Genomic DNA, 92614 nt, shown 5'->3' with positions numbered 1-92614 from the left:
CGTACCCCCCCCCCCCCCCCCCCCCCCCCCCCCCCCCCCCCCCCCCCCCCCCCCCCCCCCCCCCCCCCCCCCCCACCCCCGCCCCCCCCCCCCCCCCCCCCCCCCCCCCCCCCCCCCCCACTCCACTTTTATGGTTCCTATGCGCCGGGTAAGGTTAGGTTAGCCTCACCGATCAAGCGGGACGGCGACAGTTATCAATCCCGGCGGGAGGTGGACGGCGTGTTCGTGTGCAGTTGCTTCGGAGTCACCGAGCAGCAGGTCAAGCAGCACGCGGAGAACGGCGCCTGCACCCCCCGCCAGATCGCCTCGGCCTGCAAGGCGGGCACGGACTGCGGTTCGTGCGTACGCCGGATCCAGGCGATCCTCGGCCGGGGCGCGTGCCCGCGCCGCGAACTGGCCGACCAGGGCCAGCCCGCACTCTCGGAACTCGACGAGGCGGCCTAGTCAGCTCTCGGGCTGCTCGATCAGCTGTGCGAGGTAGAGGGCCTCACCGAGCTTGTCCACCAGTTCCAGCTGGGTGTCGAGGTAGTCGATGTGGTGCTCCTCGTCCTCGAGGATCGACTCGAAGATGTTCGCCGACGTGATGTCGCCCTTCTCGCGCATCACCTTGATCCCCCGCTTGAGGCGGTCGATCGCCTCCACCTCGATCTGCCGGTCCGCCTCGAACATCTCCTTGACGGTCTGGCCCACGCGCACGTGGAACAGTCGCTGGTAGTTCGGCAGCCCGTCCAGGAACAGGATCCGGTCGGTGAGCACCTCCGCGTGCTTCATCTCGTCGAACGATTCGTGCCGCGTGTACTTCGCGAGCTTCGTCCAGCCGAAGTTCTCCTGCATCTTGGCGTGGAGGAAGTACTGGTTGATCGCGGTGAGCTCGGCGGTGAGCTGCTCGTTGAGGAACTCGATGACCTCGGGGTCGCCCTGCATCGCAGAGGCTCCTTCCACGTGGGGAATCGGGGAGGTTGCCGCCGCATGATTTCACCGGTGCCGAAGATCGTCCAGTAAGTGCGTACTTAGTAAGTTAGTCCATGCTTAGTAGTAGTTGCCCGATTCCGGATATGGCTGGTCATGTGCACCGCTCCGGGTCTGTCAGGATGGAGCCATGGGTCAGCCGGTGGAGCGCGAAACGGGAAAGGCAGCAGCGTCCGAGCTTCCGCCGGGACAGCGACTGCAGCGCGGCTGGCCGGTCACCCACTACGGCCCGGTGCCCAAGTTCCGGCCCGAGCGCTGGGAGTTCAGGGTCTTCGGCGCCACCGCCGACGGCGAGAAGCACTGCTGGAACCACGACGAGTTCACGGCCCTGCCGTACGCCACCGTAGTGGCCGATCTGCACTGTGTGACGAAGTTCAGCATGCTCGGCGCCGAGTGGGGCGGGATTCCGGCCCGGACCGTCCTGGAGATCGCCCCGCCCGCCGCCGACGTCACCCATGTGATGGTGTGGGCGGAGTACGGCTTCAGCTCCAATCTGCGCCTCGCGGACTTCGCCTCCGAGCGCACGATCTTCGCCACCCACAAGGACGGCGAACTGCTCACCGCCGAGCACGGCTTCCCGGTCCGCCTGGTCGTCCCCCACCTCTACGCCTGGAAGGGCCCCAAGTGGGTCCGCGGTGTCGAGTACATGACCGCCGACCGCCGCGGCTTCTGGGAGGAGCGCGGCTACCACAACGTCGGCGACGCCTGGAAGGAACAGCGCTACTCCTACCAGGAGGAGCCGGGGGACGGCCCCGAGCTCTGAGTCCGGGGGCTCCGCGGGCCGGTAAGCTCATCGCCGGTTACCACGAAAGCCGTGCAGGGAGTCACTGATGGCCTTCTTCAACGTGATCTTCTCGGAATCCGCGGCGCGCGTGCGCGACAGCCTCCCGGACGACCGCCGTGAGCTGCTCCAGCGCGGCCTCGCCATAGTGGCCACGGATCCCCGCACCAAGATCTCGTCGCCCATCTCCGGCGACGAGAACACCCGCTCCCTCGCACTGACCCACAGCATGGCCATCGAGTACGTCATCAGCGACGGTCTGCTGATCGTGCTCGTGGTGCACATCGTCGACACGTCCCACGTGCTGTTCGAGAACGAGGACTGACCGCCTCAGCCGTCCCGCAGTTTCTTCAGCCGCTCCACATCCGCCGCATGGCCCTCCTTGCCGCCGGGCGTCTCGATGATCAGCGGTACGCCCTCGGTCGCCGGGTGCGTCATCAGCGCGCGGAACGGGTCCTCGCCGATGTGACCGGCGCCGATGTTCTCGTGCCGGTCCTTGTGGGCGCCGACCACGTCCTTGGAGTCGTTGGCGTGGATCAGCTTCAGCCGGCCCTCACCGACCGTGTCCACCAGCAGGTCCAGGGTCTCGTGCATGCCGGACGGGCCGGTCAGGTCGTGCCCGGCGGCGAAGACATGACAGGTGTCGAGACAGACGCCCAGCTTCGGATGGGCGTCCAGCGCCTCGAAGTACGGCCCGAAGTCCCAGGTCCGGGAGCAGAGCGAGGAACCCTGGCCGGCGGTGGACTCCAGGAGCAAGAACGGGTCGTCGTCATGGGTCAGCTCGTCCAGCAGCGGCAGCAGGTACTCCCGGACCTGCTTCAGCGCCACGGACCGCTCCCGCCCGCCCGTCGCGCTGCCCGTGTGCACGACCACGCCCGACGCGCCGATCTCCCGGCCCCGGCGCAGCGAGTGCCGCAGCGACTCCACCGACCTCTCCGCCGTCGCCTCGGTGTGCGACCCGAAGTTGATCAGATACGGCGCGTGGACGTACGCCGGGATCCGCCGCTCCGCACAGGCCTCCCGGAACGCCTCGTCCTGCGCCGGGTTGCCCGTCGGGGTGGCCCAGCCGCGCGGGTTGGCGACGAAGACCTGGACCGTCTCGGCCTTCAGGTCCTGGGCGTACGTCAGCCCGACGGAGTGCAGGCCACCGGCCACCGGGACATGGCCGCCGACGGGGTTGCGGGAGGGGAAGGGGCGCTCGGAACTCACCCGTTCAGGGTGTCATGCCCCTGCGCCCGCCCCGTCACCGGATGGTGATCGTGATCGTCGAGCCCTTGGGCGCCGTGTCGCCGCCGTCCACGGACTGGCTGTCGACGGTGTCGCCGAACAGGCCGAGCAGCCCGCGGTCCTCGTCGACCTCGAAGCCGGCCGCCTCCAGCTCCGCCTTCGCGTCGTCCACGCTGTCCCCGACCACGTCCGGGACCTCGACCATCTCCGGGCCCTTGGACAACGTCAGCGTCACCGTGTCGCCCTCGCCGAGCTGTTCGCCCTCCTCCGGCGACTGGGCCGCGACCAGCCCCTTGTCGAACTCGGAGGTGATCTCCTTCGACGAGATCTCGACCTCGAAGCCGGCGTCCTCCAGCGCGGTCCTCGCGTCCTCCGCGGTGTCGCCCGTGACGTCCGGCACGTCCAGCGCGGGGCCCTTGCTGACGACCAGGGAGACCGCCGAGCCCGCGCGGCGCTCGGTACCCGCCTCCGGTCCCGAGCTGATCACGAACCCCTTGAGGACGTCGTCACTGAACTCCTCGGTGACCAGCCCCGGCTCCAGGCCGTCCGCCGTCAGCCGCTCCTTGGCCTTGTCCAGCCGGGTGCCCGTCAGATCGGGCACCTTCACCGTCTCCGGGCCGTCGGACACGATCAGGGTCACCGAGTCGTTCTTGCGGATCCGTGAGCCGGGCGCGGGGTCCGTATCGATGACCGTGCCGCGCTTCACCGTGTCGCTGTACGCGTGCTCGACCTTGCCGACCTCCAGACCGGCCGCCTCCAGGCGCTGCTCCGCCTTCTTCTGGGGCTGCGTGAGCACTGCCGGGACCTTGGTGAACTGGCCGGAGTTGATGTACCAGACGCCGGCTCCCACGCCGAGCACCAGCAACAGGGCGGTGACCAGCGCGAGCACCCCGCGCCGGGGCCGCACGAGACCGCGCCGGCGCGGCGGCGGGGGCGGGGGGCTCTGGAACCGGGAGGTGCGGTTCATCGAGCCCTCGTCGCCGCCCGGCTCGTCCTCGTTCACCGGCAGCGGACGCGGCACGGTCAGTGAGCGCGGGATGACGCTCGTGCGGTCCTCGGCGTTGTCGTGCGCCGCGGACAGGGCCTGCGGCGGCACCGCGTCCAGCTGCTCCTCGCCGAGCGCGGCGCGTGCCTCGCGCACCTGTCCGAGCAGCGCCACCGCGTCGTGCGGGCGCACGTCCGGCGTCCGGGCGGTGGCCGAGGCCACCACCTCGTCCAGCTCGAACGCCAGACCGGGCACGATCGCCGAGGGCGGCGGGACGTCCTCGTGGAGATGCTTGTAGAGCACGATCGCGGGGGAGTCGCCGTCGTGCGGCTTCTCGCCCGTGAGCATCTCGTAGAACACGACACCGCACGCGTACACGTCGACCCGGGCGTCGGCCGTGCCGGGCGTCTCGATCTGCTCGGGCGCCAGATACGCGACGGTGCCGAGCACGGCCCCGGTGGTACTGGTCACGGTGTCCACGGAGCGCACCAGACCGAAGTCGGCGACCTTGACCCGGCCGTCGTCCCCTATCAGCACGTTCTCCGGCTTCATGTCCCGGTGCACGAACCCGGCCCGGTGCGCGGCGCCGAGCGCGGCGAGCACGGGCTCCAGGATGTCGAGCGCGGCCCGCGGCTGGAGCGCCCCGCGCTCCCGCAGCACGTCACGCAGCGTGCAGCCGGCGATGTACTCCATGGCCAGGTAGACGTACGACCCGTCGGTGCCCTGGTCGAAGACCTGCACCACATTGGGGTGCGCGAGACGGGCGACGGACTTGGCCTCGCGGATGAACCGCTCGACGAAGGTGCCGTCGGCGGCGAGTGCCGGATGCATCACCTTGAGCGCGAGCACGCGGTCGAGGCGGGTGTCCACGGCCCGATAGACCGTGGCCATCCCGCCGACCGCGATCCGCGCCTCGACGCGATACCGACCGTCGAGCACCTGCCCGACCAGAGGGTCCTGAAGGGTCGTGTCCACGCAGCGAGTCTACGAGCCACCACCGACACACCCCCCGCTCCCACCCCATCGGAGCAGGACTGCGGCCGAGCTGTGACGGAGCGGGGGCGTGACCGGGGGTGTGCGGGAGCGTGCGGGGGCGTGCGGGCGGTCAGAACGCGGGGCGTTCCGGGTCCAGGGCGGCCAGGCCCTGCGCGGGGGACGACGCCTGAGCGAAGTAGCGGCGCGGGATCCGGCCCGCCAGGCGGGCCAGCCGGCCCGCCTCGACCCCGGCCCGCATGGCCAGCGCCATCCGCTCGGGGTCCTGGGCCCGCGTCACCGCCGACGCCAGCATCACGCCCGCGCACCCCAGCTCCATCGCCAGCGCAGCGTCCGACGCCGTGCCGGCCCCCGCGTCCAGGATCACCGGCACGCGCGCGTGCTCGACGATCAGCTGGAAGTTGTGCGGGTTGCGGATCCCCAGGCCCGAGCCGATCGGGGAGCCCAGCGGCATCACCGCGGCACACCCCACGTCCTCCAGCTTCCGGGCCAGGACCGGGTCGTCGTTCGTGTACGGCAGCACGGTGAAGCCGTCGTCCACCAGCGTCTCCGCCGCCTCCAGCAGCTCCACCGGGTCCGGCAGCAGCGTCCGCTCGTCGGCGATGACCTCCAGCTTCACCAGGGACGTGCCGAGCGCCTCCCGGGCCAGCCGCGCCGTCAGCACCGCCTCCCCGGCCGTGAAGCACCCCGCCGTGTTCGGCAGCACCCGGATGCCGAGCCGCTCGAGGACGGACAGCACGGAACCGTGCACCGCGGGGTCGACCCGCCGCATCGCGACCGTCGTCAGCTCGGTCCCGGACGCGACCAGGGCCCGCTCCAGCACCTCCAGGCTGGGCGCACCCCCGGTCCCCATGATCAGCCGGGACGAGAACGTCGTACCGCCGAGAACGAAGGGATCGTCGGCCATGGCTCAGCCCCCCTGGACCGCGGTGAGGACTTCCACCCGGTCGCCCTCGCGGAGCGCCGTGACGGACCACCGCGCGCGCGGGACGACCGTCTCGTTGAGCGCGGCGGCCACCCCGGAGGGCGCCGGCGTCAGCGACCGTACGACGCTGTCGAGAGCCGTGCCGGAAGCGACCTCGCGCCGCTCCCCGTTGACCGAGATGTGGACCGAGGCGCTCATGCGGGCTGCTCCAGGAGTGCGGCGGCACCGAAGCGCCGGGGCGTGAAGGGGCGGGCCTCGTCGGGGAGTTCACCGGTGGTGAGGGCGTGCGCCAGCGCGTCCCCGGTCACCGGGGTCAGCAGGACCCCGTTGCGGTAGTGGCCGGTCGCCAGCAGCAGCCCGTCCAGCTCCGTCGGCCCGAGCAGCGGCGCGTTGTCCGGGGACCCGGGACGCAGCCCCGCGCGGGTCTCCGTCAACGGCAGCTCCGTGATCCCGGGGACCAGCTCGTGCGCGTCGCGCAGCAGCTCGTACACGCCGCCCGCGGTCACCGTCGTGTCCCAGCCCAGCTCCTCACTGGTCGCGCCGACGACCAGCTCGCCGTTCTCGCGCGGCACCAGATAGACCTGGCTGCCGCGCACCATGGCCCGCACGGTGCGGTTCAGGAACGGCGCGTAGCGCGGCGGCACGGTCAGCCGCAGGACCTGCCCCTTCACCGGCCGCACCGGCGGCAGGACGTCCTCCGGGACGCCCGCGAGGCGCCCGCTCAGACTGCCGCCCGCCAGCACCACCTGCCCGGCCGAGAGCGCCGTACCGTCGCCCGTGACCACCCCCGAGGCCCGCCCGCCCGTGACCGACAGTCGCTCCGCCCACGCGCGGTGCAGGACCACGCCCGCCCGCTCGCAGGCGGCGACCAGCGCCGCGGCCAGCCGCCGCGGATCGATCTGGTGGTCGCCGTCCACCCGGAGCCCGCCGCGCACCCCGGGCGCGAGCATCGGCTCGAGGCGCCGGCACTCCCGCCCCGACAGCCACTGCGACTCCAGCCCCGACCGCGCCTGGAGCGCGTGCAGTTCGCGCAGATGGGCCCGGTCGTCGGCGTCCAGCGCGACCGCGAGCGTGCCGCACCGGCGGTAGCCGAGGTCATGGCCCGTCAGCTCGGTCAGCTCCGCCGCGAAGTCCGGATAGCGGCGCGCCGAGGCCAGGTTGAGGCCGAGCAGCGTCTGCTCGCCATGGTGCAGTTCCGTGACGGCGGCCAGCATCCCGGCCGCCACCTGCGCGGCCCCGCCGCCCGGTTCGGGATCCACCACCGTCGTGGCGAGCCCGCGCTGCGCGGCCCGCCAGGCCGTGACGAGTCCGATGATTCCGCCCCCCACGACGAGGACGTCTGCTGCTGGTGTACGCGACATGGGCGTCCAGCCCCTCCCTTCGCCGGCATGACCCGGATCAGGTTCGTACGGTCGGAGGCCGGCCAGCCTCCCTCTCAGCCCGGTCGTCCGGACTCCCGCGAGTAATCTTTCGTGCCGGTGGTCCGGGGGCCGTCCCCTGGAAACGCGGCACGTCGGCCACCCTAGCCCGACGCCGCACGTCTCAGTAAGGGAGCCTCCGCCCGTGCCCCGTTCGCTCGACGGTCTCGTCCTCGCCCCCGTCGCCGACCAGGCCCCCGGCCAGGTCGGCACCCGTACCCGCTTCACGTACCACGAGCGGGAGGGCGTGATCTGGGCCGACTACGAGGGCGGCGACGTCGTACGCGGCCACCTGGTGGGTACCCGGGAGGGGGACCGGCTGGACTTCCGGTACGTGCAGCTCAAGCTCGACGGGACCACGTCCTCGGGGCACTGCGTGTCGACCGTCGAGGAGTTGCCGGACGGGCGGCTGCGGCTGGCGGAGACCTGGGCGTGGGAGTCCCAGGAGGGCAGCGGAACGAGTGTTGTGGAGCAGGTCACGGAGCATGCCCACTGACTGACGATTCGTCAGTTGTCTATGGTGATCAGGTGAGCGAGCAGAGGCAGGACGAGGGCGGACCGGCGGCGCGGCGTGTGGTCGTCGCCGGCGCGGGCATGGCCGGGGTGCAGACCGCGGTCGCCCTGCGCGAGCGGGGCTTCGACGGCACGGTGACCCTGATCGGCGCCGAACCCCACCAGCCCTACGACCGGCCCCCGCTCTCCAAGGCCGTCCTCCTCGGCAAGGCCGAGGGCTCCGCCTTCGACGTCGACTTCGAGGGCCTCGGCATCGAGCTGGTCCTCGGCCGCGAGGTCCTCGGCCTGCGCCCCGCCGACCACGAACTGGACACCGAGACCGGGCCCGTCCCGTACGACGTCCTCGTCCTCGCCACCGGTGCCGAACCGATCCGGCTGCCCGGCGCCGAGGGCGTGCCCGGCGTCCATCTGCTGCGCACCCTGGACGACGCGGAGCGGCTGCGGCCGGTCCTCGCCCGGCAGCACGACGTCGTGGTCGTCGGCGCCGGCTGGATCGGCGCGGAGTTCGCCACCGCCGCGTGCGAGGCCGGCTGCGCGGTCACCGTCGTCGAGGCCGCCGACCGGCCGCTCGCCGGTGCCCTGCCCGCCGAGGTCGCCGCCCCGATGACCTCCTGGTACGCCGACAGCGGCACCGTTCTGCGCACCCACGCGCGCGTGGCCCGTGTCGAGCCCGGCGCGGTCGTCCTGGACGACGGCACGCGGCTGCCCGCCGGCGCCGTGGTGGTCGGCATCGGCGCCCGCCCCGCCACCGGCTGGCTGGCCGGCTCCGGCGTCGAGCTGGGCGCGCACGGCGAGGTGGTGGCCGACGCCTCGCTGCGCACGTCCGTCCCGGACGTGTACGCGGTCGGCGACTGCGCCTCCTTCCCTTCGGGACGCTACGGCGAGCGGCTCCTCGTGCACCACTGGGACAACGCCCTCCAGGGCCCGCGCACGGTCGCCGCGAACATCCTGGGCACCGCCACCGGTGAGCCCTTGGCGGTCTACGACCCGGTCCCGTACTTCTGGTCCGAGCAGTTCGGCCGTTTCGTCCAGTACGCGGGGCACCACGCCGCCGCCGACACCACTCTGTGGCGCGGCGACCCGGCGGGGCCTGCCTGGACGGTCTGCTGGCTGCGCGAGGGCCGACTGGTGGCCCTGCTGGCCGTCGGCCGTCCGCGCGACCTCGCCCAGGGCCGCCGTCTGATCGAGGCGGGCACTCCGATGGACCCCGAACTCCTGGCGGACCCGGCCAGACCGCTGAAGGCGGCCACGGCGTAGCCCGCGCGGGCCGGCGCAGGTGTGCGGGGTGGCCGGGGCGGTCTGTCGGGGTGATCCGGCAGTCCGTCCGGGCGGCCTGTCGGGGCGGCCCGGCTTCCGACTGTCAGTGGCAGATGGCAGGCTTGTTCCCGTGACCGAGATTGACGCAAAGACCGATGCTCTCGTCCCCGCATGGCTCACCCTGCCCGACATCGCGGAGATGCTCGACGTGGACGTGATCCGCGTTCGGCAGCTGGTCAAGGATGGCCAGCTGATCGCCGTACGCCGCGGTGAGAACCGCGCACTGCACGTCCCCGCCGCCTTCATCGACGAGGACAAGGTGGTCAAGGGCCTCTCCGGGACCCTGACGCTCCTGCGGGACGACGGCTTCACGGACGAAGAGATGCTGGAGTGGCTCTTCACCGCCGACCCGAGCCTGCCCGGCACCCCCGCTCAGGCCCTGAGCGAGAATCGCGGCACGGAGGTGAAGCGCCGGGCTCAGGCGCTCGCCGTCTGACCCACAGATTCGAACAGTGATCCGGCGTACGGGGGCCCACCCCCGTACGCCACCGCCCTGGGGGGACACCCGTATGCCCGACACCGCCCGCGCCCGCCTCGCCGACGCCCGGCTCTACCTCTGCACGGACGCCCGCACCCGTCAGGGCGACCTCCCGGAGTTCCTGGACGCGGTCCTGGCTGCCGGTGTCGACATCGTGCAGCTGCGGGACAAGGGTATGGAGGCGGCCGAGGAGCTGGAGCACCTGAAGGTGTTCGCCGACGCCTGCGCCCGGCACGGCCGGCTGCTCGCGGTCAACGACCGCGCGGACGTCGCCCACGCCGCCGGCGCCGCCGTCCTCCACCTCGGCCAGGGCGACCTGCCGGTGCCCGCGGCCCGCGCGATCCTCGGCGACGACGTCCTGATAGGCCGTTCCACGCACGCCGAGGCGGAGGCCGAGGCCGCCGCCGTCCAGGACGGCGTGGACTACTTCTGCACCGGCCCCTGCTGGCCCACCCCCACCAAGCCCGGCCGGCACGCCCCCGGCCTCGGCCTGGTCCGCCACACGGCGTCCCTCGGCACCGACCGCCCCTGGTTCGCCATCGGCGGCATCGACCTCGGCAACCTCGACGAGGTGCTGGAGGCCGGAGCCCGCCGGGTGGTCGTCGTCCGGGCGATCACGGAGGCGGACGACCCCGGTGCGGCCACCGTCGAGTTCGCGAAGCGGCTGCGGCAGGCGTAGCCCGGTCCTCGCGGCCGGAGGACCGGTTTCGGCCGGACGCTGTCCGAAGGGTGGACAACAGGCCGACAAATCGGGCAAATATCCGAGATCTGGTTGGGTGACCGCCGACCCCTGGCTAACCTGCGGGTATGGCCCTCGGAACCGCATCGACCAGGACCGACCGCGCACGCACCGTGCGCGACATCCTGGCCACCGGCAAAACGACGTACTCGTTCGAGTTCTACGCGCCGAAGACGCCCAAGGGCGAGCGGAGTCTGTGGGACGCGCTGCGCAGGGTCGAGGCGGTCGCCCCCGACTTCGTGTCGGTGACCTACGGTGCCGGCGGTTCCACCCGGGCGACGACGGTCAAGGAGACGCAGCAGATCGTCGTGGACACCACCCTCACCCCGGTGGCCCACCTCACCGCCGTCGACCACTCCATCGCCGAACTGCGCAACATCATCGGCCAGTACGCCGACGCCGGGATCCGCAACATGCTCGCGGTGCGCGGTGACCCGCCCGGCGACCCGATGGGCGAGTGGGTCCCGCACCCGCGGGGCCTCACCTACGCCGCAGAGCTCGTCCGGCTGATCAAGGAGTCGGGCGACTTCTGCGTGGGCGTCGCCGCGTTCCCGGAGATGCACCCGCGCTCCTCCGCCTGGGACACGGACGTCGCGCACTTCGTCGACAAGTGCCGGGCCGGCGCCGACTACGCGATCACACAGATGTTCTTCCAGCCCGAGTCGTACCTGCGACTGCGCGACCGGGTGGCGGCGGCCGGCTGTGACACCCCCGTCATTCCGGAGGTCCTTCCGGTGACGAGCGTGAAGATGCTGGAGAGGCTGCCGAAACTCAGCAACGCCCACTTCCCGGCGGAGTTGAAAGAGCGGATCCTCACAGCCAAAGACGATCCGGCCGCTGTACGCTCCATGGGCATCGAGTTCGCCACGGAGTTCTGCGCTCGGCTACTGGCCGAGGGAGTGCCCGGACTGCACTTCATCACGCTCAACAACTCCACGGCGACGCTGGAAATCTACGAGAACCTGGGCCTGCACCACCCGCCGCAGGCCTAGACCGGTCGCACCGACATACGACACACTGCGTAGCGGCCACTGGGAGAGGGGCGTACATGGGCTGGACGGTCCTCTACATCGCGTTCGGCATCGTCGCGCTGTGGCTGCTGGGTGAGGTGCTGCTGCAGTACAAGGCACGGCTGCGCTGGAGGCTGCTGGCGTTCGTCGGCTTCCTCGGCGTCGTGCTCGGTGTCCTGATTCCATCGGTGATCGTCATCGGGCTGGGCGCGGCCGCCTTCGCGGTCGGCCAGACCTACGTCACGCTGTCGTTCCGCCGCGGCTTCGCCGAGGGCTGGGCCGTCCGGCGCGGGGGCGCCGAGGCCGACGATGACGTCGCCGAGCCGCTGCCCAAGCGCCGCCGCGGCAAGGCTGAGCGCGAGGACGCCGACCTCGAGGCCTCCGGCCTGGAGCCGGGCGAGGCCGGTTACCCCGACGGTGACGACGGGCAGCCGTCGTACGGCGGCGACGGCATGGGCTACGACCGGGAGCGGAACGCCTATGACGCCGCCGACGACGAGTACGACCGGGACGACGTCTTCACACCCGCCGGCCGCGCCGCCCAGGCCTCCGCCGCCGAGACCACCTCCGTCTACGAGCCGCAGCCCCTGCCCGACGACACCGGCACCTACGGCATATACAGCGACACCGCGTACGCGGCGGCCACCGGCCAGCCCCAGGACCAGTACGCGGCGACCGCCCAGGGCGGCACCGACCAGACCTACGGCTACGACGGCTACTCCGGGTACAACCAGCAGCAGTACGGCTACGACGCCACCGGCGAGCAGCAGTACGCCGCCTACTCCGACCCGTACATCGGCACCCAGACGTACGGCGGGGGCTCCTACGACGCCGGCTACGGCCAGCAGCAGTACGGGCAGCAGGGCTACGGCCAGGACCAGTACGGCACCGGCGGCTACGGGGAGACCCCGGCCGGCGGCGTCTGGGTCCCGCAGCAGCGCAGCACCGACGAGGCCTTCGGCGGCGATCTCCCGCCCGAGCAGTCCTACCCCTACCAGGGCGACGGACAGCAGGGGCAGGCGAACGGGAACGGATACGACGAGCAGCAGTACCGGTACTGACCCGCGCTCCCGCGCTGCCGGACCGGCCGGCGCGGGCTCACTGCGAGCCGCGGAACTCCGGTCCCTCCACGATCAGCCCGGCCACCAGCGCGCCCGACATGCCCGCGTGCGGCAGCCCGCCGCCGGGGTGGGACCAGCCGCCGGCGGTGAACAGGCCGACCTGCCCCGTGACGTTCGCCGGGTGCAGCAGCCGGCCGCCGGCCGCGGCCAGCGCCGGTGCCGGAACCGCCCCGCCCGCCGCACCGGTCTCCGCCGCGACGTCGGCCGGGGTGCGCACCTCCCGCCACAGGACACGGTCCCGTAGACCGGGCATGGCCCGCTCGGCGACGGCGACCACCGCCTCCACGTGCGCGTCGGACATCTCCGCCCCGGCCGGGACCACCGTACGGAGCGTCACCGCCTCGTGAGCGGCGTCCGGGACCAGCGCCGGGTCGTCGGGCCGCAGCACCGTGACCGTCGGCCGCGCGGGCACCCCCGGCGCCGTACCGAACAGGCTCTCCAGCTCGCCGTCGCGGTCCTCGGCGTGCACCACCGTCCGGTGCGCGGTCCCCTCCGGCCGGGCGCCCCGCAGGGCCAGCAGCACGGTCAGCCGGCTGGGCAGGCCCTCCTGGGGCCGCACCTCGCCCGCACCGCGCACGGGCAGCCCCGCGGCGCTGCCCGGGGCGACCACGAAGTCCGCCTCCGCCACCTCGCCCCCGGCCAGCTCCACGCCCGCCGCCCTGCCGTCCTTCTCCAGCACCCGGATGACCTCGGCGCCGAAGCGGAACTCGACCCGGCGGGCCAGACACCGCTCGTACACGGCCCGGGCCAGCTCGCGCAGCCCGCCGCGCACGTACCACATGCCGAAGGCGTGCTCCATGTACGGCAGCACCGCCGCGCTCGCCGGGGTGACCCGGGGATCGAGGCCGTACGCGAGCGCGTGGCCCTCCAGCAGGGCGGCCAGCCGCGGGTCGCGCAGCTCCCAGGCGCCGACCTCGGTGAGCGTGCCGGCCCGGCGGGTGCGCAGCAGACGCTTGTGCGGCACCGCCGGATAGGGCTCACGGTCGGCCAGCACCGACCAGTTGGGCCACAGGGGTTCCTCCAGGAGCGGCCGGCGGGTGCGGTCCCAGGTCTCGCGGGCCCGGACCAGGAAGTCGCCCCAGCGCTGCCCGGCGCCCGCCCCGAGCGTGCCGTCCAGAGCCGAGACGACACCCGCGCGGGAGGCGTTCGGCAGGGACACCTCGGTGCCGTCCGCGAACACATGGCGGGCGGACGGGTCGACCTGGACCAGCTCGACGCAGGACTCCAGCGGCTCCTTGCCGGTCTTCACGAACAGGTCGCGGTAGACCGCGGGGAGGGGGAGCAGCCCCGGGCCCGTGTCGAAGGCGAACCCGTCCCGCTCGAAGCGGCGCACCGCACCGCCGTACGTCTCCGTACGCTCGTACACCGCCACCCGGTGGCCCGCGACGGCCAGCCGGGCGGCCGCCGTCAGCGCGCCCATCCCGGCGCCGATCACCGCAATCCGTGCCATGCCCGCGACTTTATCGGCCGCCACCGACAGCCCGGCTCCCGGCCGGTGGCCCATGGCCGGCCCGAGCGGGCCGTCAGCCCGGTGGGGAGCCCGGTGGCGAGCCCGGATGCCGGGTCGGCCGCCGTTCCTCCCGGCGCTGGGCCCTGCGGCGCAGGAAGCGGCGGATCCGGGAGATCAGGAAGAACAGGACCACGAGCCCGGCCAGCAGCAGGACGCCCGCGACGACGGCGGCCGCGCCCGGGTGGAACATCGCGAACGTCACGATCCCGGCGACCCCGAGATCCTCGGCCAGGCTCACGATCACGTTGCTGAAGGGCTCCGGCGAGGTGTTGACCGCCATCCGCGTGCCCGCCTTGACGGTGTGGCTGGCCAGCGCGGTCGAACCGCCGAGCAGACCCGCCGCCACGTCGGAGAGCGAGCCGCTCTGCCCGGCGAGCAGCGCGCCGACCCAGGCACCGGCGGCCGGCCGGATCAGGGTGTGCGCCGAGTCCCAGGCCGAGTCGACGTACGGGATCTTGTCGGCGACCGCCTCGCACAGGAAGAGGACGCCCGCGACGATCAGCACCTCGGGGCGCTGAAGGGTCTCCGGGACGTCGTCGCTCAGCCCGGCCGCGCCGAAGAGGCCGAGCAGCAGCACCACCGCGTAGGCGTTGACGCCGCTGGCCCAGCCGCTCGTGAAGACCAGGGGGAGTACGGACACGGACGCGATCGTAACCAGACGGCCGCGCCGCGTCCTGGGGTTGAGTGCGCAGACCTGAGTACGCGTACCTAGGAGGTGAGTTGAGTACGCGCGCGGATGGGTGGCGACCTGCGCGAACGGGAGAGTGGAGGCACGGAAAGGGGCGCGGCTCCGGCACCGGCGACACGGGGCGCCGGAACGGAGCGGCCCTCGATCCGCTCCTTCCGCCGACCTGTTCGGCGGGAGCGAGGCACGGGGGGAACCCCGGGGGAACGACCGGACGGGGGAGCAACGGGGGAGCAACGGGGGAAACAGGGGGAGGGGAACGGGGGGAAGCGCCGGTTCGTGGTGGCCCGCGGGGGACGTGGCCACGGCGGACCGGCGCTTTCACTTGTCCGGTTCCCTTGTCCGGTTCCCTTGTCCGGGGCGCCGGGGCGCCGGGGCGCCGGGGGGCCGGGGGGCCGGGGGGCCAGGGGCGCCTACCGGCGGCCGCTCACCCGGCCCTGGAGCAGCCGGGACAGCGCCGCGTGGACGTCGTCCAGTGAGCGTTCCGGCTGGAAGGCCTGCCAGTCCAGGGCGGCCACCAGAACCATCCCGACCAGCGCGGCCGCGGTCAGCTGGACATCGATCTCCTCGCTGAACTCGCCGCTCTTCACACCGTCGCGGAGCACGCCCTCGACGACCGCCACCGCCTGCTGCCGCACCACCATGAGCGTGGACTGCCAGGCCCGGTTGGTGCGCCACAGCTCGGCCACGTACAGCTGGGTGAAGGACGGGTAGCGCTCGATGAAGACGAGTCCCGCGCGGACCATCGCGTCCAGGGCGTCGACCTTGCCGCCGCCCTCCCGGTCCGCGCGCTCGGCGGCGTCCCGCAGGGAGGCGGTGAGGAGCCCCACGCCGTGCCGCAGCAACTCCTCGAAGAGAACCGACTTGCTCGCGAAGTTGTAGTAGACCGTGCCCTTCGCGACGCCGGCCCGCTCGGCGATCTCGTCCACCGTGGTGGCGGAGAAGCCCTGTTCGGCGATGAGTGTGACGGCCGCCTCGTAGAGCTTCTGCCGGGTGGCCTCGCGGCGGGTGCTGCCGCCCGAGGTTGTGCTGCTTTCCATGGTCCCGATTGTCACAGGAACCCGACCACCCGTACGCCGGATCTTCACAGGCTCAGCTCCGGGTGCAGCCGGTCCAGGGTCCACACCTGGCGGCGGCGTGCCGACAGGGCGGTCAGCGCGAGGGCACCCGCGGTGAACGCGACGAGCACCACGCACGCGTACCCCACCGGTTCCAGCCCCCCGCCCGTGATGAGCCGCCGGAGCGCCTCGACGACGTAACTCATGGGCAGGTAGGGGTGGATGGCGTTGAAGAAGCCGGGGCTGGTCTGCACGGGGTAGGTGCCGCCCGCGGACGTCAGCTGGAGCATCAGCAGGGCGAGGACGAGGATCCGACCCGCCGCGCCGAAGCGCGCGTTGAGCAACTGCACGAGGGCCGCGAAGCACGCCGTCACCAGGAACAGGAAGCCCACCGTCCCGGCCGCCCGGGCCATCTCCAGGCCGATCGCCCAGTGCAGCACCGCCATCAGGGCCGTGGTCTGGAGCACCCCGATCGCCACCACCGGCAGCCAGCCCGCCAGCGCGATCCGCCAGGCCGAGGCGCCCGCGGCGAGCGCCCGCCGGTTCATCGGCGGGATCAGCATGTACGCCACCATGGCGCCCACCCACAGCGACAGCGGGATGAAGTACGGGGCGAAACCGGTGCCGTAGTTGGGCGCCTTGTGCAGGTCGTCGGAGACCAGCTGCACGGGGTCGGCCATGACGGCGGTACGGGCGTCGCGGTCGTCCTCGTCGTAGTCGGGGATCTGGGCGGCGCCGTCGTGCAGGCCGCCGGCGAGCTTCCCGGAGCCGTCGACCAGCTTGAACATGCCGCCGTTGAGGTCCTCGGCGCCGGTCTTGAGCTCGCCGACGCCCTCGTTCAGGTCGCCGGCCCCGGTGTTGGCGGTGCCGAGCCCGGTGTGCAGCTTCTTCGCGCCCACGGCGACCTTCGCGGCGCCCGTGTTGAGGGCGTTGACCTTCGTCACGGCGTCGTCCAGGTCCTCGGAGAGGGTCGGGGCGTGGTCGGCGAGGGCCTGGGCCTCGGTCCGGAGCGTGGCGAGGTGGGTGCGGAGGGTCTTCAGGTCGCTGTCCTGGTCGGTGACCAGCGTGTTCACGTCGTCGGCGACGGTCGCCACGTCGGCGGCGGAGTCCCGGGCCTTCTTGAGGTCCGTGCAGGCGGGGTCGGCCAGTACCTGGTCCTCGCAGCGCGCGAGGTAGACGGCCGCGAGGGCGTCCGAGGCCGCGTGGGCGCCCTCGGCGGCGGTCGGCGCGGTCTTCACCAGGGTCTCGAGGTGGGTGTCGATCACCTTGGCGGAGTCGGCGACCAGCTGGGCGGTGTCCCCGATGGTCTTCTCGTTGTCCTCCAGGAACGGTCCCAGGTTGCCGGCGAACCCGTTGACCTTGTCGGCCAGCGCCTGGGTGCCGTCCGCCACCTGCTGCGAGCCGGACTGGAGGTCACCGGCGCCGGTGTCGAGCTTCTTCAGGCCCTTGGACAGCTTGCCGCTGCCCTTCTTGGCGTCCTTCAGTCCGTCGGCGAGGTCCTTGGAGCCCTTCTCGGCCTTCCCGATGCCGCCCGTGAGGTCGTCGGCGCCGTCGGCGGCCTTCGCGGTTGCGCCATGGATGTCGGAGAAGGAGATGAACATCTTGTCGAGGAAGGACCGCGACGCCTTGGTGGAGGCGGCCGTGCGCACCTCGCCGAAGACCGTCCGGGAGATCTGCCCGACGATGTAGTTGTTCGCGTCGTTGGTGCGCACCTGGAGGGCGCCGGTCTCGGGGGAGTCGCCCGCGCTGGAGGCGATGCGCCTGCTGAAGTCGGCCGGCATGGTCAGCGACAGGTAGTACGTCCCGTCCTCCACGCCCGCGCGTGCCTGCGTGGCGCTCACCTCGTGCCACTCGAAGACCTGGCTGTCGCGCAGCCCCTCGGTGATGTCGTCGCCGGCGGTGAGCTTCTTGCCGTCGGCGGTCGCCCCCCGGTCGTCGTTCACCAGTGCCACGGGGATCCGGTCGAGCCGGCTGTACGGGTCCCAGAACGACCACAGGTACAGCGCGCCGTACAGCAGGGGCAGCAGCAGGAGCGCGACGAGCGCGGCCCGCGGCAGCTTTCCCCTGCCGAAGCGGCGCAGCTCAAGGGCGGCCAGTCTCGGCGAGCGCATCGGCCTTCTCCTCCTCGTGCTGTGCTTGCTCTTCTTCGCGGTCTGCGGGCTGTTCGGGCTGTTCGGGCTGTTCGGGTTCTTCGGGTTCTTCGGCCTCTTCGGCCTCTTCGGCCTCTTCGGCCTCTTCGTGGTCGGCGCGCTCGCCGCTCCGCGGCTCGGGTTCGGGCTCGGGCCGGTCCCCGGGCTCGTCGCCTGCGTCGTCCTTTGTGCCCTTGGCGCTCTCGTCGTCCTCGTCGTCCTCGTCGTCCTCGTCGTCCGGCCGTGGCCGGGTGGACAGCGCGACGGCGCCCTCGGGAGCCTCGGCGCACACCGCCAGGACGGTGGTGCCGGACGCGGCGATCGACGCCAGCAGGTCCCAGACCTCCGCGCGTTCGGCCTCGGACAGCTTCAGGTCCGTGTCGTCGACGCCGAGCAGACCCGGCCGCCCGATGAGCGCCAGCGCCACGGACAGCCGCAGCGCCTCGATCCGTTCCAGATCGCGTACGGCGGTCCGGGACCCCTTGGGCAGCGCCTCGCGGTCGAGCCCGGCGGCGGTGAGCGCGGTGTCGACGCGCAGCCTCACCTCCGTGGCCCGCTCCGCGCGCGGGCGCAGCAGGTCCCGTACGGAGCCGCCGAACCGCCGCTCGAGCAGCGCCCGTTCATGCAGGTGTTCCCCGACGGTGAGGGCCGGGTCCAGGTCGGTGACGCCGGCGACATGCGCGAGCGCGCTGAACCGGCGCGCGGCGGCCGGCTGCTTCGGCAGCCGTGCGTCGCCCACGGTGGCCGTCCCCTCGGTGGCCTTCATCCGCCCGGTGAGCGCGAGCAGCAGACTCGTCCGGCCGGAGCCGGACGGTCCCTCGATCGCGATCAGCGAGCCGGCCGGGGCGTCGACACCGACGCCCCGGAAGGCCCATCCGCGAGGGCCCTCGAGGCCGAGGCCCTCGGCTGCGATGCGGACTCCGCCCACAGCTCCCCCTCATTCAACTTTTTGAACTGACTGGTCAGTGCAAAAACTAGCCCGAACCTTCGCTCGAAGCAAAAGCCCAGGTCAGAACGGATTGTCAGTGGCATACCTCACGATGGGCACATACGGCACCACCGGACAGTGCGTGCCGTCACCCAGACGACAGGAGGTTCGTCATGGCCAGCTCCCACGCAGCCGCCGCCCACCGGCGCCGCGCCACCGGCCCTGCCCCCTCACTGACCGGCCCGGCGAGCGACGTCCACCCCGTGCTGCGCCGCACGACGGCCCCGCCCGCCGCCCTCGACCTGCTCGCCCAGGCCCGCGCCGGACTGGACGAGGCCGCCGCCCTCGACACCGCCAACGAGCGCTACGCCACCGCCCACCTCGCCGCCCTGCGCACCGCCGCCGCCGTCCTCGCGGCACGGGGCCGCCCTGACCCCTCGCCCCGACGGCGGGCGCGCATCCGCAGCGCCTGGGAGGTGCTCCCCGAGATCGCGCCCGAGCTGACCGAGTGGAGCGCGCTGTTCGCCTCCGGAGCCCGGCGCCGCGCCCGGGCGGAGGCCGGCATCAAGGGCGCGGCCAGCCGCCGGGACGCCGACGACCTGATACGCGACGTGGCGATGTTCGTCCGCCTCGTCGAACGCATGCTGGTCCTCCAGCCCGTCCTGCCCCAGCCACGCCAGGACGGGGACATGCCGGACGCGGGCTGACGACGGAGGACCGCGTACGGCAGCGGAGGGGGACCGGCTGCGGCGGCGGAGGGGGGACCGGGTACGGCGGCGGAGGCAATAGGGTGGAAGACGCCTGAAGCCTCCCCGCCACCGCTCGCCCGGGGCCCGGGAGGCACCCCGTTCGCTCCGCCGCGCAAGAGGCGGTGCCGCGCCGAGGAGTCAACAGCCGTGCCGGACCCGATGCGCCCGCCCGTCTCCCACCACCGCCCTCACACGACGTCGCTGCGCTCCGACCCCTCTCGCCCCCGCGCCTCTCTCCGTACCGCCGTGGTCTGGGAGGTCCTCCAGGACGCCCTCGAACGCCGGGTCAAGGCCACCGGTCGCGAGGCGCTGGACGTCCTCGACACCGGCGGCGGCAGCGGCAACTTCGCGGTGCCCGTCGCCCGTCTCGGGCACCGGGTCACCGTCGTCGACCCCAGCCCCAACGCGCTGTTCGCCCTGGAGCGCCGCGCCGCCGAGGCCGGGGTCGCCGACCGCGTCCGAGGCGTCCAGGGCGACGCCCACGGCCTCTTCGACGTCGTCGAGCGCGGCGGCCACGACGCCGTCCTGTGCCACGGCGTCCTGGAGTACGTGGACGACCCCGCCGAGGGCGTCCGCAACGCCGTGGCCGCGCTGCGCCCCGAGGGCGTCCTCAGCCTGCTCGCCGCCGGTCTCGGCGGGGCCGTGCTCGCCCGCGCCCTCGCCGGCCACTTCAAGGAGGCCCGGCAGGCCCTCTCCGACCCGGACGGCCGCTGGGGCACCGGCGACCCCGTGCCCCGCCGCTTCACCGCCGAGCAGTTGACCGCCCTGGTCGAGGGCGCGGGCCTGCGCGTCGGCGCCGTGCACGGCGTCCGGGTCTTCGCCGACCTCGTCCCCGGGGTGCTCGTGGACACCGAGCCCGGCGCCCTGGATGCCCTGCTGAAGCTGGAGGAGGCCGCCGCCGAACTCCCCGCCTTCCACTCCGTGGCCACGCAGCTTCATGTGCTCGGTGAGACGCGGGGGACCGACGAGGCCTGAGCCTCTCCTGGGGTGCGCCGCTGATCAGGGACTTGGCCGCACATGGAGTACGCCACAGGCCCCCCGTTCGGCCGCTGTGCGCCGTATGATCGAGGGAGACCGCCCGGCATGACGGGTCGGCCGCTGGGGAATGGAAACCTCAGCGAGCCGGGACGTCCATGGCGGGCTCCGGTTGGCCAATTGGCGTAGAGGGGCGGGTTTCACGGGGGCGATTCCCTGCCTATCCTGAAGGGACCCCCCAAGTCGCCGCCCCGGCGACTGCACGATGAGGAGGACTCCGTGCCGCTCTCGGAGCACGAGCAGCGCATGCTCGAGCAGATGGAGCGAGCGCTGTACGCCGAAGATCCCAAGTTCGCGTCGGCGCTTGAGGGAAGCGGGCTGCGTACGTACACCCGGCGTCGGGTCTACCAGGCGGTCGCGGGCTTCCTCGTGGGTATCGCGCTCCTCATGGCCGGTATGGTCGCCAAGCAGGTCTGGCTCAGTGTGGTGGGCTTCCTGGTCATGCTGGGGTGCGCCGTGCTCGCCGTGACCGGCTGGCGCAAGGCCCCCAAACCGGGTGAACAGCCCGCAGCCGGCGCTGCCCCGCACGCGCGAGGTCAGGTCCGGCAGAAGCGCTCCATGATGGACCGAATCGAGCAGCGCTGGCAGCGCCGCCGTGACGAGCAGGGTGGCCAGGGCCACTGACACCGTCCCGGGGCATCGCGCCATAGCCGCGCCAGGATGTCCGTGAGGGGGTGACCACCGCTGAGGTGGTCACCCCCTCACGTATGCCCTGCCGCCTGACGGCCGTGGCTCCCCCTGCGGCACCTCCGTGGCTCCCCTCTCGGGGGACCACCGCCTGCGCCCCGCCCTGCCTCCGCGTGCCGACAGACGTCGGCCCCCGTCCCGGGAATCACTCCCGGGGCGGGGGCCGACGTCTGTCGTACCTCTCGTCTCCTGCCGGTGCTGATGCCGCGGCCGGTGCCGGCCGACGCTCAGCCGCTGTGCTGGCCGGACGGCCGGCGCACCAGCGCCACCACGCGGGCCGCCCAGGCCGGGGTCCTCAGCCGGGCCGCCCAGGACGCCTTGAGGGCCGTCCAGCGGTCGGCGAGGTCCCAGACCGCGCGGACGGCCGAACGCGGGGCGACGACCGCCCGGACCCGAGTGGTCCGGCTGACCCTCGACCGCAGGGCCGTCCGCACCGCGCGGACCTCGTCCGCCAGCCCGGCCTCGGCCCGCGGCTGCGGAGCGAACAGCACCTGCTCCACGGCACCGGCCACCCGGTGCACCGAGCGGCTCACCGACGCGTCCAGCTCCCCGAGCCGGACGATCCGCTCCGCCGCGCGACGCGGAGTCAGCGCCTCGTCCGGCTCGATGCCGTAGTCCCAGGCCGTGTCGGTCAGCTCGCGCCAGACCGCCAGGACATGGGCGGCGGCCGCCTCGTCGGCCTCCCGCCCCGGCACCTCCAGCTCGACCGCCCCACCGGCACCCTCCGCCCGGAGGCCGTCCAGGCCGTCCGTGCGGCGGCCCGGGGGAGCCGCGCCGGCCGCGGACCCGGTGTGCTGGGCCGACGCCAGCCGCACCGACCGCCGTCTCAGCCTCCAGAGCATCGGCAACAGGGGGACGGCCAGTGCCGTCGCCCCGAGCAGCGTCCACCCGGCGCTCTCGTACCACGGGGTGCCACCGCCGCCCTGGTCCACGTCGTCCAGCGGCAGCACGGCGGAGCAGGCCTCGGCCTCCTTCTTGTCCGCGGCCGCGCAGCTCGTGCTGGCCGAGGGCGCGGCCGACGGCTCCGCCTCCGCCGAGCGGGAGGCCTGCGGCAGATCGGGCAGAGCCTCGCCCGAGGTGTCCGGCAGGGTGTACGTGGGCGTCGTACCGCGCGTCGGGGTGGGCTCGAAGCGGGTCCAGCCCACGCCCTCGAAGTACAGCTCCGGCCAGGCGTGCGCGTCCTTCAGGCTCACCGCCACCGAGCCGTCCGCCTGCGGGGAACCCGGCGCGAAGCCCACCGCGACCCGGGCCGGTATGCCCAGCGTGCGGGCCATCGCCGCCATGGCGAACGAGTAGTGGACGCAGAAGCCCTGCTTGTCCCGCAGGAAGCGGGCGATCGCGTCGGGCCCGGAGCCGACCTCCACCTCGGTGTCGTACTCGAAGCCGCCGGTCACCGCGAAGTAGTCCTGGAGCTTGACCGCCTTCTCGTAGTCGCTCGGGGCGCCCTCGGCGATCTCGCGGGCCTGCCGCGCCACCACCCTCGGGAGGGAGTCGGGCACCTCGGTGTAGGTGTTCCTGATCGTGCTCGGCGCCTCGGGCGCGGCGGCCAGCTGCTTCGCCGTCGGCTGCACATCGAGGCTCTTGACCTCGTACGTCTTGCCGTTGGTCTTCTGACCGTGGTCACCGACGAGGCTCATGCCGACCGGTTCGTACCGCCAGTTGCCCTCGATCTTCACGCTGCTCGGCGGGTACGGCATCGGCAGCCAGTCCTGCGCGTACCCGTCGTCGGCGGCGACCCGGGTGGTGATCTCGGTGCGCTTGACGTCGGAGCTCAGGCCGGTGGGTGTGGGGAACTCGTCCGGCACGGCGACGATGTGCCGCTTCGACGGCTTCCACGTGGTGCCGTCGAAGTCGTCCAGGGACACGATCCGCAGGTACAGGTCCGAGCTGTTGGTGGTGTTCGTGCGCAGGGTCAGGACCGTGCGGTCCTCGTCCACGTTCAGGCTGTCGCGTAGGGAGACCAGGGGGTTGACAGCGGCGATCGTGCCTCCGTTGCCGTTGCCCGTGCCGACGCCCGTGCCCGTGCCGTCCAGCAGACCGCCCTGGATGGCCGGCAGGGGCAGCAGCGGGACCACCAGGGCGACGCCCAGGGCGGCCATGCCGATCCGCCGGCCGGTGCGCACGGGAGCCACCGGGCCGGGCTGCTCGCCCGGGGAGCGCGCGGCCCCGCCGAAGACCCGGCCCCACTGGGAGAGCCGCTCCCGGCCCTCGGCCAGCAGCAGCATCAGATATCCGGCCGCGGCGACCAGGAACCACAGCCAGTCGGCGCCGCCGTCGGACAGGCCCGCGGCCACCGAGTACAGCGCGAGCAGCGGCAGGCCGGCCGGGGCGGCGTTGCGGAAGGTCACCGCGAGGGTGTCCACCGCCAGCCCGATCACCAGCACACCGCCGATCACCATCAGCCGGATGCCGTCGGAGAGCGGGGCCGGGATGGCGTACCGGCTCACGTCGTCGGCGCCCGCCTGGAAGAGGTCGCCGAAGTGCCCGAAGGCCTCGGGGCCGGGGATCAGGCCGGCCAGGGCGTGCTCCCGGGCGAAGACCAGCGTCAGCAGCATCAGGGTGACCAGGGCCTGGGCGGCCACCGTCAGCGGCCGGGCCAGCGGCACCCGGCGCGCGGCCGCGCCCACCCCGGACTGGATCGCCAGCAGGAACGCCGCCTGGAGGAGCCAGGTGGCCGGGTCGACCAGGGGCAGCAGGGCGCACGCCGCCATCAGCGTGGCCGCCGCGGAGCACAGCGTCAGTCTCGCCCGCCCGCTCATGATCCCGCCTCCCCGCCTCGTGTCCAGCCCGCGGCCACGACGCCCGCGCGCTCCCGGTCGGCCTGGCGCCACAGCTCGCTCAGCGAGACGCCCCGTGGCACGCTCAGGGCCGTCCAGCCCGCCTCGCGCAGCATGCGCAGCCGCTCCTCCTGCCCCTTCATCGGATGAGGGACGCCGTTCGGTTCACGTCCCCACGCGTCACCGTCGAGGAGGAAGGCCAGCGCGCCTCCGCTGCGCTGGCGCATCTTCGCGGCCACCGCCGCCTGTTCCTCGTCGATGTCGCCGAGGAAGGCCACCAGCAGCCCCTCGTTGCCGCCGCGCAGTACGTCGTAGGCCCGGGACAGGCCGGATCCGTCGGAGTGGTCGACGACCGCGAGGGTGTCCATCATCAGACCGGCCGCGTCCGCCGACCCCTCGCTGGCCCCGGCGAACCCCTCGGCGCCCTCGCCGGGCACCGAGGTGCCGGTGTCGGTCAGCAGCCGCACGGAGAAGCCCCGCTCCAGCATGTGCACCAGCACCGACGCGGCGCCCGAGACCGCCCACTCGAAGGACGAGTCGGGGCCCGCGCCGTCGTAGGCCAGGCCGCGGGTGTCCAGCAGGACCGTGCAGCGGGCGCGCTGCGGCTGCTCCTCGCGGCGCACCATCAGCTCGCCGTAGCGGGCGGTGGAGCGCCAGTGCACGCGGCGCAGGTCGTCGCCGTAGCGGTAGCCGCGCGGGATCACGTCGTCCTCGCCGGCCAGCGCCAGCGAGCGCTGCCGTCCGTCGCCGTACCCCTTGGCCTCGCCGCTGAGGCGGACCGGGGGCAGCGTCTCCACGCGCGGGATCACGGTCAGGGTGTCGTACGTCGAGAAGGACCTGGTCAGCTCGCACATGCCGAACGGGTCGTTCAGGCGCAGCTGGAGCGGGCCCAGCGGGTAGCGGCCGCGCAGGTCGGAGCGGACCCGGTAGGACACCTCGCGGCGGCCGCCCGCCTCGACGCGGTCCAGGACGAAGCGGGGGCGCGGCCCGAGGACGTAGGGCACCCGGTCCTGGAGCATCAGCAGGCCGGTGGGCAGCCGCGAGACGTTGTCCATCCGCAGATGGACGCGGGCCTCGCTGCCGGAGGGCACCCGGGCGGGGGAGAGCCGGCGGCTGCCGGCCACCCGGTAGCGGGTGCGGTAGACGACGGCCGCGCAGATCAGCGGCAGGGCGGCCAGCAGCAGCCCGACCCGCAGCAGGTCGGGCTGGCCGAGCACGTACGCGCAGATGGCGGCGGCTATGCCGGCGGCCAGGAAGGAGCGGCCCCGGGTGGTCAGACCGGCCAGTGCGGTCCGGGCGGCGCCCTTGTCGCCGCGGCCGGTCTCCGGCTGCCCGGTCCCCCCGCCGCTCATCACAGCCTCCGGGGCGGCCGCTGGCCGAACGGCTCCGACCCCACGCCGTAGCCGTGCTGCTGGGGACCTGAGGGCACCGGGGTGCGCTGCAGGATCTCCTCGACGACCTGCTCGGCCGTACGGCGGTTGAGCTGGGCCTGTGCGGTGGGCAGCAGCCGGTGGGCGAGGATGGCCACGGCGAGGTTCTGCACGTCGTCCGGCAGGGCGTAGTCGCGGCCGCCGAGGGCGGCGGAGGCCTTCGCCGCGCGCAGCAGATGCAGCGTCGCGCGCGGCGAGGCGCCGAGTCTGAGGTCGGGGTGGGTGCGGGTGGCGGAGACCAGGTCGACCGCGTACCGGCGGACCGACTCGGCGACGTGGACCCCGCGGACGGCGTCGATCAGCTTCACGATCTCGTGCGCGTGGGCCACCGGCTGGAGGTCGTCCAGCGGGTTGGCCCCGCCGTGCACGTCGAGCATCTGCAGCTCGGCCTCGGCGCTCGGGTAGCCGATGGAGACCCGGGCCATGAAGCGGTCGCGCTGGGCCTCCGGCAGCGGGTAGGTGCCCTCCATCTCGACCGGGTTCTGCGTGGCCACCACCATGAACGGGCTGGGCAGCTCGTACGTCTGCCCGTCGATGGTGACCTGGCGCTCCTCCAGGGACTCCAGGAGCGCCGACTGCGTCTTGGGCGAGGCCCGGTTGATCTCGTCGCCGATCACGATCTGCGAGAAGATCGCGCCCGGCTTGAACTCGAAGTCACGCCGCTGCTGGTCCCAGATGGACACACCCGTGATGTCCGAGGGGAGCAGGTCGGGCGTGAACTGGATGCGGCGTACCGAGCAGTCGATGGACCGTGCCAGCGCCTTGGCGAGCATCGTCTTGCCGACGCCGGGGACATCTTCGATCAGAAGATGCCCTTCGGCGAGCAGCACGGTCAGCGAAAGCCGTACGACCTCGGGCTTGCCCTCGATCACTCCCTCCACCGAACTGCGGACACGCTCCACAGTGGCGGTCAGATCTGTGAGGCTCGCTCGATCGTCATAGGTCGTCACCCGGCCCTCCTCGGCCCTTACTTTCTCCGGGCCGACGCTCATGCCTGCGGACCGGCCCACCCCGAATCACGTGCGCCACCCGGGAAATGTTCGGCGAGGCGTCACAACCGCATTCTTGCTGCCGTTACCGATTCGTGTCACTCGCCTGTGGACAACTGCCCGTGATATGTCGGTTCTATGGCCTTTTGGGCACCCGGGAACCGGAAAATCAACAGCTGAACGACAGCGAACGACGATAGCTGCGGAAGGTCATGCGGGGTCGATCTCCCGCAGCAGACCCGTCTTCACATCGAACACGAAACCCCGGACGTCGTCGGCGTGCAGCAGGAACGGCGAGGTGCGCACCCGCTGCATCGACTGCCGGACGTCCTGGTCGACGTCCCGGAAGGCCTCGACGGCCCAGGCGGGGCGCTGGCCGACCTCCATCTCCAGTTCGGTCCGGAAGTCCTCGGTGATCGACTCCAGGCCGCACCCGGTGTGGTGGATGAGAACGATGCTGCGGGTGCCCAGCTTGCGCTGGCTGATGGTGAGCGACCGGATCACGTCGTCGGTGACCACACCGCCGGCGTTGCGGATCGTGTGACAGTCGCCCAGCTCCAGGCCGAGCGCGGCGTGCAGGTCGAGACGGGCGTCCATGCAGGCCACGACCGCCACGTGCAGCACGGGGCGGGCGTCCATGCCGGGGTCGGAGAAGGCGGCGGCGTAGCGCTCGTTGGCATCGACGAGCCGGTCGGTCACGGTGCCGCCGTCGCGTATGGCGTCTTCGGATGCGGTGGGTACGGATGCGGAAGTCGTCATAACCATGACGGTACTGGTCACGCCCGTTCCGGTCCTGTTGTGAGAAGGGAAAAAGGCCGTCATCACGCCGTGTTTGTGAGGTAAGCCACAAGGGTGAGGTGGAACCGCCCGACGGGGTGATTTCCCGCACTTCGCCGCTTCATGATCGTGCCGGACCGCGACGCGCAGGCCGGTTGATTGACCGCGAGACACCGTGGACTAAAGTGACGCGAAGCGGGAGGCGGTGCGCTCCCTGCTGGACTGAAACCCCGTGAGACCCCGGCGTGGCTGCCGGAGATCTCCCCGCGTGCGCGGCGCGTACGTACGGCTCGGCCTCCTCCCGCTCCCGGTCGGCTGACGCTTCCGGCGCCGGCAGGACCTCCCCTCACGAGAGGGCGGGGACCCGGCGGTGCGTATCTCCGCCGGATCTGAGAGGGCCCCGGAGAAAATGGTGCGCGAAGCGCATTCGAATGAGGCTGGCGGTGGGCGACGGGTGGGAGAGAGTCGACACGTCCCGGTGATGCTCCAGCGGTGCCTGGACCTGTTGGCCCCCGCGCTCCAGCGGCCCGGCGCGGTCGTCGTCGACTGCACGCTGGGCCTCGGCGGGCACAGCGAGGCCCTGCTGACGCGGTTCCCCGAGGCCCGCCTGGTCGCCCTCGACCGCGACAAGGAGGCCCTGCGGCTCTCCGGCGAGCGCCTCGCCCCCTTCGGCGAGCGCGCCACCCTGGTGCACGCGGTCTACGACGAGCTGCCCGACGTCCTGCGACGGCTCGGCATCGCGCGCGTGCAGGGCGTCCTGTTCGACCTCGGCGTCTCCTCCATGCAGCTCGACGAGGCCGACCGGGGCTTCGCCTACGCCCAGGACGCCCCGCTCGACATGCGCATGGACCAGACGACCGGCATCAGCGCGGCCGAGGTCCTCAACACCTACCCGCCCGGCGAGCTGGTGCGGATCCTGCGGGCGTACGGCGAGGAGAAGCAGGCCAAGCGGATCGTCTCCGCGGTCGTGCGCGAGCGCGAGAAGGAGCCGTTCACCAACAGTGCGCGGCTGGTCGAGCTGATCCGCGACGCCCTCCCGCAGGCCGCCAAGCGCACCGGCGGGAACCCGGCCAAGCGCACCTTCCAGGCGCTGCGCATCGAGGTCAACGGCGAGCTGTCCGTGCTGGAGCGGGCGATCCCGGCCGCCGTCGAGGCGATCGACGTGGGCGGGCGGATCGCCGTCCTGTCGTACCACTCGCTGGAGGACCGGCTGGTCAAGCAGGTGTTCGCGGCGGGCGCCGCCGTCACCGCCCCGCCCGGGCTGCCGGTGGTCCCCGAGCGCTACCAGCCCCGGCTCAAGCTGCTCACCCGCGGTGCCGAACTTCCCACCGAGGAAGAGATCGCCGAGAACCGGCGCGCCGCCCCGGCACGGCTGCGTGGGGCCGAGCGCATCAGGGAGTCCATCGAATGAGCCGGGCGGGGCGGGCGCAGGTGGGAAAACCGAACTCAGGGGAGGGCGAGTGAGCAGGAAACCCGAACTGAGGGGACGGGCTGCCCGGCTCGCGCGTCTCTTCCCCGCCGGTCCGCGCCAGGCGGCCCGCACCCCGTTCGTCCTCCTCGTCGTCCTGCTCCTCGGCGGCGGCCTCATCGGGCTGCTCGTGCTGAACTCCGCGCTCAGCGAGGGTTCCTTCAAGATGGACGACCTCCAGCGGGACGCCAAGAGCCTCACCGACGAGGAACAGGCCCTCCAGCGGGACATCGACTCCTACTCCGCCCCCGACGCCCTCCAGCGCCGCGCCCGTGAACTCGGCATGGTCCCCGGCGGCGACCCGGCCTTCCTGAACCCGGACGGCACCGTGAGGGGCGTCCCCTCCGCCGCCCCGCGGTCCGCGCGGGACGCGGCGCAGGTCGTCCGGCCGCCCGAGGTCATCACGCTCTCGCAGCCGACGGTGTCGACGCCCGCGCCCGCGGCGCCCGTACCCGCCGCCCCTCCCGCGCAGAGCACGCAGAGCACGCAGAGCACGCAGAGCACGCAGAGCGCACAGAACGCGCAGAGCGCGGCCCCCGCTCCGACCGCAGCCATCCCCACGACCCCCGGCAGGTGACGGAAGTGTCCGACAGGGAACCGTCGCGCCGGCGCGTGCCCGGCCCCGCCCGGCCCTCCCGCCCGGCATCCGCCCAGCGGCGCCCGGGACCAGGTGCCCGCCCGGCCCGCCGTCCGGTCCCGCCCCGTCCCGCCGCCCCGAGTGCCATCCGCCTCGGCAGCCCCCGCCCCCGGCTGCGCCTGGTCGGCCTCGCGCTCGCCCTGGTGATGATCGCCTTCGTCGTACGGCTGCTCCAGGTGCAGGCCGTCGACGCGAGCACCTACGCCGCCAAGGCCGAGCAGAACCGGTACGTCGGCCAGGTGCTGGCCGCCGAGCGCGGCGAGATCACCGACCGCGGCGGGATCGCCCTCGCCAGCAGCGAGGACGCGTACGACATCACCGCCGACCCCACGATGTTCAACCGCGAGACCCTGAAGATCGACGACGGCCCCGAGCAGGCGGCCGCGCTGCTCGCGCCGATCCTCGGCCAGGACCAGTCGACGCTGGTCGAGAAGTTGCGGCCGAAGGACAAGGAGGCGCGCTACACCAAGCTCGCCAGCCGGCAGACCCCGCAGGTCTGGAAGCAGATCAAGGACCTGAAGTCGGCGCTCACCGCCAAGAAGGGCGCCGACGGCACCACGGTCAACGTCCTCGCCGGCGTCTTCTCCGTTCCCAGCAGCAAGCGCGTGTACCCCAACGGGGACCTGGCCGCCGGAATACTGGGCTGGGTCAACGCCGAGGGCAAGGGCGGCGGCGGCATCGAGCAGCAGCTGAACGCGACCCTGTCCGGCAAGGACGGCAAGATCCGCTACGCCCAGTCCGGCGGCCGCCAGGTGCCCACCGCGGGCTCCACCGAGACCCCCGCCGTGCCCGGCTCGGACGTCGAGCTGACCCTGGACCGGGACATCCAGTGGGCCGCGCAGAACGCCATCACCGAGCAGGTCGAGGCGTCCGGCGCGGACCGCGGTTACGTGATCGTCCAGGACACCCGCACCGGCGAGATCCTCGCCCTGGCCAACTCGCCCGGCTTCGACCCCAACGACCTCACGAAGGCGAACGCGGACGCCCTGGGCAACGCGGCCCTCCAGGACGCCTACGAGCCCGGCTCCACCGCCAAGATCATGTCGATGGCGGCCGTCCTGGAGGAGAACGTCGCCACGCCGCTCACGCACGTCACCGTGCCCAACCGGCTGCACCGCGGCGACCGGCTCTTCAAGGACGACATCGACCACCCGACCTGGTACCTCACGCTCAACGGCGTCCTCGCCAAGTCCAGCAACATCGGCACGATCCTGGCCACCGGCGAACTGGGCAAGACCCAGGCCGAGGCCAACCAGGTGCTCTACTCCTACCTGCGCAAGTTCGGCCTCGGCAGCTACACCGGCGTCGACTTCCCCGGTGAGACGAAGGGCATCCTCGCCGCCCCCGGCTCGTGGTCGACCTCGCAGCAGTACACGATTCCTTTCGGCCAGGGCGTGTCCCTCAACGCGCTCCAGGCCGCCTCGGTCTACTCGACGATCGCCAACGGCGGCGTCCGGGTCGAGCCGTCGCTGGTGCGCGGCACCCAGGGCCCCGACGGACGCTTCACGCCCGCGCCCGCCCCCAAGAAGACCAGGGTCGTCAGCGAGAAGACGGCGAAGACCCTCGCCCAGATGCTGGAGTCGGTGGTGGACGACCAGGAGGGCACCGGCACCAAGGCGCGCATCCCCGGCTACCGCGTCGCGGGCAAGACCGGTACCGCCAACCGTGTGGATCCGGCCACCGGCAAGTACAAGGGCTACACCTCGTCGTTCGCCGGGTTCGCGCCCGCCGACAGCCCCCGTGTCACCGTCTACTGCGCCATCCAGAACGCCACCAAGGGCAGCTACTTCGGCGGCCAGATCTGCGGCCCCATCTTCAAGCAGGTCATGGAGTTCGCCCTGAAGACCCTCCAGATCCCCCCGACCGGGGCGAAGCCCGCCAGCCTCCCGGTCTCCTTCGCCCCCTGAGCCCCCTCTGATTCCCCCGCCGAGCCGCCCGCCGAGCCCCCCGCCCGAGCCCCCTCCGAGCCCCCCGCCCGTCCGTGTTCAGCGTCGAATACAGCCAGGAACCAGCCCGTGACCATGATCACTCCCGACCCCGGGAACCCAGCACCGCCCCCGTCCTCGCTTCGCCCGCAGGCGGGTGCGCCCGGTACGCTCACCGCCGTGCCACACGCTGATCAGTCCCGAACCACCCAGAAGGGCGCTTCCGTGACATATCCGGGACCGCCGCGACCGGCCCAGGTCTCCGCCACACCCCTCGCGGACCTCGCCGATCAGCTGGGTACCGCCGTCGCGGAGAGCGCCGTCGCCGTCACGGGCATCACCCATGACTCACGCGCCGTCCGCCCCGGCGACCTGTACGCCGCCCTCCCGGGCGCCCGCCTGCACGGCGCCGACTTCGTCACCCAGGCCGCGGGCCTGGGCGCGGTCGCCGTCCTGACCGACCCCACCGGCGCCGAGCGCGCCGCCGCGACCGGACTGCCGGTCCTGGTGGCCGACGACCCGCGCGCGCGGATGGGCGAGCTGGCGGCCACCATCTACGGCCGGCCCGGGCGGGACCTGCTCCAGATCGGCATCACCGGCACCTCCGGCAAGACCACCACGGCGTACCTGGTCGAGGGCGGTCTGAAGACGCTGAGGTCCACCGGCCTCATCGGCACCGTCGAGACGCGCATCGGTGACGAGCGCATCAAGTCCGAGCGCACCACCCCCGAGGCCACCGACCTCCAGGCCCTGTTCGCCGTCATGCGCGAGCGCGGCGTCGAGGCGGTCGCCATGGAGGTCTCCAGCCACGCGCTGGTCCTCGGCCGGGTCGACGGCTGCGTCTTCGACATCGCGGTCTTCAACAACCTCAGCCCGGAGCACATGGAGTTCCACTCCGGCATGGAGGACTACTTCGGGGCCAAGGCGCAGCTGTTCACCCCGGAACGCAGCCGGCTCGGCGTGGTCAACCTCGACGACGAGTACGGCCGCCGGCTCACCCGCGAGGCGGGCGTCCCCGTCGTCACCTTCTCCGCCGAGGGTCACCCCGACGCCGACTGGCGCGCGGTGGACGTCCACATCGGCCCGATGGACGCCACGTTCACGGTGCTCGGCCCCGAGGGCGTGCGCGTCGCCGCCAGGTCCCCGCTGCCCGGCCCGTTCAACGTGGCCAACACCCTCGCGGCGATCGTCGCCCTGGCCGCGGCGGGCCTCGACCCGCAGACCGCCGCCGACGGCGTCGCCGCCGTCCCCGGCGTGCCGGGCCGGCTGGAGCGGGTGGACGCCGGCCAGCCCTACCTCGCGGTCGTCGACTACGCGCACAAGACGGACGCCGTCGAGTCGGTGCTCAAGGCGCTGCGCAAGGTCACCAAGGGCCGGCTGCACGTCGTCCTCGGCTGCGGCGGCGACCGGGACCGCACCAAACGCGCGCCGATGGGCGCCGCCGCGGCCCGGCTCTCCGACACCGCCGTACTCACCTCCGACAACCCCCGCTCCGAGGACCCGCTCGCGATCCTCGCGACGATGCTCGAAGGGGCGGCGTCCGTGCCCGCGCACGAGCGCGGCGAGGTCCTCCTGTTCGAGGACCGGGCCGCCGCGATCGCCGCCGTCGTGGCCCGCGCGCACGCCGGGGACACCGTGCTGGTCGCGGGCAAGGGCCATGAGCAGGGCCAGGACATCGCCGGGGTGGTCCGTCCGTTCGACGACCGCCAGGTGCTTCGCGAAGCTATCCAGCAGACCCAGGGATGAACTTGTGATCGCCCTCTCCCTCGCCGAGATCGCAGCAGTCGTCGGCGGGCAGACGCACGACATACCGGATCCGTCCGCGGAGGTCACCGGACCGGTCGTCCGGGACTCCCGCGAGGTGGTGCCCGGCAGCCTCTTCGTCGCCTTCGTGGGCGAGCGGGTGGACGGCCACGACTTCGCGGCAGCGGTCGTCGAGGCGGGCGCGGCGGCCGTACTGGCCTCGCGCCCGGTCGGCGTCCCCGCGATCGTCGTGGACGATGTCCAGGCCGCCCTGGGCGCCCTCGCCCGGCACGTCGTGCACACGCTCGGCACGACCCTCGTCGCCCTCACGGGCTCGGCCGGCAAGACCAGCACCAAGGACCTCATCGCCCAGGTGCTGCGGCGCAAGGCGCCCACCGTCTTCACGCCCGGTTCGCTCAACAACGAGATCGGGCTGCCGCTGACCGCCCTGTCGGCCACCGAGGACACGAAGTTCCTCGTGCTGGAGATGGGCGCCCGCGGCATCGGTCACATCCGCTACCTCGCCGATCTGACACCCCCGAAGATCGGCCTCGTCCTCAATGTCGGCACCGCCCACATCGGCGAGTTCGGCGGCCGCGAACAGATCGCACAGGCAAAGGGCGAACTGGTCGAGTCCCTCCCGGCGGACGGCGCCGCGATCCTCAACGCCGACGACCCCTTGGTCCGGGCCATGGCCTCCCGAACGAAGGCGAAGGTGGTCCTTTTCGGAGAGTCCGACGAAGCGGACGTTCGGGCCGAGAACGTACGACTCACGGACAGTGGACAGCCCTCCTTCAGCCTTCACACACCCTCCGGGTGCAGTGACGTGACCATGCGCCTGTACGGTGAGCACCACGTGTCGAACGCGCTCGCCGCCGCCGCCGTCGCCCATGAGCTGGGGATGTCCGTAACTGAGATCGCCACCGCGCTCTCCGAGGCGGGTTCCCTCTCCCGCTGGCGGATGGAGGTCACCGAGCGCCCGGACGGCGTGACGATCGTCAACGACGCCTACAACGCGAACCCCGAGTCCATGCGAGCGGCCCTGCGCGCGCTGGCGGCGATGGGCAAGGGGGGCCGGACCTGGGCGGTGCTCGGCAAGATGGCCGAGCTGGGGGACGAGGCGCTCGCCGAGCACGACGCGGTCGGACGGCTCGCCGTCCGGCTCAACGTCAGCAAGCTCGTCGCGGTCGGGGGCATCGAAGCCTCCTGGCTGCAACTGGGCGCATATAACGAGGGTTCGTGGGGTGAGGAGTCGGTGCACGTGTCCGACGCACAGGCGGCGGTCGACCTGTTGCGCAGCGAGTTGCGCCCGGGAGACGTCGTACTCGTGAAGGCGTCCCGTTCGGTCGGCCTCGAGAGCGTCGCGCAGGCGCTGCTCGCGACCGGTGCCGAGGGTGAGGTAGCCGCCCGATGATGAAGCAGATCCTGTTCGCGGGCGTCATCGGTCTGTTCCTGACGCTGATCGGCACCCCGTTGCTGATCAAGCTGCTCGCACGCAAGGGCTACGGCCAGTACATCCGGGACGACGGCCCGCGCGAGCACGCCAGCAAGCGCGGTACGCCCACCATGGGCGGTATCGCCTTCATCCTGGCGACGATCGCCGCGTACTTCCTGTCGAAGCTCATCACCGGCAAGCCGCCGACCTACTCCGGTCTGCTGGTGCTCGGCCTGATGTTCGGCATGGGTATGGTCGGCTTCCTGGACGACTACATCAAGATCGTCAAGCGGCGTTCGCTGGGTCTTCGGGCCAAGGCGAAGATGGCCGGCCAGCTGCTCGTCGGCATCGCCTTCGCGGTGCTCTCGCTCCAGTTCGCGGACGCCCGCGGCAACACGCCGGCCTCCACGAAGCTGTCGTTCATCACGGACTTCGGCTGGACGATCGGCCCCGTGCTGTTCGTCGTCTGGGCGCTGTTCATGATCCTCGCGATGTCCAACGGCGTGAACCTGACGGACGGTCTGGACGGCCTCGCCACCGGCGCCTCCGTCCTTGTCTTCGGCGCCTACACGTTCATCGGCGTCTGGCAGTACCAGGAGTCCTGCGCCAACTCGCAGACCCTGACCAACCCCAACGCCTGCTACGAGGTGCGCGACCCGCTCGACCTCGCGGTCGTCTCCGCCGCGCTGATGGGCGCCTGCCTGGGCTTCCTGTGGTGGAACACATCGCCGGCCAAGATCTTCATGGGTGACACCGGTTCGCTCGCGCTCGGCGGTGTCCTCACGGGTCTGGCCATCTGCTCCCGGACCGAACTGCTCGTGGCCATCATGGGCGGTCTGTTCGTCCTCATCACCATGTCGGTGGTCATCCAGGTCGGTTCGTTCCGGCTGACCGGCAAGCGCGTCTTCCGGATGGCGCCGCTCCAGCACCACTTCGAACTCAAGGGCTGGTCCGAAGTCCTTGTCGTGGTCCGTTTCTGGATCATCCAGGGCATCTGTGTCATCGTCGGCCTGGGTCTCTTCTACGCGGGATGGGCAGCAGAAAAGTGACCGACTGGCAGGGGAAGAACGTCACCGTCGCCGGGCTCGGCGTCTCCGGCATCCCGGCGGCCACGGTGCTGCACGGGCTCGGCGCGAAGGTCACCGTCGTCAACGACGGCGACGACGCACGCGCGCGTGAGCAGGCCGCCGGACTCCGGGCGCTCGGTGTCACCGTGCGCCTCGGCGACGGGGCGACCCTGCCCGAAGGCACCGAACTCATCGTCACCGCACCCGGCTGGAAGCCGGACAAGCCGCTCTTCACGGCGGCCGCCGAGGCCGGGGTGCCGGTCTGGGGCGACGTGGAGCTGGCCTGGCGCCTCAGGGGTCCCGACGCGGCCCCCTGGCTCTGCGTCACCGGCACCAACGGCAAGACGACCACCACCCAGATGCTGGCGTCGATCCTGAAGGCCGCCGGCCTGCGCACGGCCGCCGTCGGCAACATCGGCGTCTCCCTGCTCGACGCGGTGCTCGGCGAGGAGGAGTACGACGTCCTGGCCGTGGAGCTGTCGAGCTACCAGCTGCACTGGGCGCCCTCCCTGCGCGCCCACTCCGCCGCCGTCCTCAACCTCGCCCCCGACCACCTCGACTGGCACGGCTCCATGGAGGCGTACGCCAGGGACAAGGGCCGGATCTACGAGGGCAATCGGGTCGCCTGCGTCTACAACGTCGCCGACAAGGCGACCGAGGACCTGGTGCGCGAGGCGGACGTCGAGGAGGGCTGCCGCGCCATCGGCTTCACCCTCGGTACCCCGGGGCCGTCCCAACTCGGCGTCGTGGAGGGCATCCTGGTCGACCGCGCCTTCGTCGAGAACCGGCAGCAGAACGCCCAGGAGCTGGCGGAGGTATCCGACGTCGACCCGCCCGCCCCGCACAACATCGCCAACGCCCTGGCCGCGGCGGCCCTCGCCCGCGCCTTCGGCGTGCCCCCCACGGCCGTACGGGACGGTCTGCGGGCCTTCACCCCGGACGCCCACCGCATCGCCCACGTGGCCGACGTGGACGGCGTCGCGTACATCGACGACTCCAAGGCCACCAACACCCACGCGGCGCAGGCCTCGTTGGCGGCGTACGAGTCGATCGTGTGGATCGCGGGCGGGCTCGCCAAGGGCGCGACCTTCGACGAACTGGTCGCCCAGTCGGCGAAGCGGCTTCGCGGGGTGGTCCTCATCGGCGCCGACCGCGCCCTGATCCGCGAAGCCCTGGCGCGACACGCCCCCGAGGTACCCGTCGTCGACCTCGACCGGACCGACACTGGGGCGATGCTCGCCGCTGTCCAGGAGGCCCGGCGCCTCGCCGGCGCAGGCGACACGGTGCTGCTCGCCCCGGCCTGCGCCTCCATGGACATGTTCGTCAACTACAACCAGCGCGGTGACGCGTTCGCCCAGGCGGTGCGCGAACTCGGCGCGGGCGCCTGACGGCGCGTCCCGGCCGCGACGGTTGCTCCAGGACCCTTGGAGGGACGCGTGACTCGGATGTGGCCGGTTTCCCGTCGGCGGCCGTGCGGGGTGCCCGTCGGCCGGGCGGTGCGCAGCGATGCCCGGTAGCCGCACCGGCGGCCGGCCGCCCGTCCAGCGGACGGTCCGCCGGCCTCCCGCCGCGCGCCCCGGGCGCGACAACCCCGTGCTGCGCCTCTACGCCCGGGCGCGCAAGGCCTGGGACCGGCCGCTGACCGCCTACTACCTGATCCTCGGCGGCAGCCTGCTGATCACCGGGCTGGGCCTGGTGATGGTGTACTCGGCCTCCCAGATCACCGCGCTCCAGAAGTCGCTGCCGGGCTCCTTCTTCTTCCGCAAGCAGCTGCTGGCCGCCGCCATCGGCACCGGACTGCTGCTGGCCGCCTCCCGGATGCCGGTGAAGCTGCACCGGGCGCTGGCCTACCCGATCCTCGCGGGCGCCGTCTTCCTGATGGCCCTGGTGCAGGTGCCCGGGATAGGGATGGCGGTCAACGGCAACCAGAACTGGATCTCGCTCGGCGGCTCCTTCCAGATCCAGCCCAGTGAGTTCGGCAAGCTCGCCCTGGTGCTGTGGGGCGCCGACCTGCTCGCCCGCAAGCAGGACAAGAAGCTGCTGGCCCAGTGGAAGCACATGCTGGTGCCGCTGGTGCCGGTCTCCTTCATGCTGCTCGGGCTGATCATGCTCGGCGGCGACATGGGGACGGCGATCATCCTGACGGCGATCCTGTTCGGCCTGCTGTGGCTGGCCGGGGCGCCCACCCGGCTCTTCGTCGGGGTGCTGTCGGTCGCCGCCGCCATCGGCGTGACCCTGATCAAGACCAGCCCGAACCGGATGGCCCGGCTCCAGTGCATCGGCGCCACCGACCCCGGTCCGGGTGACGCCTGCTGGCAGGCCGTGCACGGGATCTACGCCCTGGCCTCCGGCGGGATCTTCGGTTCCGGGCTCGGTGCGAGTGTGGAGAAATGGGGCCAACTCCCGGAAGCCCACACCGACTTCATCTTCGCCGTCACCGGTGAGGAACTGGGCCTCGCGGGGACGCTGTCGGTGCTCGCCCTCTTCGCGGCTCTAGGCTATGCGGGTATCCGCGTGGCCGGACGCACGGAGGACCCCTTCGTCAGGTATGCCGCGGGAGGTGTGACCACCTGGATCACCGCTCAGGCGGTGATCAACATCGGTGCGGTGCTCGGTCTGCTGCCGATCGCCGGCGTCCCCCTCCCGCTGTTCTCCTACGGGGGATCCGCCCTGTTGCCGACCATGTTCGCCATCGGGCTGCTGATCGCCTTCGCACGCGACGAGCCCGCTGCGCGGGCGGCGCTTGCGATGCGCCACCCCCGCTTTGGTAGAAAGCGGGGGGCTGGGAGCTCCGGATCGGTTCGGAGTCCCCGGAGATGGAACACGATGCGACGGCGTGCCTCGGCGGCGCGCTCGTCCGGAGAGCGGTGAATTTCGGTGCATGTCGTACTCGCTGGTGGGGGGACCGCCGGCCACATCGAGCCCGCGCTCGCCCTCGCGGACGCCCTGCGCAGGCAGGACCCCACCGTGGGGATCACGGCCCTGGGCACCGAGCGCGGACTGGAGACCACGCTCGTTCCGCAGCGGGGCTACGACCTCGCGCTGATCCCGGCCGTACCGCTGCCGCGCAAGCCCACGCCCGAGCTGATCACCGTCCCGGGCCGGCTGCGCGGCACGATCAAGGCCGCCGAGCAGATCCTGGAGCGCACCAAGGCCGACGCCGTCGTCGGCTTCGGCGGTTACGTGGCCCTGCCCGGCTACCTCGCCGCCAAGCGCCTCGGTGTGCCGATCGTGGTCCACGAGGCCAACGCCCGCCCCGGCCTGGCCAACAAGATCGGCTCCCGGTACGCCGCCCGGGTCGCCGTCTCCACGCCCGACAGCAAGCTGAGGGACGCCCGCTACATCGGCATCCCGCTGCGCCGGACGATCGCCACCCTCGACCGTGCCGCGGCGCGCCCCGAGGCGCGGCACATGTTCGGTCTGGACCCGAACCTGCCGACGCTGCTGGTCTCCGGCGGCTCGCAGGGCGCCCGCCGCCTCAACGAGGTCGTCCAGCAGGTCGCGCCCTGGCTCCAGCAGGCCGGCATCCAGATCCTGCACGCGGTCGGCCCCAAGAACGAACTGCCGCATGTCCAGCAGATGCCGGGAATGCCTCCCTATGTCCCGGTACCGTACCTGGAGCGTATGGACCTCGCGTACGCCGCGGCCGACATGATGCTCTGCCGCGCGGGCGCGATGACCGTCGCCGAACTCTCCGCCGTCGGGCTCCCGGCCGCCTACGTCCCGCTGCCCATCGGCAACGGCGAACAGCGGCTCAACGCCCAGCCGGTGGTCAAGGCCGGTGGCGGACTGCTCGTCGACGACGCCGAACTGACCCCCGACTGGGTTCGGGAGAACGTCCTGCCCGTGCTCGCCAACCCGCACCGGCTGTACGAGATGTCCCGCGCCGCCAGCGAGTTCGGCCGCCGGGACGCCGACGACCTGCTCGTCGGCATGGTGTACGAGGCGATCGCCGCGAGTCGCGCGCATCGTTAGACGCGGTTCTTCCGTGTGAGCGAAAGGACAGGGAGCGTGGCCGGATCCGCCACCGCCGAGCGCGGGGCACGCCAGCAGGAGTCGTCCGGCCCGCCCCTCGTCCGGAGACTGGGCCCACGCCGGGTTCGTATGATCATCATCATCGCGATGGTCGTCATCCTCCTCGGCGCGGGCGGTGTCTGGGCGTTGTACGGCTCGCAGTGGCTGCGCGTCGACCACGTCTCCGTGTCCGGCACCGACGTGCTGACACCTCAGAAGGTGCGCGACGCCGCCGCCGTACCGGTCGGATCGCCGCTCGTCTCCGTCGACACCGAGGCGATCGAGGCGCGTCTGCGCCGTGAACTCCCCCGGATCGACGAGGTCGACGTGGTGCGTTCCTGGCCCGACGGAATCGGCTTGAAAGTGACCGAGCGCCAGCCGGTTCTCCTGGTGCGAAAAGGGTCGAACTTCGTCGAAGTGGACGATGAGGGCGTCCGTTTCGCCACGGTTTCCGAACCCCCGAAGAACGTACCGTTCCTCGAATTGACCCTCCCCTCCTCGGGTTCGGCCGCCGCGAGCCTGCGCCGGTTCGGCGAGGACCGGCTGGTGCGCGAGGCGGTGAAGGCGGCCGGCGACATTCCGGGCGCCGTCGCGAAGCAGACCCGCTCCCTCAAGGTCCGTTCCTACGACGACATCTCGCTGGAGTTGGGCGACGGCCGCACGGTCGTCTGGGGGAGTGCCGAGAACGGCGCCCTGAAAGCCCGTACACTCACCGCTCTCATGAAAGCCTCCCCGGCCGCGCGGTACTTCGATGTCAGCGCTCCCACGGCCCCTGCGTCATCAGGGAGTTGACGCACATCCGCGCAGGCCAGCACCCTGGTTGGGCAGCGACACGGCTGATCACATAGGGTGAAAAGAAAAACGGGAGGTTCGGCGTGTTCGTTGAACGGGCGCCACTTGTCGACTTAGTGTCCTGTTCAGAAGACTCCAAGGAACAGACACACTGGTAACCCTAAACTTCAGCGTTAGGGTTCGGGTCGGCGAAACGGACCGTCCCATTCGGCATCAGTCGTCGGATTCGCACCACCTGCGAGGCGACGACACGTAACTCGAGGCGAGAGGCCTTCGACGTGGCAGCACCGCAGAACTACCTCGCAGTCATCAAAGTCATCGGTGTCGGCGGCGGTGGTGTCAATGCCATCAACCGGATGATCGAGGTCGGTCTCAAGGGCGTCGAGTTCATCGCCATCAACACCGACGCGCAGGCGCTGTTGATGAGCGACGCCGACGTCAAGCTCGACGTCGGCCGCGAACTCACCCGCGGACTCGGCGCCGGCGCCAACCCGGCCGTCGGCCGCAAGGCCGCCGAGGACCACCGCGAGGAGATCGAGGAGGTCCTCAAGGGGGCCGACATGGTCTTCGTGACGGCCGGTGAAGGCGGCGGCACCGGCACCGGCGGCGCGCCCGTCGTGGCCAACATCGCCCGCTCCCTGGGCGCCCTCACCATCGGCGTGGTCACCCGCCCGTTCACCTTCGAGGGACGGCGCCGCGCCAACCAGGCCGAGGACGGCATCGCCGAACTCCGCGAAGAGGTCGACACCCTCATCGTCATCCCGAACGACCGGCTGCTGTCCATCTCGGACCGCCAGGTCTCGGTGCTGGACGCCTTCAAGTCGGCCGACCAGGTCCTGCTCTCCGGTGTCCAGGGCATCACCGACCTGATCACCACGCCGGGCCTCATCAACCTCGACTTCGCCGACGTCAAGTCGGTCATGTCCGAGGCCGGTTCGGCCCTCATGGGCATCGGCTCGGCCCGCGGCGACGACCGCGCGGTGGCCGCCGCCGAGATGGCGATCTCCTCGCCGCTCCTGGAGGCCTCCATCGACGGCGCCCGGGGCGTGCTGCTCTCCATCTCCGGCGGCTCCGACCTCGGCCTGTTCGAGATCAACGAGGCCGCCCAGCTGGTCAGCGAGGCCGCCCACCCCGAGGCCAACATCATCTTCGGCGCGGTCATCGACGACGCGCTCGGCGACGAGGTCCGCGTCACGGTGATCGCGGCAGGCTTCGACGGGGGCCAGCCCCCGGCCCGCCGGGAGACCGTCATCGGCTCCTCCTCGGCCTCGGCCCGCCGCGAGGAGCCCACTCCGGTGCGCCAGCCCGAGAGCCGCCCGTCCTTCGGCTCGCTCGGCAGCGTCACGCCGAAGGAGGAGCCGGAGCCGGTGCCCGAGCCGGTGGCCGACCTCCCGGTCTCCCCGCCCGTACCGCCGTCGCGGACCTACTCGGACAGCGCGGCCGAGGAGCTGGACGTGCCGGACTTCCTGAAGTGATAGGACGGCGCGAGAGCGTGAGCGGCGCGCACTTCGCCTTCACCGACCGGTGGGGCGGGGTGAGCGCCGCTCCGTATGAGCAGCTCAACCTGGGCGGCGCGGTCGGCGACGACCTCGAGGCCGTACGCACCAACCGGGAGCTGGCCGCCAAGTCGCTGGGCCTGGACGCGGCGCGGGTGGTCTGGATGAACCAGGTGCACGGTGCCGACGTCGCCGAGGTCGAGGGGCCGTGGACCACCCAGCTGACCCCGGAGGTCGACGCACTGGTCACCGCGACGCGCGGGCTCGCCCTCGCCGTGCTGACCGCCGACTGCGTGCCGGTCCTGCTGGCCGACCCGGTCGCCGGGGTGGTCGCCGCGGCCCACGCCGGACGGCCCGGCATGATCAAGGGGATCGTGCCCGCCGCGGTGGACGCCATGGAGTCGCTCGGCGCCGACCCCGCCCGGATCGTCGCCCGCACCGGCCCCTCCGTGTGCGGCCGGTGCTACGAGGTGCCGGAGGCGATGCGCGCCGAGGTCGCCGCGCTGGAGCCGACGGCGCACGCCGAGACGAGCTGGGGCACTCCCGCGGTGGACGTCGCCGCCGGCGTGCACGCGCAGCTCGACCGGCTCGGGGTGCGCGACCGGGAGCAGTCGCCGGTGTGCACGCTGGAGTCGGACGATCACTTCTCGTACCGCCGCGACCGCGCCACGGGGCGACTCGCGGGATATGTCTGGCTGGACTGATGGACATGACGGACCGTAGGGACGAACTCGCCGCGAACCTGGCGAAGGTGGAGGAGCGCATCGCCCGCGCGTGTGAGGCCGCAGGGCGCGGGCGGGAGGAGGTGACCCTCATCGTGGTCACCAAGACCTACCCGGCCGGCGATGTGCGGATCCTGGCGGAACTCGGCGTGCGGCACGTCGCGGAGAACAAGGACCAGGACGCCGCGCCGAAGGCCGCGGAGTGTTCGGATCTGCCTCTTCGGTGGCACTTCGTCGGTCAGTTGCAGACCAACAAGGCGCGATCCGTGGTCGGTTACGCGGACTTCGTGCAGTCCGTCGACCGTTCCCGGCTGGTGACCTCGCTGTCGAAGGAGGCCGTGCGGGCCGGGCGCGAGGTCGGCTGTCTCGTCCAGGTCGCGCTCGACGCGGGCGAGAGCGCACGCGGGGAGCGGGGCGGCGTGGCCCCGGGCGGGGTCGCGGAGTTGGCCGCTCTCGTCGCAGACGCGCCGGGACTGCGCCTTGACGGACTGATGACCGTCGCACCGCTGACCGGGGAGTACGCGGGGCGCCAACAGGCCGCCTTCGGGCGGTTGATGGATTTGTCGACTGACCTGCGCCGAGCCCATCCGGCTGCGAACATGGTGTCTGCGGGGATGAGTGCGGACCTCGAGGAGGCCGTGGCGGCCGGGGCGACACATGTGCGCGTCGGCACTGCGGTACTCGGAGTCCGCCCCCGGCTCGGGTAACGTCGCCAGGAAGTCGGACCACAGCAGAAAATATGGTCATTACCGCCGAAAGGCGGGCACAAGGGCCACGTGGATCGCGGGACTTGGCAGTCGAGAGCCGATCCACCACAGAGCGGAGGACTCAGAGCATGGCCGGCGCGATGCGCAAGATGGCGGTCTACCTCGGCCTCGTGGAGGACGATGGTTACGACGGCCGGGGTTTCGACCCCGATGACGACTTCGAACCCGAGCTCGACCCGGAACCCGAGCGGGACCACCGGCGACACGAGCCGTCCCACCAGTCGCACGGAGCACATCAGTCCCAAAGGGACGAAGAGGTGCGTATCGTGCAGCCACCGGCACCACGTGAGCCGGTGGCTCGCTCCGCTTCGCCCATCGCGGAATCCGGGCGTCCGGCGCGCATCGCGCCCGTGGCGTCCATCACACAAGAACGTCAGTCCCTGGAGAAGAACGCACCGGTGATCATGCCCAAGGTCGTGTCGGAACGAGAGCCGTACCGGATCACCACGCTCCACCCCCGGACCTACAACGAGGCCCGTACCATCGGGGAACACTTCCGTGAGGGCACCCCGGTGATCATGAATCTGACTGAGATGGATGACACAGACGCGAAGCGACTTGTCGACTTTGCTGCCGGTTTGGTGTTTGGTCTTCACGGCAGCATCGAGCGGGTGACGCAGAAGGTGTTCCTGTTGTCGCCTGCTAACGTCGATGTCACGGCGGAGGACAAGGCCCGCATCGCAGAGGGCGGGTTCTTCAACCAGAGCTGAGACGCACGACCGGAACAAGCAGTACAGAGCAGCAGGAAACAGGGGAGAGGGAAGCACCGAACATGAGCGTGGTCCTGGATGTCGTTCGCATCGCGCTGATGGTGTTCCTTCTGGTGCTCATCTTCCGGTTGGTCATGGACTACGTCTTCCAGTTCGCCCGCTCGTGGCAACCCGGCAAGGCGATGGTGGTCGTTCTGGAGGCCACCTACACTGTCACCGATCCACCGCTCAAGCTTCTACGGCGGGTCATTCCGCCGTTGCGTCTCGGGGGCGTGGCGCTCGACCTGTCCTTCTTCGTACTGATGATCATCGTCTACATCCTGATCTCGATCGTGAGCCGGCTGTGAGCGATGTGAACTACCGTCTTGCCGATGCCGACGACTACGTTGAGGTGAAGAGATGCCGTTGACCCCCGAGGACGTGCGGAACAAGCAGTTCACGACCGTCCGCCTCCGAGAAGGCTATGACGAGGACGAGGTCGATGCCTTCCTCGATGAGGTCGAAGCCGAACTGACCCGACTGCTCCGCGAGAACGAGGACCTGCGCGCCAAACTGGCCGCGGCCACGCGCGCTGCTGCCCAGAACCAGCAGAACATGCGCAAGCCGCCGGAGCAGGACCAGCAGCAGGGCGGTATGCAGCAGGGGATGCCTCAGCAGGGTATGCCCCCGCAGGGCATGCCGCAGCAGGGGATGCCTCAGCAGGGCATGCCGCAGCAGGGGATGCCCCAGCAGGGCATGCGCGGTCCGGGCGCTCCGGTTCCCGCCGGCATATCGGGCCCGCCGCAGCAGCAGATGGGTGGCCCCATGGGTGGCCCGCCCCAGCTGCCGAGCGGTGCCCCGCAGCTGCCTGCCGGTCCCGGTGGCGGCCAGGGTGGTCCGCAGGGTCCCGGCCCGATGGGTCAGGGTCCGATGGGCCAGGGTCCGATGGGTCAGGGCCCCATGGGTCAGGGTCCGATGGGTCAGGGCCCCATGGGCGGTCAGCCTCCGATGCAGCAGCAGATGGGTGGCCCGATGGGCGGCCCCATGGGTGGTCCCATGGGTGGCGGCGGTCCGATGGGCGGCCCCGGTCAGGGCCCCGGTGGCGACAGCGCCGCCCGTGTCCTCTCGCTGGCCCAGCAGACCGCCGACCAGGCGATCGCCGAGGCCCGTTCCGAGGCCAACAAGATCGTCGGTGAGGCTCGCAGCCGCGCCGAGGGTCTTGAGCGGGACGCCCGTGCCAAGGCCGACGCCCTGGAGCGGGACGCGCAGGAGAAGCACCGCGTCGCCATGGGCTCCCTGGAGTCCGCCCGCGCTACGCTGGAGCGCAAGGTCGAGGACCTGCGCGGCTTCGAGCGCGAGTACCGTACGCGCCTGAAGTCGTACCTCGAGTCCCAGCTGCGTCAGCTGGAGACCCAGGCCGACGACTCCCTCGCCCCGCCGCGCAGCCCGGCAGCGCCCTCCCTGCCGCCGTCCCCGGCGCCTTCCATGGCTCCGGCCGGCGCGAGCGCCCCGTCCTACGGTGCCGGTGCGCCGGGCATGGGTGCTCCGAGCCCGGCCGCGCCGTCCTACGGCGGTCAGCAGCAGATGTCTCCGGCCATGACTCAGCCGATGGCGCCGGTGCGTCCGCAGGGTCCCTCCCCGATGGGCCAGGCTCCCTCGCCGATGCGCGGTTTCCTCATCGACGAGGACGACAACTGACGGCCAGTAGTACGCCTTAGGCGTCGGCAGCGTTCAAAGGGCGGGCCCCGGATATCGATCCGGGGTCCCGCCCTTTTTACGCGTGTTGACGACGGTGACGGTGTCTACGGCGGTGACGGCAGTGACGACAGTGACAGTCGGTGACGATAGTGACAGCAGTGACGACAGTGACAGCGGTGACGGCGGTGACGCGGTCGGCGGACAAGGCGAAGGGCCCGGCCCCCCTGGGGGAGCCGGGCCCTTGTGGCGCCGGGACCTACGCCTTGCGCAGGCGGAAGGTCAGCGTCAGGCCCTCGTCCGAGAACGGGGTGCCGTAGGTGTCGTCCGCCTCGCCCTGGGCGAAGTCCGTGGCGAGGACCTCGTCGGCGATCAGGGCGGAGTGACCGGTCAGGGCGTCGACGGTGGCCGGGTCGGTCGCGCTCCAGCGGAGCGCGATGCGGTCGGCGACATCGAGGCCGCTGTTCTTGCGGGCCTCCTGGATCAGGCGGATCGCGTCACGGGCGAGGCCCGCGCGGCGCAGCTCCTCGGTGATCTCCAGGTCGAGGGCGACCGTCGCGCCGGAGTCGGAGGCGACCGACCAGCCCTCGCGCGGGGTCTCCGTGATGATCACCTCGTCGGGGGCGAGGGTGATCGTCTCGCCGTCGACCTCCACCGACGCCGTGCCCTCGCGCAGGGCGAGAGAGAGCGCGGCCGCGTCGGCGTTCGCCACGGCCTTCGCCACGTCCTGGACGCGCTTGCCGAACCGCTTGCCCAGGGCGCGGAAGTTGGCCTTGGCGGTGGTGTCGACCAGCGACCCGCCCACCTCGGAGAGGGACGCCAGCGACTCGACGTTCAGCTCCTCCGTGATCTGCGTGTGCAGCTCCGGGGAGAGGGTGTCGAAGCCGGTGGCCGCGATCAGCGCGCGGCTGAGCGGCTGGCGGGTCTTCACGCCCGACTCCGCGCGCGTGGCGCGGCCCAGCTCCACCAGGCGGCGGACCAGGACCATCTGCCGCGACAGCTCCGGGTCGATCGCGGAGAGGTCCGCCTCCGGCCAGGACGACAGATGCACGGACTCCGGGGCGCCCGGGGCGACCGGCACGATCAGGTCCTGCCAGACCCGCTCGGTGATGAACGGGGTCAGCGGGGCCATCAGCTTGGTGACCGTCTCCACGACCTCGTGCAGGGTGCGCAGCGCGGCCTTGTCGCCCTGCCAGAAGCGGCGGCGGGAGCGCCGGACGTACCAGTTGGACAGGTCGTCGACGAACGCCGAGAGGAGCTTGCCGGCGCGCTGGGTGTCGTACGCCTCCAAGGACTGCGTCACCTGGTCGGTGAGCGCGTGCAGCTCGGAGAGCAGCCAGCGGTCCAGGAGCGGGCGGTCGGCCGGGGCCGGGTCGGCCTCGGACGGCGCCCAGCCGGACGTACGGGCGTACAGGGCCTGGAAGGCGACCGTGTTCCAGTACGTGAGGAGCGTCTTGCGGACGACCTCCTGGATGGTGCCGTGGCCCACCCTGCGGGCCGCCCACGGGGAGCCGCCGGCCGCCATGAACCAGCGGACCGCGTCGGCGCCGTGCTGGTCCATCAGCGGGATCGGCTGCAGGATGTTGCCCAGGTGCTTGGACATCTTGCGGCCGTCCTCGGCGAGGATGTGGCCCAGGCAGACCACGTTCTCGTACGACGACTTGTCGAAGACCAGGGTGCCGACCGCCATCAGCGTGTAGAACCAGCCGCGGGTCTGGTCGATGGCCTCGGAGATGAACTGCGCCGGGTAGCGGGACTCGAACAGTTCCTTGTTCTTGTACGGGTAGCCCCACTGCGCGAACGGCATGGAACCCGAGTCGTACCAGGCGTCGATGACCTCGGGCACGCGCGTGGCCGTCTTCGCGCACTGGGGGCACGCGAAGGTGACGTCGTCGATGAACGGGCGGTGCGGGTCCAGCTCGGACTGGTCGGTGCCGGTCAGCTCGGTCAGTTCCGCGCGGGAGCCGACGACGGTGAGGTGGTCGTCCTCGCAGCGCCAGATCGGCAGCGGGGTGCCCCAGTAGCGGCTGCGGGACAGCGCCCAGTCGATGTTGTTGTTCAGCCAGTCGCCGAAGCGGCCGTGCTTGACCGTGTCCGGGAACCAGTTGGTCTTCTCGTTCTCCTGGAGGAGACGGTCCTTGACGGCCGTCGTGCGGATGTACCAGGAGGGCTGCGCGTAGTAGAGGAGCGCGGTGTGGCAGCGCCAGCAGTGCGGGTAGCTGTGCTCGTACGGGATGTGCCGGAAGAGGAGGCCGCGCTGCTGGAGGTCCTCGGTCAGCTTTTCGTCCGCCTTCTTGAAGAAGACGCCGCCGACCATCGGGACGGACTCCTCGAAGGCGCCGTCCGGGCGGACCGGGTTGACCACGGGCAGGCCGTAGGAGCGGCAGACCTTGAGGTCGTCCTCACCGAAGGCGGGGGACTGGTGGACCAGACCCGTGCCGTCCTCGGTGGTGACGTAATCGGCGTTGACGACGTAGTGCGTCTCGACGTCGGCCGGGAACTCCACGAGCTCGAACGGACGTTGATAGGACCAGCGCTCCATCTCGGCGCCGGTGAAGGTCTGGCCGGTGGTCTCCCAGCCCTCGCCGAGCGCCTTGGCGAGCAGCGGCTCGGCGACGACGAGCTTCTCCTCGCCGTCGGTCGCGACGACGTAGGTGACCTCGGGGTGCGCGGCCACGGCCGTGTTGGAGACCAGGGTCCAGGGGGTCGTCGTCCAGACCAGGAGAGCGGCCTGGCCGGCGAGCGGACCGGAGGTGAGCGGGAAACGGACGTACACGGACGGGTCGACGACCGTCTCGTAGCCCTGGGCCAGCTCGTGGTCGGAGAGGCCGGTGCCGCAGCGGGGGCACCAGGGGGCGACGCGGTGGTCCTGGACCAGCAGCCCCTTGTTGAAGATCTCCTTGAGCGACCACCAGACCGACTCGATGTACTCGGGGTCCATCGTGACGTAGGCGTCGTCGAGGTCGACCCAATAGCCCATGCGGGTCGTCAGCTCGGAGAAGGCGTCGGTGTGGCGCAGCACGGACTCGCGGCACCGGGCGTTGAAGTCGGCGATGCCGTACGCCTCGATGTCCTTCTTGCCGGAGAAGCCCAGCTCCTTCTCGACCGCCAGCTCCACGGGGAGGCCGTGGCAGTCCCAGCCGGCCTTGCGGGCCACGTGGTAGCCGCGCATGGTGCGGAAGCGGGGGAAGACGTCCTTGAAGACGCGTGCCTCGATGTGGTGCGCGCCGGGCATGCCGTTCGCGGTGGGCGGGCCCTCGTAGAACACCCACTCGGGGCGGCCCTCGGACTGCTCCAGGCTCTTGGCAAAGATCTTCTGCTCGCGCCAGAAGTCGAGCACGGCGTGCTCGAGGGCGGGCAGGTCGACCTGGGCGGGCACCTGGCGGTACTGCGTCATCGATCTTCCTCCGGCGGACGTACTGCCTTCCGTCGGAGGGACGAGAGCCGTCTTGCCTGTCTACGCCGTGTGCGGCGCGCTCCCGCGGTACCACCCTCCTTGGCCCTCCGGTGCGCCGTACGCGCCGGTGAGCCCGCTCATTGGGGGCGCGATGCCGGTTCTACCGACCCTTCCAGGGCTTTCTTCCGGCGGCTCCGGGGTGATCTTCACGTCGCGCTCGCCCCCGGGCTTCCACCGTCCCCGGGTCGCTCTGGGCTGCGTACGCCGCTACTCGTCCCCATCCAAGCTTTTCGCTCCGCCCAGTGTACGGCGCCGGGCCGACAGTGGCCGACCGGTTTACCGGGCCCTCGTGGGCGGGGTGCGGACGGGTCCGGGATGACCCGATTGGTGGTGGATCCGGAGGGAACTCGTGTTCGGCTTCCGGGGCGGTCGGCTCGACGGATTACCCCGCGGGGAGCTGGGCACAACGCAGGCAGGCTTGCCGCGTGGCGCGAGCGAGGCGGGCGATTCGGGCGGTGTGCCCCGTTGCCGCGGGCCTCGAGTCGATTTATCGTCCCAGCACGATTCGCGCGCAAGATCACAGTATGTGAAGGGGCCGCGGCCATGGTGGCGAAAAAGACCGCCGTACAGCAGCCGGCGTCCGGTCGGTCCACGGCTGCCTTCGGCGGTGGTGGGGCCACGGACGCCAAGGCTGTGGGCGGGAGGAAGAACGGTCGGGGTGGGGGCGCCGCGCGTGCCGCCCCGGCGCGGGCCGAGCGGGCGGCGGCGGGCGGGGACTCCTTGAAGGGCGGGTCGGAGGAGGTCGGATCCAGGAACGCGGTGGCCAGGAACGTGGTGGCCAGGGACGGGACGGCCAGGGACGGGGCGGATCTGGAGGGGGTGGGCAGTGAGGCCGTGGCCAGGAATGCGGTGGATCGGGAGGGAGTGGCCCGGGAGGCGGTGGCTGAGATGGCGGTCGGCAAGACGGCGGCTGTGAAGAAGACGGCCGGCAAGAAGGCTGCCGCTGAGAAAGGCGGTTCCGAGAAGGGCGCCGGGAAGAAGGGCGCCGGCAAGAAGAGCGCGGCGAAGAAGAGCGCTGCCAAAGAGGCTGCGGCTGTGGCCAAGGAGACCGTCGGCAAGAAGGCGGCTGCCAAGGAGACGGCTGCCAGGAAGGCCGCGGCCACGGACGTGGCGGCCGATGAACCGACGGCCGGAAAGCCGGCAGCGGTGAAAACGCCTGCCAAGAAGGCCGCCGGCAAGAACGCGACCGCCAAGAAGGCGGCGGCCGGGAAATCGGCGGCCAAGGACACCGAGGCCAAGGACACCGCGTCCGAGAAGCCGGCGGCCACGCCGGTGCCAAGGAAGTCGGCCGCCAAGTCGGCCGCCAAGTCGGCCGCCAAGTCGGCCGCCAAGTCAGCCGCCAAGAAGGCGGTCGCGAAGAAGGCCGTCGCGAAGAAGGCGGCGGCCAAGAAGACGCTCGCCGAGAAGGCGGCGGCCAAGAAGGTCGCCGTCACCGGGAACGCAGGCCGCGCCGAGGGCGTGGCCGCGACGAGGGCGGGAAGGAAGAGCACGGCCAAGAAGGTGGGCGCGGCCTCGGCCGCGGAGCAGACGGGAGCCACGACAGTGGTTGCGAAGAAGACTCCTGGCACGGCCACGGCGGCGAAGACCGCCGTTCCCAAAGCACGCCTCGCCGCGGTGGAGCCCGGCGACCTCGCGGTGCGCCCCGGTGAGGAGCCCTGGACTCCTGAGGAGGTCGAGGAGGCCCGCGCCGAACTGCAGTCCGAGCAGGAACGGCTGCGCACGGAGCTGGCCTCGTCCGAGACCGCTCTCGTGGGCCTGATGCGGGACTCGGGGGACGGCGCCGGGGACGACCAGGCGGACACCGGGACGAAGAACATCACCCGGGAGCACGAGCTGGCGCTGGCCGCCAACGCGCGCGAGATGCTGATCCAGACCGAGCACGCCCTGGAGCGGCTGGACGCGGGCACCTACGGCCTGTGCGAGAACTGCGGCAAGCCCATCGGCAAGGCCAGGATGCAGGCCTTCCCCCGGGCCACGCTGTGTGTCGAGTGCAAGCAGAAGCAGGAGCGGCGGTACTGATCGCGCCGGGGTCGGGAGGCGTGTCGTACCCTCGTCCTCAGTCAGGTACCTAGGTTGAGGGACTCACGTGGCAGAGGCGGAGCGCATCATCGGTACGCCGGACACTCCAGACGCGGCAGGGGCCGAGCCGGAGCAGTCGTCCGGCGCGGACGGCCGGCAGGCCGCCGAGGCACGGCCCCGGGGCAGGCGCCGGATCGCCGTGCTGTTCGCGGTGGCCGCGTTCGCGTACGCCCTCGACCTGATCAGCAAGATGATCGTGGTCGCCAAGCTGGAGCACCATCCGCCGATCGAGGTCATCGGGGACTGGCTGCGGTTCGAGGCCATCCGCAACGCGGGCGCGGCCTTCGGCTTCGGCGAGGCCTTCACGATCATCTTCACGGTGATCGCGGCGGCGGTGATCGTGGTGATCGCGCGGCTGGCCCGCAAGCTGTACAGCCTGCCCTGGGCGATCGCGCTGGGGCTGCTGCTGGGCGGCGCGCTGGGCAACCTCACCGACCGGATCTTCCGTTCGCCGGGGGTGTTCGAGGGCGCGGTGGTGGACTTCATCGCGCCGAAGCACTTCGCGGTCTTCAACCTCGCGGACTCGGCGATCGTCTGCGGCGGCATCCTGATCGTGCTGCTGTCCTTCAAGGGCCTCGACCCCGACGGGACCGTCCACAAGGACTGAGGGGCTTGTTGACGGCGTTGTCGCAGGCGTCCGGCATACTCGACGAGTGAGCACGATTCCCGAGATCCGTACCCTGCCCGTGCCGGACGGCCTGGAGGGCGAGCGCGTCGACGCCGCCATCTCCCGCATGTTCGGCTTCTCCCGTACGAAGGCCGCGGAGCTCGCCGCGGCGGGGAAGGTCTCGGTCGACGGCTCGGTGGTCGGCAAATCCGAGCGGGTGAGCGGCGGGGCCTGGCTGGAGGTCGAGATGCCGCAAGCCCCCGCGCCCGTGCAGATCGTCGCCGAGCCGGTCGAGGGCATGGAGATCGTGCACGACGACGAGGACGTGGTCGTGATCGTCAAGCCGGTCGGCGTGGCGGCGCACCCGTCGCCCGGCTGGAGCGGCCCGACCGTCATCGGCGGTCTGGCGGCCGCCGGCTACCGCATCTCCACCTCCGGTGCCGCCGAGCGCCAGGGCATCGTGCACCGTCTCGACGTCGGCACCTCCGGCCTGATGGTGGTCGCCAAGTCGGAGCGGGCGTACACCTCGCTCAAGCGCCAGTTCAAGGAGCGCACGGTCGACAAGCGCTACCACACGCTCGTCCAGGGCCACCCGGACCCGACCAGCGGCACCATCGACGCCCCCATCGGCCGGCACCCGAACCACGACTACAAGTGGGCCGTCACGGCCGAGGGCAAGCCGTCCGTCACGCACTACGACCTGATCGAGGCGTTCCGCGCGGCCTCCCTGCTGGACGTGAAGCTGGAGACGGGCCGTACGCACCAGATCCGCGTCCACATGGCCGCCCACCGCCACCCCTGCGTCGGTGACCTCACCTACGGTGCCGACCCGACGCTCGCCAAGCGTCTGCGGCTGACCCGCCAGTGGCTGCACGCGGTGCGGCTGGGCTTCGAGCACCCCGGCGACGGGCAGTGGGCGGAGTTCGCCAGCGACTACCCGGCCGACCTCCAGAAGGCCCTGGACCAGGTCCGCGAGGAGACGTACGGATGAGCGGCACACGCGCGTACTCGGTCCGGGTGGCCGAGGACCCCGCCGCCCTGGAGCTGTGCTTCGCGGTGCGCAAGGAGGTCTTCGTCGCCGAGCAGGGCGTCCCCGAGGACCTGGAGTACGACGCGTACGACGCCGGAGCGCTGCACGTGCTGGCGGTGCGGGAGGACGGCGTACCGCTGGGCACCGGGCGGCTGCTGTACGGCCCCGAGGTGGCCGCGGCGAAGACCGGTGGGGATCCGGCGGTCGGGTCGCTCGGGCGGCTCGCCGTGACACGCGAGGCGCGCGGTCTCGGCGTCGGGGTCGCGCTGGTGCGGGCCATCGAGGAGGCGGCACGCGCGCGTGGCCTCGCGGCGGTGGACCTGCACGCGCAGACCCAGGCGCTCGGCTTCTACGAGCGGCTGGGGTACGAGGCGTACGGCCCGGAGGACCTGGAGGCGGGGATTCCGCACCGCTCCATGCGGCGTTCGCTCCAGGGGTGGTGAGGCATGCGACGCTGGACGGCTGGATGTTCTTGATCGTCTAGACGCCCGGAGCGCCGCCCGTGGACCAGCTGGCCCTGTTGTTCGTGCTGTTGCTCGGGGCCGTGGTGAGCGTCCCGGTCGGGGACCGCTTCGGGCTGCCGTCCCCGGTGCTGATGACCCTGCTGGGGATCGTCCTCGCGGTGCTCGAATTCGTGCCCAACGTGGACATCCCGCCCGACCTGATCCTGCCGCTGGTGCTGCCGCCGCTGCTCTACGCGGCCGTACGGCGCACCTCGTGGCGGCAGTTCACGGCCAACAAACGGCCGATCTTCCTGCTGGCCGTGGCGCTGGTGTTCGTCACGACGGTCTGCGTGGCCGCCGTCGCGCACGCGGTGGTGCCCGGGCTGCCCCTGGCCGCGGCCGTCGCGCTGGGCGCCCTGGTCGCGCCGCCCGACCCGGTGGCCGCGACCGCCGTCGCCGGGCAGCTGGGGCTGCCCCGCCGGCTCGTCTCCATCCTTGAGGGCGAGGGGCTGTTCAACGACGTCACCGCCATCGTGCTGTACCACGTGGCGATCGCCGCCGTCGTCAGCGGGGAGTTCGCGGCCGGCGAGGCCGCGCTCGAACTGGTGCTGTCCGCCGTGGTCGCGGTCGCCGTGGGCGTCGGGCTCGGGTGGGGCGCCAACAGAGTGCTCGATCTGCTCGGGGACGCGACCCTTCAGATCGGGCTCACCCTGCTGGTGCCGTACGCGGCGTACGTGCTGGCCGAGGAGTTGCACGGGTCGGGTGTGCTGGCCGTGCTGATGTGCGCGCTCTTCCTCGCGGAGTACGCGACCGACCCCGACGACGTGCTGACCCGGCTCGCCGGGCACGCCTTCTGGGACATCGTCGACACGCTCGTGACGGGGGTCGCGTTCGGACTCATCGGCCTGGAGCTGCACAACGCGATCCGTACGGCGTCCGGGCGGTGGGGCGAGATGCTCGGCTGGGCGGGGATCGTGCTGGTCGTGGTGGTCCTCGTACGGCTGGTGTGGCTGCTGCCTGCGACCTGGCTGACGAAACGGCTGCACGCGCGGCGGGACTACGAGGACATCCCGATGAGCTGGCGGGAGACCGTGATCATGTGGTGGTCGGGGATGCGCGGGGTGGTGTCGGTGGCGCTGGCGCTCGCGATTCCGCTGCGGACGGACGCGGGGGATCCGTTTCCCGACCGGGACGAGATCGTCTTCATCGCCTTCGGGGTGATCATGGGGACGCTGGTGGTGCAGGGGCTGACGCTGCCGTGGCTGGTGAGGCGGCTGGGGGTGCGGGCCGACACCGAGCGGGAGAAGGAGTTCGAGCGGGAGCTGGCGGTGCGGGCGGCGAAGGCGGCGAAGCGGAGGCTGCGGGAGATCGAGGCGGCGGAGGAACTGCCGGAGGAACTGTCCGAGCAGATGCTGCGGCGGGCCTTCGAGATCGGGGTGCGGATCAGTCCCGAGATGGGCGAGGAGGAGCGGCGGGAGGGGCACGAGCAGCGGGTGCGGAGGCTGAAGCGGGTGCGGCGGATCCAGGGGGAGATGCTGAGCGCGGCGCGGCACGAGGTGCTGGCGGCGCGGAGCGAGGCGGGGGCGGATCCGGAGGTGGTGGACCGGGTGCTGCGGCAGCTGGACGTCCGCAGCCTGCGGTGAGCCGCCCCCTGCCCCAGCTTTCGGTGAGCCGCCCCCGCCTCAGCCTTCGGTGAACCGCTCCCCACCCCAGCCTTCGGTGAACCGCCCCCCTCCTTCGGGCGCACCGGTCAGCGGCCCGCCCGCGGCGGCTCGTGGGCGCGGCGGGGCGCCCCGTCGGGGGAGGACGACGGGCCGGGGACCCGGCCCGGGGGCAGCGCCGCGTCCGCCGTGTTGACCCGCGGGAGCGCGTACGGGTGCTCCTTGGCCAGCCAGCGGATCATCTCCTCGCGGACCGTGACCCGCACCTTCCAGATGTCGTCGGCGTCCTTCGCCGTCACCAGGGCCCGCACCTGCATGGTGTTGGGAGTGGTGTCCGTCACGTCCAGACCGCAGGCGCGGCCGTCCCAGGCCGGGCACGCGCGCAGGATGTCGCGCAGCTTCTCGCGCATCGCCTCCACCGGGGCGGTGTGGTCCACGTGCCAGTAGACGATGCCGGTCATCTGCGGGGTGCCCCGCGACCAGTTCTCGAACGGCTTCGACGTGAAGTACGACACCGGCATGGTGATCCGGCGCTCGTCCCACGTCCGGACCGTCAGGAAGGTCAGGGTGATCTCCTCGACCGTGCCCCACTCGCCGTCCACCACGACCGTGTCGCCGATGCGCACCATGTCGCCGAAGGCGATCTGGAGCCCGGCGAACATGTTGCTGAGCGTCGACTGGGCGGCCACACCGGCGACGATGCCGAGGATGCCGGCCGAGGCCAGCAGCGAGGCGCCCGCCGCCCGCATGGCCGGGAACGTCAGCAGCATCGCCGCCACCGCCACCACCCCGACGACGGCCGCCACCACCCGCATGATCAGCGACACCTGGGTCCGCACCCGCCGCACCCGGGCGGGGTCGCGGTGGGCGCGCGCATAGCGGGAGTACGTGGTCTCGACGACCGCGGCCGCGATCCGGATCACCAGCCAGGCCGCCGAGCCGATCAGCACCAGGGTGAGCGTCCGGCCGATGCCGACACGGTGGTCCTCCAGCAGCTGCGCCTGGTCGTACGAGCCTCTCAGCAGGGCCGCGCACAGCACCAGTTGGTACGGGATCCGGCCGCGCCGCAGCAGACCCCACAAGGGGGTCTCACCGTGCCGGGCGTCGGCCTTGCGCAGCAGAAGGTCGGTGGCCCAGCCGATGAGCAGTGTCAGCACGACCGAGCCGCCGACCACGATCACGGGTCGGAGCAGATTCTCCATGCCAACGAACGTAACCGGGACGGCGGGGTCCTGAACATGTGAGTTCTGTGCAGAGACGTGCGCACGGCGTTGTCAGTGCCGGCTGGCACCATGGGCGCATGAACATCATGCTCTTTCACTCGACCTTCGGCCTGCGGCCCGCGGTGCGCGACGCGGCGGACCGGCTGCGCGCCGCCGGGCACGAGGTGTGGACGCCCGACCTCTTCGAGGGGCGCACGTTCGACACGGTCGAGGAGGGCATGGCCCACAACACGCAGGTCGGCAAGGACGAGTTGCTGAGAAGAGCCGTGCTGGCCGCCGCGCCCTATTCGGAACGAGGGCTGGTGTACGCCGGGTTCTCGCTGGGCGCGTCGATCGCGCAGACGCTCGCCCTCGGCGACGCCAAGGCGCGCGGCCTGCTGCTCCTGCACGGCACCTCCGACCTCGCGCCGAACGTCTCGGTGGACGGGCTGCCGGTGCAGCTGCACGTGGCCGAGCCGGACCCGTTCGAGACGGACGACTGGCTGAGCGCCTGGTACCTCCAGATGGGCAGAGCGGGCGCCGACGTGGAGATCTACCGGTACGCGGGCGCCGGTCACCTGTACACCGACCCCGGCCTGCCGGACTACGACGAGGAGGCCGCCGAGGCCACCTGGCGGGTGGCCCTCGGCTTCCTCGACACGCTCTAGACCGGCTCGGACGCGAGCCTAGACCGGGTCGTAGGTGCGCTCCACCTTCTGCGTGCCGCTGCGCGTGCGGTACGAGCGGTACCAGGAGGAGGTCGCGGTGGCCTTGGTGCGGTCGGACACCACGTAGTAGTCCATCTGCGCGCGGGCGGCGGTGATGTCCAGCACGCCGTAGCCGTGGCGGTCCGTGTCCACCCAGTGCACATGCCGGTTCGCGGCCCGGATGAGCGGGGAGGCGATCGCGGTGAGGGTGCCCTCGGGGACCTTCACCATGTCGTCGAGGTTGTCGGAGGTCACCGAGGTGACCACGAACTCCGTGGCGGCCGAGGCGGACAGCGGGTACGTCCCGGCGTCCACGGGCACGTCGTTGGCCCACGCCATGTGGATGTCACCGGTCAGGAAGACGGTGTTGCCGATGGCGTTCGAGCGCAGATGGGCCAGGAGTTCGCGGCGGTCGTCGGTGTAGCCGTCCCACTGGTCGGTGTTGAGGGCGATGCCCTCCTGGGGCAGGCCGAGCAGCTTGGCGAGCGGCTTGAACAGGTCCGCGGAGAGCGAACCTATGGCGAACGGCGAGATCATCACCGAGTTGCCGACCAGCCGCCAGGTGGTGTCGGAGGACTTCAGCCCGGCCTTCAGCCAGTCGAGCTGGGCGCGGCCGGTGAGCGTGCGGTCCGGGTCGTCGACGGTGCCGTTGCCGACGCCGACCTGCTGGGAGCGGAAGGAGCGCAGGTCCAGCAGGGAGAGGTCGGCCAGCTTGCCGAAGCGCAGTCGCCGGTAGGTGGTGCCGGCGATCGCCGGGCGGACCGGCATCCACTCGAAGTAGGCCTGCTTGGCGGCCGCCTGACGGGCCGCCCAGGTGCCCTCGGCGCCCTCGGTGTGGTTCTCCGCGCCGCCCGACCAGGCGTCGTTGGCTATCTCGTGGTCGTCCCAGATCGCGACGACCGGCGCCTTGGCGTGCAGGGCCTGGAGGTCCGGGTCGGTCTTGTACTTGCCGTGCCGGGTGCGGTAGTCGGCGAGCGTGAGGATCTCGTGGGCGGGCGAGGTCTGCCGTACGACGGTGCCGCGCGTGCCGTACTGGCCGGTGCCGTACTCGTAGATGTAGTCGCCGAGGTGCAGCCAGGCGTCCAGGTCGCCGCGGGCGGCGAGGTGGCGGTACGAGGAGAAGTAACCGGCTTCCCAGTTGGCGCAGGAGACCACGCCGAAGCGCAGGCCCGTGACGGCCGCGTCCGCCGCCGGCGCGGTGCGGGTGCGCGCCACCGGGGAGTCGGTGCCGCCCGAGGAGAAGCGGAACCAGTAGTCGGTGGCCGGGGCGAGGCCGCGGACGTCGGCCTTCACGGTGTGGTCGGAGGCGGCGGTCGCGGTGATGGAGCCCTTCGCCACGATGTTCGTCAGCGCCTTGTCCCGGGCGACGACCCAGTCGACCTGGGTGTCCGGGCCGAGCCCGGAGCCGGGGGTCGCCTCGGCGGTGGGCGTGACCCGCGTCCACAGCAGGACGCCGTCGGGCAGGGGGTCGCCGGAGGCGAGGCCGTGCAGGAACGCGGGGGCTTCGGCGGCCCGGGCGGGGAAGGCGGCGGCGAGCGGGCCGGCCAGTACGGCGGTGGCGGCCGCGGCCTTGACGACCGTACGGCGGCGCGGCGACAGCGAGTTGGGGCGCTCGGAAGGGGCGCCGGCGCTTTCGGATGATCTGTATCGACTGGTCACGGGCGATCAGATTACTGACCAGTAAGACGAAAGAGCAGGCGAACTCGCAAAAGTTCGCCTGCTCTTCGACCGCGCGTCGGTTCAGACGCGGTTCACGGTGGGTCAGGCCTTGAGGGCCGCGTCGATCGCCGTGGTGAAGTCGGCCACCGTCATCGGCGCGTTCTTCCCGTCGGCGCCGGTCAGCGCCTTGCCGTCCATCTGCAGGGTCGGCGTGCCCGTGACACCGCTCTTGTCGAAGGTCTCGGACATCTCCAGCGCCCAGCGGTCGAAGGTGCCGTCCTTCACCGCGTTCTGGAACTTGGCGTTGCCCTTCAGCGCCGAGACGGTGTCCGCCACCTCGATCAGGTAGGAGTCGTCCTTGAACTTGTCGTCGGACTCCTCCGGGTGCCACTTCGCCGAGTACAGCGCGGTCTTGTACTCCAGGAACGCCTCGGGGCTGACGTTCAGCGCGGCGCCCAGGGCGCTCAGCGCGTTCTTGGAGCCCTCGCCCGTCAGGCTGCGGTCGAGGAAGGTGGCGCCGACGAACTGGATCTTGAACTTGCCGTCGTCGTAGTCCTTGGCCACCGTGGCGCCGACGGTCTGCTCGAACTGGGCGCAGACGGGGCAGCGCGGGTCCTCGTACATCACGAGGGTCTTCTTGGCGGTGCTCTTGCCCATGACGACGGTCGTGCCGTTCGTGCCGCTGGTGTTGGCCGGCTTGACCAGCTTGGCGGTCTTGGCCTCCTCCCAGTAGGTCGGCTGGTTGGCCTGGACGACCGCGTAGCCTATGCCGCCGGCCGCGGCCAGGACGCCGACCGCCGAGGCGGCGACGATGATCTGGCGCTTGGCCTTGGCCCGCTTGGCCTGGCGCTCGCGTTCGATGCGCAGCCGCTCCCGGGCCGCCGTCTTCGCCGCCTGGGTGTTCCGCTTGCTCATGTCGGTGATCTCCATCGGGGACGCGCACAGTCGTGCGCGGGGGATGCGTGTGAGGAACTGCTCGTGCTCGGTGCCGGGTGCGGCCCTGGGGCCGTGGTGCGGCAGGTGTCGCCGTGGGGCGCCAGGGCGGACAGGCCCTAGGCGAGGGCGGCCGGGCGCGGCGGGCCGCGGCGTCCGAGGGAGTGCACGAGGAGCAGGATTCGGGCGGTGGCCGTACGGTGCGCGGGCCGCGGCAGGCGGCGGGCCGCCGGGGCGCGTCGTCCGGTCACGGCGGCGACGGCCACCAGCAGGGGCCGGAACGTGGTCGCGCCGGCCGCCCGCAGCAGCTGGGCCAGCGCCCGCTCGCCCCGGCGCAGCCAGGCGGCGGCGATCAGACCGACACAGACATGGGCGCCCAGCAGCAGCCAGGCGGTGGCCGGGTCGGCGTGGGCCAGCAGCCCGCCGAGCCGGTCGGGGTCGGTGCCGGTGACCCGGGCCAGCGGGGTGCCGATCCGGGTGCCGTCGCCGCACAGCACGTCCCAGCCGACGGAGGCCAGGGGCCCGGCGACCGGGCCGCCGGCGCGGCCGTAACAGACGTGCTGGCCGGTGGTGAAGAGGGTGTCGGCCGCCAGCTCCAGCGGGATCAGCAGGGCGGCGATCCGCCCGAAGCCGCGCTCGCGGCCGGCGAGGGCGTACGCGAGCAGGAACACGGCGGCCGTGACGGCGGCCACCGTGTTGAGCGGCAGCGGGGCCCGGGACAGCAGAACGTGCGACGCGGTGCTGAGCGTCACGACGAGTGCCGTGAACAGTGCCGCGCGCACGGCTCTGAGTCGGGTCCCGGATATGTCCATAGCAGCAGAGAGTGTGTCACGTGCTCCGGTAAGAGACCCCTAAAGAGTCCCTGTGAGGAGCGGACCGTTAGAGACCCGGAATCCGGCCGTTGCGGAACAGGTCCACGAAGATCTGGTGGTCCGCACGCGCGCGTGCGCCGTAGCGGTGCGCGAAGTCCACCAGCATCGGCGCGAAGGCATCCTCGTCGGCCGCGATGGCCGCGTCGATGGCGCGCTCCGTGGAGAACGGCACCAGGGACTCGCCGGAGGTGTCGTCCGCCGCCGCGTGCATGGTGGCCGTGGCCCGGCCCAGGTCGGCGACGACGCCGGCGATCTCCTCCGGGTCGTCGATGTCGCCCCAGTCCAGGTCGACCGCGTACGGCGAGACCTCGGCGACCAGCTGGCCCGCGCCGTCCAGCTCGGTCCAGCCGAGCCACGGGTCGGCGTGCGCCTGGAGGGCGCGCTGGGAGATCACCGTGCGGTGGCCCTCGTGCTGGAAGTAGTCACGGATCGCCGGGTCGGTGATGTGCCGGGAGACGGCCGGGGTCTGGGCCTGCTTGATGTAGATCACCACGTCGTTCTCCAGGGCGTCGCTGTGGCCCTCCAGGAGGATGTTGTACGACGGGAGCCCGGCCGAGCCGATACCGATGCCGCGCCGCCCGACGACGTCCTTCACGCGGTAGGAGTCGGGGCGGGTCAGGGAGGTCTCCGGCAGTGTCTCCAGATAGCCGTCGAAGGCCGCGAGGACCTTGTAGCGGGTGGCCGCGTCCAGCTCGATCGAGCCGCCGCCGGGGGCGAAGCGGCGCTCGAAGTCACGGATCTCGGTCATCGACTCCAGCAGCCCGAAGCGGGTGAGCGAGCGGGCGTCACGCAGCGCGTCCAGCAGCGGGCCCTGCGCGGTGTCCAGGGTGAAGGGCGGCACCTCGTCGCTCTTGGCGCCGGCGGCCAGGGCGTGGACGCGCTCGCGGTACGCGCCCGCGTACACCTCCACCAGCTCGGTGATCTGGTCGTCGCCGAGCGCCTTCGCGTACCCGATGAGCGCCACCGAGGCCGCGAAACGCTTGAGGTCCCAGGTGAAGGGGCCGACGTACGCCTCGTCGAAGTCGTTGACGTTGAAGATCAGCCGGCCCTGGGAGTCCATGTACGTGCCGAAGTTCTCCGCGTGCAGGTCGCCGTGGATCCACACGCGCGAGGTGCGCTCGTCCAGGAACGGGCCGCCGCGCTTCTCCTCGTCCAGGTCGTGGTAGAAGAGGGCCGCCGTGCCCCGGTAGAACGCGAACGCCGAGGCCGCCATCTTCCGGAACTTCACGCGGAACGCGGCCGGGTCGGCGGCCAGGAGCTCGCCGAACGCGGTGTCGAAGACGGCGAGGATCTCCTCGCCGCGAGGCTCGTCGTTGAGCTGCGGAACCGACATCGCTGGGTGCCTCCTGGTGCATGACATGTACGACAGCGTTTCTGTCGTCTTCAACGGGCGGGGCCGCACGAAAGTGCCCACGACCCCCGCTGTGAAGGTACGCGTGGGAGGCCGCCGAGTGTCAGTGGCGAGGCATAGACTTCGACGCTGACCCCCGGACTGTCCGCCCCCCTGTCGTCGAGCGTTTCCCTTGGAGGCCACGCCGTGTCGAAGCCGCCGTTCACGCACCTGCACGTCCACACCCAGTACTCGCTGCTGGACGGTGCCGCGCGGCTGAAGGACATGTTCAACGCGTGCAACGAGATGGGCATGACCCATATCGCCATGTCCGACCACGGCAACCTCCACGGGGCGTATGACTTCTTCCACACCGCGAAGAAGGCCGGGGTCACCCCGATCATCGGGATCGAGGCGTATGTCGCCCCCGAGTCGCGGCGCAACAAGCGCAAGATCCAGTGGGGCCAGCCGCACCAGAAGCGCGACGACGTCTCCGGCTCCGGCGGCTACACCCACAAGACGATCTGGGCGGCGAACGCGACGGGCCTGCACAACCTCTTCCGCCTCTCCTCGGACGCGTACGCCGAGGGCTGGCTCCAGAAGTGGCCCCGGATGGACAAGGAGACCATCGCCCAGTGGTCCGAGGGGCTCATCGCCTCCACCGGCTGCCCCTCCGGCGAGCTCCAGACCCGGCTGCGCCTCGGGCAGTTCGACGAGGCGCTGAAGGCCGCCGCCGACTACCAGGACATCTTCGGCAAGGACCGCTACTTCCTGGAGCTGATGGACCACGGCATCGAGATCGAGCACCGGGTCCGTGACGGCCTCCTGGAGATCGGCAAGAAGCTCGGCATCCCGCCGCTGGTGACGAACGACTCGCACTACACCTACGCGCACGAGGCGACCGCGCACGACGCGCTGCTGTGCATCCAGACCGGCAAGAACCTCTCCGACCCCGACCGCTTCAAGTTCGACGGCACCGGCTACTACCTGAAGTCCACGGACGAGATGTACGCCATCGACTCCTCGGACGCCTGGCAGGAGGGCTGTGCCAACACCCTCCTGGTGGCCGAGCAGATCGACACCACCGGCATGTTCGAGGCCAAGAACCTCATGCCGAAGTTCGACATCCCGGACGGCTACACCGAGGTCACCTGGTTCAAGGAGGAGGTCCGCCGCGGCATGGAGCGCCGCTTCCCGGGCGGCATCCCCGACGACCGGCAGAAGCAGGTCGACTACGAGATGGACGTCATCATCCAGATGGGGTTCCCGGGCTACTTCCTCGTCGTCGCCGACTTCATCATGTGGGCCAAGAACAACGGCATCGCGGTGGGCCCCGGCCGAGGCTCCGCGGCCGGTTCGATCGTCGCGTACGCCATGGGCATCACCGACCTCGACCCGATCCCGCACGGCCTGATCTTCGAGCGGTTCCTCAACCCCGAGCGCGTCTCCATGCCCGATGTCGACATCGACTTCGACGAGCGCCGGCGCGTCGAGGTGATCCGGTACGTGACGGAGAAGTACGGCTCCGACAAGGTCGCCATGATCGGCACGTACGGCAAGATCAAGGCCAAGAACGCGATCAAGGACTCCGCGCGCGTGCTGGGCTACCCGTACGCCATGGGAGACCGCCTCACCAAGGCCATGCCCGCCGACGTCCTCGGCAAGGGCATCGACCTCAACGGCATCACCGACCCCTCGCACCCCCGCTACAGCGAGGCGGGCGAGATCCGCTCGATGTACGAGAACGAGCCGGACGTCAAGAAGGTCATCGACACCGCCAAGGGCGTCGAGGGTCTGGTCCGGCAGATGGGTGTGCACGCGGCCGGCGTGATCATGTCCAGCGAGCCCATCGTCGACCACGCCCCCATCTGGGTGCGGCACACGGACGGCGTGACCATCACGCAGTGGGACTACCCGCAGTGCGAGTCGCTCGGCCTGCTGAAGATGGACTTCCTCGGCCTGCGCAACCTGACGATCATGGACGACGCCGTCAAGATGGTGAAGTCCAACAAGGGCATCGACCTCGACCTGCTGGCCCTGCCGCTGGACGATCCGAAGACCTTCGAACTGCTCCAGCGCGGCGAGACTCTCGGCGTCTTCCAGTTCGACGGCGGCCCCATGCGCTCGCTGCTGCGCCTGATGAAGCCCGACAACTTCGAAGACATCTCCGCCGTCTCCGCGCTCTACCGTCCGGGCCCGATGGGCATGGACTCGCACACCAACTACGCGCTGCGCAAGAACAAGCTCCAGGAGATCACCCCGATCCACAAGGAGCTGGAGGAGCCCCTCGAAGAGGTCCTCGCCGTCACCTACGGCCTGATCGTCTACCAGGAGCAGGTGCAGAAGGCCGCCCAGATCATCGCCGGTTACTCGCTCGGCGAGGCCGACATCCTGCGCCGCGTGATGGGCAAGAAGAAGCCCGACGAGCTGGCGAAGAACTTCACCATCTTCCAGGCCGGCGCCAAGAAGAACGGCTACAGCGACGAGGCCATCCAGGCCCTGTGGGACGTCCTGGTCCCGTTCGCCGGCTACGCCTTCAACAAGGCCCACTCGGCCGCGTACGGACTGGTCTCGTACTGGACCGCCTACCTGAAGGCGAACCACCCCGCCGAGTACATGGCCGGGCTGCTCACGTCGGTCAAGGACGACAAGGACAAGTCGGCCGTCTACCTCAACGAGTGCCGGCGCATGGGCATCAAGGTGCTCCCGCCGAACGTCAACGAGTCGGTGCACAACTTCGCCGCGCAGGGCGACGACGTGATCCTCTTCGGCCTCGAAGCCGTGCGCAACGTCGGCACGAACGTGGTGGAGTCGATCATCAGGAGCCGCAAGGCCAAGGGCAAGTACGGCTCCTTCCCCGACTACCTCGACAAGGTCGAGGCGGTCGCCTGCAACAAGCGCACCACGGAATCGCTGATCAAGGCGGGCGCGTTCGACACCCTGGGGCACACCCGCAAGGGCCTCACCGCGCACTTCGAGCCGATGATCGACAACGTGGTCGCGGTCAAGCGCAAGGAGGCCGAGGGCCAGTTCGACCTCTTCGGCGGCATGGGCGAGGAGGAGACCAGCGAGCCCGGCTTCGGCCTGGACGTCGTCTTCACCGACGACGAGTGGGACAAGACCTATCTGCTCGCGCAGGAGCGCGAGATGCTCGGTCTGTACGTCTCCGACCACCCGCTGTTCGGCCTGGAGCACGTGCTGTCCGACAAGGCGGACGCGGGCATCGCCCAGCTCACCGGAGGTGAGCACGCGGACGGCGCGGTCGTCACCATCGGCGGCATCATCTCCGGCCTCCAGCGCAAGATGACCAAGCAGGGCAACGCCTGGGCGATCGCCACCGTGGAGGACCTCGCGGGCTCCATCGAATGCATGTTCTTCCCGGCGACCTACCAGCTCGTCTCGACCCAACTCGTCGAGGACGCCGTGGTCTTCGTCAAGGGCCGCCTCGACAAGCGCGAGGACGTCCCCCGGCTCGTCGCGATGGAGCTGGCGGTGCCCGACCTGTCCAACGCGGGCACCAACGCGCCGGTGATCCTCACCATCCCGGCCACCCGGGTCACCCCGCCGATGGTCAGCCGCCTCAACGAGATCCTCACCCACCACAGGGGCGACAGCGAGGTCCGGATCAAGCTCCAGGGCCCGACCAGGACGACCGTGCTGCGTCTGGACCGCCACCGGGTCAAGCCCGACCCGGCGCTGTTCGGTGACCTGAAGGTGCTGCTCGGCCCGTCCTGCCTGGCGGGCTGAGACCGTCGCCATGTACGAGGGGCGCATCCGGTTGTGGATGCGCCCCTCGGTGTGTCCGGGCTGCAACAGCCCGTCACCCGGCTGTCAGTTGTGGCCGAAGCGCTTCTGCCGGCCCTTGCGGGCGACGTCGGCGGGTGTCACCTGGGAGAGCCGCTGCTCGGCCTGGTCCTGCATCGAGGACTGCTGGGCCTGCTGCTGACCACGCTCGGACTGCGGCTGTTTACGGTCCTGCTTCTTGTTCTTGGCCATGGGGATCTGCCTCCTGCGGGGGATGTAGGGGCCAGGGCCGGGACCAGATTCACATACGCTGAGCTAAGGCGCATTTCGGATAATTACCGTCTGTGACAGGGGTTCTCGGAGCGCATCGACTCGAAACGCCACGCCGAAGATCGAGTTCGGGCCGTTAACCTCCGCGCGGTCGGGCAGACTCGAAGGAAGCCCGAAGCAAACCTCCCGGGAAGAGGGTGAGTCGTGTGGACCGCTGCATCGTCCTGGTGGACGCCGGGTATCTGCTGGGGGCCGCCGCGAGTCTCCTCGCCGGAGAACCCTCGCGCTCCCGGATCACCGTCGACCACTCCGCCCTCGTCCAGGGCCTGCGCGAACAGGCCGAGTCCGACACCGAGCGGCCACTGCTGCGCATCTACTGGTTCGACGGCGCCCCCGACCGCGTCCCCCAGCCGGAACACCGCAGGCTGCGCGTGATGCCCCGGGTCACCGTCCGCCTCGGCGCCCTGACCCGCAGCGACGGCCGCTGGGCGCAGAAGGGCGTGGACGCCGCCATGCACGCCGAGCTGACCGAGCTGGCCCGCAACCGCGCCTGCTCGGACGTCGTCCTCGTGACCGGCGACGGCGATCTGCTGCCCGGCATGATGGCCGCCAAGGAGCACGGCGTCGCCGTCCACCTGTGGGCCGTCCAGGCCGCCGACGGCGACTACAACCAGTCCGAGGACCTCGTCGCCGAGGCCGACGAGCGGCGCGTCCTGGACCGTACGTGGATCACCAAGGCCGTCCGCGCCAAGGAGATGGGCGGGGTGTGCGCGCCGCCGCCCGCGCCCCGGCCCGAGATCGTCTCGATCCTCTCCGCACCGCTGCCCGACACCGGCCTCGCCCCGGCCGCCGAGCGGACCGCCGAGGAGGGCGAGCACAGCGCCGTCGCGCCCGGCACCGAGAACGGCGCGCCGGAGCGCGTCCCCGCCGCCAAGGGCGTACCGACCCCCAAGGACCTGGCCGCCCTGCGCGCGCCCGGCGCCCATCCGGCCCAGCACCCCGCCACCGCGACCCTGCGCTGGTCCTCCGACAAGGGCTGGGTCGACCGCCCCGGCACCGCCGCCGAACCGCCCGAGGTCGCCTCGATGCCGACGCTGGCCCAGCTCACCACGGCCGAACAGCGCTGGGCCGACCGCGAGGAGGACATCACCACCGTCGGCGGCGACCCCTACGAGGTGGGGCAGGTGTTCGCCCGGCGCTGGATGGGGCGCCTCGGCGACCAGGGCCATTTCCAGAAGCTGTCGGGCATGTACCCGCGCATCCCGCACCGCATCGACGGCGAGCTGCTGCGCTACGCCGCCCGCTTCGGACTGCTCGCCCACAAGGACGATCAGATCGACGAGCACGACCGCTACGCCATCCGGGCGGGCTTCTGGCGGGAGATCGACGTACGGACGGCCGCCGAGCACGCGCCCGCGGGGGACTGAACCGGGCGCGCGGGCCGCCCCGACCGCGAGCGGACCTCCCCGACCCCGTAGGCTCGTCCCTTGTGAGTACGCGCGCGGCATCGGCAATCCGGCACAGGGACGAGGTCGTGTGTGCCGTGCGCGGGCTGACCAAGACCTACCCGGCGGTCCGCGGCCGCCGGGGCGCCCCCGCGACCCCCGAAGTACGGGCCACCGACGACATCGGGCTCGACATCCGGCGCGGTGAGATCTTCGGACTGCTCGGGCCGAACGGGGCCGGCAAGTCCACCCTCGTACGGCAGCTGACCGGGCTGATGCGGCCCGACACCGGCAGCGTGGAGATCCTCGGGCACGACATCGTGCGCCACCCCGAGCGGGCCGCCCGGATCCTCGCCTACCTGGGGCAGGAGTCCAGCGCCCTCGACGACCTCACCGTCTCCCTCGCCGCCGAGACCACCGGCCGGCTGCGCGGCCTCGACGTCCGCGACGCCCGTCGCGAGCGCGACGCCGTCCTCGACGAGCTGGGGCTCACCCCACTCGCCGGACGGCCGCTGCGCAAGCTGTCCGGCGGGCAGCGGCGGCTGGCGTGCTTCGCGACCGCGCTGGTCGGGGAGCGGCCGCTGCTGGTGCTGGACGAGCCGACGACCGGGATGGACCCGGTGGCGCGGCGCGCCGTGTGGGGCGCCGTGGACCGGCGGCGGGCGGAGCGCGGCACGACCGTCCTGCTCGTCACCCACAACGTCATCGAGGCCGAGACCGTCCTCGACCGGGTCGCCGTCCTCGACCGGGGCCGGGTCATCGCCTGCGACACGCCCGCCGGACTCAAGGAACAGGTGGCCGGCGAGGTGCGGGTGGAGCTGGTGTGGCGGGAGCGGGCGCCGCTGGACGTGCCCGAGGTCGCCGCGCTGCGCGAGCGGGCCGAGGAGTCCGGGCGCCGCTGGACGCTGCGACTGGCGCCCGACGAGGCCCGCGCGATCGTCGCCACCGTCACCGGCGGCGCGGCCTTCGCCGCCCTTGACGACTTCACCCTGGCCACGCCGAGCCTGGAGGACGTCTACCTGGCGCTGGGCGGGGCGGCACGGCAGGGGCTGGTGCGGGCTTGAGCGCGGGGGTCTTCGTTCCCGTATGGGACGCCATGAGAGCCGTAGGGAAGAGGAGCAGCGCCACGTGAGTGTCGTACCCGCCGAGGTTCTGCCGGGCAGCGCCCGGGCCGTCGCGCAGCCGGTGCGCGCCGCCGCCGAGCTGGCGCCGCGCGCCCGGCTGTGGCCGTCGCTGGTGGCCGTGTACCGCGCGCAGCTGTCCCGGGCCCGGGTGGCGCGGATCCCGCTGCTGTTCGTGGCGACCTTCCAGTCGGTCGGCATCCTGATCATGATGCGGGGTGTCGTGGACGGCGGCCGGGAGGCGGAGGCGGTGGTCGCCGGGTCCGCGGTGCTGGTCGTGGCCTTCGTCGCGCTCAATCTGCTGGCGCAGTACTTCGGGCAGTTGCGGGCGAGCGGGGGACTGGATCACTACGCCACCCTTCCGGTGCCGCCCGCCGCGGTGGTGCTGGGGGCGGCGGGGGCGTACGCCTCGTTCACCGTGCCGGGGACGCTGGTGACCGCGGTCTTCGGGTGTGTGCTGTTCGGGCTGCCGTTGACCCACCTGTGGGTGCTCGCGGCAGTGATCCCGCTGGCGGGCGCCGCGCTGTCCGGACTCGGGGCGGCCTTCGGGCTGCTCGCGCCCCGCCCGGAGCTGGCCACCGTGCTGGGGCAGCTCGGTATGTCGGCGGCGCTGCTGCTGGGGGTGCTGCCGCCGGACCGGATGCCGGAGGCGGTGCGCTTCACCCGGGACCTGCTGCCGTCGACGTACGGCGTGGAGGCCTTCGCGCGGACCTTCGGACCGGATCCCGACTGGGCGTTCGTCCTCGGTGACCTCGCGGTCTGCGCGGGTGTCGGCGTCGTCTCGCTGGCCGTCGCCACCTGGGCGTACCGGCGGGCCGCCGTCCGGTGACGCGTCGCACGGGTACGCCTGGCACGATGTCAGGGTGACCGCACCGCTGACTCCGCCCCCGCCGCCGCACGAACCCTCCCCGCAGGACGCCTGGCCGCCGCCGGGCGGGTACGCGGGTGTGGGGGCAGTGCCCCATGTCGCCGCGTACGGACAGGACGGGCCCGGGATGAGGACGGAACTGCGGGAAGCCGCCGTGATCACCGTGGTCGTCGCGCTGTCCGGGGCGCTGCTCGGGGTGCTGTGGGAGTGGCTGGCGCCGAAGGTGCCGCTGGTCGGTGAGGTGGTGAACGGCGGCTGGGTGGTGTACCTCAAGGACACCGAGGGGGAGCAGGCCGTCGGGGTGGACGGGACGTTCGCGCTGCTGGCGCTGGCCTTCGGGGCGGTGAGCGCGGCGGCGGTGTTCGTGTGGCGGCGGCGTGGGGGAGTGCCGTCGGTGGTGGCGCTGGTCGTCGGCGGGCTGCTCGGTTCGCTGCTGGCGTGGCGGGTCGGGATGTGGCTCGGGCCCGGCTCGGACGTGCTCGCGCAGGCGCGGGCGGCGGGCAAAGGGGTCACGTTCTCGGCGCCGTTGAAGCTGGGGGCGAAGGGGGCGTTGCTGGCGTGGTCGTTGGCGGCGTTGCTGGTGCATCTGGGGCTCACGGCGCTGTTCGGGCCGCGGGATCCCGATCCGTTCGCTCAGGGTCCGGTGCCGAAGGATTCGTACGGGGCGCCGTTGACGTAGAGCCGGTTTTTTCGCCCCGCCGCTGAACGGCTCAGCCTCGGCCGATCGGGGCCAGGGTCGCGTTCGTCAGGGTTGCCAGGTCCGTCGGGGAGAGTTCCACCTCCAGGCCTCGGCGGCCGGCCGAGACGCAGATCGTGGGGTGGGCCGTCGCCGAGTCGTCCAGGACCGTGGCGAGCTTCTTGCGCTGGCCCAGGGGGGAGATGCCGCCGCGGACGTAGCCGGTGGTGCGTTCCGCCAGGGTGGGGTCGGCCATGGCAGCCTTCTTGCCGCCGACCGCCGATGCCAGGGCCTTCAGGTCCAGGGAGCCCGCCACCGGGACCACCGCCACCGTCAGGGTGCCGTCGACGTCCGCGACCAGGGTCTTGAAGACCCGGTCGGGGGAGACGCCCATCGCCTCGGCCGCCTCCTCGCCGTAGGACGGGTGGCTCGGGTCGTGGTCGTAGGAGTGGACCGTGAAGTCCACGCCCGCCGAGGTCAGGGCCACCGTCGCCGGGGTGCCGCCGGACTGCTGCTTCTTGGACTTCTTCGCCATACGGGCCTTCTCGGTGACTCGGTGACTCGGTGACTCGGCGGCCTCAGTTGAGACTGGTCGGCCCGCGGGTCAGGTCCGCCGCGGGCAGCGAGGGCAGACTACGGATGATCGACGTCTCCGCGCGCAGGAGTTTCAGCTCGTCCCGCAGCCGGGAGGCCGTGTCCGGGGCCTGGAGCAGGCGCTGCTTCGTGGGGGTGTCCAGCATCATCGCGGCGGCCACCAGGTACGACACCACCGAGGGGTCGTCCGGGAGGTCGGCGCCCGTGGCCAGGGAGCGCTCGCGGGCGCCCGCCAGCCGCTTCTGGTACTGGCGGAAGGACCGCAGCACGCCCTCCGCGAGGGCGCCCGCCTCGTCGCCGGGCTGCTCCTGGAGTTCCTCCAGCTCCGCCGTCAGGAACGGGCCCGAGGCGTCCACGGACAGCAGCCGGACCCGGGTCGTGCCGGTCGCCAGGACCTCGAAGGTGCCGTCGGCGCGCTCCCGGATCGTCGCCGCGTCGGCCACACAGCCGGTGCCGTGGAACGCCTGGACCGGGTCGTCGCCGAAGCCGGCCGCGGGGCCGCGCCGGGGCAGCGCCGTCGGGTCGGGCATGCCGGGGGCGCTGGGCGCCACCTCGTGGCCGTCGCGGATGGCCACGACGGCGAACCGGCGTGGTTCGTCCTCGGGGGTCTTCAGCAGGTCGCGCATCATGGCGCGATAGCGCTCCTCGAAGACGTTCAGCGGAAGCACCAGCCCCGGGAACAGCACGGAGTTCAGGGGGAAGAGCGGCAGACGGACGGTGGTCACGGCGTAGAAGCCTAGTGGTCGTCGGGGTGCGCTCGGTCGCCGTGCCCGTTCCGCGGCTGCCGCGGGGGCCGCGCGGACGACGTCCAGCGGCCCGAGCGCACCTCCTCGCGCACGGCCAGGAAGTGGCCCAGCGGGTCGTCCGAGAGCCGGCCCCAGGGGAAGGACGTGGCGTACGGGCCGATCAGGCGCAGCTGGACGAGGGCGTCGTCGCGGCGGCCGAGGCGGACCAGGACGTAGGCCAGCAGGTTGCGGATCTCGGCCGGCCACGGGTCGACCGAGGGGAAGCGGCCGGACAGCGCGATCGCGCGGTCGGCGGCCGCCTCCAGGCGGGCTCGGGGCACGTCGGGGCCGCAGCCGTCGGTCAGGTAGGCGAAGGCCGCCCGGACCGGCAGGGCCTGGACCAGGGAGCCGGCCGGGGCGTCCTGCGCGGCCCGGTCGGCGAAGTCGAAGCACTCGCGGTGGGAGCCGTGCCAGGACTCGGCCAGATAGCGCTTGGCGGCCACATGGCAGCCGTAGTGGTGCGGGGCGCGCCGGACCGCGGCCTCCCACAGCTCGCCGAAGTACTTGTGCCCGGCGCGGGTGCCGCGCGCGTGGTCCAGGGCGATCCGCCAGGGCACCGGGTCGCGGACGTCGCTCTGTGCGGCCGCCGTGATCAGCGGGCTGACCTCGCGCAGCAGCTCGGCGCGGGCCGGCGACCTCCAGGCGTGGTCCACCGCGACCTGGGCGGTGAGCAGCAGCACGTCCGGATCGCGGGGCGCGGCGGCGCGCCATGCCTGAAGCCACTCCGGGCGGGAGCGGGCGAAGGACGCCAGGCGGGTCATGTACCGGTCGCGGTACTCCCACTCGGCCCGTTCCCTGGTGAGGGCCAGCAGCCGGGCGGCCGGCTCGTACGTGTCCCGCGCGGCCGCGACCAGCGCGGGACCGAGCCGGTCGTCGGGCACGTCGAGGAGTACCTCGTCGTCGGCGGGGAGCCCGTCGGCGGCGCGAGGCGGGGCGGCGGTCCGGGCCGTCCGGGCGAGCCGGGAGGCGCGGATGAACGGGGGCAGCAGAGCCATGGTGCCGACCATTGAAAACCGCAGGTGGGGCATGCGCCAGAGGGCGGAGGGAACGTGCGGAAAGTTGTACGGCGGAAGGTCAAGGACAGGTAAAAGGTGAGAGTTTAACGACTGTGGGTGAACCCGCGGCCCGAGCACCGCGATCCGAGCCCCCTCGGCCTCCGCGATCCGAGCCCCCTCGGCCTCCGCGATCCGAGCTCCCTCGGCCTCCCCGATCCGAGCCCCCTCGGCCTCCGCGATCCGAGCCCCTTCGGCCTCCTCGGCCCGAGCCCCTCGGTCAGTTCCGCCGCAGGGTCCGGGTGGCCCCCGTCGCCACCGTCGTCGCCAGGATCCAGCCGAGCAGGATCAGCGCCGTCGACAGCCACTGCCAGCCCCCGGTGAGCCGCCACTGGCCGACCTGGCCCAGGTCGATCACGGGCAGCAGCAGGTCGAGGGCGAACAGGGCCGGGTTCCACGGCGGGTGTCCCTCGCGGTTGACCGGCGGGTGCGCGGCGTGCGCGAAGGCCACGGAGGACGCCGCCCAGAGCACCGCCATCCACACCGCCGCCCGGCCCGGCCGGTACCCGTAGGCCACCGTCCAGTCCTGCGCGTACCCCCAGAGCTTCGCGGCCGGCGGGAGCGTCTCGCGGCGCCGGCGCTGCTTGGCGAGCAGCACCTCGCGGGCGTCCTCGTCCTCCCCGCCCGCCCGCAGCACGCTCGCCAGGCGCTCGTACGGCTCCGGGGCGTACTCGGCGGTCGCGGCGGCCACCCACTTCAGCCGTTCGGCCAGCGGGAACGGGCCCTGCGGCACCAGGTTCTCGTACGCGAAGCCGCCCATGTGCAGATTGCCGGGCCCCGGCCAGGCGCTCGCCCGGTCCACCAGGTTGACCACCCGGGCGCCGGACAGCACCACCTTGCCGCGCGGCGGCCGCTCCCCGAGGAAGCGCAGCTCGGGCGTCTGCACCCGGCGCAGCGACAGCTCCTGGTCGTCGGTGAGGACGAACCGGGCCCGCTCCAGGTCGACCGCGTCCCCGAAACGCCCGTCGTCCAGGCGTAAGCCGCCCCGGCACTCGAACCGCTGGATGCGGGTCCCGCGCGCCGGTGTCGCCCCGCTCAGCGCCTGCCCGCCGACCCCGGCCGGGGTCAGGTACAGCGAGCGCTCCACGGTCAGCTGCGGCGCGTTCAGCGCGAGCCGGGTGTACGGGTTGGCCAGCCGCGCCCCGCGCAGACTCAGCGACACGCCGATCTTGGCGCTGCGCAGACTCAGCTCGCCGTGCGACTCCAGCAGCTCGGCCTGGAGGTCCTGGCCGACCGTCATCCCGTCGGCGGCGATCGAGCGGCCGGTGCGGTCGCGGTACACGATCGCCTGGTTGAGCAGCAGGTCCGTGCCGATGTGCGCGTCGGTGAGCCGGACGCCGTTGTGGAAGCGGCAGCGCGGCAGATGCAGATCGCCCTCGGTGTGCAGCCGGGCCGCCTCCAGGCGCGGTACGGAGCAGTCCACCATCCGCACGGTCGTGAACCGTGCCTCCGGCAGCAGCACGTCCCGCTCGAACCGGCAGCGCTTCAGCTCCAGATACGGCACCACGGTGGCGCCCGCGAGGTCCAGGGAGCCGCTGATCCGCACGCCGACCAGCTTCAGCGAGGCCACCCGGCCGGCCAGCGCGGGCGGTCCGGCCAGCAGCAGCCAGGCGACGGTCCGCGCCCGCACGGTGCGCTCCGGACCCCACGGATGCCCGCCGTGCGGATCGTCCACGACCGTGTCGCCGCTGCTCAGGTCGTACACGCTGCCGTTGCGGAAGGCCTGCCACATGCCGGCCTCGGCGGCGGTCAGGTCGTCCGGCAGATCGCCGGTGTGGATGCCGGCCCCTTCGGTCACACACGTCACCCCCTCGGTTACTCATGGGTTTCGCACAGCCGTTCTGCCCGCTGAGTGACCCACCGAACGCTAGACGTGAAGGCGATCTTCCGGGTTCCGGCCACGGTCTGTATCAGCCATTGATACGCGCGGACCGTGCCCGATCCCGGTCTGAGAGAATTGACGGCGTGATCTCCCGAATCGATCTGCGCGGCGACGCCCTCCCCGAGGGCCCCGCCCTGCGCGACCTGCTGCCCCGAGCCGACTTCGACGTCTCGGCCGCCCTCGAGAAGGTGCGTCCGATCTGCGAAGCCGTGCATCATCGGGGCGACGCGGCGCTGATCGACTTCGCTGAGAAGTTCGACGGGGTACGGCTCGACCGGGTGCGGGTGCCCGCAGAGGCCCTCGCCCGCGCCCTGGAGGAACTCGACCCGGCGGTGCGCGCGGCCCTGGAGGAGTCCATCCGTCGCACCCGTCTCGTCCACCGCGCCCAGCGCCGTACGACCCACACGACCCAGGTCGTGCCCGGCGGCAGCGTGACCGAGAAGTGGGTTCCGGTCGAGCGGGTCGGGCTGTACGCGCCCGGCGGCCGGTCGGTCTACCCGTCCTCCGTGGTGATGAACGTGGTGCCCGCCCAGGAGGCCGGCGTCGAGTCGATCGCGCTCGCCTCCCCGGCGCAGGCCGAGTTCGACGGCCTGCCGCACCCCACGATCCTCGCCGCCTGCGCGCTGCTCGGCGTCGACGAGGTGTACGCGGCCGGCGGCGCCACCGCCGTCGCGATGTTCGCGTACGGCACCGAGTCCTGCCCGCCCGCCCCCATGGTCACCGGCCCCGGCAACATCTGGGTCGCCGCCGCCAAGCGCTACTTCACCGGCAAGATCGGCATCGACGCCGAGGCCGGCCCGACCGAGATCGCGGTCCTGGCCGACGACACGGCCGACCCGGCGCACGTCGCCGCCGACCTGATCAGCCAGGCCGAGCACGACCCGCTCGCGGCGGCCGTCCTCGTCACCGACTCCGTCGAGCTGGCGGACGCGGTCGAGAAAGAGCTGGAGCCGCAGGTGGCGGCCACCCGGCACATCGACGACCGGATCGTCCCAGCCCTGACGGGCAAGCAGTCCGCGATCGTCCTCGTCGACGGCATCGAGGAGGGGTTGCGGGTGGTCGACGCCTACGGCGCCGAGCACCTGGAGATCCAGACGGCCGACGCCGTCGCCGTGGCCGACCGGGTCAGGAACGCCGGCGCGATCTTCGTCGGACCCTGGGCGCCCGTCTCCCTCGGCGACTACGCGGCCGGGTCCAACCACGTGCTGCCGACCGGCGGCTGCGCCTGCCACTCCTCGGGCCTGTCCGTCCAGTCCTTCCTGCGCGGCATCCACATCGTCGACTACACGAAGGACGCGCTGGCCGAGGTCGCGCACCACGTGGTCGCGCTCGCGGAGGCGGAGGACCTGCCCGCGCACGGCGCGGCGATCAAGGCAAGGTTCGGGTGGAAGGTACCGGCGAGCAAGTGAACCTCGGAATCGACGATCTTCCCGTACGGGACGAGCTGCGCGGCAAGTCCCCCTACGGCGCGCCCCAGCTGGACGTCCCCGTACGGCTGAACACCAACGAGAACCCCTACCCGCTGCCCGAACCGCTGGTCGAGCGGATCGCGGAGCGGGTGCGCGAGGCCGCCCGGAACCTCAACCGGTACCCGGACCGCGACGCCGTGGAGCTGCGCACCCAGCTCGCGAAGTACCTGACGGACACCTCCGGGTACGCGGTCGGCCCGGCGAACGTGTGGGCCGCCAACGGCTCCAACGAGGTCATCCAGCAGCTGCTCCAGACCTTCGGCGGACCCGGCCGTACGGCGATCGGCTTCGAGCCGTCGTACTCGATGCACGGACTCATCGCGCGCGGCACCGGGACCGGCTGGATCTCCGGGCCGCGGAGCGAGGACTTCACCATCGACGTGGCGGCCGCCGGGCAGGCCGTCGCCGAGCACCGCCCGGACGTCGTCTTCATCACCACCCCCAACAACCCCACCGGCACCGCGGTCCCGGCCGAGACGGTCCTCGCGCTGTACGAGGCGGCGCAGGCCGCGGGGCCGTCGATGGTCGTGGTGGACGAGGCGTACATCGAGTTCAGCCACGGCGACTCGCTGCTGCCGCTGCTCGAAGGTCGGCCGAATCTCGTCGTCTCCCGGACGATGTCGAAGGCTTTCGGCGCGGCCGGGCTGCGCCTCGGCTACCTCGCCGCGCACCCGGCGGTCGTGGACGCCGTCCAGCTCGTGCGGCTGCCGTACCACCTGTCGGCCGTCACCCAGGCGACGGCGCTGGCCGCCCTGGAGCACACCGACACGCTGCTGAAGTACGTCGAGCAGCTGAAGTCGGAGCGGGACCGGCTGGTCGGCGAGCTGCTGGCGATCGGCTACGAGGTCACGGCCTCCGACGCCAACTTCGTGCAGTTCGGCCGGTTCGCCGACGCCCACGAGGTCTGGCAGCGGATCCTCGACCGGGGCGTCCTGGTCCGGGACAACGGCGTGCCGGGCTGGCTGCGCGTCACCGCCGGCACGCCCGAAGAGAACGACGCGTTCCTCGACGCGGTCCGTGAACTGAAGAAGGAGCAGAGCGCATGACTCGCGAAGGGCGCGTCGGGAGAATCGAGCGCACCACCAAGGAGACCTCGGTCCTCGTCGAGATCAACCTCGACGGCACCGGCAAGGTCGATGTGTCGACCGGCGTCGGCTTCTACGACCACATGCTCGACCAGCTCGGCCGGCACGGTCTGTTCGACCTGACCGTGAAGACCGACGGCGACCTGCACATCGACTCGCACCACACCATCGAGGACACCGCCCTCGCCCTGGGGGCCGCCTTCAAGCAGGCCCTCGGCGACAAGGTCGGCATCTACCGCTTCGGCAACTGCACGGTCCCGCTGGACGAGTCCCTCGCCCAGGTCACCGTCGACCTGTCCGGCCGTCCGTACCTCGTGCACACCGAGCCCGAGAAGATGGCGCCGATGATCGGCGAGTACGACACCACGATGACCCGGCACATCCTGGAGTCCTTCGTCGCCCAGGCGCAGATCGCGCTCCACGTGCACGTGCCCTACGGGCGCAACGCGCACCACATCGTGGAGTGCCAGTTCAAGGCGCTGGCCCGGGCCCTGCGCTACGCCTCCGAGCGCGACCCGCGCGCGGCCGGCATCCTCCCCTCCACGAAGGGCGCGCTGTGAACGGGCTGTCCACCCTCCTGATCGTCGTCGGCCTCTTCCTGGCCGGCGGCATCTACTCCTTCGTCAAGCAGGACATGCCCAGGAGCCTGGTCGTGCTGCTGTCGGTCGGCGCCGGGATGTGTCTCGTCGCCGGTGTGATGAGGCTGGGGGTGTGGAGTTGAGCGCACCCAAGAAGGTCGTCGTCTTCGACTACGGCTTCGGCAACGTCCGGTCCGCCGAGCGCGCCCTGGCCCGCACCGGGGCCGAGGTCGAGATCACCCGTGACTTCGACGCGGCCATGAACGCCGACGGGCTGCTGGTGCCCGGCGTCGGCGCCTTCGCCGCCTGCATGCAGGGCCTGCGCGGGGCCCGCGGTGACTGGATCATCGACCGCCGGCTGTCCGGCGGCCGCCCGGTGATGGGCATCTGTGTCGGCATGCAGATCCTGTTCGCGCGGGGCATCGAGCACGGCGTGGAGACCGAGGGCCTCGACGAGTGGCCCGGCACGGTCGAGCCGCTCCAGGCCGAGATCGTCCCCCACATGGGCTGGAACACGGTGGACGCCCCGGCCGGTTCCGAGCTGTTCGCCGGTCTCGACGCGGACGCGCGCTTCTACTTCGTGCACTCCTACGCCGTCCACGACTGGTCCCTCGAGGTGCACAACCCGGCCATGCACGCCCCCCGGGTGACCTGGTCGACGCACGGCAAGCCGTTCGTGGCCGCCGTGGAGAACGGCGCCCTGTGGGCCACCCAGTTCCACCCTGAGAAGTCCGGCGACGCCGGCGCCCAGCTCCTCACCAACTGGATCGGAACCCTGTGAGCAAGCTCGAACTCCTTCCCGCCGTCGACGTCCGCGACGGCCAGGCGGTGCGTCTCGTGCACGGCGAGTCCGGCACGGAGACCTCGTACGGCTCCCCGCTGGAGGCGGCGCTGGCGTGGCAGCGGGCGGGCGCCGAGTGGCTGCACCTGGTCGACCTGGACGCCGCGTTCGGCACCGGCGACAACCGCGCGCTGGTCGCCGAGGTGACCCGGGCGATGGACATCAAGGTGGAGCTGTCCGGCGGCATCCGCGACGACGCCACCCTGGCCGCCGCCCTCGCCACCGGCTGCACCCGGGTGAACCTGGGCACGGCCGCCCTGGAGACCCCGGAGTGGGTCGCCAAGGTCATCGCCGAGCACGGCGACCAGATCGCGGTCGGCCTGGACGTCCGGGGCACGACCCTGCGCGGCCGCGGCTGGACCCGTGACGGCGGCGACCTCTACGAGACGCTGGCCCGCCTCGACCAGGAGGGCTGCGCGCGGTACGTCGTCACCGACATCGCCAAGGACGGCACCCTCCAGGGCCCCAACCTGGAACTGCTGAAGAACGTGTGCGCGGCCACCGATCGCCCGGTCGTGGCGTCCGGGGGCGTGTCGTCCCTCGACGACCTGCGCGCGCTCGCCGGGCTGGTACCCCTCGGCGTGGAGGGCGCCATCGTCGGGAAGGCGCTGTACGCCAAGGCGTTCACGCTGGAAGAAGCACTGGAGGCAGTGTCGTCATGAGCGATGCCGTACGGCGGGTGCAGAGCGGAAGTCCCTGGGAAGAGAGTTTCGGATTCGCACGCGCCGTCGCGGCGGGCGACCGTGTGCTGGTGGCGGGCACCACGTCCTTCAAGGGCAGTGTGCTCTACGGGGAGGGCGACCCCTACGAACAGGCCATGGTGGCCTTCACCAGCGCGGTCGAGGCGATCGGCGCGTTCGGGCTCGGTGTCGAGTCCGTGATCCGGACCCGGATGTACCTGACGCATTCGCGGGACGTCGACGAGGCGGGCCGGGCCCACAAGGAGATCTTCGACTCCGTGCGCCCGGTCTCGACCCTGCTGGTCGTGGAGGGTTTCGTCGACCCGCGCATCCTGGTCGAAGTAGAGCTAGAGGCATTCAGAGGAGCCGTGGAGTCATGACCCTGGCGGTCCGAGTCATCCCCTGCCTGGACGTGGACAACGGCCGGGTCGTCAAGGGCGTCAACTTCCAGAACCTGCGGGACGCGGGCGACCCGGTCGAGATGGCCAAGGTGTACGACGCCGAGGGCGCCGACGAGCTGACGTTCCTGGACATCACCGCCTCGTCGGGCAACCGCGAGACCACCTACGACGTGGTGCGCCGCACCGCCGAGCAGGTGTTCATCCCGCTGACCGTCGGCGGCGGGGTGCGCACCCCGGAGGACGTGGACAAGCTGCTGCGGGCGGGCGCCGACAAGGTGGGCGTCAACACGGCGGCGATCGCCCGGCCGGAGCTGATCAAGGAGATCGCGGAGCGGTTCGGCAGCCAGGTGCTGGTGCTGTCGGTGGACGCGCGGCGAACCCCGTCCGGGAGCTTCGAGGTGACGACCCACGGCGGCCGCAAGGGCACCGGGATCGACGCGGTGGAGTGGGCGCACCGGGCGGCCGAGCTGGGCGCCGGCGAGATCCTGCTGAACTCGATGGACGCGGACGGCACCAAGGACGGCTACGACCTGGAGATGATCGCCGCGGTCCGGGGGCATGTGACGGTCCCGGTGATCGCCTCGGGCGGCGCCGGCAAGCTCGCCGACTTCGCCCCGGCCGTCGGGGCGGGCGCGGACGCGGTGCTGGCCGCGTCGGTGTTCCACTTCGGCGACCTGCGGATCGGGGAAGTGAAGCAGGCGCTGCGGGAGTCGGGGCATCCGGTGCGGTGACGTCCTGAAGCACTGAGGTAAGCCCCGGCCGCCTGGTGGCCGGGGCTTACTTGCCGGGTGATGCACAAGGAATATTGCGCAAAGTTCATTGCGCAAAATCTGTTGCGCAATTTTTCTTTCGTATCTACGGTGGGGGGCATGACACGCGAGGAGAACCGTCGCATCACGGATCTGGGGACGCTCAAGGCGCTCGCTCATCCGCTCCGCATGAAGCTCTACCGCCTGCTCTTCGTCGCCGGGTCCGCGACCGCGTCGCAGCTCGCCGAGCAGGTCGACGAGGCCGTGTCCCTGGTCAGCTACCACCTGCGCAAGCTCGCCGAGCACGGCCTGGTGGAGGAGGCGGAGCCGCGCAGCGCCGACGCGCGGGAGCGCTGGTGGCAGCCGGCCTCGGAAGGCGTCAGCGTCCGGGACGAGGACTTCCGCGACGCACCGGAGAAGGCCGCCGCTCACCTGGCGGCGTCACGGCTCTTCCAGGAGCAGCGCTCCGAGATGTACCGCGCCTACCTCGACCAGCGCCCGCACTGGGGCCGGGAGTGGAACGAGGCCGCGCACGACTCCGAGTCACTGCTGCGCCTGACGGCCGCGGAGCTGGCCGGACTGAAGCGGGAACTGCACGACGTGATCAAGAGGTACGACGAGCAGGGCCGGGCCGCCGAGGCGGACGGCGAAACCGAGGGGCGCGAGAACGTCGCGCTGCATCTGTACGGCTTCCCGTTCCGCGTCTGAGAGGACAGCCTCCCGTGACCGCCACGCTCCTTCCCGCGGCCCCCGCCGAAGCCGGGCCCGCCCACCGCGACGGCAACGTCCTGCGCTGGCTCGCCGCCTACACCTCCTCGATGGTCGGCGACAGCGTGTACTACATCGCCCTGTCCTGGGCGGCCGTCCAGGCGGGCTCCCCCGCCCAGGCCGGCCTGGTGATGGCCGTGAGCGCCGTCCCGCGGGCCCTGTTGATGCTGGGCGGGGGAGTCGTGGCCGACCGGTTCGGGCCGCGCCGGGTCGTCATCGGCAGCGACGCGGTGCGCTGCGCGGCCGTCCTCGCGGTGGCGGCGCTGCTGTTCCTCACCACGCCCGGACTGTGGCCGCTGGCCCTGCTCGCCGTGGTCTTCGGCGCCGTCGACGCCGTGTTCGTCCCCGCCGTGGGCGCTCTCCCCGCACGGCTGACCAGCAGGGGGCAGCTCGCGCGCGTGCAGGGCATGCGGGGCCTCGGCATCCGGTTCGCGAGCGTCGTCGGCGGCCCGCTCGGCGGAGCGGCGGTGGCGGTCGGCGGCGCCGGGGCCGCGTTCGCCGTCGCGGGGCTGCTGATCGCCGTGTCGGTGCCGCTGCTGGTCGGTGTGCGGGTGCGGGAGCTGCCGCCGGACGACGCCACCGGAACCCGGGACACCAGCGCCTGGGCCGACCTGGTGGCCGGGCTGCGGTACATCCGCCGCCACCGGGTGCTCGCCCCGCTGATGTGCGCCATCGCCCTCGGCGACCTCGGCTTCGTCGGACCGCTCAACGTGGGCCTGACCCTGCTCGCCGACGAGCGCGGCTGGGGCGCCGCGGGGATGGGCTGGGTGCTCGCCGGCTTCGGCGTCGGCGCGGGCGCCGCCTCGCTGCTGCTGACCGTGCGCGGGCGGCTCCCGCACGCCGGGCGGGTCGCCGGATACTCGATCCTGGCGGGTTCGGCCGCCATCGGCGCCCTCGCGTACGTCCCGACGGTCGCCCTCGCGGTCGGCACGGCCGTGCTGGTCGGGCTGCTCGCCGGGCTCAGCGGCGCGATGTGCGGGGCCCTGCTCCAGACCCAGGCCGACCCGGCTCGCCTCGGCCGGGTCACCGCCGTCTCCAGCCTGGTCAGCCTCGGTCTCACGCCGCTCAGCATGCCGCTGTCCGCCGCCGCGATCGGCGCCTGGGGCACCGGACCGGTCTTCGTGGTCAGTGCGGCCGTGTGCGGGCTCGGCGGGGTGGTCGCCCTCGCCGTCCCCGCCCTGCGCCGCGCCGAACTGCCCCGCTGAGGTTCAGTCCTTCGGCTGCACGATCTGCACCAGGTTGCCCACGGTGTCGTCCAGCACGGCCGCGATCATCGGCCCCTGCTCCTGGGGCGCCTGGGTGAAGTGCACACCGAGGCTGCGCAGCCGCTCGTACTCCGCCGCGACGTCGTCCACGGAGAAGACGATGCAGGGCAGCCCCGCCTCCTTCACCGCCGTGCGGTACGGCTCGGCGATCGGGCCCTGGCCGGGCTCCAGCAGCAGCTGGAGATCCCGCTGGGCGCCCTCGGGCGCGCCGACGGTGACGAACAGCGTCCCCCCGCCGAGGTCCATGTGGAGACGGGTCTCGAAGCCCAGCACGTCCGTGTAGAAGGCGTGTGCCTTCGCGACGTCCTCGACGTACACGTTCGTCATGGCGACCTTGATCACGGTCCGGCCTCTCAGATCCCGAGCTGCTTGCCGTCGTGCAGCTTCTCGATGGCTTCCTCGTCGCCGTCCAGCTCCACCTTGGCGGCGCTCTGCCGACCGTAGAGGAACAGCAGCAGCTCCGACGCCTCACCGGTCACCGTCACCACCGGCGTACCCCGGTTGGCGACCACCGTTCGGCCGTCCGCGCGACGCAGCACCAGACCGGTCGGGGCGGAGCGGCCCATCATTCGGCCGGCGCGCTCCAGCCGGTTCCACAGGGCGTCCTGGAAGACCGGGTCCAGCTCGCGCGGCGACCAGCCGCGCTGGGCCCGCCGGACGTCCTCGGTGTGCACATAGAACTCGATGGTGTTCGACATCTCCTCGACCTGCTTGAGCGCGAACGGCGAGAACCGCGGCGGGCCGGTCCGGATCAGCTGGATCAGCTCCTCGTACGGCTTGGCGGCGAACTCCTCCATCACCCGGTCGAGCCGGGACGCGAGCTGCTTGATCAGGATGCCCCCGGCCGCGTCCGGACGGCGCTCGCGCACCACCACGTGCGCGGCCAGGTCCCGGGTCAGCCAGCCCTCGCACAGGGTCGGCGCCTCCGGACCGGCGGTCTCCAAGAGGTCGGCGAGCAGAAGCCGTTCACGCTTGGCGAAAGTCGACATGGAGTCAGCCTACGACCGCGTAACCGGTCCGCCCACCCGTCGCTCGACGCGCCCCGCCCCCCGCCGGCCCTTTCCACCCAGTGGACACCAGGCCGTCACTGTCCGTGGCGCGCGGCACAATGGCACCCATGACCAGCACGCCCCCGCCCAGCAGCCTGGACCCCGAGATCGCCGCGCGCCTCAAGCGCAGCGCCGACGGGCTCGTCCCCGCCATCGCCCAGCAGTACGACACCGGAGAGGTGCTCATGCTCGGCTGGATGGACGACGAGGCGCTGCACCGCACCCTCACCACCGGCCGCTGCACGTACTGGTCGCGCAGCCGCCAGGAGTACTGGGTGAAGGGCGACACCTCCGGCCACTTCCAGTGGGTCAGGTCCGTCGCCCTCGACTGCGACGCCGACACCGTGCTGGTCAAGGTCGACCAGGTCGGCGCCGCCTGCCACACCGGCGCCCGCACCTGCTTCGACGCCGATGTCCTGATCGAGATCGCCGATTCCGGCGTACCCGCCACGGATCAGTAAGGTCAGCCGCCATGGACCTCGAGACGTTCCGCAAGCTGGCCACCGACCGTCGGGTCATCCCGGTCACCCGCAAACTCCTCGCCGACGGCGACACCCCGGTCGCGCTCTACCGCAAGCTCGCCGCCGAGCGGCCCGGCACCTTCCTGCTGGAGTCCGCGGAGAACGGCCGCTCGTGGTCCCGCTACTCCTTCGTCGGCGTCCGCAGCGCGGCCACCCTCACCGCCCGCGACGGCCAGGCGCACTGGCTCGGCTCCCCGCCCGTCGGCGTCCCCGTCGACGGCGACCCGCTGGCCGCCCTGCGCGCCACCATCGAGGCCCTGCACACCCCTCACCAGGAGGGCCTGCCGCCCTTCACCGGCGGCATGGTCGGCTACCTCGGCTACGACATCGTCCGCCGCCTGGAGAAGATCGGCCCCGGCGAGCGCGACGACCTGCGGCTGCCCGAGCTGACCATGCTCCTGACCAGCGACCTCGCCGTCATGGACCACTGGGAGGGCTCCGTCCTGCTGATCGCCAACGCGATCAACCACAACGACCTCGACACCGGCGTCGACGAGGCCTACACGGACGCCGTGGCCCGGCTGGACGCCATGGAGGCCGACCTCTCCCGCGCGGTGGCCCAGCCGCCCGCCGTCCTCCCGCCCTCCGAACTGCCCGAGTACACCGCCCTGTGGGGCGGCCGGGAGTACCAGGTGGCCGTCGAGGACATCAAGGAGCGCATCCGCGCGGGCGAGGCCTTCCAGGTCGTCCCCTCGCAGCGCTTCGAGACCCCGTGCACGGCGAGCGCGCTGGACGTCTACCGGGTCCTGAGGGCCACCAACCCCTCCCCGTACATGTACCTGTTCCGCTTCGACGGCTTCGACGTCGTGGGCTCCTCCCCGGAGGCCCTGGTCAAGGTCGAGGACGGCCGGGCCATGGTCCATCCCATCGCCGGCACCCGGCACCGCGGCGCCACCCCGCAGGAGGACCAGTCCCTCGCCGACGAACTGCTCGCTGACCCCAAGGAGCGCGCCGAGCACCTCATGCTCGTCGACCTCGGCCGCAACGACCTGGGGCGGGTCTGCGAACCGGGCTCCGTCGAGGTCGTCGACTTCATGTCCATCGAGCGGTACTCGCACGTCATGCACATCGTCTCGACCGTCACCGGCAAGGTCGCCCACGGCCGCACCGCCTTCGACGTCCTCACCGCCTGCTTCCCGGCCGGCACCCTCTCCGGCGCCCCCAAGCCCCGCGCCATGCAGATCATCGACGAGCTGGAGCCGTCCCGCCGCGGCCTGTACGGCGGCTGCGTCGGCTACCTCGACTTCGCGGGCGACTCCGACACCGCCATCGCCATCCGAACGGCCCTGCTGCGCGACGGCACCGCCTACGTCCAGGCCGGCGCGGGCGTCGTGGCCGACTCCGACCCGGTCGCCGAGGACCAGGAGTGCCGCAACAAGGCCGCCGCGGTGCTGCGCGCCGTCCACACGGCGAACCGGCTGGGGAAATAGGGCGCGTCTCACGTGCGCCCCGGGTGACGGTTCGCCCGGGGTTCAGGCGATAGTGGACTACGTGACTGCTGTTCCTCCCCCCCGATCCGAAGCCGCCGCCTCCACCCGGTCCGGCCGCCGGAGCCTCGCCCTCGCCCTGCTGTGCGGTGCGCTGGGCGCGGCCGTGGCCCTGCTGTCCTCCCGACAGCGCTGGTCGGAGGGCACGGCGACGGTGGCCGGCGGCGCCTTCCCGCTGACCGCCAAGGGCAGCGACGTCACCGGCGTCCCCGCGGCACTCGCCATAGTGGGCCTCGCCGCGCTCGTCGCCGTCTTCGCGGTGCGCCGGACCGGCCGCCTCGCCGTCTCCGTCGTGCTGACGCTCTCCGGCGCCGGCATCGTCACCGCCGCCCTGCTCGGCGCCGGCGACGGCGCCGCGCTCGACGAGCAGGCCGCCAAGGCCTCCGGCGACACCTCGGCCACCGTCGCCGCCTTCAGCCACACCGCCTGGCCCTACGTCGCGGTCGCCGGCGGCGCCCTGATCCTGCTGGCCGGGCTGCTCGCCGTGCGCTACGGCAGCCGCTGGCCCGCCATGTCCGGCCGCTACGAGCGTGACGGCACCCCCCGTCCGCGCCGCGCGGCCAAGCCCGCCGACCCGGACCGGCCCGAGGAGATCTGGAAGGCCCTGGACCGCGGCGAGGACCCCACCGGCGCCGACCCGGCGTGAGCAGGAGGTCGCGCGCGGTTCACCGCACGGTTCCCGATGTGGTGAATCAGACGCGACCGGAGACCACCCCCGCGTCCCGCGGGCGCGCACGTACGGGACAATGGACGACGAGAACGTCCGGCCAGGACACGTACGGGACGCACCCCCCACGGGACGGCTCGTACACCCACAGACAGCAATGAGGAGCAAGCAATGGCGGGCAGCAGCCACGGACACACCCCGGCCGCCTGGACCGGTGTCACCATCGCCTTCATCGGTTTCTGCGTCGCGGGCGCGTTCATGGTGATGGCCCAGCCGGTGGGCTTCTGGGCCGGCATGGTGATCGTGGCCCTCGGCGGTGTGGTCGGCGGCGCCATGCGCATGGCGGGCCTGGGGCAGCCGCGGGACACCCACCGGGTGCCGAAGGTCGCGACGGCGGCGGCGGCGACCCGCGAGCCCGTCAGCGCCGAGGGCTGAGCGGACCTTCCGCAGAACGTCCGTGAGGGGCGGCCGGTGCACACCGGCCGCCCCTCACGCGCGTGTGGCGGCCCCGCGGGGCACAATGCGAGGCGTGAACGCCGACAGCCAGCGGGTGACGTCAACGGTCGCGGGACGGCTCGCCGTGCCCGCCGGGATCCTCACGGCCGTCGCCGGGGCCTTCGCCTACGTCGGAGCCGTCGACCCCAACGAACCCGGCCACTACCCGGCCTGCCCCCTGCTGCGGCTCACCGGCCTGTACTGCCCCGGCTGCGGCGGACTGCGCAGCGCGCACGCCTTCGTGCACGGCGACCTCGTCACCGCCCTGCACGCCAACGCGATGGCCGTCGTCGGCTATCTGGGCTTCGCCGTGCTGTGGACCGTCTGGGTGGTCCGCGCGGCCCGCGGACGCCCGCTGCGTATCGACCTCACGCCCACGCGCCTGTGGACCCTGGGCGCGTTGCTGCTGGTCTTCACGGTGGTCCGCAACCTGCCGTTCGGCGGCTGGCTGCACCCCTGACCGAGCGGACGAAATGTCCAGGTAGTGGGACCGGACGCAACCGGATGTGAGGCCTTCGCCTTCCTCCGGATACCATCGCAGTGACCATCTGTTCCGCTGGTCGCTGGAACGCTCAGCCGACTGTCAACCGTCTGGAAGGGGGCCGCTCGCGTGAGTGTGCTCGACGAGATCATCGACGGAGTCCGTGCCGACCTCGCGGAGCGGCAGGCGCGCGTCAGCCTCGACGAGCTGAAGGAGCGCGCGGCGAAGGCTCCCGCGGCCAAGGACGGCGTGGCCGCCCTGCGCGGCGACGGCGTCAAGGTGATCTGCGAGGTCAAGCGGTCCAGCCCCTCCAAGGGCGCGCTGGCCGCGATCGCCGACCCGGCCGGCCTGGCCGCCGACTACGAGGCGGGCGGCGCCGCCGTCATCTCCGTCCTCACCGAACAGCGCCGCTTCGGCGGCTCCCTCGCCGACCTCGAGGCCGTCCGCGCGCGCGTGGACATCCCCGTGCTGCGCAAGGACTTCATCGTCACCTCGTACCAGCTGTGGGAGGCCCGCGCGTACGGCGCCGACCTCGCGCTGCTGATCGTCGCCGCCCTCGACCAGCCGGCCCTGGAGTCGCTGATCGAGCGCGCCGTCTCCATCGGTCTCACCCCGCTCGTCGAGGTGCACGACGAGGACGAGGTCGAGCGCGCGGTGGATGCGGGCGCCAAGGTGATCGGTGTCAACGCGCGCAACCTCAAGACCCTGGAGGTCGACCGCTCCACCTTCGAGCGCGTCGCCCCCGAGATCCCCGGCCACATCGTGAAGATCGCCGAGTCCGGCATTCGCGGCCCGCACGACCTGATCGCGTACGCCAACGCCGGCGCCGACGCGGTCCTGGTCGGCGAGTCCCTGGTCACCGGCCGCGACCCCAGGACGGCCGTCGCCGACCTGGTGGCGGCGGGCGAACATCCGGCACTCCGCCACGGGCGCAGCTGATCACCCGGTAGAGTTGGCACCGATGACGCTCACCGCAACCACCATGGACCGGTACGCCCGCCTCGCGCGCGGCTGCCGCCCTCGTGGTTGCCGCGCGCCGGCCCGCAGGGTGCACGGCCGCAGGGTGCGTTACGTCATCGGTGACGAACCCGGGCAGGTGAACGGCATGCGATGGCCTACCCAGGGGCGCGGGGCTCTGTTCGCCGTGTGGCTACGGCCGTGCAGGCGCGACCAGTCACATCCGGCCTGAGGCCACCCGACAAACCCCCGCCCCCACGGCGATCAGTGTTCTTCACAACTCACCGTGAGGTTTCCGCATGCCCAGCGAGTTCTTCATTCCCGACCCCGAGGGTCAGGTCCCCAATTCCGACGGCTACTTCGGCGCGTTCGGCGGCAAGTTCATCCCGGAGGCCCTGGTGGCCGCCGTGGACGAGGTCGCCGTCGAGTACGACAAGGCCAAGCACGACCCCGAGTTCGCCCGCGAGCTGGACGACCTGCTCGTGCACTACACCGGCCGCCCCAGCGCCCTCACCGAGGTGCCGAGGTTCGCCGAACACGCCGGTGGCGCCCGGGTGTTCCTCAAGCGCGAGGACCTCAACCACACCGGCTCCCACAAGATCAACAACGTGCTCGGCCAGGCCCTGCTCACCAAGCGGATGGGCAAGACCCGGGTCATCGCCGAGACCGGTGCCGGCCAGCACGGCGTCGCCACGGCCACGGCCTGCGCCCTCTTCGGCCTCGACTGCACCATCTACATGGGCGAGATCGACACCCAGCGCCAGGCCCTCAACGTCGCCCGCATGCGCATGCTCGGTGCCGAGGTCGTCGCGGTGAAGTCCGGCAGCCGCACGCTGAAGGACGCCATCAACGAGGCCTTCCGCGACTGGGTCGCCAACGTCGACCACACCCACTACCTGTTCGGCACGGTCGCCGGGCCCCACCCCTTCCCGGCCATGGTCCGTGACTTCCACCGGGTCATCGGCGTCGAGGCCCGCCGCCAGATCCTGGAGCACGCCGGACGCCTGCCCGACGCCGCCATCGCCTGCGTCGGCGGCGGCTCCAACGCCATCGGCCTCTTCCACGCCTTCATCCCGGACACCGGCGTACGCCTCATCGGCTGCGAGCCGGCCGGCCACGGCGTCGAGACCGGCGAGCACGCGGCCACCCTCACCGCCGGCGAGCCCGGCATCCTGCACGGCTCCCGCTCCTACGTCCTCCAGGACGACGAGGGCCAGATCACCGAGCCGTACTCCATCTCGGCCGGTCTGGACTACCCGGGCATCGGCCCCGAGCACTCCTACCTCAAGGACAGCGGCCGCGGCGAGTACCGCGCCGTCACCGACGACGCGGCCATGCAGGCGCTGCGCCTGCTGTCGCGCACCGAGGGCATCATCCCGGCCATCGAGTCCGCGCACGCGCTGGCCGGTGCCCTGGAGGTCGGCCGGGAGCTGGGCAAGGACGGGCTGATCGTCGTCAACCTGTCCGGCCGCGGCGACAAGGACATGGACACGGCCGCCCGCTACTTCGGCCTGTACGACACCGACGCCGAGGTCGCCGCCAACGCGGCCGACACCGCCGAGATCGAGGGGGACGCCAAGTGAGCGGGAACATTCAGCTGCTGTCGGACACCCTCGCCGCCGCGAAGGCCGAGGGCCGCGCCGCGCTGATCGCCTATCTGCCGGCCGGGTTCCCGACCGTCGACGGCGGCATCGAGGCGATCAAGGCCGTCCTCGACGGCGGTGCCGACGTCGTCGAGGTGGGCCTGCCGCACAGCGACCCCGTCCTCGACGGCCCGGTCATCCAGACCGCCGACGACATCGCCCTGCGCGGCGGGGTGCGGATCGCGGACGTCATGCGTACGGTCCGTGAGGCGCACACGGCCACCGGGAAGCCGGTGCTGGTCATGACGTACTGGAACCCGATCGACCGCTACGGCGTCGAGCGGTTCACCGCCGAGCTGGCCGAGGCGGGCGGTGCGGGCTGCATCCTGCCCGACCTGCCGGTGCAGGAGGCGGCGCTGTGGCGGGAGCACGCCGAGAAGCACGGCCTCGCGACGGTCTTCGTGGTGGCGCCCAGCAGCAAGGACGAGCGGCTCGCGCGGATCACCGCGGCGGGCAGCGGCTTCGTCTACGCCGCCTCGCTGATGGGGGTCACCGGCACCCGTGAGTCGGTCGGCGCGCAGGCCCAGGACCTGGTCGAACGCACCCGGGCCACCGGCACCGACCTGCCCGTCTGCGTCGGCCTCGGCGTCTCCGACGCGGAGCAGGCGGCCGAGGTGGCCGGCTTCGCCGACGGGGTGATCGTCGGCTCGGCCTTCGTCAAGCGGATGCTGGACGCGCCGGACCACGCGGCCGGTGTCGAGGCCGTCCGTGAACTGGCGGACGAGCTGGCCAAGGGCGTGCGCCGAACGGCGTAGCACGCGTGCGCCGAGAGGCGTGACAGAGCGGGACATTTCCCAGGGTCACTCGAACGGGTGGACCTGGGACCGGGGAGGCGCAATGCGCCTCCCCGGTTCGTTCTGGGGGTGTGAGCGAGAAGAATCGTGACGGAAAGCGCACTGCCCGGGAGCGGCTGGCGGCGGACCGCGAGAAGCAGAAGGCCGCGGAGCGGCGGCGGCGCACCCTGATCGTCGGCGCGAGCGTCGTCTGCGTGCTGGGCCTGGCCGCGGTGATCGGCATCGTCGCCGCCAACGCCGGCAAGGACGACGACAACGCCGACGCCGGCCCGGTCGTCGCGCCCTCGGGGGCGAACGGCAAGGACGCGCTGGCGATCCCCGTCGGCAAGGAGAGCGCCAAGTCCACGCTCACGGTCTGGGAGGACTTCCGCTGCCCGGCCTGCAAGGCCTTCGAGGCGGCGTACCGGCCGACGATCCACGAACTGACCGAGTCCGGACAGCTCAAAGTCGAGTACCACCTGGCCACCCTGATCGACGGCAACATGGGCGGCAGCGGCTCCCGCAACGCGGCCAACGCGGCGGCCTGCGCCCAGGACGCCGGAAAGTTCACCGCCTACCACGACGTCCTCTTCGAGAACCAGCCCGAGGAAACCGACGACGCCTACGCGGAGAACAGCAAGCTCATCGAGCTGGCCGCCAAGGTCGACGGCCTCGACACCCCCGCGTTCCGCAAGTGCGTCGAGGACGGCACGCACGACAGCTGGGTCGTGAAGTCCAACCAGGCCTTCCAGGACGGCCGCTTCGGCGGCACCCCCACCGTCCTGTTCAACGGCAAGAACATCTACCAGGACCAGACGATGACACCGGCGAAGCTGAAGCAGATGGTGGAGGAGGCGGACCAGGGGTGAGGCGGTTTCACACCCGCCTGTTATGGAGCCGTAGCCGGGCCGCCCGCCGTGCGCGCGGTCCGGCACGGTAGCGTCGACCCTGCCATGGAACTTGCCTACATTCCCAGCCCGTCGCGCGGGGTGCTGTACGTCGGCCCCATTCCGCTGCGCGGCTACGCGTTCTGCATCATCATCGGCGTCTTCGTCGCGGTCTGGCTCGGCAACCGGCGTTGGATCGCCCGGGGCGGGCGCGCCGGGACGGTGGCCGACATCGCCGTCTGGGCGGTGCCGTTCGGCCTCGTCGGCGGCCGCCTCTACCACGTGATCACGGACTACGAGCTGTACTTCAGCGAGGGCCGGGACTGGGTGGACGCCTTCAAGGTCTGGGAGGGCGGCCTCGGCATCTGGGGCGCGATCGCGCTCGGCGCGCTGGGCGCGTGGATCGGCTGCCGCCGCCGCGGCATCCCCCTGCCCGCCTACGCCGACGCCGTCGCCCCCGGGATCGCGCTCGCCCAGGCGATCGGCCGCTGGGGCAACTGGTTCAACCAGGAGCTGTACGGCAAGCCGACCGACCTGCCCTGGGCCCTGCACATCACGTCCTCCTCGGACGGCCGGATGCCCGGGTACTACCACCCGACGTTCCTCTACGAGTCGCTGTGGTGCATCGGCGTCGCCGTTCTCGTCATCTGGGCCGACCGCCGCTTCAAGCTCGGGCACGGGCGGGCGTTCGCGCTGTACGTCGCCGCGTACTGTGCCGGGCGCGGCTGGATCGAGTACATGCGGATCGACGACGCCCACCGTGTCCTGGGCCTCCGGCTGAACGTCTGGACCGCGATCGTCGTGTTCGTGCTGGCCGTGACCTACATCGTGGTGTCGGCGAAGAAGCGGCCGGGGCGCGAGGAGATCGTGGAGCCGGGCGCCTCCGACGGTGAGGCCGCCTCCGACGGAGCGGCCGATGCCGAGTCCTCGGAGCAGACGGAGACGGCGGAGGCGAAGGCCGAAGTGAAGGCCGACGCCGACGCCGATGCCGAGGGCGACACGAAGGACGACGAGAAGTCCGAGGCCGAGTCCGAGGCCAAGGACGAGGCCGAGAACGAGGCCGAGTCGGCGGGCAAGAAGAGCTGACGGCTACCGGCACGACCGGTACGAACGGTACGACGGCGAGGGGGGCCCGGGGGTCCCCCAGGGAACCTTCCCCTTTTGTGGGGGAATCCGGGTCTGTCGGGTGGGGGGAAGGGGCGGTGGGTCGATCCCCCCCACCCCACGCTCACCCCCCCCCCCCCCCCCCCCCCCCCCCCCCCCCACCACCACCCCCCCCCCCCCCCCCCCCCCCCCCCCCCCCCCCCCCCTCGCCGTTTCGGTGGAGGCGTCAGCGTCTGCGGGCCAGGGACAGGGTGCGGTGGGCCGCCGCCACCACCGCCGCGTCGATGAATCTGCCGTCCGGGAGGGCCTGGGCCCCCGGCTCCACCGCCGCCGCCTTGACGATGGTCTCCGCCTCCTCCAGTTCCTGCTCGGTGGGCAGGTAGGCCCGTTCGATGATCGGGAGCTGGCGCGGGTGGATGGCGGCGCGGCCCAGGAAGCCGAGGGTGCGGCCGTGGGCGCAGGACGCGGCGAGGCCGTTCAGGTCGCGCGTGTCGGGGTGGACGGACTGCGGCGGCGGGATCAGACCCGCGGCCCGCGCGGCGACGATCACCCGGGAGCGGGACCAGTCCAGGCCCGCGTCGTCGCGGATGCCGAGGTCGGCGCGGAGGTCGGCCTCG

Annotated in this window: 89 protein-coding genes and 1 riboswitch (1 of these 90 cut by a window edge); of the genes, 60 read left to right on the top strand and 29 right to left on the bottom strand. The window is 71.9% G+C overall.

The features are described from left to right. Positions 1 to 219 precede the first annotated feature (219 nt). Positions 220 to 444, top strand: a complete 225-nt coding sequence (locus ACZ6D7_RS05130) for a (2Fe-2S)-binding protein (RefSeq protein ID WP_469483612.1) — start codon at positions 220 to 222, stop codon at positions 442 to 444. Here ACZ6D7_RS05130 and bfr read toward each other — a convergent pair whose 3' ends face one another. Beyond that, positions 445 to 924 carry a bacterioferritin gene (gene bfr / locus ACZ6D7_RS05125; RefSeq protein ID WP_469483609.1) on the bottom strand — a complete coding sequence of 160 codons (480 nt, stop codon included), beginning with the start codon at positions 922 to 924 and terminating at the stop codon, positions 445 to 447. Positions 925 to 1099: 175 nt separating this feature from the next. On the opposite strand from bfr, the gene ACZ6D7_RS05120 reads away from it, so the two are divergent. After that, on the top strand, positions 1100 to 1732 hold the full coding sequence (locus ACZ6D7_RS05120) for a sulfite oxidase-like oxidoreductase (RefSeq protein ID WP_469483606.1): 633 nt from the start codon (positions 1100 to 1102) through the stop codon (positions 1730 to 1732). A gap of 67 nt (positions 1733 to 1799) precedes the next feature. Next, a complete protein-coding gene (locus ACZ6D7_RS05115; protein WP_469483602.1) occupies positions 1800 to 2075 on the top strand; it encodes a hypothetical protein in 276 nt (91 codons plus the stop codon). 5 nt (positions 2076 to 2080) lie between these two features. Here ACZ6D7_RS05115 and ACZ6D7_RS05110 read toward each other — a convergent pair whose 3' ends face one another. The 5 genes from ACZ6D7_RS05110 to thiO all read right to left on the bottom strand — a co-directional run bounded on the left by ACZ6D7_RS05110 (position 2081) and on the right by thiO (position 7241). Then, on the bottom strand, positions 2081 to 2959 hold the full coding sequence (locus ACZ6D7_RS05110) for a deoxyribonuclease IV (protein WP_469483599.1): 879 nt from the start codon (positions 2957 to 2959) through the stop codon (positions 2081 to 2083). Positions 2960 to 2993: 34 nt separating this feature from the next. Beyond that, a complete protein-coding gene (gene pknB / locus ACZ6D7_RS05105) occupies positions 2994 to 4937 on the bottom strand; it encodes a Stk1 family PASTA domain-containing Ser/Thr kinase (protein ID WP_469483596.1) in 1944 nt (647 codons plus the stop codon). Positions 4938 to 5067: 130 nt separating this feature from the next. After that, complete coding sequence (locus ACZ6D7_RS05100) at positions 5068 to 5862, bottom strand: thiazole synthase (RefSeq protein ID WP_469483594.1); 795 nt, start codon at positions 5860 to 5862, stop codon at positions 5068 to 5070. Positions 5863 to 5865: 3 nt separating this feature from the next. Further along, the gene (gene thiS, locus ACZ6D7_RS05095) at positions 5866 to 6078 is read right to left on the bottom strand and encodes a sulfur carrier protein ThiS (protein ID WP_469483592.1); all 213 of its coding nucleotides are present in this window, start codon (positions 6076 to 6078) and stop codon (positions 5866 to 5868) included. Further along, positions 6075 to 7241, bottom strand: coding sequence for a glycine oxidase ThiO (gene thiO, locus ACZ6D7_RS05090; RefSeq protein WP_469483589.1), 1167 nt, complete (start codon positions 7239 to 7241; stop codon positions 6075 to 6077). Before thiO ends, thiS begins: the two co-directional genes overlap by 4 nt. Beyond that, positions 7239 to 7350, bottom strand: a riboswitch (TPP riboswitch). (Overlaps the previous gene by 3 nt.) A gap of 93 nt (positions 7351 to 7443) precedes the next feature. Here thiO and ACZ6D7_RS05085 point away from each other — a divergent pair. From ACZ6D7_RS05085 to ACZ6D7_RS05060, 6 genes are all read left to right on the top strand, one after another. Next, the gene (locus tag ACZ6D7_RS05085; protein ID WP_469483587.1) at positions 7444 to 7794 is read left to right on the top strand and encodes an avidin-fold protein; all 351 of its coding nucleotides are present in this window, start codon (positions 7444 to 7446) and stop codon (positions 7792 to 7794) included. Between the two features lie 32 nt (positions 7795 to 7826). Then, on the top strand, positions 7827 to 9068 hold the full coding sequence (locus tag ACZ6D7_RS05080) for an NAD(P)/FAD-dependent oxidoreductase (RefSeq protein ID WP_469483585.1): 1242 nt from the start codon (positions 7827 to 7829) through the stop codon (positions 9066 to 9068). A 130-nt stretch (positions 9069 to 9198) separates the two neighbouring features. After that, positions 9199 to 9564 carry an Rv2175c family DNA-binding protein gene (locus ACZ6D7_RS05075; RefSeq protein ID WP_469483582.1) on the top strand — a complete coding sequence of 122 codons (366 nt, stop codon included), beginning with the start codon at positions 9199 to 9201 and terminating at the stop codon, positions 9562 to 9564. 73 nt (positions 9565 to 9637) lie between these two features. Continuing rightward, positions 9638 to 10285, top strand: coding sequence for a thiamine phosphate synthase (gene thiE / locus ACZ6D7_RS05070; protein WP_469483580.1), 648 nt, complete (start codon positions 9638 to 9640; stop codon positions 10283 to 10285). A 128-nt stretch (positions 10286 to 10413) separates the two neighbouring features. Further along, complete coding sequence (gene metF, locus ACZ6D7_RS05065; protein ID WP_469483577.1) at positions 10414 to 11337, top strand: methylenetetrahydrofolate reductase [NAD(P)H]; 924 nt, start codon at positions 10414 to 10416, stop codon at positions 11335 to 11337. 56 nt (positions 11338 to 11393) lie between these two features. Next, positions 11394 to 12416, top strand: a complete 1023-nt coding sequence (locus tag ACZ6D7_RS05060; RefSeq protein WP_469483574.1) for an SCO2102 family sporulation regulator — start codon at positions 11394 to 11396, stop codon at positions 12414 to 12416. A gap of 37 nt (positions 12417 to 12453) precedes the next feature. Here the strand turns inward: ACZ6D7_RS05060 and ACZ6D7_RS05055 are convergent, their stop codons facing one another. The 5 genes from ACZ6D7_RS05055 to ACZ6D7_RS05035 all read right to left on the bottom strand — a co-directional run bounded on the left by ACZ6D7_RS05055 (position 12454) and on the right by ACZ6D7_RS05035 (position 18786). Next, positions 12454 to 13926, bottom strand: a complete 1473-nt coding sequence (locus tag ACZ6D7_RS05055) for a phytoene desaturase family protein (protein ID WP_469483572.1) — start codon at positions 13924 to 13926, stop codon at positions 12454 to 12456. A 73-nt stretch (positions 13927 to 13999) separates the two neighbouring features. After that, positions 14000 to 14626, bottom strand: a complete 627-nt coding sequence (locus tag ACZ6D7_RS05050; RefSeq protein WP_469483569.1) for a DUF4126 domain-containing protein — start codon at positions 14624 to 14626, stop codon at positions 14000 to 14002. A gap of 458 nt (positions 14627 to 15084) precedes the next feature. Then, positions 15085 to 15711, bottom strand: coding sequence for a TetR/AcrR family transcriptional regulator (locus ACZ6D7_RS05045; RefSeq protein ID WP_469483566.1), 627 nt, complete (start codon positions 15709 to 15711; stop codon positions 15085 to 15087). A gap of 44 nt (positions 15712 to 15755) precedes the next feature. After that, on the bottom strand, positions 15756 to 17840 hold the full coding sequence (locus ACZ6D7_RS05040; protein ID WP_469483564.1) for a YhgE/Pip family protein: 2085 nt from the start codon (positions 17838 to 17840) through the stop codon (positions 15756 to 15758). Then, a complete protein-coding gene (locus tag ACZ6D7_RS05035; protein WP_469483560.1) occupies positions 17812 to 18786 on the bottom strand; it encodes an ATP-binding cassette domain-containing protein in 975 nt (324 codons plus the stop codon). The genes ACZ6D7_RS05040 and ACZ6D7_RS05035 overlap by 29 nt, the downstream gene beginning before the upstream one ends. Positions 18787 to 18959: 173 nt before the next feature. Between ACZ6D7_RS05035 and ACZ6D7_RS05030 the strand changes: the two genes are divergently transcribed. From ACZ6D7_RS05030 to ACZ6D7_RS05020, 3 genes are all read left to right on the top strand, one after another. Beyond that, positions 18960 to 19493, top strand: coding sequence for an SAV_6107 family HEPN domain-containing protein (locus tag ACZ6D7_RS05030; RefSeq protein ID WP_469483558.1), 534 nt, complete (start codon positions 18960 to 18962; stop codon positions 19491 to 19493). Between the two features lie 189 nt (positions 19494 to 19682). Then, entirely contained in the window at positions 19683 to 20510 is an 828-nt protein-coding gene (locus ACZ6D7_RS05025) for a methyltransferase (RefSeq protein ID WP_469483555.1), read from the top strand. Positions 20511 to 20789: 279 nt separating this feature from the next. Continuing rightward, a complete protein-coding gene (locus ACZ6D7_RS05020; RefSeq protein ID WP_469483552.1) occupies positions 20790 to 21194 on the top strand; it encodes a DUF3040 domain-containing protein in 405 nt (134 codons plus the stop codon). A gap of 290 nt (positions 21195 to 21484) precedes the next feature. On the opposite strand, the gene ACZ6D7_RS05015 is transcribed toward ACZ6D7_RS05020, so the two are convergent. From ACZ6D7_RS05015 to ACZ6D7_RS05000, 4 genes are all read right to left on the bottom strand, one after another. After that, on the bottom strand, positions 21485 to 24016 hold the full coding sequence (locus ACZ6D7_RS05015) for a transglutaminase TgpA family protein (protein WP_469483551.1): 2532 nt from the start codon (positions 24014 to 24016) through the stop codon (positions 21485 to 21487). Further along, positions 24013 to 25386 carry a DUF58 domain-containing protein gene (locus ACZ6D7_RS05010; RefSeq protein ID WP_469483548.1) on the bottom strand — a complete coding sequence of 458 codons (1374 nt, stop codon included), beginning with the start codon at positions 25384 to 25386 and terminating at the stop codon, positions 24013 to 24015. Before ACZ6D7_RS05010 ends, ACZ6D7_RS05015 begins: the two co-directional genes overlap by 4 nt. Next, entirely contained in the window at positions 25386 to 26414 is a 1029-nt protein-coding gene (locus ACZ6D7_RS05005) for an AAA family ATPase (RefSeq protein ID WP_469483545.1), read from the bottom strand. The genes ACZ6D7_RS05010 and ACZ6D7_RS05005 overlap by 1 nt, the downstream gene beginning before the upstream one ends. Positions 26415 to 26663: 249 nt before the next feature. Further along, a complete protein-coding gene (locus ACZ6D7_RS05000; RefSeq protein ID WP_469483543.1) occupies positions 26664 to 27275 on the bottom strand; it encodes a beta-class carbonic anhydrase in 612 nt (203 codons plus the stop codon). 409 nt (positions 27276 to 27684) lie between these two features. On the opposite strand from ACZ6D7_RS05000, the gene rsmH reads away from it, so the two are divergent. From rsmH to ACZ6D7_RS04920, 16 genes are all read left to right on the top strand, one after another. Beyond that, positions 27685 to 28641, top strand: coding sequence for a 16S rRNA (cytosine(1402)-N(4))-methyltransferase RsmH (rsmH, locus tag ACZ6D7_RS04995; protein WP_469483541.1), 957 nt, complete (start codon positions 27685 to 27687; stop codon positions 28639 to 28641). Between the two features lie 49 nt (positions 28642 to 28690). After that, positions 28691 to 29275, top strand: a complete 585-nt coding sequence (ftsL, locus tag ACZ6D7_RS04990) for a cell division protein FtsL (protein ID WP_469483539.1) — start codon at positions 28691 to 28693, stop codon at positions 29273 to 29275. A gap of 5 nt (positions 29276 to 29280) precedes the next feature. After that, positions 29281 to 31242, top strand: coding sequence for a peptidoglycan D,D-transpeptidase FtsI family protein (locus ACZ6D7_RS04985; RefSeq protein WP_469483536.1), 1962 nt, complete (start codon positions 29281 to 29283; stop codon positions 31240 to 31242). 108 nt (positions 31243 to 31350) lie between these two features. Beyond that, positions 31351 to 33006 carry a UDP-N-acetylmuramoyl-L-alanyl-D-glutamate--2,6-diaminopimelate ligase gene (locus ACZ6D7_RS04980; RefSeq protein ID WP_469483534.1) on the top strand — a complete coding sequence of 552 codons (1656 nt, stop codon included), beginning with the start codon at positions 31351 to 31353 and terminating at the stop codon, positions 33004 to 33006. A gap of 4 nt (positions 33007 to 33010) precedes the next feature. Beyond that, on the top strand, positions 33011 to 34417 hold the full coding sequence (locus ACZ6D7_RS04975) for a UDP-N-acetylmuramoyl-tripeptide--D-alanyl-D-alanine ligase (RefSeq protein ID WP_469483532.1): 1407 nt from the start codon (positions 33011 to 33013) through the stop codon (positions 34415 to 34417). Next, the gene (gene mraY / locus ACZ6D7_RS04970; RefSeq protein ID WP_469483530.1) at positions 34414 to 35487 is read left to right on the top strand and encodes a phospho-N-acetylmuramoyl-pentapeptide-transferase; all 1074 of its coding nucleotides are present in this window, start codon (positions 34414 to 34416) and stop codon (positions 35485 to 35487) included. Before ACZ6D7_RS04975 ends, mraY begins: the two co-directional genes overlap by 4 nt. Continuing rightward, positions 35469 to 36893 (top strand): UDP-N-acetylmuramoyl-L-alanine--D-glutamate ligase, encoded by a 1425-nt coding sequence (gene murD / locus ACZ6D7_RS04965; protein WP_469483528.1) that lies wholly within the window; start codon positions 35469 to 35471, stop codon positions 36891 to 36893. Before mraY ends, murD begins: the two co-directional genes overlap by 19 nt. 118 nt (positions 36894 to 37011) lie before the next feature. Further along, positions 37012 to 38376, top strand: coding sequence for a putative lipid II flippase FtsW (ftsW, locus tag ACZ6D7_RS04960; RefSeq protein WP_469483526.1), 1365 nt, complete (start codon positions 37012 to 37014; stop codon positions 38374 to 38376). Positions 38377 to 38382: 6 nt separating this feature from the next. After that, positions 38383 to 39480, top strand: a complete 1098-nt coding sequence (gene murG, locus ACZ6D7_RS04955) for an undecaprenyldiphospho-muramoylpentapeptide beta-N-acetylglucosaminyltransferase (RefSeq protein ID WP_469483524.1) — start codon at positions 38383 to 38385, stop codon at positions 39478 to 39480. A gap of 36 nt (positions 39481 to 39516) precedes the next feature. Further along, positions 39517 to 40311, top strand: a complete 795-nt coding sequence (locus ACZ6D7_RS04950; RefSeq protein ID WP_469483520.1) for a cell division protein FtsQ/DivIB — start codon at positions 39517 to 39519, stop codon at positions 40309 to 40311. Positions 40312 to 40589: 278 nt separating this feature from the next. Beyond that, positions 40590 to 41786, top strand: coding sequence for a cell division protein FtsZ (gene ftsZ, locus ACZ6D7_RS04945; RefSeq protein ID WP_469483516.1), 1197 nt, complete (start codon positions 40590 to 40592; stop codon positions 41784 to 41786). 17 nt (positions 41787 to 41803) lie between these two features. Further along, positions 41804 to 42511, top strand: a complete 708-nt coding sequence (pgeF, locus tag ACZ6D7_RS04940; RefSeq protein WP_469483514.1) for a peptidoglycan editing factor PgeF — start codon at positions 41804 to 41806, stop codon at positions 42509 to 42511. Positions 42512 to 42516: 5 nt separating this feature from the next. Then, positions 42517 to 43236, top strand: coding sequence for a YggS family pyridoxal phosphate-dependent enzyme (locus ACZ6D7_RS04935; RefSeq protein ID WP_469483512.1), 720 nt, complete (start codon positions 42517 to 42519; stop codon positions 43234 to 43236). Positions 43237 to 43364: 128 nt separating this feature from the next. After that, a complete protein-coding gene (locus tag ACZ6D7_RS04930) occupies positions 43365 to 44006 on the top strand; it encodes a cell division protein SepF (RefSeq protein WP_469483509.1) in 642 nt (213 codons plus the stop codon). Positions 44007 to 44068: 62 nt separating this feature from the next. Next, positions 44069 to 44353, top strand: coding sequence for a YggT family protein (locus ACZ6D7_RS04925; RefSeq protein ID WP_030794121.1), 285 nt, complete (start codon positions 44069 to 44071; stop codon positions 44351 to 44353). A 52-nt stretch (positions 44354 to 44405) separates the two neighbouring features. Beyond that, positions 44406 to 45683, top strand: a complete 1278-nt coding sequence (locus ACZ6D7_RS04920) for a DivIVA domain-containing protein (RefSeq protein WP_469483507.1) — start codon at positions 44406 to 44408, stop codon at positions 45681 to 45683. Between the two features lie 256 nt (positions 45684 to 45939). Here the strand turns inward: ACZ6D7_RS04920 and ileS are convergent, their stop codons facing one another. Then, on the bottom strand, positions 45940 to 49077 hold the full coding sequence (gene ileS, locus ACZ6D7_RS04915; RefSeq protein ID WP_469483505.1) for an isoleucine--tRNA ligase: 3138 nt from the start codon (positions 49075 to 49077) through the stop codon (positions 45940 to 45942). 603 nt (positions 49078 to 49680) lie between these two features. On the opposite strand from ileS, the gene ACZ6D7_RS04910 reads away from it, so the two are divergent. The 5 genes from ACZ6D7_RS04910 to ACZ6D7_RS04890 all read left to right on the top strand — a co-directional run bounded on the left by ACZ6D7_RS04910 (position 49681) and on the right by ACZ6D7_RS04890 (position 54939). Beyond that, positions 49681 to 51156: a TraR/DksA family transcriptional regulator gene (locus tag ACZ6D7_RS04910; protein ID WP_469483503.1), complete on the top strand. Its 1476-nt coding sequence runs from the start codon at positions 49681 to 49683 to the stop codon at positions 51154 to 51156. A 67-nt stretch (positions 51157 to 51223) separates the two neighbouring features. Beyond that, complete coding sequence (gene lspA, locus ACZ6D7_RS04905) at positions 51224 to 51823, top strand: signal peptidase II (RefSeq protein WP_469483500.1); 600 nt, start codon at positions 51224 to 51226, stop codon at positions 51821 to 51823. Between the two features lie 46 nt (positions 51824 to 51869). After that, positions 51870 to 52814 carry an RluA family pseudouridine synthase gene (locus ACZ6D7_RS04900; protein ID WP_469483499.1) on the top strand — a complete coding sequence of 315 codons (945 nt, stop codon included), beginning with the start codon at positions 51870 to 51872 and terminating at the stop codon, positions 52812 to 52814. Beyond that, a complete protein-coding gene (locus ACZ6D7_RS04895) occupies positions 52811 to 53296 on the top strand; it encodes a GNAT family N-acetyltransferase (RefSeq protein WP_469483497.1) in 486 nt (161 codons plus the stop codon). Before ACZ6D7_RS04900 ends, ACZ6D7_RS04895 begins: the two co-directional genes overlap by 4 nt. 59 nt (positions 53297 to 53355) lie before the next feature. Next, a complete protein-coding gene (locus ACZ6D7_RS04890; protein ID WP_469483495.1) occupies positions 53356 to 54939 on the top strand; it encodes a Na+/H+ antiporter in 1584 nt (527 codons plus the stop codon). A gap of 107 nt (positions 54940 to 55046) precedes the next feature. Here ACZ6D7_RS04890 and ACZ6D7_RS04885 read toward each other — a convergent pair whose 3' ends face one another. Continuing rightward, entirely contained in the window at positions 55047 to 56159 is a 1113-nt protein-coding gene (locus tag ACZ6D7_RS04885; RefSeq protein ID WP_469483493.1) for a mechanosensitive ion channel family protein, read from the bottom strand. A 98-nt stretch (positions 56160 to 56257) separates the two neighbouring features. Here ACZ6D7_RS04885 and ACZ6D7_RS04880 point away from each other — a divergent pair, with 98 nt between their 5' ends. Then, entirely contained in the window at positions 56258 to 56827 is a 570-nt protein-coding gene (locus ACZ6D7_RS04880; RefSeq protein WP_469483492.1) for a dienelactone hydrolase family protein, read from the top strand. 18 nt (positions 56828 to 56845) lie between these two features. Here the strand turns inward: ACZ6D7_RS04880 and ACZ6D7_RS04875 are convergent, their stop codons facing one another. From ACZ6D7_RS04875 to ACZ6D7_RS04860, 4 genes are all read right to left on the bottom strand, one after another. Beyond that, positions 56846 to 58525, bottom strand: coding sequence for an alkaline phosphatase D family protein (locus tag ACZ6D7_RS04875; protein ID WP_469483489.1), 1680 nt, complete (start codon positions 58523 to 58525; stop codon positions 56846 to 56848). Positions 58526 to 58627: 102 nt separating this feature from the next. After that, complete coding sequence (locus tag ACZ6D7_RS04870; RefSeq protein ID WP_469483487.1) at positions 58628 to 59440, bottom strand: DsbA family protein; 813 nt, start codon at positions 59438 to 59440, stop codon at positions 58628 to 58630. Positions 59441 to 59577: 137 nt separating this feature from the next. Then, positions 59578 to 60270, bottom strand: coding sequence for a hypothetical protein (locus ACZ6D7_RS04865; RefSeq protein WP_469483485.1), 693 nt, complete (start codon positions 60268 to 60270; stop codon positions 59578 to 59580). A gap of 67 nt (positions 60271 to 60337) precedes the next feature. Then, the gene (locus ACZ6D7_RS04860; protein ID WP_469483484.1) at positions 60338 to 61663 is read right to left on the bottom strand and encodes a DUF2252 domain-containing protein; all 1326 of its coding nucleotides are present in this window, start codon (positions 61661 to 61663) and stop codon (positions 60338 to 60340) included. A 204-nt stretch (positions 61664 to 61867) separates the two neighbouring features. Between ACZ6D7_RS04860 and dnaE the strand changes: the two genes are divergently transcribed. Continuing rightward, the gene (gene dnaE / locus ACZ6D7_RS04855) at positions 61868 to 65407 is read left to right on the top strand and encodes a DNA polymerase III subunit alpha (protein WP_469483482.1); all 3540 of its coding nucleotides are present in this window, start codon (positions 61868 to 61870) and stop codon (positions 65405 to 65407) included. Between the two features lie 84 nt (positions 65408 to 65491). On the opposite strand, the gene ACZ6D7_RS04850 is transcribed toward dnaE, so the two are convergent. Further along, positions 65492 to 65656, bottom strand: a complete 165-nt coding sequence (locus ACZ6D7_RS04850; protein ID WP_167797175.1) for a hypothetical protein — start codon at positions 65654 to 65656, stop codon at positions 65492 to 65494. 224 nt (positions 65657 to 65880) lie between these two features. Between ACZ6D7_RS04850 and ACZ6D7_RS04845 the strand changes: the two genes are divergently transcribed. From ACZ6D7_RS04845 to ACZ6D7_RS04830, 4 genes are all read left to right on the top strand, one after another. Continuing rightward, positions 65881 to 67101: an NYN domain-containing protein gene (locus ACZ6D7_RS04845; protein ID WP_469483480.1), complete on the top strand. Its 1221-nt coding sequence runs from the start codon at positions 65881 to 65883 to the stop codon at positions 67099 to 67101. Between the two features lie 107 nt (positions 67102 to 67208). Next, complete coding sequence (locus ACZ6D7_RS04840; protein ID WP_469483478.1) at positions 67209 to 68183, top strand: ABC transporter ATP-binding protein; 975 nt, start codon at positions 67209 to 67211, stop codon at positions 68181 to 68183. Positions 68184 to 68247: 64 nt separating this feature from the next. Further along, complete coding sequence (locus ACZ6D7_RS04835) at positions 68248 to 69069, top strand: ABC transporter permease (RefSeq protein WP_469483476.1); 822 nt, start codon at positions 68248 to 68250, stop codon at positions 69067 to 69069. A gap of 34 nt (positions 69070 to 69103) precedes the next feature. After that, entirely contained in the window at positions 69104 to 69787 is a 684-nt protein-coding gene (locus ACZ6D7_RS04830) for an AAA family ATPase (protein ID WP_469483473.1), read from the top strand. 31 nt (positions 69788 to 69818) lie between these two features. Here the strand turns inward: ACZ6D7_RS04830 and ybaK are convergent, their stop codons facing one another. The 4 genes from ybaK to ACZ6D7_RS04810 form a co-directional block, all read right to left on the bottom strand. Beyond that, entirely contained in the window at positions 69819 to 70319 is a 501-nt protein-coding gene (gene ybaK / locus ACZ6D7_RS04825; protein ID WP_469483471.1) for a Cys-tRNA(Pro) deacylase, read from the bottom strand. A 43-nt stretch (positions 70320 to 70362) separates the two neighbouring features. Further along, complete coding sequence (locus tag ACZ6D7_RS04820) at positions 70363 to 71103, bottom strand: LON peptidase substrate-binding domain-containing protein (RefSeq protein ID WP_469483469.1); 741 nt, start codon at positions 71101 to 71103, stop codon at positions 70363 to 70365. A gap of 11 nt (positions 71104 to 71114) precedes the next feature. Beyond that, positions 71115 to 72170, bottom strand: a complete 1056-nt coding sequence (locus ACZ6D7_RS04815) for a hypothetical protein (RefSeq protein ID WP_469484542.1) — start codon at positions 72168 to 72170, stop codon at positions 71115 to 71117. 265 nt (positions 72171 to 72435) lie between these two features. Then, a complete protein-coding gene (locus tag ACZ6D7_RS04810; protein ID WP_469483467.1) occupies positions 72436 to 74013 on the bottom strand; it encodes an oxidoreductase in 1578 nt (525 codons plus the stop codon). A 167-nt stretch (positions 74014 to 74180) separates the two neighbouring features. On the opposite strand from ACZ6D7_RS04810, the gene hisD reads away from it, so the two are divergent. From hisD to ACZ6D7_RS04760, 10 genes are all read left to right on the top strand, one after another. Next, a complete protein-coding gene (gene hisD, locus ACZ6D7_RS04805; protein ID WP_469483465.1) occupies positions 74181 to 75506 on the top strand; it encodes a histidinol dehydrogenase in 1326 nt (441 codons plus the stop codon). Continuing rightward, the gene (locus ACZ6D7_RS04800; protein WP_469483463.1) at positions 75503 to 76612 is read left to right on the top strand and encodes a histidinol-phosphate transaminase; all 1110 of its coding nucleotides are present in this window, start codon (positions 75503 to 75505) and stop codon (positions 76610 to 76612) included. The genes hisD and ACZ6D7_RS04800 overlap by 4 nt, the downstream gene beginning before the upstream one ends. Further along, on the top strand, positions 76609 to 77211 hold the full coding sequence (gene hisB, locus ACZ6D7_RS04795; protein ID WP_189916771.1) for an imidazoleglycerol-phosphate dehydratase HisB: 603 nt from the start codon (positions 76609 to 76611) through the stop codon (positions 77209 to 77211). Before ACZ6D7_RS04800 ends, hisB begins: the two co-directional genes overlap by 4 nt. Continuing rightward, entirely contained in the window at positions 77208 to 77372 is a 165-nt protein-coding gene (locus ACZ6D7_RS04790) for a hypothetical protein (RefSeq protein ID WP_469483461.1), read from the top strand. The genes hisB and ACZ6D7_RS04790 overlap by 4 nt, the downstream gene beginning before the upstream one ends. Then, complete coding sequence (gene hisH, locus ACZ6D7_RS04785) at positions 77363 to 78010, top strand: imidazole glycerol phosphate synthase subunit HisH (protein WP_469483459.1); 648 nt, start codon at positions 77363 to 77365, stop codon at positions 78008 to 78010. The genes ACZ6D7_RS04790 and hisH overlap by 10 nt, the downstream gene beginning before the upstream one ends. Next, positions 78007 to 78732 carry a bifunctional 1-(5-phosphoribosyl)-5-((5-phosphoribosylamino)methylideneamino)imidazole-4-carboxamide isomerase/phosphoribosylanthranilate isomerase PriA gene (priA, locus tag ACZ6D7_RS04780; protein ID WP_469483457.1) on the top strand — a complete coding sequence of 242 codons (726 nt, stop codon included), beginning with the start codon at positions 78007 to 78009 and terminating at the stop codon, positions 78730 to 78732. Before hisH ends, priA begins: the two co-directional genes overlap by 4 nt. Then, entirely contained in the window at positions 78729 to 79130 is a 402-nt protein-coding gene (locus tag ACZ6D7_RS04775; RefSeq protein ID WP_469483455.1) for a RidA family protein, read from the top strand. Before priA ends, ACZ6D7_RS04775 begins: the two co-directional genes overlap by 4 nt. After that, positions 79127 to 79882 carry an imidazole glycerol phosphate synthase subunit HisF gene (gene hisF / locus ACZ6D7_RS04770; RefSeq protein WP_469483452.1) on the top strand — a complete coding sequence of 252 codons (756 nt, stop codon included), beginning with the start codon at positions 79127 to 79129 and terminating at the stop codon, positions 79880 to 79882. The genes ACZ6D7_RS04775 and hisF overlap by 4 nt, the downstream gene beginning before the upstream one ends. Before the next feature lie 138 nt (positions 79883 to 80020). Further along, on the top strand, positions 80021 to 80608 hold the full coding sequence (locus ACZ6D7_RS04765; RefSeq protein WP_469483450.1) for an ArsR/SmtB family transcription factor: 588 nt from the start codon (positions 80021 to 80023) through the stop codon (positions 80606 to 80608). Between the two features lie 14 nt (positions 80609 to 80622). Continuing rightward, entirely contained in the window at positions 80623 to 81873 is a 1251-nt protein-coding gene (locus ACZ6D7_RS04760) for an MFS transporter (RefSeq protein ID WP_469483447.1), read from the top strand. 3 nt (positions 81874 to 81876) lie between these two features. Here ACZ6D7_RS04760 and ACZ6D7_RS04755 read toward each other — a convergent pair whose 3' ends face one another. Both ACZ6D7_RS04755 and ACZ6D7_RS04750 read right to left on the bottom strand, forming a co-directional pair. Beyond that, complete coding sequence (locus tag ACZ6D7_RS04755) at positions 81877 to 82275, bottom strand: VOC family protein (protein ID WP_469483445.1); 399 nt, start codon at positions 82273 to 82275, stop codon at positions 81877 to 81879. Positions 82276 to 82286: 11 nt separating this feature from the next. After that, positions 82287 to 82922 carry a TIGR03085 family metal-binding protein gene (locus tag ACZ6D7_RS04750; protein ID WP_469483443.1) on the bottom strand — a complete coding sequence of 212 codons (636 nt, stop codon included), beginning with the start codon at positions 82920 to 82922 and terminating at the stop codon, positions 82287 to 82289. Positions 82923 to 83050: 128 nt separating this feature from the next. Here ACZ6D7_RS04750 and hisI point away from each other — a divergent pair, with 128 nt between their 5' ends. From hisI to lgt, 11 genes are all read left to right on the top strand, one after another. After that, on the top strand, positions 83051 to 83443 hold the full coding sequence (gene hisI, locus ACZ6D7_RS04745; RefSeq protein WP_469483440.1) for a phosphoribosyl-AMP cyclohydrolase: 393 nt from the start codon (positions 83051 to 83053) through the stop codon (positions 83441 to 83443). An 11-nt stretch (positions 83444 to 83454) separates the two neighbouring features. Continuing rightward, on the top strand, positions 83455 to 84933 hold the full coding sequence (locus ACZ6D7_RS04740; protein ID WP_469483438.1) for an anthranilate synthase component I: 1479 nt from the start codon (positions 83455 to 83457) through the stop codon (positions 84931 to 84933). A 52-nt stretch (positions 84934 to 84985) separates the two neighbouring features. Beyond that, positions 84986 to 85636 carry a TIGR02234 family membrane protein gene (locus ACZ6D7_RS04735; protein WP_469483436.1) on the top strand — a complete coding sequence of 217 codons (651 nt, stop codon included), beginning with the start codon at positions 84986 to 84988 and terminating at the stop codon, positions 85634 to 85636. A gap of 192 nt (positions 85637 to 85828) precedes the next feature. Beyond that, positions 85829 to 86092, top strand: coding sequence for an HGxxPAAW family protein (locus tag ACZ6D7_RS04730; protein ID WP_469483434.1), 264 nt, complete (start codon positions 85829 to 85831; stop codon positions 86090 to 86092). Positions 86093 to 86177: 85 nt separating this feature from the next. Next, on the top strand, positions 86178 to 86612 hold the full coding sequence (locus tag ACZ6D7_RS04725; RefSeq protein ID WP_469483432.1) for a DUF2752 domain-containing protein: 435 nt from the start codon (positions 86178 to 86180) through the stop codon (positions 86610 to 86612). Positions 86613 to 86762: 150 nt separating this feature from the next. Further along, positions 86763 to 87572, top strand: coding sequence for an indole-3-glycerol phosphate synthase TrpC (trpC, locus tag ACZ6D7_RS04720; protein ID WP_469483430.1), 810 nt, complete (start codon positions 86763 to 86765; stop codon positions 87570 to 87572). Between the two features lie 22 nt (positions 87573 to 87594). Continuing rightward, on the top strand, positions 87595 to 87822 hold the full coding sequence (gene trpM / locus ACZ6D7_RS04715; protein ID WP_469483427.1) for a tryptophan biosynthesis modulator TrpM: 228 nt from the start codon (positions 87595 to 87597) through the stop codon (positions 87820 to 87822). Between the two features lie 67 nt (positions 87823 to 87889). Further along, positions 87890 to 89173 (top strand): tryptophan synthase subunit beta, encoded by a 1284-nt coding sequence (gene trpB / locus ACZ6D7_RS04710; protein WP_469483425.1) that lies wholly within the window; start codon positions 87890 to 87892, stop codon positions 89171 to 89173. After that, complete coding sequence (gene trpA / locus ACZ6D7_RS04705; protein ID WP_469483423.1) at positions 89170 to 89988, top strand: tryptophan synthase subunit alpha; 819 nt, start codon at positions 89170 to 89172, stop codon at positions 89986 to 89988. Before trpB ends, trpA begins: the two co-directional genes overlap by 4 nt. A 110-nt stretch (positions 89989 to 90098) precedes the next feature. Next, entirely contained in the window at positions 90099 to 90875 is a 777-nt protein-coding gene (locus tag ACZ6D7_RS04700; RefSeq protein WP_469483420.1) for a DsbA family protein, read from the top strand. Between the two features lie 84 nt (positions 90876 to 90959). Continuing rightward, on the top strand, positions 90960 to 91979 hold the full coding sequence (gene lgt / locus ACZ6D7_RS04695) for a prolipoprotein diacylglyceryl transferase (RefSeq protein WP_469483418.1): 1020 nt from the start codon (positions 90960 to 90962) through the stop codon (positions 91977 to 91979). A gap of 244 nt (positions 91980 to 92223) precedes the next feature. Here the strand turns inward: lgt and ACZ6D7_RS04690 are convergent, their stop codons facing one another. Beyond that, positions 92224 to 92614 carry the 3' portion of an HpcH/HpaI aldolase/citrate lyase family protein gene (locus ACZ6D7_RS04690; protein ID WP_469483416.1) on the bottom strand. 440 nt of this gene lie beyond the right edge of the window, so 391 of the gene's 831 nt are visible here — the last part of the coding sequence; its start codon lies off the right edge, out of view — the gene reads right to left on this strand; it ends in the stop codon at positions 92224 to 92226.

The organism is Streptomyces sp. NPDC041784 (assembly GCF_055591025.1).
The sequence above is the reverse complement of the archived record's forward strand: the minus strand, read 5'-3'. Positions and strand labels throughout refer to the sequence as shown.

Coding starts and splice junctions, on each gene's coding strand:
- mraY (WP_469483530.1), top strand. CDS start 34,414: ATGATGAAGCAGATCCTGTTCGCGGGCGTCATCGGTCTGTTCCTGACG.
- ACZ6D7_RS05120 (WP_469483606.1), top strand. CDS start 1,100: ATGGGTCAGCCGGTGGAGCGCGAAACGGGAAAGGCAGCAGCGTCCGAG.
- ACZ6D7_RS05000 (WP_469483543.1), bottom strand. CDS start 27,275: ATGACGGCCTTTTTCCCTTCTCACAACAGGACCGGAACGGGCGTGACC.
- ACZ6D7_RS04870 (WP_469483487.1), bottom strand. CDS start 59,440: ATGAGCAAGCGGAACACCCAGGCGGCGAAGACGGCGGCCCGGGAGCGG.
- ybaK (WP_469483471.1), bottom strand. CDS start 70,319: ATGGCGAAGAAGTCCAAGAAGCAGCAGTCCGGCGGCACCCCGGCGACG.
- ACZ6D7_RS05045 (WP_469483566.1), bottom strand. CDS start 15,711: ATGGAAAGCAGCACAACCTCGGGCGGCAGCACCCGCCGCGAGGCCACC.
- metF (WP_469483577.1), top strand. CDS start 10,414: ATGGCCCTCGGAACCGCATCGACCAGGACCGACCGCGCACGCACCGTG.
- ACZ6D7_RS04850 (WP_167797175.1), bottom strand. CDS start 65,656: ATGGCCAAGAACAAGAAGCAGGACCGTAAACAGCCGCAGTCCGAGCGT.
- trpM (WP_469483427.1), top strand. CDS start 87,595: ATGACGCTCACCGCAACCACCATGGACCGGTACGCCCGCCTCGCGCGC.
- ACZ6D7_RS04775 (WP_469483455.1), top strand. CDS start 78,729: ATGAGCGATGCCGTACGGCGGGTGCAGAGCGGAAGTCCCTGGGAAGAG.
- hisB (WP_189916771.1), top strand. CDS start 76,609: ATGACTCGCGAAGGGCGCGTCGGGAGAATCGAGCGCACCACCAAGGAG.
- ACZ6D7_RS04910 (WP_469483503.1), top strand. CDS start 49,681: ATGGTGGCGAAAAAGACCGCCGTACAGCAGCCGGCGTCCGGTCGGTCC.
- ileS (WP_469483505.1), bottom strand. CDS start 49,077: ATGACGCAGTACCGCCAGGTGCCCGCCCAGGTCGACCTGCCCGCCCTC.
- murD (WP_469483528.1), top strand. CDS start 35,469: ATGGGCAGCAGAAAAGTGACCGACTGGCAGGGGAAGAACGTCACCGTC.
- ACZ6D7_RS05015 (WP_469483551.1), bottom strand. CDS start 24,016: ATGAGCGGGCGGGCGAGACTGACGCTGTGCTCCGCGGCGGCCACGCTG.
- trpB (WP_469483425.1), top strand. CDS start 87,890: ATGCCCAGCGAGTTCTTCATTCCCGACCCCGAGGGTCAGGTCCCCAAT.
- ACZ6D7_RS05055 (WP_469483572.1), bottom strand. CDS start 13,926: ATGGCACGGATTGCGGTGATCGGCGCCGGGATGGGCGCGCTGACGGCG.
- ACZ6D7_RS04740 (WP_469483438.1), top strand. CDS start 83,455: ATGGACCTCGAGACGTTCCGCAAGCTGGCCACCGACCGTCGGGTCATC.
- ACZ6D7_RS04765 (WP_469483450.1), top strand. CDS start 80,021: ATGACACGCGAGGAGAACCGTCGCATCACGGATCTGGGGACGCTCAAG.
- ACZ6D7_RS04880 (WP_469483492.1), top strand. CDS start 56,258: ATGAACATCATGCTCTTTCACTCGACCTTCGGCCTGCGGCCCGCGGTG.
- ACZ6D7_RS05010 (WP_469483548.1), bottom strand. CDS start 25,386: ATGAGCGGCGGGGGGACCGGGCAGCCGGAGACCGGCCGCGGCGACAAG.
- ACZ6D7_RS04750 (WP_469483443.1), bottom strand. CDS start 82,922: ATGTCGACTTTCGCCAAGCGTGAACGGCTTCTGCTCGCCGACCTCTTG.
- lgt (WP_469483418.1), top strand. CDS start 90,960: ATGGAACTTGCCTACATTCCCAGCCCGTCGCGCGGGGTGCTGTACGTC.
- ACZ6D7_RS04730 (WP_469483434.1), top strand. CDS start 85,829: ATGGCGGGCAGCAGCCACGGACACACCCCGGCCGCCTGGACCGGTGTC.
- ACZ6D7_RS04930 (WP_469483509.1), top strand. CDS start 43,365: ATGGCCGGCGCGATGCGCAAGATGGCGGTCTACCTCGGCCTCGTGGAG.
- ACZ6D7_RS04895 (WP_469483497.1), top strand. CDS start 52,811: ATGAGCGGCACACGCGCGTACTCGGTCCGGGTGGCCGAGGACCCCGCC.
- hisI (WP_469483440.1), top strand. CDS start 83,051: ATGACCAGCACGCCCCCGCCCAGCAGCCTGGACCCCGAGATCGCCGCG.
- ACZ6D7_RS05040 (WP_469483564.1), bottom strand. CDS start 17,840: ATGCGCTCGCCGAGACTGGCCGCCCTTGAGCTGCGCCGCTTCGGCAGG.
- thiS (WP_469483592.1), bottom strand. CDS start 6,078: ATGAGCGCCTCGGTCCACATCTCGGTCAACGGGGAGCGGCGCGAGGTC.
- thiE (WP_469483580.1), top strand. CDS start 9,638: ATGCCCGACACCGCCCGCGCCCGCCTCGCCGACGCCCGGCTCTACCTC.
- ACZ6D7_RS05100 (WP_469483594.1), bottom strand. CDS start 5,862: ATGGCCGACGATCCCTTCGTTCTCGGCGGTACGACGTTCTCGTCCCGG.
- ACZ6D7_RS04885 (WP_469483493.1), bottom strand. CDS start 56,159: ATGGAGAATCTGCTCCGACCCGTGATCGTGGTCGGCGGCTCGGTCGTG.
- ACZ6D7_RS04865 (WP_469483485.1), bottom strand. CDS start 60,270: ATGGACATATCCGGGACCCGACTCAGAGCCGTGCGCGCGGCACTGTTC.
- ACZ6D7_RS04920 (WP_469483507.1), top strand. CDS start 44,406: ATGCCGTTGACCCCCGAGGACGTGCGGAACAAGCAGTTCACGACCGTC.
- ACZ6D7_RS05115 (WP_469483602.1), top strand. CDS start 1,800: ATGGCCTTCTTCAACGTGATCTTCTCGGAATCCGCGGCGCGCGTGCGC.
- thiO (WP_469483589.1), bottom strand. CDS start 7,241: ATGTCGCGTACACCAGCAGCAGACGTCCTCGTCGTGGGGGGCGGAATC.
- ACZ6D7_RS04860 (WP_469483484.1), bottom strand. CDS start 61,663: ATGTCGGTTCCGCAGCTCAACGACGAGCCTCGCGGCGAGGAGATCCTC.
- ACZ6D7_RS04925 (WP_030794121.1), top strand. CDS start 44,069: ATGAGCGTGGTCCTGGATGTCGTTCGCATCGCGCTGATGGTGTTCCTT.
- bfr (WP_469483609.1), bottom strand. CDS start 924: ATGCAGGGCGACCCCGAGGTCATCGAGTTCCTCAACGAGCAGCTCACC.
- ACZ6D7_RS04725 (WP_469483432.1), top strand. CDS start 86,178: ATGCGAGGCGTGAACGCCGACAGCCAGCGGGTGACGTCAACGGTCGCG.
- hisF (WP_469483452.1), top strand. CDS start 79,127: ATGACCCTGGCGGTCCGAGTCATCCCCTGCCTGGACGTGGACAACGGC.
- ACZ6D7_RS05060 (WP_469483574.1), top strand. CDS start 11,394: ATGGGCTGGACGGTCCTCTACATCGCGTTCGGCATCGTCGCGCTGTGG.
- ACZ6D7_RS04815 (WP_469484542.1), bottom strand. CDS start 72,170: ATGGTCGGCACCATGGCTCTGCTGCCCCCGTTCATCCGCGCCTCCCGG.
- ACZ6D7_RS05030 (WP_469483558.1), top strand. CDS start 18,960: ATGGCCAGCTCCCACGCAGCCGCCGCCCACCGGCGCCGCGCCACCGGC.
- ftsW (WP_469483526.1), top strand. CDS start 37,012: ATGCCCGGTAGCCGCACCGGCGGCCGGCCGCCCGTCCAGCGGACGGTC.
- ACZ6D7_RS04935 (WP_469483512.1), top strand. CDS start 42,517: ATGACGGACCGTAGGGACGAACTCGCCGCGAACCTGGCGAAGGTGGAG.